The organism is Pseudoruminococcus massiliensis, assembly GCF_900291955.1.
Taxonomy (GTDB): Bacteria; Bacillota; Clostridia; order Oscillospirales; family Acutalibacteraceae; genus Pseudoruminococcus; species Pseudoruminococcus massiliensis.
This window is the reverse complement of sequence record NZ_OLMR01000002.1, coordinates 288,358-403,700: the sequence shown is the minus strand read 5'-3', so window position 1 is coordinate 403,700 and position 115,343 is coordinate 288,358. Positions and strand designations below refer to the sequence as shown.

96 protein-coding genes and 5 tRNA genes (2 of these 101 only partly in view) are annotated in these 115,343 nt (G+C 37.2%); 67 read left to right on the top strand and 34 right to left on the bottom strand.

The genetic code is table 11. From position 1 onward, the window contains the following. The 7 genes from C9914_RS04710 to C9914_RS04680 form a co-directional block, all read right to left on the bottom strand. Positions 1 to 434 carry the 5' portion of a DUF6320 domain-containing protein gene (locus C9914_RS04710; protein WP_106763712.1) on the bottom strand. It extends 277 nt beyond the left edge of the window, so 434 of the gene's 711 nt are visible here — the first part of the coding sequence; it begins with the start codon at positions 432 to 434; its stop codon lies off the left edge, out of view. A 17-nt stretch (positions 435 to 451) separates the two neighbouring features. After that, positions 452 to 1,741, bottom strand: coding sequence for a hypothetical protein (locus C9914_RS04705; RefSeq protein WP_022264649.1), 1,290 nt, complete (start codon positions 1,739 to 1,741; stop codon positions 452 to 454). Between the two features lie 3 nt (positions 1,742 to 1,744). Beyond that, positions 1,745 to 2,623 (bottom strand): alpha/beta hydrolase, encoded by an 879-nt coding sequence (locus tag C9914_RS04700; protein ID WP_106763710.1) that lies wholly within the window; start codon positions 2,621 to 2,623, stop codon positions 1,745 to 1,747. A 163-nt stretch (positions 2,624 to 2,786) separates the two neighbouring features. Further along, the gene (locus C9914_RS04695) at positions 2,787 to 4,418 is read right to left on the bottom strand and encodes a Gldg family protein (protein ID WP_106763708.1); all 1,632 of its coding nucleotides are present in this window, start codon (positions 4,416 to 4,418) and stop codon (positions 2,787 to 2,789) included. Between the two features lie 38 nt (positions 4,419 to 4,456). Then, positions 4,457 to 5,161, bottom strand: a complete 705-nt coding sequence (locus C9914_RS04690; RefSeq protein WP_022264646.1) for an ABC transporter permease — start codon at positions 5,159 to 5,161, stop codon at positions 4,457 to 4,459. Continuing rightward, entirely contained in the window at positions 5,161 to 6,102 is a 942-nt protein-coding gene (locus tag C9914_RS04685) for an ATP-binding cassette domain-containing protein (protein ID WP_106763707.1), read from the bottom strand. The genes C9914_RS04690 and C9914_RS04685 overlap by 1 nt, the downstream gene beginning before the upstream one ends. Before the next feature lie 138 nt (positions 6,103 to 6,240). Next, on the bottom strand, positions 6,241 to 6,999 hold the full coding sequence (locus C9914_RS04680) for an exodeoxyribonuclease III (protein ID WP_106763705.1): 759 nt from the start codon (positions 6,997 to 6,999) through the stop codon (positions 6,241 to 6,243). Positions 7,000 to 7,262: 263 nt separating this feature from the next. On the opposite strand from C9914_RS04680, the gene C9914_RS04675 reads away from it, so the two are divergent. Further along, positions 7,263 to 8,879: a leucine-rich repeat domain-containing protein gene (locus tag C9914_RS04675; RefSeq protein WP_106763704.1), complete on the top strand. Its 1,617-nt coding sequence runs from the start codon at positions 7,263 to 7,265 to the stop codon at positions 8,877 to 8,879. On the opposite strand, the gene C9914_RS04670 is transcribed toward C9914_RS04675, so the two are convergent. Beyond that, entirely contained in the window at positions 8,876 to 9,373 is a 498-nt protein-coding gene (locus C9914_RS04670) for a DNA-deoxyinosine glycosylase (protein ID WP_106763702.1), read from the bottom strand. The two genes, C9914_RS04675 and C9914_RS04670, sit on opposite strands and share 4 nt — an antisense overlap. A gap of 77 nt (positions 9,374 to 9,450) precedes the next feature. Between C9914_RS04670 and C9914_RS04665 the strand changes: the two genes are divergently transcribed. The 12 genes from C9914_RS04665 (at position 9,451) to C9914_RS04610 (ending at position 23,805) form a co-directional block, all read left to right on the top strand. Then, positions 9,451 to 10,473 (top strand): asparaginase domain-containing protein, encoded by a 1,023-nt coding sequence (locus C9914_RS04665; protein ID WP_106763700.1) that lies wholly within the window; start codon positions 9,451 to 9,453, stop codon positions 10,471 to 10,473. Positions 10,474 to 10,689: 216 nt separating this feature from the next. Continuing rightward, positions 10,690 to 10,766: transfer RNA gene (locus C9914_RS04660), tRNA-Met, on the top strand. Between the two features lie 5 nt (positions 10,767 to 10,771). Further along, a tRNA-Glu gene (locus tag C9914_RS04655) sits at positions 10,772 to 10,846 on the top strand. A gap of 187 nt (positions 10,847 to 11,033) precedes the next feature. Continuing rightward, complete coding sequence (locus C9914_RS04650) at positions 11,034 to 11,540, top strand: hypothetical protein (protein WP_106763699.1); 507 nt, start codon at positions 11,034 to 11,036, stop codon at positions 11,538 to 11,540. A gap of 15 nt (positions 11,541 to 11,555) precedes the next feature. Further along, on the top strand, positions 11,556 to 14,537 hold the full coding sequence (gene secA, locus C9914_RS04645; protein WP_022264640.1) for a preprotein translocase subunit SecA: 2,982 nt from the start codon (positions 11,556 to 11,558) through the stop codon (positions 14,535 to 14,537). Positions 14,538 to 15,151: 614 nt separating this feature from the next. Continuing rightward, positions 15,152 to 15,760, top strand: a complete 609-nt coding sequence (gene pth, locus C9914_RS04640) for an aminoacyl-tRNA hydrolase (protein WP_106763697.1) — start codon at positions 15,152 to 15,154, stop codon at positions 15,758 to 15,760. A gap of 30 nt (positions 15,761 to 15,790) precedes the next feature. Beyond that, entirely contained in the window at positions 15,791 to 19,252 is a 3,462-nt protein-coding gene (gene mfd / locus C9914_RS04635) for a transcription-repair coupling factor (RefSeq protein ID WP_106763696.1), read from the top strand. Between the two features lie 39 nt (positions 19,253 to 19,291). Continuing rightward, positions 19,292 to 19,753: a PH domain-containing protein gene (locus C9914_RS04630; protein WP_106763694.1), complete on the top strand. Its 462-nt coding sequence runs from the start codon at positions 19,292 to 19,294 to the stop codon at positions 19,751 to 19,753. Then, positions 19,734 to 21,173, top strand: coding sequence for a PH domain-containing protein (locus tag C9914_RS04625; protein ID WP_106763692.1), 1,440 nt, complete (start codon positions 19,734 to 19,736; stop codon positions 21,171 to 21,173). The genes C9914_RS04630 and C9914_RS04625 overlap by 20 nt, the downstream gene beginning before the upstream one ends. A gap of 562 nt (positions 21,174 to 21,735) precedes the next feature. After that, positions 21,736 to 22,245: a YcxB family protein gene (locus C9914_RS04620; RefSeq protein ID WP_158707330.1), complete on the top strand. Its 510-nt coding sequence runs from the start codon at positions 21,736 to 21,738 to the stop codon at positions 22,243 to 22,245. A gap of 230 nt (positions 22,246 to 22,475) precedes the next feature. Next, entirely contained in the window at positions 22,476 to 23,171 is a 696-nt protein-coding gene (locus C9914_RS04615) for a 5'-methylthioadenosine/adenosylhomocysteine nucleosidase (RefSeq protein ID WP_106763689.1), read from the top strand. A 76-nt stretch (positions 23,172 to 23,247) separates the two neighbouring features. Continuing rightward, the gene (locus tag C9914_RS04610) at positions 23,248 to 23,805 is read left to right on the top strand and encodes a hypothetical protein (RefSeq protein ID WP_022265399.1); all 558 of its coding nucleotides are present in this window, start codon (positions 23,248 to 23,250) and stop codon (positions 23,803 to 23,805) included. 137 nt (positions 23,806 to 23,942) lie between these two features. Here C9914_RS04610 and C9914_RS04605 read toward each other — a convergent pair whose 3' ends face one another. The 6 genes from C9914_RS04605 to ylxM all read right to left on the bottom strand — a co-directional run bounded on the left by C9914_RS04605 (position 23,943) and on the right by ylxM (position 27,551). Then, positions 23,943 to 24,161, bottom strand: a complete 219-nt coding sequence (locus tag C9914_RS04605) for a helix-turn-helix transcriptional regulator (RefSeq protein WP_022265400.1) — start codon at positions 24,159 to 24,161, stop codon at positions 23,943 to 23,945. Next, positions 24,161 to 24,466 (bottom strand): DUF6442 family protein, encoded by a 306-nt coding sequence (locus C9914_RS04600; protein WP_106763687.1) that lies wholly within the window; start codon positions 24,464 to 24,466, stop codon positions 24,161 to 24,163. The genes C9914_RS04605 and C9914_RS04600 overlap by 1 nt, the downstream gene beginning before the upstream one ends. A 722-nt stretch (positions 24,467 to 25,188) precedes the next feature. Beyond that, positions 25,189 to 25,422 carry a KH domain-containing protein gene (locus C9914_RS04595; RefSeq protein WP_106763686.1) on the bottom strand — a complete coding sequence of 78 codons (234 nt, stop codon included), beginning with the start codon at positions 25,420 to 25,422 and terminating at the stop codon, positions 25,189 to 25,191. A 16-nt stretch (positions 25,423 to 25,438) separates the two neighbouring features. Then, the gene (gene rpsP / locus C9914_RS04590; RefSeq protein WP_022265403.1) at positions 25,439 to 25,681 is read right to left on the bottom strand and encodes a 30S ribosomal protein S16; all 243 of its coding nucleotides are present in this window, start codon (positions 25,679 to 25,681) and stop codon (positions 25,439 to 25,441) included. An 89-nt stretch (positions 25,682 to 25,770) separates the two neighbouring features. Beyond that, complete coding sequence (gene ffh / locus C9914_RS04585) at positions 25,771 to 27,162, bottom strand: signal recognition particle protein (protein WP_022265404.1); 1,392 nt, start codon at positions 27,160 to 27,162, stop codon at positions 25,771 to 25,773. A 17-nt stretch (positions 27,163 to 27,179) separates the two neighbouring features. After that, positions 27,180 to 27,551: a YlxM family DNA-binding protein gene (ylxM, locus tag C9914_RS04580; protein WP_106763684.1), complete on the bottom strand. Its 372-nt coding sequence runs from the start codon at positions 27,549 to 27,551 to the stop codon at positions 27,180 to 27,182. 240 nt (positions 27,552 to 27,791) lie between these two features. Between ylxM and C9914_RS04575 the strand changes: the two genes are divergently transcribed. The 11 genes from C9914_RS04575 (at position 27,792) to C9914_RS04530 (ending at position 40,673) form a co-directional block, all read left to right on the top strand. Then, positions 27,792 to 28,805, top strand: a complete 1,014-nt coding sequence (locus tag C9914_RS04575; RefSeq protein ID WP_106763683.1) for a PhoH family protein — start codon at positions 27,792 to 27,794, stop codon at positions 28,803 to 28,805. Beyond that, positions 28,792 to 29,298 (top strand): rRNA maturation RNase YbeY, encoded by a 507-nt coding sequence (ybeY, locus tag C9914_RS04570; protein WP_022265407.1) that lies wholly within the window; start codon positions 28,792 to 28,794, stop codon positions 29,296 to 29,298. Before C9914_RS04575 ends, ybeY begins: the two co-directional genes overlap by 14 nt. Then, entirely contained in the window at positions 29,295 to 29,783 is a 489-nt protein-coding gene (locus C9914_RS04565; RefSeq protein ID WP_022265408.1) for a diacylglycerol kinase family protein, read from the top strand. The genes ybeY and C9914_RS04565 overlap by 4 nt, the downstream gene beginning before the upstream one ends. Before the next feature lie 50 nt (positions 29,784 to 29,833). Continuing rightward, a complete protein-coding gene (gene era / locus C9914_RS04560; protein ID WP_106763681.1) occupies positions 29,834 to 30,757 on the top strand; it encodes a GTPase Era in 924 nt (307 codons plus the stop codon). A gap of 346 nt (positions 30,758 to 31,103) precedes the next feature. After that, the gene (locus tag C9914_RS11470; protein WP_022265410.1) at positions 31,104 to 31,277 is read left to right on the top strand and encodes a hypothetical protein; all 174 of its coding nucleotides are present in this window, start codon (positions 31,104 to 31,106) and stop codon (positions 31,275 to 31,277) included. Next, positions 31,219 to 31,962, top strand: a complete 744-nt coding sequence (recO, locus tag C9914_RS04555; RefSeq protein WP_022265411.1) for a DNA repair protein RecO — start codon at positions 31,219 to 31,221, stop codon at positions 31,960 to 31,962. Before C9914_RS11470 ends, recO begins: the two co-directional genes overlap by 59 nt. Positions 31,963 to 32,003: 41 nt before the next feature. Continuing rightward, positions 32,004 to 34,361 (top strand): endonuclease MutS2, encoded by a 2,358-nt coding sequence (locus tag C9914_RS04550; protein ID WP_106763679.1) that lies wholly within the window; start codon positions 32,004 to 32,006, stop codon positions 34,359 to 34,361. 285 nt (positions 34,362 to 34,646) lie between these two features. After that, on the top strand, positions 34,647 to 35,579 hold the full coding sequence (locus C9914_RS04545; RefSeq protein WP_106763677.1) for a hypothetical protein: 933 nt from the start codon (positions 34,647 to 34,649) through the stop codon (positions 35,577 to 35,579). 13 nt (positions 35,580 to 35,592) lie between these two features. Next, on the top strand, positions 35,593 to 36,375 hold the full coding sequence (locus C9914_RS04540) for a nucleotidyltransferase domain-containing protein (RefSeq protein WP_207654833.1): 783 nt from the start codon (positions 35,593 to 35,595) through the stop codon (positions 36,373 to 36,375). 260 nt (positions 36,376 to 36,635) lie between these two features. Then, positions 36,636 to 40,190 carry a pyruvate:ferredoxin (flavodoxin) oxidoreductase gene (gene nifJ, locus C9914_RS04535; protein ID WP_106763674.1) on the top strand — a complete coding sequence of 1,185 codons (3,555 nt, stop codon included), beginning with the start codon at positions 36,636 to 36,638 and terminating at the stop codon, positions 40,188 to 40,190. A gap of 138 nt (positions 40,191 to 40,328) precedes the next feature. Beyond that, positions 40,329 to 40,673, top strand: coding sequence for a hypothetical protein (locus C9914_RS04530; RefSeq protein ID WP_106763672.1), 345 nt, complete (start codon positions 40,329 to 40,331; stop codon positions 40,671 to 40,673). 778 nt (positions 40,674 to 41,451) lie between these two features. On the opposite strand, the gene C9914_RS04525 is transcribed toward C9914_RS04530, so the two are convergent. The 6 genes from C9914_RS04525 to C9914_RS04500 form a co-directional block, all read right to left on the bottom strand. Further along, a tRNA-Thr gene (locus C9914_RS04525) sits at positions 41,452 to 41,527 on the bottom strand. Positions 41,528 to 41,532: 5 nt separating this feature from the next. After that, positions 41,533 to 41,609, bottom strand: a tRNA-Asp gene (locus C9914_RS04520). Positions 41,610 to 41,612: 3 nt separating this feature from the next. Continuing rightward, positions 41,613 to 41,688 (bottom strand) — tRNA-Trp (locus C9914_RS04515). An 82-nt stretch (positions 41,689 to 41,770) separates the two neighbouring features. Then, a complete protein-coding gene (locus tag C9914_RS04510) occupies positions 41,771 to 43,081 on the bottom strand; it encodes an ABC transporter substrate-binding protein (RefSeq protein ID WP_106763670.1) in 1,311 nt (436 codons plus the stop codon). A 24-nt stretch (positions 43,082 to 43,105) separates the two neighbouring features. After that, complete coding sequence (locus tag C9914_RS04505) at positions 43,106 to 44,356, bottom strand: ATP-binding protein (RefSeq protein ID WP_242972055.1); 1,251 nt, start codon at positions 44,354 to 44,356, stop codon at positions 43,106 to 43,108. 540 nt (positions 44,357 to 44,896) lie between these two features. Further along, complete coding sequence (locus C9914_RS04500) at positions 44,897 to 45,481, bottom strand: hypothetical protein (protein WP_106763669.1); 585 nt, start codon at positions 45,479 to 45,481, stop codon at positions 44,897 to 44,899. Positions 45,482 to 45,677: 196 nt separating this feature from the next. Here C9914_RS04500 and spoIIP point away from each other — a divergent pair, with 196 nt between their 5' ends. After that, positions 45,678 to 46,838 carry a stage II sporulation protein P gene (gene spoIIP, locus C9914_RS04495; RefSeq protein WP_106763667.1) on the top strand — a complete coding sequence of 387 codons (1,161 nt, stop codon included), beginning with the start codon at positions 45,678 to 45,680 and terminating at the stop codon, positions 46,836 to 46,838. 109 nt (positions 46,839 to 46,947) lie between these two features. Here the strand turns inward: spoIIP and C9914_RS04490 are convergent, their stop codons facing one another. Both C9914_RS04490 and C9914_RS04485 read right to left on the bottom strand, forming a co-directional pair. After that, the gene (locus C9914_RS04490) at positions 46,948 to 47,841 is read right to left on the bottom strand and encodes a zinc dependent phospholipase C family protein (RefSeq protein WP_158707329.1); all 894 of its coding nucleotides are present in this window, start codon (positions 47,839 to 47,841) and stop codon (positions 46,948 to 46,950) included. A 147-nt stretch (positions 47,842 to 47,988) separates the two neighbouring features. Then, the gene (locus C9914_RS04485; protein WP_106763665.1) at positions 47,989 to 50,352 is read right to left on the bottom strand and encodes an ATP-dependent helicase; all 2,364 of its coding nucleotides are present in this window, start codon (positions 50,350 to 50,352) and stop codon (positions 47,989 to 47,991) included. A 1,356-nt stretch (positions 50,353 to 51,708) separates the two neighbouring features. On the opposite strand from C9914_RS04485, the gene C9914_RS04480 reads away from it, so the two are divergent. The 4 genes from C9914_RS04480 to C9914_RS04465 all read left to right on the top strand — a co-directional run bounded on the left by C9914_RS04480 (position 51,709) and on the right by C9914_RS04465 (position 55,588). After that, entirely contained in the window at positions 51,709 to 52,074 is a 366-nt protein-coding gene (locus C9914_RS04480; RefSeq protein WP_106763663.1) for a GntR family transcriptional regulator, read from the top strand. Further along, a complete protein-coding gene (locus C9914_RS04475; RefSeq protein ID WP_106763662.1) occupies positions 52,074 to 52,784 on the top strand; it encodes an ABC transporter ATP-binding protein in 711 nt (236 codons plus the stop codon). The genes C9914_RS04480 and C9914_RS04475 overlap by 1 nt, the downstream gene beginning before the upstream one ends. Continuing rightward, positions 52,785 to 53,624, top strand: coding sequence for a hypothetical protein (locus tag C9914_RS04470; protein WP_106763660.1), 840 nt, complete (start codon positions 52,785 to 52,787; stop codon positions 53,622 to 53,624). It abuts the gene before it with no gap. 110 nt (positions 53,625 to 53,734) lie between these two features. Beyond that, positions 53,735 to 55,588, top strand: coding sequence for a zinc ribbon domain-containing protein (locus C9914_RS04465; RefSeq protein ID WP_106763659.1), 1,854 nt, complete (start codon positions 53,735 to 53,737; stop codon positions 55,586 to 55,588). A gap of 63 nt (positions 55,589 to 55,651) precedes the next feature. Here C9914_RS04465 and C9914_RS04460 read toward each other — a convergent pair whose 3' ends face one another. Then, the gene (locus C9914_RS04460; RefSeq protein WP_106763657.1) at positions 55,652 to 56,815 is read right to left on the bottom strand and encodes a DHHW family protein; all 1,164 of its coding nucleotides are present in this window, start codon (positions 56,813 to 56,815) and stop codon (positions 55,652 to 55,654) included. 733 nt (positions 56,816 to 57,548) lie between these two features. Here C9914_RS04460 and C9914_RS04455 point away from each other — a divergent pair. The 12 genes from C9914_RS04455 to C9914_RS04400 all read left to right on the top strand — a co-directional run bounded on the left by C9914_RS04455 (position 57,549) and on the right by C9914_RS04400 (position 68,881). Then, complete coding sequence (locus C9914_RS04455; RefSeq protein WP_106763656.1) at positions 57,549 to 58,913, top strand: citrate/2-methylcitrate synthase; 1,365 nt, start codon at positions 57,549 to 57,551, stop codon at positions 58,911 to 58,913. Positions 58,914 to 59,070: 157 nt separating this feature from the next. Continuing rightward, a complete protein-coding gene (locus C9914_RS04450; protein ID WP_106763654.1) occupies positions 59,071 to 59,796 on the top strand; it encodes a zinc ribbon domain-containing protein in 726 nt (241 codons plus the stop codon). A 175-nt stretch (positions 59,797 to 59,971) separates the two neighbouring features. Further along, positions 59,972 to 60,283, top strand: coding sequence for a hypothetical protein (locus C9914_RS04445; RefSeq protein WP_022265389.1), 312 nt, complete (start codon positions 59,972 to 59,974; stop codon positions 60,281 to 60,283). A gap of 244 nt (positions 60,284 to 60,527) precedes the next feature. Next, a complete protein-coding gene (locus C9914_RS04440; protein WP_242972054.1) occupies positions 60,528 to 61,898 on the top strand; it encodes an MATE family efflux transporter in 1,371 nt (456 codons plus the stop codon). Between the two features lie 110 nt (positions 61,899 to 62,008). Further along, a complete protein-coding gene (locus C9914_RS04435) occupies positions 62,009 to 62,212 on the top strand; it encodes a DUF1858 domain-containing protein (protein WP_022265387.1) in 204 nt (67 codons plus the stop codon). Beyond that, positions 62,212 to 62,913, top strand: coding sequence for a class I SAM-dependent methyltransferase (locus C9914_RS04430; RefSeq protein ID WP_106763652.1), 702 nt, complete (start codon positions 62,212 to 62,214; stop codon positions 62,911 to 62,913). Before C9914_RS04435 ends, C9914_RS04430 begins: the two co-directional genes overlap by 1 nt. Then, positions 62,900 to 63,199 (top strand): nucleoside triphosphate pyrophosphohydrolase family protein, encoded by a 300-nt coding sequence (locus C9914_RS04425; RefSeq protein ID WP_106763651.1) that lies wholly within the window; start codon positions 62,900 to 62,902, stop codon positions 63,197 to 63,199. Before C9914_RS04430 ends, C9914_RS04425 begins: the two co-directional genes overlap by 14 nt. A 3-nt stretch (positions 63,200 to 63,202) precedes the next feature. Beyond that, positions 63,203 to 63,958, top strand: coding sequence for a Nif3-like dinuclear metal center hexameric protein (locus C9914_RS04420; protein WP_106763649.1), 756 nt, complete (start codon positions 63,203 to 63,205; stop codon positions 63,956 to 63,958). A 309-nt stretch (positions 63,959 to 64,267) separates the two neighbouring features. Continuing rightward, complete coding sequence (locus C9914_RS04415; RefSeq protein WP_106763647.1) at positions 64,268 to 66,007, top strand: Rqc2 family fibronectin-binding protein; 1,740 nt, start codon at positions 64,268 to 64,270, stop codon at positions 66,005 to 66,007. Between the two features lie 25 nt (positions 66,008 to 66,032). Continuing rightward, positions 66,033 to 67,541, top strand: a complete 1,509-nt coding sequence (locus C9914_RS04410) for a DUF4340 domain-containing protein (protein WP_106763645.1) — start codon at positions 66,033 to 66,035, stop codon at positions 67,539 to 67,541. A gap of 13 nt (positions 67,542 to 67,554) precedes the next feature. After that, positions 67,555 to 68,013 (top strand): GtrA family protein, encoded by a 459-nt coding sequence (locus tag C9914_RS04405; RefSeq protein WP_106763643.1) that lies wholly within the window; start codon positions 67,555 to 67,557, stop codon positions 68,011 to 68,013. 43 nt (positions 68,014 to 68,056) lie between these two features. Then, the gene (locus C9914_RS04400; protein WP_106763641.1) at positions 68,057 to 68,881 is read left to right on the top strand and encodes a putative RNA methyltransferase; all 825 of its coding nucleotides are present in this window, start codon (positions 68,057 to 68,059) and stop codon (positions 68,879 to 68,881) included. A 189-nt stretch (positions 68,882 to 69,070) separates the two neighbouring features. On the opposite strand, the gene C9914_RS04395 is transcribed toward C9914_RS04400, so the two are convergent. Next, the gene (locus C9914_RS04395) at positions 69,071 to 69,907 is read right to left on the bottom strand and encodes a hypothetical protein (RefSeq protein WP_022265379.1); all 837 of its coding nucleotides are present in this window, start codon (positions 69,905 to 69,907) and stop codon (positions 69,071 to 69,073) included. Between the two features lie 75 nt (positions 69,908 to 69,982). Next, complete coding sequence (locus tag C9914_RS04390) at positions 69,983 to 70,417, bottom strand: hypothetical protein (RefSeq protein WP_106763639.1); 435 nt, start codon at positions 70,415 to 70,417, stop codon at positions 69,983 to 69,985. A 231-nt stretch (positions 70,418 to 70,648) separates the two neighbouring features. Between C9914_RS04390 and C9914_RS04385 the strand changes: the two genes are divergently transcribed. Continuing rightward, positions 70,649 to 71,611 (top strand): glycosyltransferase family 2 protein, encoded by a 963-nt coding sequence (locus C9914_RS04385; RefSeq protein WP_106763637.1) that lies wholly within the window; start codon positions 70,649 to 70,651, stop codon positions 71,609 to 71,611. A 64-nt stretch (positions 71,612 to 71,675) separates the two neighbouring features. Here the strand turns inward: C9914_RS04385 and C9914_RS04380 are convergent, their stop codons facing one another. The 4 genes from C9914_RS04380 to C9914_RS04365 form a co-directional block, all read right to left on the bottom strand. Further along, complete coding sequence (locus C9914_RS04380; protein ID WP_106763636.1) at positions 71,676 to 72,374, bottom strand: DNA alkylation repair protein; 699 nt, start codon at positions 72,372 to 72,374, stop codon at positions 71,676 to 71,678. Further along, a complete protein-coding gene (ptsP, locus tag C9914_RS04375; protein ID WP_106763634.1) occupies positions 72,371 to 74,092 on the bottom strand; it encodes a phosphoenolpyruvate--protein phosphotransferase in 1,722 nt (573 codons plus the stop codon). Before ptsP ends, C9914_RS04380 begins: the two co-directional genes overlap by 4 nt. A 413-nt stretch (positions 74,093 to 74,505) precedes the next feature. Next, positions 74,506 to 74,772 (bottom strand): HPr family phosphocarrier protein, encoded by a 267-nt coding sequence (locus C9914_RS04370; protein WP_022265374.1) that lies wholly within the window; start codon positions 74,770 to 74,772, stop codon positions 74,506 to 74,508. Between the two features lie 45 nt (positions 74,773 to 74,817). Beyond that, positions 74,818 to 76,791 (bottom strand): PTS fructose transporter subunit IIABC, encoded by a 1,974-nt coding sequence (locus C9914_RS04365; RefSeq protein WP_106763632.1) that lies wholly within the window; start codon positions 76,789 to 76,791, stop codon positions 74,818 to 74,820. Positions 76,792 to 77,058: 267 nt separating this feature from the next. Here C9914_RS04365 and C9914_RS04360 point away from each other — a divergent pair, with 267 nt between their 5' ends. The 3 genes from C9914_RS04360 to C9914_RS04350 all read left to right on the top strand — a co-directional run bounded on the left by C9914_RS04360 (position 77,059) and on the right by C9914_RS04350 (position 84,236). Then, positions 77,059 to 79,725 carry a calcium-translocating P-type ATPase, PMCA-type gene (locus C9914_RS04360; RefSeq protein WP_106763630.1) on the top strand — a complete coding sequence of 889 codons (2,667 nt, stop codon included), beginning with the start codon at positions 77,059 to 77,061 and terminating at the stop codon, positions 79,723 to 79,725. Between the two features lie 396 nt (positions 79,726 to 80,121). Continuing rightward, positions 80,122 to 82,353 carry an ABC transporter ATP-binding protein gene (locus C9914_RS04355; protein ID WP_106763628.1) on the top strand — a complete coding sequence of 744 codons (2,232 nt, stop codon included), beginning with the start codon at positions 80,122 to 80,124 and terminating at the stop codon, positions 82,351 to 82,353. After that, the gene (locus tag C9914_RS04350; RefSeq protein WP_106763627.1) at positions 82,350 to 84,236 is read left to right on the top strand and encodes an ABC transporter ATP-binding protein; all 1,887 of its coding nucleotides are present in this window, start codon (positions 82,350 to 82,352) and stop codon (positions 84,234 to 84,236) included. The genes C9914_RS04355 and C9914_RS04350 overlap by 4 nt, the downstream gene beginning before the upstream one ends. Before the next feature lie 29 nt (positions 84,237 to 84,265). Here C9914_RS04350 and C9914_RS04345 read toward each other — a convergent pair whose 3' ends face one another. The 4 genes from C9914_RS04345 to C9914_RS04330 form a co-directional block, all read right to left on the bottom strand. Further along, positions 84,266 to 84,523: a hypothetical protein gene (locus C9914_RS04345; protein WP_106763625.1), complete on the bottom strand. Its 258-nt coding sequence runs from the start codon at positions 84,521 to 84,523 to the stop codon at positions 84,266 to 84,268. A gap of 177 nt (positions 84,524 to 84,700) precedes the next feature. Next, positions 84,701 to 86,659, bottom strand: coding sequence for a carbohydrate-binding domain-containing protein (locus tag C9914_RS04340; protein WP_106763623.1), 1,959 nt, complete (start codon positions 86,657 to 86,659; stop codon positions 84,701 to 84,703). Positions 86,660 to 86,684: 25 nt separating this feature from the next. Beyond that, positions 86,685 to 87,368, bottom strand: coding sequence for a DUF4956 domain-containing protein (locus C9914_RS04335; protein WP_181013437.1), 684 nt, complete (start codon positions 87,366 to 87,368; stop codon positions 86,685 to 86,687). 12 nt (positions 87,369 to 87,380) lie between these two features. After that, positions 87,381 to 88,118 (bottom strand): polyphosphate polymerase domain-containing protein, encoded by a 738-nt coding sequence (locus C9914_RS04330; protein WP_106763620.1) that lies wholly within the window; start codon positions 88,116 to 88,118, stop codon positions 87,381 to 87,383. Positions 88,119 to 88,353: 235 nt separating this feature from the next. On the opposite strand from C9914_RS04330, the gene C9914_RS04325 reads away from it, so the two are divergent. Both C9914_RS04325 and C9914_RS04320 read left to right on the top strand, forming a co-directional pair. Continuing rightward, a complete protein-coding gene (locus tag C9914_RS04325) occupies positions 88,354 to 89,049 on the top strand; it encodes a TetR/AcrR family transcriptional regulator (protein ID WP_106763619.1) in 696 nt (231 codons plus the stop codon). A 1-nt stretch (position 89,050) separates the two neighbouring features. After that, complete coding sequence (locus C9914_RS04320; protein WP_106763617.1) at positions 89,051 to 90,157, top strand: linear amide C-N hydrolase; 1,107 nt, start codon at positions 89,051 to 89,053, stop codon at positions 90,155 to 90,157. Positions 90,158 to 90,239: 82 nt separating this feature from the next. Here the strand turns inward: C9914_RS04320 and rny are convergent, their stop codons facing one another. Beyond that, entirely contained in the window at positions 90,240 to 91,793 is a 1,554-nt protein-coding gene (rny, locus tag C9914_RS04315) for a ribonuclease Y (protein WP_022265364.1), read from the bottom strand. A 598-nt stretch (positions 91,794 to 92,391) separates the two neighbouring features. Between rny and C9914_RS04310 the strand changes: the two genes are divergently transcribed. The 20 genes from C9914_RS04310 to C9914_RS04215 form a co-directional block, all read left to right on the top strand. Beyond that, positions 92,392 to 93,021, top strand: coding sequence for a manganese efflux pump (locus C9914_RS04310; RefSeq protein ID WP_106763616.1), 630 nt, complete (start codon positions 92,392 to 92,394; stop codon positions 93,019 to 93,021). 104 nt (positions 93,022 to 93,125) lie between these two features. Continuing rightward, complete coding sequence (locus C9914_RS04305; RefSeq protein ID WP_106763614.1) at positions 93,126 to 93,308, top strand: hypothetical protein; 183 nt, start codon at positions 93,126 to 93,128, stop codon at positions 93,306 to 93,308. 284 nt (positions 93,309 to 93,592) lie between these two features. Continuing rightward, the gene (locus tag C9914_RS04300) at positions 93,593 to 94,981 is read left to right on the top strand and encodes an extracellular solute-binding protein (RefSeq protein WP_106763612.1); all 1,389 of its coding nucleotides are present in this window, start codon (positions 93,593 to 93,595) and stop codon (positions 94,979 to 94,981) included. 141 nt (positions 94,982 to 95,122) lie between these two features. Further along, a complete protein-coding gene (locus C9914_RS04295) occupies positions 95,123 to 96,619 on the top strand; it encodes a carbohydrate ABC transporter permease (protein ID WP_106763611.1) in 1,497 nt (498 codons plus the stop codon). Next, positions 96,616 to 97,479, top strand: coding sequence for a sugar ABC transporter permease (locus C9914_RS04290; RefSeq protein ID WP_106763609.1), 864 nt, complete (start codon positions 96,616 to 96,618; stop codon positions 97,477 to 97,479). The genes C9914_RS04295 and C9914_RS04290 overlap by 4 nt, the downstream gene beginning before the upstream one ends. A gap of 74 nt (positions 97,480 to 97,553) precedes the next feature. Continuing rightward, the gene (locus C9914_RS04285; RefSeq protein WP_106763608.1) at positions 97,554 to 99,251 is read left to right on the top strand and encodes an alpha-amylase family glycosyl hydrolase; all 1,698 of its coding nucleotides are present in this window, start codon (positions 97,554 to 97,556) and stop codon (positions 99,249 to 99,251) included. Between the two features lie 371 nt (positions 99,252 to 99,622). Beyond that, positions 99,623 to 100,684 (top strand): P-loop NTPase family protein, encoded by a 1,062-nt coding sequence (locus C9914_RS04280; RefSeq protein WP_106763606.1) that lies wholly within the window; start codon positions 99,623 to 99,625, stop codon positions 100,682 to 100,684. A gap of 18 nt (positions 100,685 to 100,702) precedes the next feature. Beyond that, positions 100,703 to 101,941, top strand: coding sequence for a CpaF family protein (locus tag C9914_RS04275; protein ID WP_106763605.1), 1,239 nt, complete (start codon positions 100,703 to 100,705; stop codon positions 101,939 to 101,941). Between the two features lie 11 nt (positions 101,942 to 101,952). Then, the gene (locus C9914_RS04270) at positions 101,953 to 102,801 is read left to right on the top strand and encodes a type II secretion system F family protein (protein WP_106763603.1); all 849 of its coding nucleotides are present in this window, start codon (positions 101,953 to 101,955) and stop codon (positions 102,799 to 102,801) included. A 7-nt stretch (positions 102,802 to 102,808) separates the two neighbouring features. Beyond that, positions 102,809 to 103,669 carry a type II secretion system F family protein gene (locus C9914_RS04265; RefSeq protein ID WP_106763602.1) on the top strand — a complete coding sequence of 287 codons (861 nt, stop codon included), beginning with the start codon at positions 102,809 to 102,811 and terminating at the stop codon, positions 103,667 to 103,669. A gap of 58 nt (positions 103,670 to 103,727) precedes the next feature. Continuing rightward, positions 103,728 to 104,006, top strand: a complete 279-nt coding sequence (locus C9914_RS04260) for a hypothetical protein (RefSeq protein ID WP_106763600.1) — start codon at positions 103,728 to 103,730, stop codon at positions 104,004 to 104,006. A 46-nt stretch (positions 104,007 to 104,052) separates the two neighbouring features. Continuing rightward, positions 104,053 to 104,853, top strand: a complete 801-nt coding sequence (locus C9914_RS04255) for a prepilin peptidase (protein WP_022265354.1) — start codon at positions 104,053 to 104,055, stop codon at positions 104,851 to 104,853. Positions 104,854 to 104,871: 18 nt separating this feature from the next. Next, positions 104,872 to 106,230: a WG repeat-containing protein gene (locus tag C9914_RS04250; RefSeq protein ID WP_106763599.1), complete on the top strand. Its 1,359-nt coding sequence runs from the start codon at positions 104,872 to 104,874 to the stop codon at positions 106,228 to 106,230. A gap of 39 nt (positions 106,231 to 106,269) precedes the next feature. After that, positions 106,270 to 107,088 carry a leucine-rich repeat domain-containing protein gene (locus C9914_RS04245; protein WP_022265352.1) on the top strand — a complete coding sequence of 273 codons (819 nt, stop codon included), beginning with the start codon at positions 106,270 to 106,272 and terminating at the stop codon, positions 107,086 to 107,088. A 93-nt stretch (positions 107,089 to 107,181) separates the two neighbouring features. After that, a complete protein-coding gene (locus C9914_RS04240; protein WP_158707328.1) occupies positions 107,182 to 107,799 on the top strand; it encodes a hypothetical protein in 618 nt (205 codons plus the stop codon). 30 nt (positions 107,800 to 107,829) lie between these two features. After that, positions 107,830 to 110,532 (top strand): DUF5702 domain-containing protein, encoded by a 2,703-nt coding sequence (locus tag C9914_RS04235; protein WP_106763596.1) that lies wholly within the window; start codon positions 107,830 to 107,832, stop codon positions 110,530 to 110,532. Between the two features lie 13 nt (positions 110,533 to 110,545). Continuing rightward, the gene (locus C9914_RS04230; protein ID WP_106763594.1) at positions 110,546 to 111,166 is read left to right on the top strand and encodes a TadE/TadG family type IV pilus assembly protein; all 621 of its coding nucleotides are present in this window, start codon (positions 110,546 to 110,548) and stop codon (positions 111,164 to 111,166) included. An 89-nt stretch (positions 111,167 to 111,255) separates the two neighbouring features. Further along, positions 111,256 to 112,851, top strand: a complete 1,596-nt coding sequence (locus tag C9914_RS04225) for a DUF6382 domain-containing protein (protein ID WP_106763592.1) — start codon at positions 111,256 to 111,258, stop codon at positions 112,849 to 112,851. Positions 112,852 to 112,883: 32 nt separating this feature from the next. Continuing rightward, positions 112,884 to 113,651 carry a PP2C family protein-serine/threonine phosphatase gene (locus tag C9914_RS04220; protein ID WP_106763591.1) on the top strand — a complete coding sequence of 256 codons (768 nt, stop codon included), beginning with the start codon at positions 112,884 to 112,886 and terminating at the stop codon, positions 113,649 to 113,651. A gap of 93 nt (positions 113,652 to 113,744) precedes the next feature. Next, positions 113,745 to 115,343, top strand: partial view of a serine/threonine protein kinase gene (locus C9914_RS04215; RefSeq protein ID WP_106763589.1) — the 5' portion only. Its footprint extends 114 nt past the window's final position; 1,599 of the gene's 1,713 nt are visible here — the first part of the coding sequence; the start codon lies at positions 113,745 to 113,747; its stop codon lies beyond the right edge, outside the window.

The window sequence follows — 115,343 nt, the reverse complement described above, 5'->3', positions numbered from 1 at the left end:
GGCAAAGAAAGGGCATCAAACCAATCTGACTTTGTCGGTGTAATCATATTTACTAAATATAGGAATAATAGTATCGAGAAAAAATCCAGCCAAGCACATTTTATTATTATATCATGACGCATGATTATAGGCGGGACTATCAATATCCATCCAAGCACTATTCCCAAAATCGCATATAGTGACCATGAGATATTCCCAGTTACAAGATAATCGCATAATGGACATACTAAGAGAGGAACTAACAGCACTACTGAAATCAACAAAGCAGTTGTATTCTTAATTTTTCTTTCAACTATAAATTCACTTTTCGGCGGATACGGTGGCAAATCCATTTGTTTGTTGTCGATATTCGGATTTATTACAGGTGTTGAGCAAAGCGGACAACGCTTTTCATTTGAATTAAGCTCTACCCCGCAGTTTACGCAATAAGACATTCAAAAGCTTCCTTTCCTCAATTATTTATAGGATAAAAATTGCTCTCAAGCTTAACATGAACACCCATTTTTACCAATTCCGTAAAAAATCTGCGTTCAACATCTTTTTCTACAATTCCACTGCTCCACGAAATGCAAAGCTTATCTCCAAAGCTTGCCGCAGCAACACTTGGCATATCACGCTTAAAGCGACCAAAGACAAAATCAAAATGGTCTATATATTTTCCCATTTCATCAGGAACCTTTACCATACCAAGATTTGAAAAAGTAGAAGAAACCAGATTTTCTCCATACATATTAAAGGCAATTCTCATAACAATATTTTTTATAAAAAGAGGAACAACTCTTGTTATAGGGTTCATCTCATCACTAAGATTTTTACACATAATCGCATTGAGATACTTTTCCTTGTTATTCATTCTCATAAAATGGTGAACATCTTCAATAATTTCCTCAAGGGTAAATTCTCCATATCTCGGCTCTATTCCAGGATTTATATATAACGCAAAATTCCTTAAAGTTTTGCTCGGATAAATCTTCCTAAGATTTATCGGAACGCTGATTTTCACAGGCTTTTCAACATAGCATTTACTTTCGCTCTGACACTGCATAAACGAATAAATCATAAGTGCTGTTATAAATTCGGTCACAGTAACCTTATAAGATTTAGAAATAGAGTGTATGTGACTTGCCGACATAAGCCCAGTAATAATATTTATATCATGCGGTTTTAGCTTAGTTCCCTTAAAATGATAGCCCTTTAGCTCCTGACGGCTTTTAACCGCCTTAAATCTCGCATAACGCTTAAATGCGTCCTCCATTTCCTCTTTATCAGGTTCAGAATTAATATCAATAATACCATTCTCCGCAGGAATCTTTTCGCCATATTTAAGCGTAATATATCGTGCAGTAAGCGTTTTGAGGATATTCATAGCACCTGTGCCGTCCGCAAGTACATGAAAAATCTCAAGTGCAATTCTATTTTCATAAACACGAATACGGCAGGGCTTTTCTCGATTGCGTTTTCCGCCGAATCTCGCACAAGGATTTCGCACATCTTCAGTTGCTTTTACACTCTCACCGCTATCCTCTAAATAATACCAAAAGAATCCTCTGTGTAAGTTCAACCTAAGGCTAACAAGTCTTTCCGCCGTATCAGCAAGAGCCTTTTCAAGAATTTTCATATCAACTTTTTCTTTTAAGCTTACAGAAACCCTGAAATTTCCAGACCATTTCTGAGTTCTTACAGCAGGATATATTTTTGCGGCATTATCTAAGCGATACCACGCTTTTCTTGTGTCAGCCATAAGCTACACCTTTCTTTTAATAAATTCGTCAATCGCAGTAATTGCCTTATCTGATTCCTCAATCTGCCAGATATGAAAGACATGCCACATCTTCGGATAAATTTCTATATCGACATCAACTCCGCCATCTTTCATAGCATTATAAAGAAGCTTTGAGTCATCAAGCAAAACCTCGTCACTGCCAGCCTGAATAAGTGTCGGTGGAAATCTATCATCATAGCTTGCAAAGGCGGGGGAGATATAAGGGTTAAGTGGCGAATCATCTCCGACATATGAATCCGCAAGTCTTTTCAGATATTTTCCACGCAATAATGGGTCTTTATCTTCATTGAGGAAATATGTCTGACCAGTTGCAGTGAGGTCGCTCCAAGGTGAAATAGTCACAAGACACTTAGGAGCTTCCTTTCCCTCTGCAATAAGCCTAAGAATATTAGAAACCGCCAAGCCTCCGCCTGCTGATTCTCCAAAGGCAATAATATTTCCTGGGGAATATCCTTGTCCAAGAACATATTCATAAGCTTTCTTTGCATCATCGAAGGCGGCAGGGAAGGGATGTTCCGGAGCAAGACGATACTCAAACGAAAAAACTCGTATTCCTGTCTTTTTTGCGATTGGTGCAATCAATGCCCTTGATGAAATTAAATCTCCCATACCATAGCCACCGCCGTGCGTATAGAAAATTACCTTTTCGGGGTCCTCCTCAGGAGGTATTACCCATTCTGCTTTATACGAAAAGTCCTCTATCTCATCATATATTACATCAGAGGGTAGAGGTTTTAGCGTGAAAAATGTCGTTTGATACGACCTTTGGTTCATCAATGGTATTCGATTAACTATCGGTTGAGCTGTTTTTAAAAAATTTTTTATAAAATCGCTTTTCATTAGCAATTTCTCCCATATATTAAAATCTGCTTTTAAACAATATTATAAATCCATTTGCCTTATTTTGTCTATATCTCTCTTTTATATTTTTAAGCAGTTCTGTAAAAATTCTACAAATAATATAAAAATTACCCGAACCATATCAGTTCGGGTAATGAAAATTTTATTTATTTCTTCTCTTTACAAATACTATCAAGCCTGCACATATAACCGCTATCGGCAAACCGACATAGCAAACTAAGCCAATAACTGATGCCGAATTATTATCTATTTGAACATCATATTGTGTAAGCTCTTTCGCCTCAACTGATATCTCTTGGTTTACTCTGCCACAAGATTCACTCAGCATAGCAAGTATATATTTTTGGTCGCTATATGTTGAAGCAAGAATTGTCTTTTCAAACATTGTCGATGAACCAAATACAAAAACTGTTGAAATCTTATCACTGCTCTTTTTATCATTAGCAAAAATTCCGTTTACACCATAACCAGCAATAATTATATTTCCCTTTGCATTACCTGTGAAATCGTAAGAATCATCTGCATCACTCGGACAAACTCCCGACTTAGAAGAATATTGAAGCAAGGATTGAGTTTCTGCATCGGAATCAAGTGTAATCGGTCTTGCATAAGAGGAAATAACAGGAGCGGAATTATCATCAAATTTTGAAGTAAAAGCATTGCTTCCCATATAGCAAAGTATTCCATCATACATATTTCTGCCATATACTGAACTGCTCTCAAGCTCATATGCAAGTCCGTCACCAACTGTAATTCCCCAATCAGAAAGAACCTCATCAAGGTTTGGCGTTTTATAAGTCTTTGAGCTTGGAATATAGAGCATATTCTTGCCATATTCTTTGTTATTCTCAAGATATGTGCGAATTTTCTTTGCAGCTGTCTTTGAGAAATCCTTTTCAGGTGTAAAAACTATAAGCATCTTAGCATCTTTCGGAATATCTTCCTGTTCAAGCTTTACGCTGACAAGCTCATAGTTATTCTGTTCAAGAATATTCTTAAAATATGTGAAATCTTCTGTTGAATTATCTTCAACAATCGCAAGCTTTGTGCTTTCTGTACTTGTCACCGAAAGAATAGCACCATCAAAAGCCTCCTCAGCCTTTGATGAGGCAATATAACTGTATGTGCTGTAATAGCTCTTGACATTAAAAATATCGTATTGGTCGAGTATACGATACTTATCGCCACAAGAAACAATAATATTATCTGCACTAAGAGTTTCCTGCGGATATTTATTTTCAAAATTAGGATTATCAACTATGCTGATATATTCCGCAGAAATCTTATTGTTATACTTGCCATATTCCTCAGCAATAGCCATAACCTGTGCATAGTATGTATTCGAGCTTGCCTTTGAACGATAAGATTGCTTATCATCAAGGAAAGTAATCTTCAAATCCTTCTTAACATTTTGTGCAAGCTTTATTGAAGTTTCAGAAAGCTGAAACGCACCTTTACTTGTAAGGTCTATGCTCATTCCTGGCAGCTTATCCGACATAAGCGAAACAACAACATTCAGCAAAATAGTCGCAACAAGTACAACTGCGGTTATCACCAATGCCCCAATAGTGTGGTTAAATCTTGCCTTAGACATCTTTTGTCTTGGTGCTTTAGGAGATTTAGTTTTTTTCTTCTTTGAGTTTTGCCCATCACTATTTGTATTATAAGCTTTAACTTCCGACTTACTATTTATTTCAATTTTTTCTGTTTCAGGCTTTTCTGCTTCGATAATTTCTTCGGCAGAAAGTTCCTTTTTATTTTCATCATTGTTCATAAATATTCATCACCTTTCTGAGTTCTGCATGGATTAAATCAGCTCCAACGGCGTTTATCAATAACTCTTATTGTCAGGAACAGGAATAGTGCCGTAACGCTCAGATAGAATATCATATCTGCAAGGTTAATAAGGCCAAGTGCAAAATTGTTATATCTTGTTCGGAATGAGAATGCAAGAAGTAAATTCTTGAGGAAATCATTTGAAACTGTTGAAGCAAATGAATCTAAAATATTTATAACAAACTCAATCGCAAAAGTAACAAGTGCCGCAACAGCCTGACTTTCTGTAAGAGATGAAACAAATATACCGATTGATATGAGTGAGCTTCCGAGAAGGAGAAGTCCGAGAATATTTCCGAATATAACTCCTACCGAAGGTGTTGCTATAAAAGCAAGAATTATCTCAAAAACAACAAATATCAATAAGCATATTGCAAACATTGCTATTGCAGAAAGATATTTGCCTATAACTATTCTTGTTATGCTTATCGGCGAAGTAAGCAAAGCTTGGTCGGTTTTCTGTTTTCTTTCCTCACTGAAAAGCTTCATTGTGAAAAGCGGTATAACAAACATTATAACCAAAAACATAGATTGAAAAACATAATACATATCTGATGTCTTTGTATATAAGCAAGTCGTATAGAAATATAATCCGCTGAAAAAGAAAAATACAGCCATAGTTATGTAGCCTATTGCCGAATTGAAATATGATGTAAAATCTCTTTTGAATATTGCGCCCATTATTTATCTCCTCCTTTGCCCTGTGTAAGCTTGATAAATACATCTTCAAGGGAATATTCATCTCTATGAAGCATAAGAATCGGCATAGATTGTGTTGCCATAGTTTTAAATAAGGCTCTGCGAATATCCGCTTCATCTTTACATTCTATTGTATATTCACCACAGCCATGCTCAGGCTCACCAGTTTTTCTAACATTCACTACGCCCGAAATATTGCGTATAGCAGAAATAACTCCTTGTTCTCTGCCCTCAATAACAGCAACAAGCTTGTTATCAGCCGCTCTTGAGGTCATAGAGTCCTTCATATCATCAGCCACAATCTTGCCTTTATTGATAACAACAATTCTATCGCAGGTTGCCTGAACCTCTGACAAAACATGAGATGACAGAATAACTGTATGCTTTTTGCCGAGCTTGCGAATAAGGTTTCTCATTTCGATAATCTGGTTCGGGTCAAGACCAACAGTCGGTTCATCAAGTATCAGCACAGGCGGATTTCCCAATAAAGCCTGAGCAAAACCAACACGCTGACGATAACCCTTAGAAAGATGCTTAATAAGACGGTTGCTGACCTTATCAACACCGACAAGCTTAGAAACCTCTAAGATATGTTCTTTCTTTGGCAAGGTTAATTTTTTTATATCGAACATAAATTTAAGATAGCCTTCAACCGTCATATCGCCATAAACAGGCGGAATCTCAGGCAAATATCCAATCTTAGATTTAGCCTTCTTTGGTTCTTCAAGAATATCAATACCATCAATAAGCACAGTTCCGTCTGTTGCGGATATATATCCTGTAATGATATTCATTGTAGTAGATTTTCCTGCACCGTTAGGTCCGAGAAAGCCTAAAATTTCGCCGTCCTTAACGGAGAAAGTAACTCCGTCAAGAGCCGTCTGCCTCCCATAATTTTTGACCAGATTTTTTACTTCAATCATATATAATACGCTCCTTAGCAATATCTTTATCAGCAAAATTATGTTAAATCATCTTTTTTGCCTCTAAATTTTTAAAATTAAAAGCTTGCAGTTTTAAAAGGTAATCACCTATGAAGCCACCTCTACCAAGACCTTTAATTAAATATCAAGCTCCAAAGTAACAGGGCAATGGTCGCTTCCGAGAACCTCTGTCAGAATATTTGCAGAAGTAATATTCTGCTTAATCCTGTCTGATACGATAAAATAGTCAATACGCCAACCCGCATTATTCTGCCTTGCTCTTGCTCTGTATGACCACCAACTGTATATACCCGTTTCATCTGGGTGTAAGTATCTGAAAGTATCTATAAAGCCCGCACCAAGAAGCTCACCGATTTTTCCTCGTTCTTCATCAGAAAAACCAGCATTTCCACGGTTTGTCTTAGGATTTTTAAGGTCTATTTCTTTGTGTGCGACATTCATATCCCCGCAGAGAATAATAGGCTTTTTCTTATCAAGCTCAATAAGATACTTACGCAAATCGTCCTCCCAACGCATACGGTAATCAATTCGTTTCAAGCCGTCTTGTGAATTTGGCACATATACATTTATAAGGTAAAAATTTTCATATTCAAGGGTTATCATTCTACCCTCGTGGGAATGTTCTTCTATATCCATACCGTTATATGTTACAGAAAGAGGCTTATGCTTTGCGAATATTGCCGTTCCCGAATATCCTTTTTTCTCCGCACTGCACCAGAATTGCTCATAGCCATCAAGCTCAATAGTAGCCTGTCCTAATTGCATTTTAGTTTCCTGTATACATATAAAATCAGGATTTTCCGCAAGAACCGACTCAATAAAGCCCTTGCCAAGACAAGCCCTTATACCATTTACATTCCATGATAAAAATTTCATATTCCGCTCCCGTCATTCTGATAGCTTCATTTAGAAAAATATATAAAATTCTTCTAACGAGATAAGTGTTTTTAATTATTTTCGATTATTATTTCATTTTACCATACACTCACACACAATATCAAGTAAAATATATACTATTTACATAACGCTCAAAAGTTTTTACCTATATAATCTAAGATTTTATAATATATCAGTTGTATAGCTTTATTTAGTATGATATAATTAAAATTAATTAAAATATATGAAAGTGGTGTTTTTATATGAAACAAACTCCAAATAATAATTTCATGACCTCGGATATGCTCGAATTTGAAGACATCTATAACAAAACCAATAATGTTATTTTCTTTTTAGCCAATCTTATCTGCCCAAATTCTGAATTAGCTAATAAGCTATATTTTTCAATTTATAATAAAATATATATGTCAATTCCACTGCCAAAAGATGATGAAAAAGCAAATGAGCTTTTAGATAGGATAATCATTAAGCAAAGTGTGATTATTATTACATCATATAGTAATGCACCTATATTTGACAATAAAGAAGATTTAGCAAATAAATTTGATGAGCAAATGGAAAATTATGATAAAATTCCCCTTGATGTTGTCAGTGAATATGCTAAGCCTGAATTTACTTCTAAAATCATAGATATTTTCAAGCAACTGTTAGATAGCGCAAGATTATGTTTAACATTATTATATTATAGAGATGTGCCATTAGAGCGTATGGCAAAGTATATGGGTATTACCTTAGCCTGTGTTAAACACATAATCTGCCAAGCCAATAGCGATATAGAGCTGCAAATGGAAAAAGAAACTGGTAAAAGAAGTTATCCCACACCTTCATTTTTGCCAACGATTTTTCGGCGTGCCGAACAGCTAAGCCATAAGACAAATCCTCCACCAAATCTTGTTGAAACCTGCACAAATGCCTTGAATTTCAAAGAACATAGAGTTGAGCGAGAAAGTGTAGCAGAATTTTATACTGATGAGCATACTCTTGATATTCTAAAAAAGAAGCCTGTCAAATTAGATAAAGAAACAACTAAAAAGGCTGGTATCGTAGCAGCAATCATTATTGGAATTATAATTACAATAATAATAGTCTTGAAAATTTTAACCGCCATATTTAATTGGATTTCTAACATTAATGCACCTGAAAATTCCCCAGTTCAAGAAATGTCCTACGAAGAAAAAAGCAGAGAACGAGTCTTGCACGATAGATATCAAGACCCTGTCACAGGTGAATATACAGAATTTTCATTAAGATTTTTATGGGACGGAGATTATGAATATAGTGTCACAAAGGACGGCTACAAATTAACTCTTTTAAAAGGTTCTGATATACTTGAAGATTATGCCTTTTGTGATTGTGAAGATTTAGCCAGTATTAGTTTGCCTGAAAGCATAAAAAGTATAGGAAAAGATGCTTTTGAAGGTTGCAATAGCTTGAAAAGCATAGATATTCCAAGTAGTGTAACAGAAATCGGTGACACTGCCTTTAGAAGTTGCGAGAGTTTACAATCTATACATCTTCCCGACGGACTTTTAACGATAGGAGAGGAAGCTTTTCAATCTTGCCGAAGTCTAACACAAATCACTATTCCAAAATATGTACAAGATATAAAATCAAATACTTTTAGTGATTGCTCAAATCTCACTCATTTTACACTTTTATCAAGCTTCAAAACCTTTGATCTTGACATTTTTGGGGATTACACACCTATCAAACGAATAGACCTACCAGATACTATAAGTTCTTTAGAGTCTTATGATTTATCCATAATTAATATTGATTTTTATTGCCGACAAGGCTCAAAAACAGAAGAAACCCTAAAAGCCTGTAAAGCTCCAAATATATATTATATTACAGACTAACCCAAGAAATCCTTAATAGCACTATATTCTTCAATAAGCCTTTCAAGCGTAAACCGACAATTAGCCGGACTTGTCGATGGCAAAGAAATAGCCGAAATTTTAGTTTTCGGCTCGCATAATTTCTCATAAAGCGAAAAAGCTTTTTTTCCAGTTGTGAAAATAGCCTTTATATGACAGCTTTCGAGAATAAGAGATAAATCATTCGGTATAGGGTTCTTAATTGAACTATCCTCAGCACCTTTGATTTCACAAGATTCCAAAACATCCCAAAGAGCGATTCTGTGCTTTAATAAAAGTGCAGTTCGCTCTTTATTATTTTCAGGAAGTTTTTCGCCAAAAATAGCTGATAAAACTCGCCAAAATCTATTTTGTGGGTGTCCATAATAAAAATTATTTTCTCTTGATTTTGGCGAAGGCATTGTGCCAAGAATCAAAACAGCCGAATTTTCATCAAAAATCGGTTTTAAAGGGTGTGTAATAATCTTATTTTCCATAACCTTACCTACTTTATAATTGATGTTTTTTCTTTCGGGTGGTATACTAAGTTATATATCGACAGGAGGGCAGTAAAATGGCTAAAGTTCTGATAGTTCTTACTGGTGGCACGATTGGCAGTATAAGTGACGGAGAAATAATTGATGTTGATGAAAAAGCATCTTTGTTGCTTATAGATAAATACTGCGAAAAATATGGAAAAGGGGACAATTTCACCCTCGTTCAGCCCTTAAATATCGCAAGCGAAAATCTCGAGCCTATACATTGGGAAACTATGATAAATTTCATTCTCGAATATAATATTAACAGTTTCGATGGAATTATCATAACTCATGGAAGTGATACTCTTTCATATTCATCTGCAATGCTTTCGATGTGCCTTTGCCATTTGCCTATTCCGATAGTACTAATTGCTTCTAATTATATCGTTCTTGATGAAAGAAGCAATGCTTTAAATAATTTTCATTCCGCAGTTTCTATTATTAAATGCTTTTCAAGGGGTGCTTTTACTGTTTTCGGCGATAGAATCGGCAAAAGTCGAGTATTTCTGCCAACAAGAATATTAGAGGCTGACGGCTTAACCGATACTTTTCAAAGCTTTGGTGGTAAAGAGCTTGGCTTTGTTAATGGCGAGAAATTCGAGTTCACAGAGCTTTCTATAAATCCCACTAAAGCCGAAATAGAAAGCCCTCGCAAGCCCATCTTAAATGGAAAATTAAAGCTTAATAAAAAAGTCGTTTTTATCAGACCTTACCCAGGACTTGATTTCAGCAAAATTGCAATAGGTGAAGATACAGGAGCGGTTTTGCTTATGACCTATCATTCAAGTACAGCCCGTACTGCTGGCAAGGGAAGCGTGCTGACATTGATTGAAAATTGCCATAAGCGTGGTATAGATGTATACTGCACACCTTGCAAAAATAAAAATGAGCATTATAAATCGAGTGCCGAACTTATAAAAGCTGGTTGTCTGCCGATTTACAGCACATCTCCAGAAAGCTCCTACGCAAAACTTCTCTTGGCTTGTAATACCAATATTAACTTACTAAATCACAACATTTATTTTGAAACGGTGAGCCACCACTGCCAAGACAATTAAAGTTTCGCTCAAGCCTTTTTAAAGGCTTGCAGATTCCAAGGGCAAAGTCCTGAGCATCTCTTTCTCTAAAAGGCAAACGCAGTTCATCGCAATAACTAATTATCTTTTGCAATCCCCTTATTTCAAAAAATTATTTATTTTTTTTGAAAAAGTACTTGACAAATCCTTTTTGCCGTTGTATAATGAACAAGCTGATTATTCAACGGCAAAAAATATGGCGGTATAGCTCAGTTGGCTAGAGCATTCGGTTCATACCCGAAGTGTCGTAGGTTCAAGTCCCACTACCGCTACCAGATATGGCCCGGTGGTCAAGCGGTTAAGACACCGCCCTTTCACGGCGGTAACACGGGTTCGATTCCCGTCCGGGTCACCACACTTCAGAGTGAGCAGTTAGATTTATTCTAATTGTTCACTTTTTTTATTTTGTAAATTACAAAATTTTCTTGCACTATCTGTATAAATAAGCTATAATTATTTGTGGTATGCAAAAATACCATAAATCTGTAAACTTTCTTAATTTAAGCGAGCGGATTTAAACAAACTAAATTCGGAGGATTAAAATGAAAAAGATATTACCAATTATTCTCTGTGCCGCAATAGTATTTTCAGTTTCAGGCTGTGTAAGCAGTGGTACTCAGCTTACTGCTCTTTCAACTGATAATGTTCCTAAGGCGGATTCTGTTAAGGTAAAGGACTATGACGATAACCTTGATGGACTTGAGAAATATCTTAAAAAGAGAGCTTTCCTGCCAGATATGGACGGAACAGAAATGTCATATGGTATGATTGGTGCAAAAGCTGGTCATAGATACATGTTTACTTTTAATAACTCTCAAGTAACAGCAGAATTTTATGAATACGACCTTAAAAATCTCAATGATGAAGCTAAAAAAACAATCGAAAGCGTAAAGAAAGATGGTAAATTTGAGCTTCTCGGAATGACTACAGAAGCCACTCTTTCCGATAATGGAAAATACCTCATGGTTTATACCGATAATTCGGGTGAAGAGCTTAACAAAACAAGAAAATCAGATGTTCTCAAGGCTTTCAAAGAGTATAAGAAATAATTATGAGGTGATATAATGAGCTTTCTAAAATCTTTTTTCGGAAATTATAGTAAGCGTGAGCTTAAAAGAATTAACCCTATTGTTGACAAAATCCTTTCTTTAGAGGATACATATAAAAAAATGACTGACGCAGAACTTCGTGAGCAGTCCGACAAGTTCAGAGAAAGACTTAAAAACGGCGAAACTACCGACGATATTCTTCCAGAGGCATTTGCTGTCTGTCGTGAAGCTGGCGACCGTGTTCTTGGTATGCGTCACTTCCCTGTACAGCTTATTGGTGGTATAGTTCTTCATCAGGGAAGAATCAGTGAAATGAAAACTGGTGAAGGTAAAACTCTTGTTGCTACACTTCCCGCATACCTCAACGGTCTTACAGGTGAGGGCGTTCACATTGTTACAGTCAATGACTACCTCGCAAGGCGTGACTCTGAATGGATGGGCAAGCTTTATCGTTTTCTTGGACTCACCGTTGGTCTTATCACTCATGATGCCTCTAATGATGAACGCCGCAGAGCTTATGCCGCTGACATTACATATGGCACAAATAACGAGCTTGGTTTCGACTATCTTCGTGATAATATGGTTGTCTATAAAAATCAAAAGGTTCAGCGTGGCCACGCCTTCGCTATCGTCGATGAAGTTGACTCCATTCTTATAGATGAAGCAAGAACTCCTCTTATCATTTCAGGCCCTGGTGATAAATCAACAGATATGTATGAGAGAGCTGACAAGCTTGCTAAGAAGCTCACCAGCAAGAAGTTTGTTGAAATCGACAACAAAGAAGATAATGACGAGCTTTACAAACAAGAGGGCATAGACTATATCGTTGATGAGAAGGCTAAAACAGCTACTCTTACACCTCTCGGTGTCAAAAAAGTTGAGGAATATTTTGGAATCGAAAACCTCACTGACCCTGAAAATGTTGTCTATCAGCACCATATAAACCAAGCTATCAAGGCTCATGGCATTATGCGTAAGGATATTGATTATGTTGTCAAGGACGGAGAAGTTATCATCGTTGACGAAAGCACAGGCCGTCTTATGTATGGCAGACGATACAATGAAGGCTTGCATCAGGCTATCGAGGCTAAGGAAGGCGTTAAGGTTGAGCGTGAAAGCAAAACTCTTGCTACTGTCACATTCCAGAACTACTTCCGTATGTATAAAAAGCTCTCTGGTATGACTGGTACTGCTATGACCGAAGAAACAGAATTCCAGGAAATTTACAAGCTCGATGTTGTAGAAATTCCTACAAATAAACCTATCCAGAGAATCGACCTCCCAGACGCTATCTTCAAAACAGAGCAAGGCAAGTTTGAAACTCTCATAGAGGATATTATGGAGGCTCACAAAAACGGTCAGCCTGTTCTTGTTGGTACAATTTCTATCGAAAAGTCCGAGGTTCTCAGTGCGTTGCTCAAGAAAAAGGGTATCAAGCACAATGTCCTCAATGCTAAATATCACGAAAAAGAAGCTGAAATCATCGCACAGGCTGGTAAGCTCGGTGCTGTTACTATCGCAACAAATATGGCTGGTCGTGGTACTGATATTATCCTTGGTGGTAATGCCGAATACCTCGCAAAATCTGAAATGCGTAAGATGAAAATTCCAGAGGAGCTTATTGTCGAAGCAACAGGTTTTGCAGAAACTGATAACGAAGACATCAATAAGGCTCGTGAAACATTCAGAGCACTTGAAGCTAAATATAAGAAAGAAACCGATGCCGAGGCTGAAAAGGTCAGAGAGGCTGGCGGTCTGTTCATTATGGGTACAGCTCGTCACGAATCTCGCCGTATTGATAACCAGCTTCGTGGTCGTGCAGGTCGTCAGGGCGATAAGGGTGCAAGCCGTTTCTATCTTTCAGCTGATGACGAACTTCTCCGTATCTTTGCGGGCGACAGACTTACAAAGATTATGGAAACTATGAAAGTACCAGATAACGAGCCTATCGAAAACAAGCTCCTCACAAATGCTATTCAGAGCGCTCAGGAAAAGGTCGAATCCAGAAACTTTGCAATCCGTAAGAATGTTCTCCAGTTTGACGATGTTATGAATCGTCAGCGTGAAATTATCTACGGTCAGCGTGACCAGGTTCTCGATGGCGAAAACCTTCGTGAAACTATTCTTAAGATGGTTACTGATGTTATCACATCTGCTGTTAATCTTTATCTCTCAAGTGAAGATAAAGAACATTGGAATCTTGATGGTCTTAGAGAGCATCTCAGAGGTTGGTTCCTCGATGAAGATAAAGAAAAAGAATTCCTCGAATTTAGCGATGAAGAATTTGAATCTCTCGAGAAAGATTACCTCAGAAACCAGCTTGTAGAATACGGTCAAAAGCTTTATGAAGAAAACGAAACCCTCATTCCAGAGGAAACAATGCGTGAGATTGAGCGTGTCTATCTCCTCAAGAATGTTGACCGCTACTGGATGGACCATATCGACGCTATGGAAGAACTCAAGCGTGGTATCCGCCTAAGAGCATACGGACAGCACGACCCTGTTGTTGAGTATCGAATGGAAGGTTTCGATATGTTTGATGAGATGATTGCATCTATCCGTGAAGATACTGTCAAAATGCTTCTTGTTATTCCAAGAAAAATTCACGAGAAAACGGAAGAACAGAAAAAGCTTCGTGAGCTTGCTCTCAAGCGTGCAGCAGAAGGTCGTGCAAGAGCCGCTGCATATGCACAAGCTGCGGCAATGGCTGCAAAGGCTGAATCTGATGAGCTTTCTGCTGTAAATGAAGATGACAGCGAGCCAATGTCCGCTGACCTTGAGGTTGAGGTTGAAACTACCGATAAAGATGTTCAGAATATAGCTGAAAAGTATACACATCGTGAGCAGGTTGCAGAGCCTACCATGACTAATGCTGATGGCTCAGACGGTCGTTCAAAGACTGTTGTTAAGAGTGCAAAGCAGAGAATCGGCAGAAATGACCCATGCCCATGCGGAAGTGGCAAGAAGTATAAGAAGTGCTGCGGCAAAGACGAATAAGCACGGCGAGCCGCCACTCCCAAGACGCGGAATCGGTGGCGAGCCGCCACTGTCAAGACGCGGAATCGCTCGGCAAGCCTCGCTCGACATTCTAAATTAACTTATATTGACGCGGTTGAAGAAACTACCGATTAGTTAGCAGACTTTCCCTAAGACACTTAAAAGTTTCGCTCGAGCCTTTTCAAAGGCTCGCGGATTCCAAAGGCAGAGCCTTTGGTGGGTTTTAAGGGCGAAGCCCTTAACCTGTCTTGCCTTCTAAAGGCGGACTTTGTCCGCCTTTAATACTAATGTTGCTAACAAAAGAATCCAATCGGTGGACATAGTCCACCGATGAGGGAGCAAAAAAATGTTAAGGGCGTTGCCCTTAAAACCTACGAGGGACTCCGTCCCTCGACCCTGCAAGCCTTTAAAAAGGCTTGAGCGAAACTTTTGTTTTTCTAAGATAAGTACGCAGTATAAATAAGCTGAATTTCAGCCAAAATACTTAATAAGAAAATATACTTAATTCTTAAATAATTTCCACCGAACCAACCTGATTAAAAAATCGGGTTGGTTTTGGTGCTTATAAAGATAATGTCAAGGCTGCTAACCTCAGCCTTAGGAGTTGTATTATTATGTTATTCTCAAAGAAAAATTCTACTGAAAATACAGGCAGCATAGAATATATTATCGTCGGTCTTGGAAACCCTGGTTCTCAATATGAAAATACCCGTCATAATGCTGGCTTTATCACCCTTGATACAATCGCCAAGAAAAACGACATCAAGGTGGATAGACTAAAATTTAAGTCACTTTGCGGAGCAGGTACAATCGGCGGAAAGCGTGTTCTCCTTATGAAACCGTCAACCTTTATGAACCTTAGCGGTCAAGCCGTCACAGAGGCTATGGCTTTTTATAAAATTCCGCCTGAGCATACTATTGTTATATTTGATGATATTTCCCTTGAACCGGGTAAACTCCGTATCCGCAGAAAGGGCAGTGACGGCGGTCATAACGGCATTAAAAATATCATCTACCTTTCAGGAAGCGACAAATTTCCAAGAATTAAGGTTGGCGTAGGTGCAAAGCCAAATCTACACTGGGAATTAGCCGACTGGGTACTTTCAAGATTTACAGAAAGCGAAATGAAATCCCTGACCGAGGCCGCCGAAAATGCCGCACAGAGTGTCGAATATATGGTAAATGAACAGACTGACAAGGCAATGAATCTCTTTAATTCGTAATCAAACCCAAATAAATTATTAGGTACAAAAATGAAATTTTTAGATAATATATTTTATAAAATTCCAGAATACAGAGAGCTTTCAAGAGCTATCGACTTATCCCGTCTGCCCGCTTGCGTGACGGGACTTTCGACTGTCCATAAATCTCACCTTATATATTCTCTTTGTCGTGAAAAACAAGCCCCCGCTCTTGTAATTGCCGCTGATGAGCAAGAGGCTCAAAGCTTTTGTGCAGATATTTCCGCTATGGGACTTAAAGCACTTTATTATCCCGCAAGAGATTTCATTTTCTATGATATGGCTGGACGCTCGCACGAATACGAACATCAACGCATACACGCCCTTTTTGCCTTGCAAAATAAGCTATGTGATGTAGTAGTCGCTTGCATTGACGGCTTATTGCAATATACAATTCCAAGTAAGAGCCTTAAAACTGCGACTATATCCGCACATATCGGCGATGAAATCCCGCTCGATAAAATCGTACTTTCACTTGTAAATGCAGGCTATGAACGCACCGAGCAGGTTGAGGGAACTGGACAATTCGCCGTCCGAGGTGGTATTCTTGATTTCTTTCTTACAACAGAAACAAGACCTATGCGTGTAGAATTCTGGGGAGATGAAATCGACAATATTTCCTATTTCGACCCCGAAACCCAAAGAAGAACAACCGAAACCTGCGATTCATTCATAATCACCCCATCAACGGAAATTCTTATCAACAATAAAGAAAAGCTTATAGAAGCAATTACCAAAAAAGCCACTTCACTTCGTGGCAAAACTTCCGCAATAGCAAAGGAAAAGCTTTTAAACGAATGTGATATTCTCAGAGATACGGGCAATCTTCCTTGCGTTGACAAGTTCTATTCGCTGATTTATCCTAAGAGCGAAACATTATTCGATTATATAGATAACGATATGCTTGTTTTTGTTTCAGAGCAAGTCAATCTTCGTGAACGAATGAAATCCGTTATGTGGCAGTGGCACGAGGATATTAAGGACTATTTTTCAGACGGAACTCTCTGCAAAGGACTCGATACATTCTCGCTTGATTATCAGGATTATCTTGATAATGTTCAGCACCGTAATACTATTCTTTTAGATAATTTTACAAGAGGAACTTCCGACTTAACACTCCGAGAGCTTTTCAATATGAGCGTCAAGCGTCTTTCCATATGGAGTGGTTCTGTTTCAATACTTTGTGACGATTTAGATGCTATGCTTGCTCAGGGATATACAGTGGTCGTACTCTGCGGAACAGAAAAAGCTGCCAAAAATCTCTGCGATGATTTAAAGACCCACGATAAAAACGCCGTTTTTATCGCAAACAATTCTCCTCTCGGAGAAAATAAGCTATATGTTGCGGCTGGCAGTCTTTCGGCTGGCTTTGAATATCCTGCGGCTAAATTTGCTCTGATAACACACGGTCAAGTCAGCATAGCAACAAAAAAACGCCGTAAAAAGCATACAAACGGTCAAAGAATTTCAAGTATTACCGACCTTTCAATCGGTGACTATGTAGTTCATTCCATACACGGAATAGGCATTTTTGACGGCATACACAAGATAGAAACCCAAGGTGTAACAAAGGATTACATCAAGATAAAATACGCAAAGCAAGATGTTCTCTATGTTCCCGTAACACAGCTCGACCTTGTCGCAAAATATATCGGTCCTCGTGAAGATAGCACCGTCAAACTCCATAAGCTTGGCGGTACAGAGTGGCAAAAGACCAAAACAAAAGTACGCACAGCCGTTAAAGATATTGCGCATGAGCTTATAAAGCTTTATAGCGAGCGTATGAAAGCACAAGGTCACGCTTTTCCAAAGGATACCGAATGGCAAAAGGATTTCGAGGCTCGTTTTGAATACGAAGAAACTCCCGACCAGCTCCGTTGCATTGAAGAAATCAAAGAGGATATGGAGCGAACCGTTCCTATGGAAAGACTGCTCTGCGGAGATGTTGGTTTCGGCAAAACAGAAGTTGCACTTCGTGCCGCCTTTAAATGCGTAACCGACTCAAAACAGTGTGCCTTACTTGTCCCTACAACAATTCTTGCGTGGCAACATTATCAGACAATCCTCCGCAGATTTGAGGGTTTTCCCGTAAATATAGAATTACTTTCAAGATTCCGAACCGCCAAAGAGCAGAAAGAAATCATTAAAAAGCTCAAAAACGGTGATATTGATATAATTGTCGGCACTCACCGACTTCTCGGCAAGGATATTGAGTTCCGAGATTTAGGCTTAGTCATAATTGACGAGGAACAGCGTTTTGGTGTCGCTCAAAAGGAAAAATTCAAGGAAATGCGTAAGAATATTGATGTTCTCACACTTTCCGCTACACCTATTCCAAGAACACTTAATATGGCTATGTCGGGTATTCGTGATATGTCCGTTTTAGAGGAAGCCCCACAAGACAGACACCCTGTTCAGACCTATGTCCTCGAACAAGATAACGATGTTATAAACGAGGCAATCCGCCGAGAATTACGCCGAGGCGGTCAGGTATTCGTACTTCATAATTCCGTTGAAACTATATCGCAAAGAGCCGCCAAGATTCAGCTTGATATTCCCGAAGCAAAGGTCGGCTTTGGACATGGCAAAATGAACGAAAACGAGCTTTCCGAAATCTGGCGAAAAATGCTCGAAGGCGAAATAAATGTCCTTGTCTGCACAACGATTATCGAAACAGGCGTTGACCTGCCTAACGCCAACACCTTAATAATTGAAAATGCCGATAGAATGGGACTTTCCCAGCTACACCAGATTCGTGGACGAGTTGGCAGAAGCTCTCGCCGAGCTTATGCCTACCTCACCTTTACAAGAAACAAAGTCCTAAGCGAAATCGCCCAAAAGCGACTTTCAGCTATTCGTGAATTTACAGAATTTGGGTCAGGCTTCAAGATTGCTATGCGTGACCTCGAACTCCGAGGAGCAGGAAATATCCTCGGTGCTCAACAGCACGGTCATATGGAAGATGTCGGATATGATATGTATTTAAGATTGCTCGGTGACGCTGTCAGTGAAGAAAAGGGCGAAGAAAATCCCGACAGAGATATTGACTGCCTTGTTGATATACACATTGAGGCACACATTCCAGAAGACTATATCGAAAATCTCAGCCATAGACTTGAGATTTACCGCAGAATTTCCGAAATCCGCACAGAAGAAGATTTAAGCGATGTTACAGACGAATTGATAGACCGTTTTGGCGACCCGCCTAAGTCCGTACTTGGACTTCTTACGATTGCACTTGTCAGAAGTAAGGCAGAAAGTTCAGGAATTTATGAAATCAAACAGCGTGATGGCTATGCTATGATGTTTGTAAGAAATATAAAGACGCCTGCGGTTGCAGATATTATAAGTCGAATGAAGAGCAGAGCAACCCTTAGTGCGACAAATAAACCATATATAGCTATTAAAATGCAGCCAAATGAAAAGATTTTGGATTTATTATGCACAACCTTAGATATTAAGGGCATAGGATAAGGCTTTGCGTTATATATATAAATTTTTCAGGTGATTATTATGGAAAAACAAAAACCATCTAAAAATTCAATCCTCGTTTGGCGTATAAGAGCCACTCTTATTTTATTCGGCACCGCATTTATACTTGGTGCTTTATTCGTGTTTTTCCCAATAATATCATCTATCATCGCTACTCTTATAATAATAGCATATATTCTTGCTATAACTATTTATTGCCCTAAGCTCTATAAGCATACAAATTTCTATTTAGTCGGAAATAACCTCACCATAGAGCAAGGTTTTTTTGTCAGGCGTAAATGTATGCTTAGTCCTGAACGCATTCAATATATTATAACTCTGAGCGGACCTATTCAACGCCACTTAGGCGTTTGTTCTCTATCGTTTATGACAGCAGGTTCTACTCAAACACTGCAAAATATCACCCCAGAGGACGCACTAAAAATAAAAACCGCTCTCGACCTTTCAAAAAAGGAGGTGCGTAGTGAAAGAAAGAAGTCTTAAAAAACAACACCCTTTCGCTATGCTGTCAAAATTGACAGGCTCAGCACTTCTACTTTTGTTGCCGGTAATACAGCAGTTGTTATATAGACCACAGAACGCAATTGAAATAATCGGTTCAATGGGTATTTCAGCACTTTATGCCATAGGAGTTATAACTGTTGCACTTATTTTCTATAATACCTGTCGATATAAAAGGGTCGCAAATGGCATATATCTTGAGCGTGGAGTTTTGATAAAGCGAAAATACACTGTTCCGTTTGAAAATGTTTCAACTATAACTGTTGATAGAAATATTTTCGCAGCTATTTTTAATGCAGCAAAAATAAATATAGATACACCCGCAGGCTTCAGCAAAAAGCGAGATATTTCCCTCTATATGCGTAGAAGTAAAACTCGGTTTATAATTATTAAAATGCTCGACGGCCTAAAAACAAGCTATATATATATGGCTGGTAATTTTCGTATGGTGCTTATGTCAGCCCTTTGGTCAAACCCAATGACAGGCTTGCTCTTGCTTGCACCACTTATTGAAAAGACAGGTAATATTCTTGGCAAGGAATTTAACAGCATAGTAATTAAATCCGTCGATTTCCGGACAAACCTTGTTTCAGTCGGCATTACACCAGCTGCGGCAACTATCGCAAATATTCTTGTACTTGGCTGGGCAGTCGCTATGCTTTTCCAATTTTTCAGATACGCAAGATTTTCCTCAAAGCGTATTGGTGATTATATTGCCATAACAAGAGGAATCGGAGTTAAAAACGAACGCTATACAAAAATTCATGAGGTTTCGGCTCTTACTATAAGCCGTACACTTTCTATGGCTATGCTAAAGCTGAGAAGTGCAGGAATTTTCGCCGTAGGCTCTGGCAAAGATAAGGGCGATAAAAGCCTTATCGCAATAGCCGCTAATGACCGAGAGCTTGCCTCTGCAATTAAGGGCATAGTTGGCTTTGATACTCACTATAAAAGACGCCTACGCCCCGAAAAGAGCCGATTTTTCTCATATATTATGGTTCCACTAATAGCTATGGGAACAGTTTTTGCGGCGGTCAGTCTGCTTATATTTGTGCCATTGCTTGACGATTTGTATTTCACCGCATTGTTAATATCTCTTGCCCCGCTTGCGTGGTGGATAGCCTTTCGTATTTATGCGTTTTATAATTCCTCAATCGGTTATAATAAAAGCTGTGCAATGTTCTGCGGATATAGAAAGCTTTCACTCGTTGAGTATGTAATCCCATATCAACATATACAGTTCGTTGAAATCAGGCAAAATCTTTTTCAACAACATTCAGGCTTTTGCAATGTCAGAGTTTATCTCTATTATGAACAAAAAGCGATTCATACAGTTAAGCACTTAAGATTAGCCGATGCCGAAGAAATAGTCAAACAAATAGAAAAAAGAATAGGTAGCTAACAAACTCACACTAAGACACCTAAAAGTTTCGCTCAAGGCGGCGAGCCGCCGCTCCCAAGACGCGGAATCGCTCGACAAGTCTCGCTCGTAGTGAGAATAAGAAGTTTTCACACGCGGAGGACTAAACTACCGCTTAGCTAACAAACTTCTCAAAGACACTTAAAAGTTTCGCTCAAGGCGGCGAGCCGCCGTTCCCAAGACGCGGAATCGCTCGACAAGTCTCGCTCGTAGTGAGAATAAGAAGTTTTCACACGCGGAGGACTAAACTACCGCTTAGCTAACAAGCTTCCCAAAGACACTTAAAAGTTTCGCTTGAGCCTTTTTAAAGGCTCACAGTTTCCAAAGGCAGAGCCTTTGGTCGCTCTCCGCAGAGAGCGAAACACTTTATGCTCCGCTAAGCGCAGGAGGGTAGAAAAACATTCCTGCGGAATGTTTTTCGTAGGGAACCCTCGCAGGGGGTTCCCTGTGGGTAACCATCAATGGCTAATGACACAAAATTGCTCAATCTTTTTCAAAGTCATTATGAAATAAATATACTTTAAGAAAGGACTTATAAAAAAATATGAAAAATGAATATTGTATAACATGGAACCTATATAAGTCTTGGGTAACTGCTAATATGTTCAAAGGAAAATCCTTATTTTTCAGAATCTTTTGGTGCTTTCTATTGGTTCTGATGATTGTGTTCGGTATAATATCCCTCAATATTGGTGATGTAAAGGCAATTAGCATATATTTCTTTTTGCTTGCTTTACTTTGTCTATACAATGCCTTTTTAAGACACATACTATTAGCTAAGAAAACATATCGCAAACTATCTGAAACATATGGAAAAGAAAACTGGACAAGAAGTATTCTATTTGAGAATGATAATATCTTACTTACTGATAACAATGTATCAATTAAATATAAATACTCTGATATAGTTGATATTAAAGAAAACGGAAATGAGATTTTTGTTATTTTTAATAATAAATCATTTATCAGATTATATAAATCCGCCTTTATTGGCTGTGATTGGAGCGAATGTAAAAAGTTTTTGAAAGATAAAAGTACATTAACTTATCAGTAACATTAGTTATAAAGAGGCGGATAAAATCCGCCTCTTAGATGCAAAGAAGGTTAAGGGCTTCGCCCTTAAAACCTACGAGGGACTCTGTCCCTCGACCCTGCAAGCCTTTAAAAAGTATTGACCTAAACTTTGAGTGTCTAAGAAAAGTTGCTTAGCTAAACAGCAGTTAATTCAAATGCAGTATTTTTGAGTTTTATCGAACTCATTCAAAATAGAAAGGAAGTCTAAAAATGATAGGAATAATAGGTGCTATGGATATCGAAGTAGAGGGACTTATCTCTGCTATGAGCAATAAAGAAGAAAAAAAAATCAGCGGAATAGTCTTTCATTCAGGAAAAATCGGTGATAAAGAGTGTGTTGTTGCTAAGTGTGGTGTCGGCAAGGTTAATGCCGCTGTCTGCACTCAGACAATGATTCTTGAATATCAGCCTGAGTGTATTATAAATACAGGTATCGGCGGTGCAACTTCCCTCGAAACCAAAATCGGTGATGTTGTAATCGCCACAGAAGTAGTTCAGCACGATATGGATACAACCGCTCTTGGCGATGCTCCAGCAACGCTTTTTCTTCATAATGGCGAATACGATAAAATTCCTTGCGATAAAGCCATTTCAGAAAAAATCATTTCCGCTTGTAAAAGCTGTGGCATAGAACCAAGGCTTGGCATTGTCGCAACAGGTGATAGATTCATTGCAGGTAATGGCGAACGCATTAAGCTAAATAAAAGCTTTGGTGCAATCGTTTGTGAGATGGAGGGCGGAAGTATAGGACAAGTTTGTTTTATAAATGATATGCCATTTACCATTTTGCGTTCAATTTCAGATAGTATGAGTGATGAAGAAGATAGCGTTGAATATATGACATTCTGCAAAAGTTCTGCTCAAAAATCTGTTACTGTACTCAAAAAATTCCTCACAGAGCAATAAAATTCCAATTTTATATTTACATATCAAAAAATTATGATAAAATAAGATAAATAAAATATTGGGGAGCTGCTCATAAATGAAAAAAATGCCTGTATTCGTTCTATTGGCACTTATAATAATTCTTTTCCCGTTTATTATGCTTATCATACAAATGGGAAATAACAGCGAGATTATGAATAGCAAGAATAATATTATAGAAAACTACTCCAAATATGAAGAAAAGCTAAAAGAAAATGGCTATAATACGAAATTAGTCACCGAAAACGGCGAAAAATATCTTGTAGTTTATGAAAAATATATAACTTATAAATTCAATAAGTTAAATTCCTGCATTGCTGAATTCAGCAATAAAGATGTTGCCGAGCAAAAATATACTTGCACGATGTATACAAAAAATATTGGTGAAAGCAATATCAATGTAACTCTCCATGAAACATATCAAAATTCCGTACTTGATTTTTCTTGCAACTATTCACCAAATGATTTTAATACCATTATTACAGATACTCCAAACTATGATAAAAACGACCGAGAGATTAAAAAACTCATTGAAAATGACTATAAATTATCCGTAATTTACGCAAATATAAAAAATATAAACTCCGATTTAAAAACTATAATAAGCGAAAAGTAAAGAAGCAGTCTGTCCCGTAATTTCAGGACAGACTGTTTTATAGCTTATAAAAAAGCAAACAAAAATCTGACTGCCCACAACGAACAGCCAGATTTTTGTTTTAGGAGAAAATTATGATTAAGTTAGGAGTAAGCAAATTATTCATCGAGGTTAAAAAAGAAAAGCTCCTCGAATCTTTTGTCAAGTGCGATACAAAGAAGTAGAGCAAGCTTTGCACTTGGGCAAAACTGATTATTTTCGATTGAGCTTATAGTTTGTCGAGAAACTCCGACCATATCTGCAAGCTCACCTTGAGATATTTTTTTCTCTGCACGGGCAACCCTTAGTTTGTTTTGAAGTTCCAACGGTTTACTCATTACTCAAACACCACAAACGCAATAATACAAGCCACTGCAATAACAAAAGTTGCAACTGCAGCAATCAGATATTTCGTTTTCCTTAAATCCTTATATTGATAAAAGAAAGTAGTTGAGAGGTATGCAGTCATAATCGCACCAAACTCAAAAAATTTTTCGCCATGAAAGGCTCTATAAACGCTAAAGACCAAGCAAAGAACAGCGACAACAACCGCACCGAAACCGAAGGAACGGCTATAAACAGTTTGTTCTCTCTCATCGAGACCATCTTTTTTGTTTTTAGCAAGTATTTCTTGTTTATTCATATTCAAGAACCGCCTTAAACAATTTTATTCAGCCCATCTCTCTTGGCTGATTATATATTACCACAGCTCTGGCAATTTGTCAAGTACCCTTGTCAAAATTTCTTCCAAACTTGTCAGCGGTGGGTGCCGACCCACGGCGAAGACGCGTAATCGCTCGGCAAGCCTCGCTCGGTGTGAGTATGGGAAATTTGTTGACGCGGATGAAGTAGCTACCGCAGCCGAACTGGCTACGCCGTTCGGCTCTACCGATTAGCTAATAGACTTTCCTAAGATACTTAAAAGTTTTGCTCAAGGCGGAGTGCCTCCGCCGTCAAGACGCAGAATCGCGTCAGGTGACTACCTGCGGCAAGCCTCGCTCGGTGTGAGTATGGGAAATTTGTTGACGCGGATGAAGTAGCTGCCGTAGCCGAACGGGCTACGCCGTTCGGCTCTACCGATTAGCTAATAGACTTTCCTAAGATACTTAAAAGTTTTGCTCAAGGCGGAGTGCCTCCGCCGTCAAGACGCAGAATCGCGTCAGGTGACTACTTGCGGCAAGCCTCGCTCGGAGTGTATACGATAAGTAAATTGACGCGGATGAAGTAGCTGCCGCAGCCGAACGGGCTACGCCGTTCGGCTCTACCGATTAGCTAACAGACTTTCCTGAGATAAGTGCGATAGTTAAAGCGAAAAACAAAAAACACAGCTCGAATTGAGCTGTGCTGTTGCATCTCGTAATTTAATTAGTCGATTTCGACCATTATTTTGAGGTCGTTTCTTATAGCTGCTGCACGCATAACTGTGCGAATTGCTTTAGCTATTCTGCCTTGCTTGCCGATTACTCTGCCCATATCCTCTTCCGCAACATGAAGATGGTATACTATGACACCTTCATCATTTGGTTCGTCTACATCAACAGTAACCTGCTCTGGTTTCTCAACAAGACCCTTTACGATAGTAACAAGTAAATCTTTCAAGATTCTAACCTCCTAATTAAAGGATATTGTTGTTCTTGAAAAGAGCCTTAACTGTATCAGTTGGCTGAGCACCATTGCTGATCCACTTCTTAGCCTTTTCCTCATCAACCTTGAATGTCTTAGGCTCTGTGAGAGGGTTGTAGTAACCGATTTCCTCGATGAATCTACCATCGCGAGGATATCTTGAGTCAGCAACTACGATACGATAAAAAGGTGTTTTCTTAGCACCCATTCTACGAAGTCTGATTTTAACTGCCATTTCATTTCACCTCCAAAAAAGTTCGATTGCACCAAAATAAGGGTACATTTCGATATATCTTCACCAATAATCATTGGGTGAATGCGTAATTATTTCTTAAGACCTTTGAGGTCATTCATATTAGGTGGTGTCATTCCACCCATAGGCATACCGCCAAGCCCTGGAAGTCTGCGTCTTTTGCCACCCTTAGTAGCCTTAGGTCCGAGCTTTTTCATCATCTGCTGCATTTGTTCAAACTGCTTAAGCAGGCGATTGACATCTTCAACCCTCATACCACTACCGTTGGCAATTCTGCGTTTTCTTGACGGATTTATGATTGATGGGTTTTCTCTCTCAGCAGGAGTCATAGAAAGAATAATCGCTGCAACTCTATCCATTTGGCGGTCGTCAATATCGACATCTTTAAGCTGTTTATCCATTCCTGGGAGCTTGGAGAGAATACTCTTAAGAGGCCCCATCTTACGAACCTGATTGAGCTGGTCGAGGAGGTCGTTCAAATCCATTTTATTTTGACGGATTTTCTTTTCGATTTCGCCAACTTTTTTAGCGTCAATCTTGCTTTCTGCATCTTCTATAAGGGTGAGAACATCGCCCATACCAAGAATACGGGAAGCCATTCTTTCAGGGTGGAAAACCTCGAGATTTTCGAGCTTTTCGCCTGTACCAGCAAACTTAATAGGCTTGCCTGTGACTGCCCTTACTGAAAGTGCTGCACCACCACGGGTATCGCCGTCAAGCTTTGTGAGGATAACGCCAGTAATATCGAGCAAATCGTTAAAGGATTTTGCAACATTGACGGCGTCCTGACCTGTCATAGCGTCAACTACGAGGAGAATTTCCTGTGGCTGAACCTCATTCTTGATACGCTTGAGTTCGTCCATAAGCTTTTCATCTATGTGCAGACGACCTGCAGTATCTATGATAACCATATCGTTGCCATAGTCCTTAGCGTGAGCAATAGCCTTTTTGGCAATTTTGACAGGGTCTTCTGTACCCATTTCAAAGACATTTACTTCTGCCTGAGCACCGACAACCTTTAGCTGCTCAATAGCTGCCGGACGATAAATATCACAAGCAACGAGGAGAGGTCTATGCCCTTGTTTTTTAAGCATTTTTGCAAGCTTACCTGCATGGGTTGTTTTACCAGAGCCCTGTAAACCGCAAAGCATAATAACTGTCGGTGGCTTCTGTGCTGTCTTGATTCTTTCATTTTCGCCGCCCATAAGAGCAGTAAGCTCCTCACGGACAATCTTGACAACCATCTGTGCAGGAGTAAGGCTTTCCATAACATCAGAACCAACGGCTCTTTCAGTGACAGTATTGGTAAAATCCTTAGCAACCTTATAGTTTACATCAGCCTCGAGAAGTGCAAGCCTGACTTCTCTCATAGCGTCACGAACATCTTTTTCGCTCAGCTTACCTTTATTTTTAAGCTTTTTAAAAGCTGCGCCCAGCTTATCAGATAATCCCTCGAACGCCAAAATGCGTCACCGTCCTTTCATTCTCCCGAAAGTCTTTCGGAAGCTGCTTTTATTATTTTAGTATAATTTTTAATATTAGCTTTATATTCCTGCGGAAGATTTTCGCCTATTTTTTCTATGCTATCTGCCGCTCTTATAATTTCTGCAAAGCCCTGTTTCATATCAGAAAAGCGTTTTGCAAGACCGAGCTTTTCTTCAAGCTCTGTTAAAATCTGTTCAGCTCTCTTTATATTATCACGAACGCCTTGTCGTGAAATATCTGCTGCCTGAGCGATTTCTGCAAGAGATAAGTCATCATTATAGTATAAATCTATTGCGTTTCGTTGTTTTTCGGTAAGCATATCGCCATAAAAATCAAGCAGATAAGCAATCTCAAGATTTTTTGCCATAAACTCACCTCATAGTAAAAAATCGCCCTCGACTGTAAAGTAAATCATCTTTACACCTTGAAGATTATACAATAATTTGCCCGACTTGTCAACAGCATAATAGAAAAGTTTTTAAATTTTTTTTAAATATTAAAAAATATAGTGACATTTACTATTTTTCGTGTTATAATATAGGCAAATTCTATTTTAATTATATATTTTTTACGATTGTTAGTAACTTATTTTCGATTGGGTGGTTGAATGTTTGAACAAACGATAAATATTGACAGAATGGAGCAGGCAGTAGCACTTTTTGGAACTTTTGATGAAAATATCAAAATTATACAAAATGAGTACCTTGTGTCGGTTACTGTCCGTGGTTCGGAGCTTAAAATCAGCGGTGATGTTGAAAATGTTTCAAAAGCGGTAAGTGTTATAAATAGTTTACTTACACTTATAAATCACGGCGAGGCATTAAGTGAACAAAATGTCAGATATTGTATGTCGCTTGTTAATGAGGGCAGCGACCAGAAAATCGAAAGTCTTTCTGGCGATTGCATTTGCATAACCTCTAAGGGGAAACCAGTTAAGCCTAAAACAATCGGTCAGAAAAATTACTGCAACGCTATTAAACAGAATACCATTACTATTGGTGTCGGTCCGGCTGGTACAGGTAAAACCTATCTCGCTGTTGCTATGGCGGTAACTTCTTTCAGAGCTCACGAGGTCAATAGAATTATTCTTACAAGACCTGCTGTTGAGGCGGGCGAAAAGCTTGGATTTCTTCCAGGTGACTTGCAGAGTAAGGTTGACCCGTATCTGCGTCCGCTTTATGACGCACTTTTCGATATGCTTGGTGCGGAAACCTATCAAAAATACCTCGAAAGAGGAAATATCGAGGTTGCTCCGCTCGCATATATGAGAGGAAGAACGCTTGATGACAGCTTTATTATTCTTGATGAGGCACAGAATACAAGTCCTGAACAGATGAAGATGTTCCTTACAAGGCTTGGCTTTAACTCTAAGATGGTTATTACTGGTGATATTACTCAGATAGATTTGCCGAGTGGCTGCCATTCAGGTCTTAAAGATGCAGTAAGAATACTGAAAAATATAGATGGCATTGCGAACATCAGCTTTACCGAAAAAGATGTTGTTCGTCATAAGCTGGTTCAGGACATTATCAAAGCATATGAGCGTGCCGCTGAGCGTAAGGATAGAAATGATTCAAACAAAACTTTTATAGAAAGGAAGAGCCATAATGGACAAAATTAAGGTTATTATTACTAACAAGCAGAAAGATGTTAAAATCCCTACGGGGCTTAGAATGTTGATTCGTCGTTGTTGTAATGCTGTTTTAAGAATGGAAGAATTTGAAGGCTCTGTTGAGGTTAGCGTAACTATCGTAAATAATCAGCAGATTAAAGAGCTTAACGCACAGTATCGTGATAAGGATATGGAAACAGATGTGCTCTCATTTCCTATGGGAGAAAACGGAAAATATGATATTGACCCGACAACAGACTCAAAGATTCTTGGGGATATTGTTATCTCTATCGAAAAGGCAGTTGAACAGGCTGATAGATATGGACATAGCCTTCAGCGTGAGGTTGGTTATCTTACAGCTCACTCTATGCTTCATCTTCTTGGCTATGACCACGAGGATAACGGGCTTCAGCGTTTGCGTATGAGAGAAAAAGAGGAGCAGATAATGACACAGCTTGGACTTCCTGCATCGTCAAGCTATGTTATGGACGACAACAGATGAGAAAATTCCTAAGAGGCTTTAAGTTTGCGTTTAAGGGAATTTTATATTGCATAAAAAACGAGCGGAATATGAGAATACATACAGTTGCAATGGTGTATGTTCTTATTTTCGCACGTTTTTTTCAGTTTACGAGGACTGAATATGCAATCTTGATTATTACAATCGCAATGGTGCTTGCAGCCGAGGCTTTTAACACTTCTCTTGAAAGAATAGCCAATAAATTCGGTATGGAATATAATAAGCTCATAGAGGCAGCTAAGGATACCGCAGCAGGAGCGGTACTTATACTTGCAATAGGAGCGGTGGGCGTTGCAATAGCATTATTCAGTGATGCTAAGGGTTATATAAACATATATAATTATTTTATGGGAAACCCGATAATGCTTGCAATTTTAGCGATTTCGATTATAATAGCCTTAATATATATAATATTTTTACCAACTATATGTAGAAGATTTGGAAAAACTAAAAAGGGCATTGATTGATAAAAACGGCTGTCATAAGCTGCTTTTGTGAGATTTAAAAGGAGAAAATTATGGGAAATGAAAATGTTCAGAGTAAGACAGCGTTTATTGCAATAGTGGGCAGACCTAATGTAGGTAAATCTTCTATTCTTAATACACTTCTTGGACAAAAGGTGGCGATTGTTTCGTCTAAGCCACAAACTACAAGAACAAGAATTATGGGCGTTCTTACCGAAAACGAAACTCAGCTTGTATTTACTGATACGCCAGGCTTGCATAAGCCAAGAAATTCGCTTGATAAATTTATGGTACGCTCTGTAAGTGAATCTGTTGCAGGTGTTGATGCTTGTTTGCTTGTTACAGAAGCGGGCAGAGAGGTTTCGCCAGAGGAGCTGGAGCTTGTTGAAAAATTTAAGGCTCTTGATATTCCGGCGGTTCTTGCGATAAATAAGACAGATACTTTAAAAGATAAAACTATACTTGCAGGACAGATTGCAAAGCTTTCTAAGCTTTATGATTTTGAGGCGGTTGTGCCTTGCTCTGCTCAGACAAATGACGGCATAGATGACCTGAAAAATGAATTGAAGGCTCTTGCTATGGAGGGTATGCACTTCTTTGATGATGATACCCTTACAGACCAGCCTGAAAGAGTTCTTGCGGCTGAAATTATTCGTGAAAAAATGCTCAGATTGCTTGCAAAGGAGGTTCCTCACGGTTCGGCTGTTGTTGTTGAAAGAATGAGAGAGCGTGAAGACAGCAATATTACAGATATAGACGCAACAGTTTATTGCGAAAAGGCAAGCCACAAGGGAATTATTATTGGTAAGGGCGGTTCTATGCTTAAGAAGATAGGCAGTTATGCCCGTGCTGATATGGAAAAGTTTTTTGGCTGTAAAATTAACCTTACTATATGGGTAAAGGTTAAAGAGGATTGGCGTAATAGAGAGGGTATACTTCGCTCACTCGGCTATGACGAAAGAAATTTTGATAACTAAAGTATTGACATGTAACGACCTGTGGCAAAGTTCCTCAAAAGTTTCGCACAAGCCTTTTCAAAGGCTTGCGGGGTTGAGGGACGGAGTCCCTCATGGGTTTTAAGGGCAACGCCCTTAACATCTCTTTTTTCAAAGGCGAACATAGTTCGCCCTAACGGTAGTTCATTGGGAATTTCGTAATTCGCATCAATAATCTTCCCTTAATTAGTCACGAGCGAAACTTTTGAGCTTCTTGTGGAAGTTTAATCTTAAAAATTTCTTGCGGTAATATTTTCAACTCATATATTTTGCTTTCTAAACAAATAATTATAGTGAGAGAATTATTTGTTTGAAGGAGGCGTTCTATATGGATAGGCTTGATGAAAATACAGCGTGGCTGAACTTTACTTCAACAGGCAAGGTTGAAGATTATCTTATTTATTGTACGGAAAAATATTCTAACTCGTCAGGTGATACACAATATGAGGATACAGACAAAGGGACTTATTCTGACAGAGCAGAGCGTTGGAGAGAGCGATAAGCTCGTTACTGTGCTTACTGAAAGTGACGGTATTATTCGCTGTTTTGCTAAGAATGCAAAAAATATAAAATCTAATCTTTGCGTCGGAACACAATCTCTTTGCTATTCCCGTCTTTCTATCTTTAAGGGACGGGATAAATACATAATTGACCAAGCTGAGTCTTTGAGCGTGTTTTATGAATTGAGGCTCGATATAGAAAAGCTTGCACTTGCTCAATATTTCTGCGAATTGATGATAAATATTGTTCCAGAGGGTGCGGAAACTGTTCCTTACCTTAGATTGATATTGAATTCACTTTATTTTGTCGCAAATGGAAAGCGTCCTATGCCGCTTATAAAGGCAGTTTTTGAGCTTAGACTTTTGTCACTTGCAGGCTTTATGCCAAATTTAGTATGCTGTGATAAGTGTAAAATATACGAATCTAAGATTATGTATTTTTCTAAGGCGGAGGGAACATTGCTTTGCGATTCGTGCTATAAGGGTGAGGAAAATTATATTCCGCTTAGTATAGGAGCTTTGACTTCTATGCGTCATAGTATTTATGCAGATTTTGAAAAGATTTTCTCTTTTAATGTTACAGGTACGGCTTTACAGGAATTTTCCTATGCCACTGAACAATATTTAATATATACAGTTGGCAGACACTTTGCATCGCTTGATTTCTATAATACTATGAAATCGTGATTTGAAATTTTGAACTGCTTTATTTGAGGATTTGATAATATATGGAAAATAAATTTTATAAATGTCTTGAGCTTGACAAAATACTTTTACTTCTTGCGGACGAAACCTCTATTGAGCGTTCAAGAGAAGCCGCTTTGGCACTTGAGCCATCAAGCGGTTTATTTGAGGCGAATGAGCTTCTTGCCGAAACAAATGACGCACATATGCTTGTTGGGCGTTTTGGTACACCGTCATTCGGAACTGTTCGTGATATGACTAATGCTATCCGCAGAGCACAGGCTGGTGCGGTTCTGAATACTCTTGAGCTTCTTAGAATTGCGGAGCTTCTCAGAGTTATCCGCTCTCTTGAGGAATGGCGTAAGAAAAGTGCCTCTATCGAAACTAAACTCGATATGAGGTTTAATATGCTTGCTCCTAATAAGTATCTTGAAACTAAGATTACAACATCTATTCTTTCAGAAGATGAAATTGCGGATACGGCATCACATAATTTGCAGGATATTCGCAGAAAAATTTCTATTGCATCTTCTAAGGTAAGAGAAAGGCTTGATAAGATTATACACAGTGCATCTTATCAGAAATTTTTGCAGGATTCGATTGTTACTATTCGTGGCGGAAGATTTGTTATTCCAGTAAAGGCAGAATTCAGAAGCTCTGTTCCCGGACTTGTACATGATACCTCGGCGAGTGGTGCGACAGTCTTTATCGAGCCTATGGGAGTTGTTGAGGCTAATAATGATATTAGAATTTTACGCTCTAAAGAACAGGCTGAAATCGAAAGAATACTTGCAAATCTTTCTGCGGAAATAGGTGCTTATGCGGATTCTATGTGCAAGAGCTATGATATTCTTGTACAGCTTAATCTTATCTTTGCTAAGGCAAATCTTGCATATAAGATGAAGGCAACTGCACCGATACTTAATGCAGATGGAAGAATTAAAATAAAAAAGGCTCGTCACCCACTCATTGACCCTGAAAAGGTTGTTGCAACCGATATTGAACTTGGAACAAGCTTTGATACTCTTGTAATTACAGGCCCTAATACGGGCGGTAAGACGGTTACGCTTAAAACTATCGGTCTTTTTTCGCTTATGGCTATGTGTGGGCTGATGATTCCTGCATCGGATAATAGTGAACTTTCTGTTTTTGATGATGTTCTTGCGGACATTGGCGATGAACAGAGCATTGAGCAATCACTTTCGACCTTCTCTGCTCATATGACTATGATAATTCAGATTTTAAAGAGAGCGAATGACCGTTCTCTTGTACTTATAGATGAGCTTGGTTCGGGAACTGACCCTGCCGAGGGTGCGGCTCTTGCAACAGCTATTCTGGAAAGGCTTCGTTCTATGGGTGTAAGGCTTGCCGCAACAACTCACTATGACGAAATCAAGCGTTTCGCCCTTGAAACAAACGGTGTTGAAAATGGCTGCTGTGAATTTGATATTAAGACTTTAAGACCAACTTACAGGCTTTTGATTGGTATGCCTGGCAGGTCGAATGCCTTTGCTATTTCTAAAAGTCTTGGTATTGATGATGAGATTATTGCTCGTGCGGAAGAGCTTGTTTCACAAGAGAATACTCGCTTTGAGGAGGTTGTTAAGAAGCTTGAGGACAGCAGAAGTGTTCTTGAGGAAAAGCTTATTGAAGCCGAAAATACTAAGCGTGAGTCTGAACAGATTTTAAAAGAGGCTAACGAAAAGGCTGAACGCATAGAAAAAGACGCTAAAAATGAGCTTGACCTCGCAAAGGCTCAGGCTGGAAACATAGTACAAAAGGCAAGGGCACAAGTATATGCCCTTCTTGATGAGCTTGAGGCAGTTAAGAAAAAACAGAATGTTACTGCCGAGGATAAGGCAAAGCTAAAGGCTGGTATCAGAAATATGGAAAATGATGCCGACCCTATCGAACGCAGAAAGAATGACGAATATGTTCTGCCAAGAAAGTTGAAAAAGGGCGATAATGTTCTTATCTTCGACATAGATAAAAAGGGAATTATTCTTGATATTGACGAAACTGCTCAGAATGCTTTGGTTCAAGCGGGAATTGTCAAAATGCGTGTGGAATTTTCTAACCTTAGACTTCTCAAGGAGGATACAGTTAAAAAGCCTATCCGCAAATCGACAAGAACTGTTAAGACTGATGTCAGCCGTACAGCTTCGACAGAGGTTGATGTGCGAGGTCAGACCGCTATGGAGGCGGTTATGTCGGTTGATAACGCAATAGATTCCGCTATACTTATGAACTTGAACACTTTGACTATTATTCACGGAAAGGGTACAGGAGTTCTTCGCAAGGAAATTCAGGCACACCTTAAAAAGCACCCCTCAATCCGTTCATACCGTCTTGGAACATATGGCGAAGGCGATGCAGGCGTTACCATTGCAGAGTTGAAATAGTTTTAATAGTGTGGGTTTGATAATAGCTGTTAGTTCTTAATATAGCTTTCAGGGAACCCCCTGCGAGGGTTCCCTACGAAAAACATTCCTTTGGAATGTTTTTCTACCCTCCTGCGCTTTGAGAAGGATAAAGAATTTCGCTCTCTGCGGAGAGCGACCAAAGGCTTTGCCGTAGGTGACTACCTTTGGAAACTGCAAGCTTTTGAAAAAGCTTGAGCAAAACTTTTAATTTTTATCGAACGCATTTAATAATATTTTATTGGATTTGGGGAGAGATGATGAGCATTGAAAACAACAAAAAATAAGCACATATTATTGAAATCAATTATTATAACACTCATTAGCCTTATAGTTATGGCACTTATATTTTGTACGGTATGTGTTATTCTTGCTATGCAGGACCCATATAAGGAGAAATATTCTACCACAGATACTGTTGAAATAAATGCTGACCTTGTTGCAGATATAGCCGAAGCTGCTGTTTTTGGCAAGGCTTATACAGCCAATGACCAAGAAGTTAATTCATACATAAGAAAGAGCGTAGACTCTAAGAGTGAGTCTAAGATAAAAGACCTTGCGGTTTATTTTCACGATGAAAATAAGGCTGATATTTATGGCAGAGTTAATTTGAATATACCTCAGCTTAATTATAGCGGTGATTTCGGCGTATATTGCGAGGCGGAATTTAATCTTGATAAATCTCAGAAAATACTTGAGGTTACTTTGTCAAATACCAAGCTTGGTATGCTTCCTATTCCAGATTCTATGCTTGGAGATATTCTTAAAAAAACATTTGCAGATAAGATTAAATGCAAAAAAAATATGCTCCAGCTTCCTGTTTCTCTTGAAACTACCGTTGAAGGTATAGATTTGAAGGTTTCGCTTGAAGAATTTATTCCGGAAGAGGGGAGTGTTACATTAAAATCTAATAAGATTCTTGCTGATACGCTTGATTCTGCATCAGATAAGGCTAAGGAATGGATTATTGAACACAAAAAACAGCTTAGAGAATATGGAGATGATATGGCACAGTGGCTTGATGATAACAAAGATAAGCTTGCTGAGTATGAAAGCAAGGCTGAAGAATGGGTAGAACAAAATAAGGATACTATCTCAGAATATGGCAAAAAGCTTGAAAAATGGGCAAGCGAAAATTCTGGAACAGTGTCTGAATATAGCGATAAGGCTAAAAATTGGCTTGAGGAACAATTTTGGTGATGAGGTGAAAAAATTGTATTTTGAAAAAATTATTGAAAAGTTTAGTAGTTTAAATGAAGTAGAAGCAATTGCTCTTGGAGGCTCAAGAGCGACGGGTGCAAATGATAAGAAATCTGATTATGATATTTATGTATATACAACTGATGAAATATCTGTAAGTACTAAAAGAGATATTCTGAGCGAATGCTGTGATATTATGGAAATATCAAACCACTATTGGGAGCTTGAGGATAATTGCATTATGAAGGACGGCATAGAGATTGATATAATTTATCGCTCTATCGACAGAATGAGCAGTTTTATCGGAGAGGTTGTTGAAAAGCATACTGCTCTAAACGGTTATACAACCTGCTTCTGGCATAATGTGGTTACTTGTAAGGTGCTTTTTGACCGAAACGGAAGATTACAGGCTATGAAGGAACGCTTTACTGTTCCATATCCACAAGAGCTTAAAAAGAATATTATTGAAAGAAATATGAATTTATTGAGTGGCTGTCTGCCTTCGTATGATAAGCAAATTGCTAAAACTGTGGCAAGAGGGGATTTTGTCAGCGTAAATCATAGGCTGGCAGCATTTCTTGAAAGCTATTTTGATATAATTTTTGCTTTGAATGAAAAGACGCACCCAGGCGAAAAGCGACTTGTAGAGATGGCAAAAAAGCAATGTGAGATTTTGCCAAATGACTTTGAAGAAAATCTTGATGAGCTTTTTAAGGCTATGTATACGGAAAATATGAACGAGGTTATAAAAAGAATTTATTCTGAATTAAAATTAGTTGTTGATAAAAATTCATAATTATTACAAGAATTGATTAACTGCTATAAATCCCTTGATAAAGCGTTTTCAACAGCTTATAACTTTCCATAAAAATTATACAGATAATGCTTTACATAATTACAAAAAAGTGATAGAATTAACTAAACGCAGTATGTCAGTGGCATAGCTATGTGCGACTGGTTTCGGAAAAATAGAATAATTTAGTTCCGCTGCCAACGCTTGGAAGATTTTAGTACAGCGTTGATTATTTCTTTATAAACTCAAAGGAGGAAATTCCAATGGCAAGAAAAATGAAAACAATGGACGGTAATAATGCTGCCGCTCATGTAGCGTACGCTTTCACAGATGTTGCCGCAATCTATCCAATTACTCCATCATCAGTTATGGCTGATGAAACCGACAAGTTCTCCGCAGCAGGTCGTAAGAACCTTTTCGGCAGAGAAGTTCAGGTTACAGAAATGCAGTCTGAGGGTGGTGCGGCAGGTGCTGTTCATGGCTCACTCGCAGCAGGTGCTTTGACAACAACCTTTACTGCTTCTCAAGGCCTTTTGCTGATGATTCCTAATATGTATAAGATGGCTGGCGAGCTTATGCCGAGCGTTATTCATGTTTCTGCTCGTGCTCTTACAAGCCATGCTCTCTCAATCTTTGGCGACCATTCAGATATTTATGCTTGCCGTCAGACTGGCTATGCTATGCTATGTTCAAATAACCCACAGGAGGTTATGGACCTTTCTGCTGTTTCTCATCTTTCAGCAATTAAGGGCAGAGTTCCTTTCCTTAACTTCTTTGATGGTTTCCGTACATCTCACGAGATTCAGAAGATTGAAGTCTGGGATTATGAGGACCTCGGCGATATGCTCGATTGGGACGCTGTTGAGGCTTTCCGTCGCCGTGCATTGAACCCTGAGCATCCTGTAATTCGTGGTACAGCTCAGAATGACGATATTTTCTTCCAGGCTCGTGAAGCTTGTAATGTATATTATGATAAGATTTCTGATGTTGTTGTTGACTATATGAATCAGGTCAACGCAAAAATCGGTACAGACTATAAGCCATTCAACTATTATGGTGCTCCTGACGCAGAGAGAGTTATCATTGCAATGGGTTCTGTCTGTGACGCAACAGAAGAAGTTGTTGATTATCTTAACGCAGCAGGCGATAAGGTTGGTCTTATCAAGGTAAGACTTTACAGACCTTTCGTTGCTAAGTATCTTCTCGATGTTATTCCTGATACTGTTAAGTCTATCTCTGTTCTTGACAGAACAAAAGAGCCTGGTTCTATCGGCGAACCACTTTATCTTGATGTTCTTGCAGCACTTCAGGGCTCTAAGTTTGGTATGGTTCCTGTTTATACAGGTCGTTACGGCTTAGGTTCTAAGGATACAACCCCTGGCGATATTGTTGCTGTTTATAGAAATATGGAAACAGACGAGCCAAAGAGACGCTTTACAATCGGCATTGTTGATGATGTTACACATCTCTCTCTTGATGTTAAGGAAAATCCTGACACAACTCCTGCTGGTACAAGCTCTTGTAAGTTCTGGGGTCTTGGTGCTGACGGTACAGTTGGTGCAAACAAGAACTCCATTAAGATTATCGGCGACCACACAGATATGTATGCACAAGGTTACTTCGCATACGACTCTAAGAAGTCTGGCGGTCTTACAGTTTCTCACCTTCGTTTCGGACATCAGCCAATTAAATCAACTTACTATATCAGTAAGGCAGACTTCGTAGCTTGCCATAACCCATCTTATGTTGATAAGTATGAAATGGTTGAGGACCTTAAAGAGGGCGGAAGCTTCCTCCTCAACTGCCCATGGAGTGACGAAGAGCTTGAAGAAAGACTCCCTGGCAAGATGAAGAGAATTATTGCTGAAAAGAATATTAACTTCTATACTATTGATGGTATTGATATTGGTAAGGAAATCGGTCTTGGCGGAAGAATCAATACAGTTCTTCAGGCTGCATTCTTTAAGATTGCCGGCATCATTCCTGAGGAAGATGCAAAGCAGTATATGAAGGACGCTGCTACAAAGTCATATAGCAAGAAGGGCGAAAAGATTGTTGCTATGAACCACGCTGCTATTGACAAGGGTATGGAAAGCTTCCACAAGGTTAATGTTCCTGAAGCTTGGAAAACTGCTGAAGATAACAGAGTTGATACTCCTGCAACAGGCGATAGAGCTGATGTTGTTGAGTATGTAAATTCTATCCTCAAGCCTGTAAACGCATATCAGGGCAACAAGCTTCCTGTTTCTGTATTCTCAAATCATGTTGACGGTACAGCTCCACAGGGTTCTGCTGCCTATGAAAAGAGAGGCATTGCTGTTGATGTTCCTGAATGGAATCCTGCAAATTGCATTCAGTGTAACTTCTGCTCACTCGTCTGCCCACACGCTGTAATTCGCCCTGTAATTATGAGCGACGAAGAGCTTGCAGCTGCTCCTGCAAACACAAAGTCTAAGCCTGCGACAGGTCTTGCTGGCTTCAACTTCTCTATGACAATTTCTACCCTCGACTGCACAGGCTGTGGCTCTTGCACACAGGTTTGCCCAGGTATGAAGGGTAATAAGGCTCTCACAATGCAGTCTATCGACTCACAGCGTCCACAACAGGAGGTATTCGATTACGGCAGAACTATTGAGCCAAAGCCAGAGGTTGCCGCTAAGTTTAAGGAAACTACTGTTAAGGGCAGCCAGTTCAAGCAGCCACTCCTTGAGTTCTCTGGTGCTTGTGCAGGTTGTGGTGAAACACCTTATGCAAAGCTTGCTACACAGCTCTTTGGTGACAGAATGTTCATTGCTAATGCAACAGGCTGTTCTTCAATCTGGGGCGGTTCTGCACCGGCAACTCCATACACAGTAAACCACAAGGGCTTTGGTCCTGCTTGGCATAACTCACTCTTTGAGGATAATGCTGAGTTCGGTTTCGGTATGACACTTGCACAGAATGCTATTCACGACAGACTCAAAGAGAATGTTGAAAAGATTGCAGAGCTTTCTGCTGATGAAGAAGTTAAGGCAGCAGTTGCTAAGTATGTTGATACTCTTACAGATTCAAAGGCAAGCAGAGAGGCTACTGACGCTCTTATCGAAAAGCTTGAAGTAATTGCTGGCGGTGACGGTGAGGCTGCTGAGCTTGCTAAGAAGACACTTATTGATAAGGATTCTCTCGCTAAGAAGTCTATGTGGATATTCGGTGGCGATGGCTGGGCATATGACATCGGCTTCGGTGGTCTTGACCATGTTATCGCAAGTGGTAAGAATGTAAATATCCTCGTATTCGATACAGAGGTTTATTCAAATACTGGTGGTCAGGCTTCTAAGGCTACACCTGTTGGTTCTGTTGCACAGTTTGCCGCAACAGGTAAATCAACAAAGAAGAAGGACCTCGCAGCTATCGCAATGAGCTATGGCTATGTATATGTTGCACAGGTAGCTATGGGTGCTGACTACAATCAGTGCGTAAAGGCATTCGCAGAGGCTGAAAGCTATAACGGACCTTCAATCATTATCGCTTATGCTCCTTGTATCAACCACGGTATTAAGGGCGGTATGGGCATTTCTCAAATCGAGGAAAAGAAGGCTGTTGCTGCTGGCTACTGGAATATCTTCCGCTTTGACCCAAGACTTGCAGATGAGGGCAAGAATCCATTTATGCTCGATGGCAAGGCTCCAAGCGAAAGCTATCGTGACTTCATCATGGGTGAGGTTCGTTATAACTCTCTTACTCGTTCATTCCCAGAGCGTGCCGAAGAACTCTTTGAAAAGGCTGAAAAGGTTGCCGCTGAGAAGTATGAGCATCTCGAAAAGCTTGCTGGTAAATAATCAGTAAATTGGCTTTCAGAGTTGAATTTATACGCATATAATCTGAATATATAAAACGGGACTGTTATGGCAATATGGCTATGACAGTCCTTGTTTATATATCTTAATATTCCAAGAATTAAAAGGAGTATAGAAAGTATGATTATGGAAAAATCTTTTTTTGAGAGATTGAAACGAATTTATTCGGTTGAAGAATTTTGTGGTTATGAAGCAGTGTTTGCATTTGAATTTTGTTCAGATGATATTTATGAATTAACTGGAGAGGAATTTTCTTTGATTGAATCTCGACTTGAAAAATATCCATTTGAACTGAAAAACTGGATTGATGTAAATATTAAGCTATATTATAATGACAGCGACAATTTGCTTGCTGTTTTATACGGAAATGATAATGACTATTTTCAGATGTTTTATGGTGCTTCAAGCCAACAGGGATACGAGAAACTTTTTGATTCAATCGGTGACATCGGAGATGAAATGTGAAAAGCTATAATATAGTTTTTTATATTGATTTTTATGCAGATTACAGAATATAATCGTACTATGGTTTCTGAACCTTCTATGAAAGGATTTTAGTTTTATTAGCAGAAACACCAGTGATATTTATAAATAGGAGGTTTTATTTATGACTGCTAAGACTGCACAAATAGCTGAAATGATTGATATGCTTCCAGATAAAGAAATTGAGGAAGCAGAGCAAAGCGGATATATTTCCGCTAATTGAGATTGACTGGGATAATCTTGACAAGATAGTTTAAAAAATGCTGTAAAAAGCAGTATTTTTTAGAGCGGTAGACTTCGGTCTGTCGCTTTTTCTTTGTTTATCGGGAGCGAAATTATACCGCTCTCGGCTTTACTGGAGGTAAGGGGGCAGGCTAAAAAGTTTCCGAAAAGGTATAGCCACATAGGGTGGCTCTGTTCTATGAAAAAAATTCCTTTTATTTTTAAAATCTTCAGTTGCTCATATTTTATTACATTAAAGCGACAAACTTTTTTGTATAGCTGTCTTAAATATTACATATTGCGTGTAAATAGCGTGTGGTTAATCGTGTGAATGTTTGTATGGTTACAGACTTTAAGCTATTGTTATTGTAATAGTAGACAAATCGACTTTTTCACGCATAAAAAAATCAAGCCCACTTCCGAAGAAGGGCTTGATTAAGCGGTTAAGTTTACTGCGAATATACGCATATTCAAACGCGTGAAAATAACTTAAAACAGAAAATGCCCCGCACGCGTAATGCGTGTCGAGGCACTCGACTGGAGCTGATAGGCAGGCTCGAACTGCCGACCTCATCCTTACCAAGGATGCGCTCTGCCGCCTGAGCTATACCAGCAAAATTGGCGACCCGGATCGGGTTCGAACCGACGACCTCTAGCGTGACAGGCTAGCGTTCTAACCAACTGAACTACCGGGCCAAATGGCAGGGGCAGAAGGACTTGAACCCTCGGCACGCGGTTTTGGAGACCGCTGCTCTACCAACTGAGCTATACCCCTATGTGAGCCGAATATAATATTATCATATTCGGCGTGGTTTGTCAAGAATTTTTTGAGATATTTTATAAAAATAGAGTAGGAATTATCCGGCAGCTTTAGCCTTAGCAGAGAACATAAGTGTTAAGGTTTTGTAATCGCAATTACCAGATTGAGTCAGCTTATTAGCCTTTTGGAAAGCCTTTACAGCCTTTTGAGTGACTTCTCCATAGTAGCCAGACTTTTCCTCATTGAAGTATCCAAGAGCCTCAAGACGGTTCTGAACCTTTTTAATATCGTCCTTAATGTCGCCGAATTCAAAGAACATATCTTTGGTTATTTTCAGGGAGGTATCAGCTTTAACCTTTGAGGTAGTAGCTTTGCTTGTTTCAGCTTTGCTTGTTTCAGCTTTGCTTGTTTCGGCTTTGCTTGTTTCGGCTTTGCTTGTTTCGGCTTTGCTTGTTTCGGCTTTGCTTGTTTCAGCTTTGCTTGTTTCAGCTTTACTCGATTCAGTTCTCTTTGTAGGGTCTTCTGGATTGATGGAAACCGAAGGATACATAATTTCAATCATATCAGTAAGAGCCTCTACAAGAGAATTTCCCTGACGAGAGAAAAGCTCTGATGAAAGCTCATAGACCTGTTTGTTTTTAACAGCGGAAAAATCCTTGAAAAGCTCACTTTTCATAATCTTATCTTTAACGCCTATATCGCAGAAGATATATTGCGGATTGGCAAGCTTTAGTGCATTGAAAGCCTCATCATCAGCAACACCAGCCTTGCAGACATTAACAGCGTTGAGATATTCAAAGAGCTTGCCCGAGGGTGTATCGTCCTTGAGAGAAGTACCTTTCTCATCATATAGATAGCAGGCAGTTACAAGAACCTTGCTCTCTGGAATAAGCCTTTGCAGGTCGTCCATAGTTACAGAGAGAGTTTCGGCTCTTTCCTCGCCGATTTCTCTGCCTGTTGTTTCGCCAGCCATAACAGCACCAACATTGCCGAAAAGGTCGCTGATACCGCTCATACTTGTAGCAGGAACGAAGGTGATTACTGTAAAGCCCGATTCATTTAGCTTGGTGAGCTGTTCTTTTGGCATATCGCTGTCGGCAAAGATAACATCAGGGCTAAGAGCGGAAATCTTTTCGAGGTCAGGCTTTAATTTAGAGCCAACAGTCTTAACACCAGAGATTTCCTCCTGAGTACACTCGTCAGACCTGCCCTCTATCTTCTTGATAAATCCGCAGGAAACGAGAATATCTGCGATAGAATCCGAAAGTACGATAACTCTGTCTGGAGCTTTGCTTATTGTGATATTGGCTAATTTCACAGGATATTCCTCAGAACGGCTTGAGTTACAGGCCGTCGCTGAAAGTACCATACCTGCCACAAGTGCCAATGCAACAATTTTCTTAAACATTTCACATTTCCTTTCCGAAAAAGGTTAGTTGTTTTTAAGCTGTCTTGCCTCTGCTATGGCGACAAATTGCTTTGCACATCTCGGAGAACGACCGCCACGCTCTAAAGCCCACTGTTCAGCCTCATTTTCAAGAGTTTCGATGTCTATCTCAAGACCCTTTTCATTTGCGAGAGAACGGACAATCTCAAGATAGTTTTCCTTATCAGGAACGCTGAAATTAACTGCAAGACCAAATCTATCTGAAAGTGAGAGAGTTTCTTGCATAGTATCATTTCTGTGCAGGTCATCACTGCCTCTGTCGGAATATGTTTCCTTGATGAGGTGACGGCGGTTAGATGTTGCGTAGATGAGAGTATTGTCAGGACGAGCCGCAAGACCACCCTCAAGAACAGCCTTGAGCTGTGCATAAGTTTTATCGTCAGTAGAGAATGAAAGGTCATCTATAAAGATGATGAATTTAAGCGGCAGAGCCGCAATTTTATCTACGAGTATAGGGAAGTCGCCAAGCCTGTCCTTAGGCATTTCTACCATTCTAAGGCCGTCCTTATAGAATTCATTGAGGATAGCCTTTACGGTTGAGGATTTACCTGTTCCTCTATCGCCATAGAGCAGGCAGTTATTGCAGTGTATTCCGTTGAGGAAGGCCTTAGTATTATCAACAACAAGTCCACGCTGTATCTCGTAGCCCTTGAGTGAGGAGATAGAGATTTTATCAGGGTGTACGACAGGTTCAATGTTGCCGTTTCTCCATATAAAGGCTCTGTATCTTGCGAACATACCACAGCCATTTTTAGCATAATAATTTACGAGCCTGTCTACACATTCTCTGAGTGTGGCAAATTCCTCGCAAGGCTTGCCAGTACCCCATCTTGGCAGGGAATGTTCAAAAGAGCCAAGCTCATCTCTGTGTTCATAGCCAAGGAGAATTTGTTCAGGAGTTATTCGGCTTATTTTGATGATAGCGGCAATATCACGCTTAGTTGCGGATAAAGCCTCTGCGGAAAGCTCATTTATGCGGTTATCTGCGGCAAGCATAGAGAAGCGATTCTCGTCAAAGAGAGCAGTTTCTGTTATACAGCCAGCGAAATTGCTTGCGAAGCCTCTGTCACTGAGAACCTGAAAGAATTCTCCCCAAGCACCAGCAAATTCGATAGGCTCTTTATCGAGTGAGCAAAGTAGCTTAAAGAAAGCCTTAGGCACAGTGCGGTTTAATATTCCTCTATATATTGAAAGTGACGACATCAGAAGTGATGCTTCTTTTGCTAAACTTATCATTATAAATCCTCTCCTTGATTTTGCATTTAATTTGCCACTTAGCTGACATACTTTTCTTAGACACTCAAAGTTTCGCTCGAGCCTTTTTAAAGGCTCGTAGGACAAGGGCAACGCCCTTGTCGCTCTCCGCAGAGAGCGAAACACCTTTGGGCTTTGCCCAACATTTATTTTTTCTTAAAATCGGCGGATTTTATCCGCCGATTCATTCTCTTTTGGTAGCAACATTAGTCAGTAAGGGCGGACAAAGTCCGTCGCTTAATTTTCTTGCGTTGCTGACATTAGTCAACAAGGGCGGACTTTGTCCGCCCTTTGGGGGCAAGAGATGTTAAGGGCGTTGCCCTTAAAACCCACCAAAGGCTCTGCCTTTGGAAACCGCAAGCTTTTGAAAAAGCTTGAGCAAAACTTTTAATTTTCTTAGAGAAGTGCATTAGCTAATCGGTGTCAGTGATTTTTTCAATCTTATTACGAGTGTATAAATGCCCCTAATGTAGATATTTTACGACATTTTGGCATATAAGTCAAGATAAGGCAAGGCTTGCCTTATTGCTCAATAACTGTGATTTTCTTGAGTATTCCTGTGTTTGGATAGTACTCTATATCAATATAATTAATATGATGCAGATATGAAGTATTGATGACATAGGAGTTATTTACATCTACTGCGTTGTTGTCCTCAAGATAGCTGAGTGTAGCTTTATCAAGCCTGAGAGCTTCTTCGTTATTTTTGTTATCGGAAAAATATATGCTTTTGTTGTTTTCCTTGCCAATTACTGAATAATCGCTCGTTATAACATTTACAGCTTTGCTCTTGAAGTCATTTATATAAGGCACACCTAAGAAGCCCTCACCGATAACACAGCCAAGCATAACTATTGTAATAACTGCAAATCCAAGGGATAGTACCTTTCGCTTTATACAGCTTATTATAAAGGTGATTACGCTTATAATTCCTGCAAGCATTTGCAGAGCAAAAGAAACGCTGAGTGCATAGAAATAAATATCGCCAACCATAGGCACCATAGCCTTAATAACAAATTGCAAAGCGGTAATCAAAAGAAATATAACAAAGCACCAGACAGATAATTTCATAGCACCGCCGGTGTCTTTTTTCTTTGAGTTTTTCATAATAATCTCCCCTTAGCTTTTACTAAATAATATCACATCATAAGATAAAAGACAATAAAAACCGTTCTTTTGCGGAAGATATTCCCCAAAATTTCATACATTTAAAATAAATTTCATATCATACATAAATTTTCGTTTTTCGCAGAATACTTCAGCTATGATATAAGCAGTGGATATATCTTTGAGGGGGAGCAATATGAAGAAACAACAAATTAAAAGTATAAAAAAATTCATTCCGCATATATCAGCGTCTTTGTTGTCGATTCTTGCAGTAGCTTGTGTAATATTCAGAGTAATGAGTTCTCCTCTTGATTATAACGAGGCTATGGTTTTTGCGGCAAAGCTTTCTTTGCCAACAGGCAATACCTCAATGAGCGATAACAAAGAAGCGAGCAAGGCTGAAAGCCAAGAAACAAGCGAAACATCAGAAGATAAAAAGCAAGAAGCCTCAGAAAAGCCTAAGAAAAAAGCAGAGGCTGTTCCAGTGAATGCGGAGCTTTCAGAGCCTACTGAGGAAGAGCTTGCTGAATATGACAAAGCCCACGAAGGCGAGAATAAATTTACTGTCTATGAAACAAATATAACAGGTGCAGGGGAGAAGTATGATAATTTTTATGTCAAAAATAATGCCTCAGCTGATATAGATATAGGAGAGGAATTGAGCGGAGAGCTTGGCTTTACTATTGAAAAAAGCGACCAACCACAAGTTTTGATAATACATACGCACACAGGCGAAAGCTATCTTAAATACGATACAGGATATTATTATGAAAGCTACTATCCACGAACAGATGATAATAACGAAAATGTATGTGCTGTTGGTGCGGCGATAACGAAATCTCTCAATAAGCGTGGCATAAAGACTATACACGATACCACAAAGCACGATGAAAGCTATAACGGAGCATATGATAACAGTATGGAAACTATTCAGAGCTATCTTGAAAAATATCCATCTATAAAGGTGGTTTTAGATATTCATAGAGATGCCTTCAGTACAGATGAGGACGGTGCAATGAAAAAGCCAACCTTTAAAACAGCAGATGGTCAAAAGGCGGCACAGATAATGATTATGGCGGGTTGTGATGTTGACGGAGTGAGAGATTTCCCAGAATGGCGATATAATCTTCGTCTTGCACTAAGGCTACAGCAGACAGCAGAAACACTATATCCGGGTATGACCAGACCGCTGAATTTCGGAGATTTCGTATATAATATGAATGCGAATACAGGTTCATTGCTTATAGAGGTCGGCACAGACGGTAATAGTCTGAATGAAGTCAAGCTTGCAGGCAGTCTGCTCGGCAATGCCTTAGCGGAGTGTCTTGAAAAAAGTGCCTCTCCTGGAAATAGCTAAAGGCTTTGCTTGAGCCTCTGAAAGGCTCGTTAGCGATATTAGTTAATAAGGACGGACCTTGTCCGCCCTTATTAGGAGATTTCATTTGAAAAACTATCAATTAATTTTCTTATCCGAAAGGTATTCCATGTACAAGTTCTTTTAGAGAATCTCCACGCATAGCAGTAGAGATTAACTCTATTGAGCGTAGGTGTGCTTTGTCAAATAGCTCATAAAAATTATCTGTTCTTATTTCATCAGGATTGAATGGTGAACGCCATTCTTTATGGGATAAATTTGCATAATCATACTCAATTTTATTGTTTGCTGGTCTTAGAAGAGATGAAAGTACAGGCGGAAGCTTTACAGCCTTTTCTCCGATAGAAAGAACCTTGCGTTTAAAATGTGTTTTGTCGTTAATTAATGCAAGACCATTGTGCCAATCGTGTTGAGCGGTTATTATTTCACGCTTTGTCATAGTTGGCAAGGAATACATTACCATCAAACTGTGCATCATATCGGCAATAACCGTCATAACATTAGAATCTAATGGTGAGAGTGTTTTCAGATTGATAGTTGTTAATGGCTTGTTATAAAAATGTTCGTATAGAAGAACATCAAGGTTTGCCTCTATATCATTGTGACAAGTTGATTCGTGCAGACCTATTTCAGATTTTGCAAGCTCTGAGGCACGACATAGTATATATGGGTGAGCGGTACTATCAAAAGCATAGTGTGAAATAAATCCGAGGGCATAGCTGAGAGCGGTATCGCTTTCGTGGTTTTTCGCATATGCAACAAGATAACCAAGAATATTTTCAGCAGGCATTTTGTGCATAAGCGTGCCGATTTTGTTATAGCTTTTACCCCTTTGCCAAGGCATAATTCTGTGGCAGAAGAAAAAATCAGGGCCATTTCCACCCCAGATAAAGGCGGTTCGGTTGAGCTTTAGTGATGGGTAAAATTCGTGTATATCATCAATCAGCCTTTCGGACATGATATAATGTGAAACAACGGCTGGCATCGGGCTTCTCCTCTCCATTGAAACCAACCCACAGCAAAAAGCAGAATTGTTCGTAGTGGGTCGGGAAGGATTGTTAATGCGGTCGAAAAAATCACCAATGAATTATTGTTCAGGCGTATGTAGGGGTGAATATAGTTCGCCCCTTTATTATTTCTTCAAGCTGTTTGAAAGAAAGTTTGCCATCAGCTTTTTTGTACCGACTTTCTCGAAAGAAACTTCTAAAAGCATATCACTGGCTGTCTTTGTTGCGGAAACGATAAGTCCAGGGCCAAAAATCTTGTGATTGATTTTGTCACCGACTTTGAATGTTGCACTGCTTGATTTAGCAGTTGTCGGTGTTATGGTGCGTTCTACATCATATGTAGGCTTAGGACGATTTTTCTTTGCGGCAGATATAGAGGTTCTTGTATGCTCAACACGCTCAGATTTTACGAATTCTGTAGGAATTTCAGAGATAAAGCGTGATGGGCGGTTTCTTGAGGTCTTGCCGAATACGGTTCTTGATTCAGCGTTTACAAGGTAGATTTCTTTTTTCGCACGAGTAATGCCAACATAAGCCAAACGGCGTTCCTCCTGTAAATCCTCCTCAGAAAGTGTTGCATGATAGCCTGGGAATATTCCGTCTTCCATACCAGGAATAAATACATATGGAAACTCAAGTCCCTTTGCAGAATGAAGTGTCATCATAACTACACTATCAGACTCGGAATTATAGTTATCTATATCAGTAAGCAATGCAATTTCCTCAAGGAAGCCCTCAAGACTTGCGTCTTCACCGTTTTCTTCCTCATATTGCATAATGCTTGATTTAAGTTCTTCGATATTTTCGATAGCGGATTCTGCGTGGTCGCTTGTTTTTAAAAGGTATCTTCTATATCCTATGCTATTAAGCAGACAATCATACACATCAGCTATGGCTTTGCCCTCATCAAGCATTCTTGTAAGGTCATTTATAAGCTTGCAGAATTCAAGCAAGCTTGGTGAAACTCTCGAAAGTATCGAAAATTCATCACTTGTATTCATTATATGGAAGATACTTTCGCCGAGATTGCCAGCAATATTTTCAACACGAGCAATACTGCCTTCACCGATAGCTCTTTTAGGGACATTGACAATACGCTTTAAACGAACATTGTCATCATGGTTGCAGATGACAGCGAGATAGGCTATCATATCACGAATTTCCATACGCTCAAAGAAACGGTGTCCGCCGATAACTCTATAAGGAACAGCCATTCTTGTGAAAGCTCTTTCTATATTCTGAGATTGAGAGTTCATTCGATAGAGAATAGCAAAATCTGAGAATTTTGCACCCTTAGAAACCTTATCTGTAATAGTTCTTGCGATATATGATGCCTCGCCCTGTTCGTCAAAGGCAGTAAATATATGAATAGGTTCGCCGTGGTCATTTTCTGTCCAAAGGGTCTTGCCCTTACGCTGTTCATTATTTTCGATAACTCCATTTGCCGCAGAAAGAATCATCTTTGTAGAACGGTAGTTCTGTTCAAGTCTGATAACCTTTGCATTTGGGTAATTATCCTCAAAGTTGAGAATGTTTTCGATAGTAGCCCCTCTGAATTTATATATACTCTGGTCATCATCACCAACAACACAAAGATTGCCGTTTTCACCAGTAAGAAGTCTTATAAGCTCATATTGAAGCTTGTTTGTATCTTGATATTCGTCAACCATAATATACTTGAATTGTTCTTGATATTTTTCAAGAACTTCAGGATATTGCTTAAAGAGTTGGACAGTATTAAGGATAATATCATCAAAATCCATTGCATTAGCAGCTTTAAGGCGTTTCTGATACATTTCGTAGATAGCGGCAACGGAAACAAGCTTGCTATCTTCGCCAGCCTTGTTTTTAAAGTCGGCAGGAGCTTCGATGGAATCCTTTGCACGAGAAATATAAAATTGGACACTTCTGACAGGCAAGGTCTTGTCATCAATTTGCAATGCTTTCATACAGTCTTTAATAAGCTTTTTGGTATCTTCTGTATCATAAACTGTAAAATGTGGAGTATAGCCAAGAAGTTCTCCTTTACTGCGGAGTATTCTTGAGCAGCAGGAATGGAAGGTTGATGCCCAGATTTTAGAGCCATTTTCACCAACTTTGTTACAGATACGCTCTTTGAGTTCATTAGCGGCTTTATTTGTGAAGGTGATAGCGAGTATTCTCCAAGGATTTACTTTGCCAACGGAGAGTTTTTCAGCGAGTTCATCAGATAAGCTTGTTTCACCTCTTGCGGCGGAGATGATTTCTGAACATTCCTCATCAGAATAATTTCCATAGAGTTTATCGCTTTCATAAGCCTCACCGAAGCGTAGGATATTAGCGATACGATTTACGATAACGGTAGTTTTTCCACTTCCTGCACCAGCAAGAATTAACAGTTGACCATTAACACTAAGTACAGCTTTTTTTTGCATATCATTCATACGATTAAATTCGTTTTCAATAATTCTTTTTCTAAGTTCAATGATTTCATTATTATTCAAAGACATTTAATTCATTCCCTCTAATTTCATCATATTTTCTACCCTTATATAATACCTCATTTCAAAAATTTATTCAAGTGTGGGTGCCGACCCACGGCGAAGACGCGGAATCGCTCGGCCTTGCCTCGCTCGTAGTGGGTAGGGGAAGTTGGTTGCCGCGGATGAAGTAGCTACCGTAGCCGAACGAGCTACGCCGTTCGGCTCTGCCGTTTAGCTAACGCACTTTTTTAAGACAATTAAAAGTTTCGCTCGAGCCTTTTCAAAGGCTCGCAGTTTCCAAAGGCAGAGCCTTTGGTCGCTCTCCGCAGAGAGCGAAATACTTTAAATTGCAGAAACTACAGAATGGGCTACGCCGTTCGGCTCTGCCGTTTAGCCAACGCACTTTTTTAAGACAGTTAAAAGTTTCGCTCGAGCCTTTTCAAAGGCTCGCAGTTTCCAAAGGCAGGGCCTTTGGTCGCTCTCCGCAGAGAGCGAAATACTTTATGCTTCACAAAGCGCAGGAGGGTAGAAAAACATTCCAGTGGAATGTTTTTCGTAGGGAACTCTCGCAGGGGGTTCCCTGTGGGTATTTAATGATTAGCTAACAGGTATAATTGAATTAAATGCAGAAACTACAGAATGGGCTACGCCGTTTAGCTAACGTACTTTTTTAAGATAGTTAAAAGTTTCGCTCGAGCCTTTTCAAAGGCTCGCAGTTTCCAAAGGCAGGGCCTTTGGTCGCTCTCCGCAGAGAGCGAAATACTTTAAATTGCAGAAACTACAGAATGGGCTACGCCGTTCGGCTCTGCCGTTTAGCCAACGCACTTTTTTAAGACAGTTAAAAGTTTCGCTCGAGCCTTTTCAAAGGCTCGCAGTTTCCAAAGGCAGGGCCTTTGGTCGCTCTCCGCAGAGAGCGAAATACTTTATGCTTCACAAAGCGCAGGAGGGTAGAAAAACATTCCAGTGGAATGTTTTTCGTAGGGAACTCTCGCAGGGGGTTCCCTGTGGGTATTTAATGATTAGCTAACAGGTATAATTGAATTAAATGCAGAAACTACAGAATGGGCTACGCCGTTTAGCTAACGTACTTTTTTAAGATAGTTAAAAGTTTCGCTCGAGCCTTTTCAAAGGCTCGCAGTTTCCAAAGGCAGGGCCTTTGGTCGCTCTCCGCAGAGAGCGAAACACTTTTGGGCGAAGCCAAACATTTGTTTTTTCTTTAGGCGAACGCAGTTCGCCATAAATTATTTAGCTAATGAATTTTTAAATATATAAACAATGTTGTTGTGCCGATAGTGCTATGTAAAGGGATTTATACTTGATAAAAATAGGTTTATGTGTTATGATTGTATTAGAATGGTATGATGTTGCTTGGAGGTGACTTGAATGGATTGGGAGATAAAATCTGACAGACCAGTATATTTACAGCTTATGGAAAAAATTCAGTTTGATGTTGTTTCTGGTATATATAAGCCTGGGGGAAATATCCCGTCTGTTCGTGAACTTGCCGCTCAGGTTGGAGTAAATCCGAATACTATGCAGAAAGCCCTTGTTGAGCTTGAGAAAAAAGGCTTGCTCTATGCTAAGGGAACAAGTGGCAGATTTGTCACAGATAATATTAAGCTTATTCAGGAGATTCGAGAGGATATTGCAAGAAGTAATGCAAGGCTTTATCTTGAAAATGTAAATAATCTTGGATATTCATTTAATGAAGCTGTTGAACTTCTTAAAAAGGCTATGGAGGATGAATAATGCCGATTCTTGAAATTAAAAACCTGATAAAAAAATATCATACAAAAAATGTAATAGATAACATAAGCCTGAATGTCGATTCAGGAAAGATAGTTGGTCTCTTAGGGCCTAACGGAAGTGGAAAAACTACACTTATAAAGCTTCTTGCGGGTTTGCTTACAGCAACAAGCGGAGATATACTTATTGATAATAAAGAAATTGGCATAGAAACGAAAGCGATTGTTTCGTTTTTACCAGATAGGCCATATTTTGCGAACTGGATGAAGGTTCACGATATTTTAGCTTTTTTTGCTGATTTTTATAGAGATTTTAGTATGAAAAAGGCTATGGAAATGCTTAAGCTTCTTAATATAGGGGTTAATGATAGAATTAAAACTATGTCCAAAGGCACTAAGGAAAAGCTGAATCTTGTTCTTGTTATGAGCCGAGCTGCAAGGCTCTATCTTCTTGATGAGCCTATTGCTGGAGTTGACCCAGCCGCAAGAGATTACATACTTAGAACAATCATATCCAATTATAGCGAAGATAGTAGTGTAATCATTACAACTCACCATATAGCTGATGTTGAAAAAATTCTCGATGATGTTATTTTCTTGAATGAAGGTAAAATAGAACTAAATTCTGCAGTTGAAGATTTAAGAGAGGAGCGTGGAAAATCTGTTGATGAAATTTTCAGAGAAACATATATATGCTTAGGGGGAATAATATAGATGTTAGGAAGGCTTTTTAAGTATGAGCTAAAAGCTACTTCAAAGGTTTTAGTTCCGATATATATTGCTTTTATAGCAATTACAATCATTTCAAGAGTATCTATAGACCTTCAGGTTGATGAAGGCTCTCTTTGGAGTTTTATCAATGGTATGGGGCTTTTTGTCTTTATAATCTCTGCTATAACAATGTTTGTCGCTACTGCCATTGTAATAATATGGAGATTTTATCGAAATACCTCAAGCGATGAGGGATATTTGCTTTTTACGCTTCCCGTTAAAGTGGATTATATAATTATAAGTGAGTTTCTTTGTGCCTTTATATGGGGCTTTCTTATGTCCGTTTTTACAGTTTTAGGCATTTTTTTGATGATATTTAACCGCAATATTGATGACAATATTATCAATTTTTCATATTTTGGCAATATTTTATCATCATTAACAGCAGACGGAATAAAAGCAATTTTTTATCTTTTCTTAGATATATTAATATCAACCTTTCAGGAGATTATGTCTATATATTGTGCAATTTCTCTTGCCTCATTATTTAATAAGCACAGACTTATTTTTTCGGCTACATTCTATATAGGTTTGCTTATAGTTGTTAATGCTTTTTCTATTTTAATTATGAATATTGTAGAAAAGATTTTTCCATCAGGAGTATATAATGCTTATAGCGAGGATATATCTTTTTCAGATATAGTTACAAGTTGGAATACTGATGTAGCTCCAATTATAAATTCTGTTGTATCAATAGTAGATTGGGTTTTTCTTCTTGTTGTTATCAGTATTGAGTATATTATTATAAGAAAAATTTTAAGTAAGAATTTAAATATCTGCTGATAGTTTTTAATAAAATATTTTGTATAAATCATTGAAATTTTGGTGCTTTTATGATATGATAAAATTAGATTTATATATGAAAGATGCATCTATTTTAAGGAGGAAATTTTATGGAAAATAATAATAAGCTACAATTTTGTCCAAAATGTGGTTCACCATTAATCGCAGGCAAAAACTTTTGCAGTCAATGTGGAACTAATATTACGCTTGCACAACAACAGCAACCAGCTCAGCAAGCTAATCCATATGCACAACAACAGCAACCAACTCAGCAAGCTAATCCATATGCACAACAACAGCAACCAGCTCAGCAAGCTAACCCATACGCAAGACCACAGCAACCAACTCAGCAAGCTAACCCATACGCAAGACCACAACAACCAACTCAGCAAGCTAACCCATACGCACAGCCACAGCAACCAGTTCAGCAAGCTAACCCATACGCAAGACCACAACAACCAACTCAGCAAGCTAACCCATACGCAAGACCACAGCAACCAACTCAGCAAGCTAACCCATACGCAAGACCACAACAACCAACTCAGCAAGCTAACCCATACGCACAGCCACAGCAACCAACTCAGCAAGCTAACCCATACGCAAGACCACAGCAACCAGCTCAGCAAGCTAACCCATACGCAAGACCACAGCAACCAGCTCAGCAAGCTAACCCATACGCAAGACCACAGCAATCAGCTCAGCAAGCTAACCCATACGCACAGCCACAGCAACCAGTTCAGCAAGCTAACCCATACGCAAGACCACAGCAACCAGTTCAGCAAGCTAACCCATACGCACAGCCACAGCAACCAGTTCAGCAAGCTAACCTATACGCACAGCCACAACAACCAACTCAGCAGACTAACCCATATATTAATAATCAATCAACACAAGGCGTAGTTAATTCTGTTGAGAAAAATTCTGCTGATAACGATTTTTCACAACCTATCAATCCTTATGCACCCAGTATGACAGCAAGTGAAAATCTTGTTGCACCTAAAAAACGCTCTAAAAAGCCGTTTATTATTGCGGGTGTATCTGTTGTTGGTGTTGCAGCCGTCGCAGTTGCGGGCGTAATGGTACTTAATATGTTGAAGCCATCGGGCGGTCCTATCACAAAGATAGCCGACAGTGCAAAACAGCTTGCAAAGGCTAACAGTGCAACAATTTCTGCGAGTGTAGAGGCAAACGGAGAAAAAACAAAGTGCGATATAAGCTATGAGCTTGATGCAAGCAAGAAAGAAATCGTTCTTGTTATGAATGGTTCAAACTCAGGTGATACATTTAAGGGTGTTGTCTACTGCAAAGATGGTGTACGCAAATCAGCAATTACAGCAAACGGCAATACAACATATACAGAGATTGATGAAGAAACACTTAATAATTTCTTTGACAGCATTAATAAAACAAATGCAGAGCAAGAGCTTGATTGGAACTCCTTGCTTGAAGATGCTGATCTTAAAGATTACATAGATACAACAAAAATAGACGCAGTTTCCAACTCGCTCAAGAATACATTTGAGAATGGTAATGGAAAAGAGGCTCTTGGTATAAAGGAAAGTGCTGTTGATAATGGTACAAAATACAGCTTTGATATAAACACATACAAAACTATTTCAATTATTGTTGATGAGATAGAGCCACTTTTCAAGGATAAGAGCAAGTATAATGAGCTTAAAAATGAACTTCCAGAGGCAGAAAGCTATTTGAATAGTATAAATCTAAAATTTGATATTACAGTTGATAACGCAGGTTATTTAAGTGGTTTTGCTTTTAATAGTTTTGGTGCTAAGATTGATTTCTCAATCTCAAAGATTGGCAATACAAAGGTAGAGCTTAGCGAATCTGAAATAAATGATATTAAAAATGCTAAAGCAACTCCATCAACAGGCTATATTCCAGATAAATATTATGATGGAGATAATGCTGTTGATGATATTAATCAGGTTTATGACTTTACATAATTGATTTAAGATAAGTAAAATAAAAATGACGCAGTTTTAAAACTGCGTCATTTTTTGTATAATTTATTCTTCGGAATCTTCTGTACTTGCAGTGAGCTGACCATCAACAACTCGATTATCTGCGTCTTGAGTTATAAGCGTATCAATATTTTCTGCATTACCACCGACAACTGAATATGCTGCCATAGTAAAGAGAACATCTGTTATATCCATATCATTTATGAAGTTGACAAGATTACACTTGAAATATCTCATATCTACAACATAGATTTCTTCAAACGAATTTGTATAGAATGGAATTTCGGCATTTCCGTAGCTATCCTTAACAACAAGGAGCTTTCTGCCATTGTTTACACCAGTTTTAATCTTTACAGAGCTGTCATCTCCGCCCATAAAGCGAATATATGAGTTTGCAACATCTACATCATATAAAAGCGAGCCTTCATATTGATAATCAAAGCTTTGGTCATAATAGTATGTAGAGTATTCTGTTTTTGGTTCGTAATAAGTAAAGCTTTCAGGGTCATTTTTTATACGCTCATCGCCGTAGAATGCGTAAAGTGTTCCAACATAGCCCTCATCAGTAACCTTGTTATATTTGCTTATATCATCAAAAGAAACTCCAGCTGCCTCAGCAAAGGTTTTAGCAGCATAGTATGCTCCAAGTGGCTGCCAGTGGTGGTCTGTACGGCAATAAATGTTTTCTTCAGTGTGTTGTTTTAATACTGAACAAATATCTACGCTTGTGATTTCTGAATTAAGCCTTTTAGCTATGCTCGAAAAACAATCCGCCTGACTTACATAGTTATCAGAAAGGTTTGATGGTGTATAAAATTCGCAGGCAAGAGGAGCGGGCATAGAATAAATCTTAACGCTGCTATCAAGCTTATCTCTTAGGTTATTAAGGCTTTCAACATAGCTATCACCAGAGCCACCACCGAATTGCTCCATAGCTCTCCAGTGGTTATCTTGCTTGACAATAAGAAGTCCGTCATCAGTAATTTCGCCTTCGGCTTTTTCTTTTGTATAATCTCTTGCCTTTGAAACCTCAGCTTCTGAAGATTCCTCTTTTGAAGATTCTGAGGCTTTACTATTTGTTTCAATTTTAGCTGATGATGTTTGAGAAGCGGTGGAGCTTGATGGTTCTGCTTTTTTATCAGAATTAGAACAACCTGCCACCATAGCCGCTAACATTGCACAAAGCAACAGAGATACTATTTTTTTCATTTTAAAATAACCCCCATAATATTTTTAGTTTATTCTACTACTATAAATTCATAATTTCAATAATAAAAATCTTGATTAATTAAAAATATTTTTAAAAATAATATAATTTGTAGAAAAACATAATTTATATTATAATTTTTTTAAGAACTATTCATATAATGTTCATATATTATAGTTATACTATAGCTTGTACTCAAAATGATGGAGCCGCAACCATCAGGAGTATATGTTCTACCCTCCTCAATGTACCCCTCATAATTTTATTGAGAAAAGTCTGATAGTATAGCTATCAGGCTTTTCCTTTTTTGTTGATAGATTTTTCTAAGACAATTAAAAGTTTCTTGCGGTGTGTGAGGACAACTTGTTGACGCGGTCGAAGTAATTACCAATGAACTATCAAATAAAACCTCCCTAAGACAATTAAAGGTTTCGCTCAAGCCTTTTTAAAGGCTTGCAGAGTCGAGGGACGGAGTCCTTCGTGGGTTTTAAGGGCAACGCCCTTAACCTGTCTTGCCTCCTTAGAGGCGAATGAAATTCGTCTTTTAAACAATTATGTTGTTTTGTTACAAATTTCACAAAAGTATTTGAATGATTATTAAAATTATGATATAATAATTGAAATATACTTTTGCAAAACATAAAATGATTTTGCAATTTTAATCTAACAATAAACTAAATATAATATGTAGTAATGATTTCTAAACCAAATTTATAGAATAAAGGAGAACAAAATATGAAAACAGAAGATTTCAGCAAAGTAACACCACAGATTTTTGCACTAAGTCAATATTGTATGAGATGTGACCAGATTGACCCGAATCTTTATACAAAAAACGATGTTAAGCGTGGCTTGCGTGACATTAACGGAAAAGGCGTTGTTGCTGGTCTTACCGAAATATCTGAGGTTTGTTCATCTTGCGTGATAGATGGTCAGACTGTTCCTTGTGATGGTAAGCTTTATTATAGAGGCGTAGATGTTGAGGATATAGTCAGAGGCTATATTCACGATGATAGATTCGGCTTTGAGGAAGTTGTCTATCTTTTGCTCTTTGGTTATTTGCCAAATAAAGATGAGCTTAGCGACTTTAATAAGCTTCTTGGTTCATATAGAAGCTTGCCAACCTCTTTTGTGCGTGATGTTATTCTTAAAGCTCCAAGCCCAGATATGATGAATGCTCTCGCAAGAAGTGTTTTAATGCTTTATTCTTATGATGAAAATGCTGATGATATATCTATTCCTAATGTTTTAAGACAGTGCTTACAGCTCATTGCACTTTTTCCACAGCTTTCGGTATATGGCTATCAGGCATCAAGCTATTATCATGATGGTCAGAGCCTTATTATTCATGCTCCGGACCCAAATCTTTCAACAGCAGAAAATATTCTTCATATGCTAAGACCAGACTCAAAGTATACTCATCTTGAGGCTAAGCTTCTTGATATGTCACTTGTTCTCCACGCAGAGCATGGTGGTGGTAATAACTCATCATTCACAACTCATGTTGTAACCTCATCAGGCACAGATACCTATTCAGCTATTTCGGCGGCATTGGGCTCACTGAAAGGCCCTAAGCATGGTGGTGCTAATATTAAGGTTGTCCGTATGTTTGAGGATATGAAGCGAAATATCAAGGATTATAGCGATGAAAAGGCTATCTGTGATTATCTCAGAGCTTTACTTCATAAGCAAGCTTTCGATAGAGCAGGTCTTATATATGGTATGGGACATGCTGTATATTCACTTTCAGACCCTCGTGCAAGAGTTTTCAAGAAATTTGTTGAAAAGCTTGCTTTAGAAAAGGGAAGAATGGACGAATTTCAGCTTTATTCTTCTGTTGAAAGGCTTGCACCGCTTATTATTTCTGAGGAAAGAAAAATCTATAAGGGTGTTTCTGCCAATGTTGACTTTTATAGTGGCTTTGTTTATAGTATGCTCGACCTTCCACCACAACTTTTCACACCTATTTTTGCAATAGCAAGAATAGCTGGCTGGAGTGCTCATAGAATCGAGGAGCTTGTCAACCAAAGCAAAATTATTCGTCCTGCATATAAAGCTATCCACGAAAGAATAGAATATAAAGAGCTTAATGAAAGATAATTATTATTTTATTTATAAAATATACACTAAAACAATTATACTATGATGCTACTTTTATGTATATAATATCGCAATATTTTCAGCTTTTAGATTGACAGTAAGATTTAGAGAGTGTATAATTATAGCTATAATATTTATTTTTTAGGAGGAAAAATATATGCAATTCTGTAACCAATGTGGTGCTCAGATGAATGATGGTGCGAAGTTCTGCCCTAAGTGCGGTGCAACTATTGGTCAGCCACAAGCTCCACAATATTCTCAGCCCAATAATGACCAAAGCTTTAATGCTCCTGGCTTCAATCCTGCTCCCAATAATTATCAGCAACAAACACAGGTTCCACCCCAGCAGCAGGTTTATGGACAAGTTCCACCACAACAACAGCAGCCACCAGTATATGGTCAAAACACACAGATTCCACCATATCAGGCACCTAAAACAGGTAACTTCTTTAAGGATATTTTAAATACACCTGATTATACAGCTCAGTATGACCCGGCTGATATAGCAAATAGCAAGGGCATTACTATTGCCAGCTATTTCTGGATTCTTTTCTGGCTTCCACTTGCAGTTAATAGCAACTCAAGATATGGCCGTTTCCACGCAAATCAGGCTCTTCTTATGTTGATTGCTTCTGCGGCTTGTGGCATTGTTAGTGGTATTCTTCAAGCAATCATTAATGCTATATTCCGTACAGAGATTACTTATTTTGGTATTGGCACAGGCGTTTATGCTACAAATGGTTTTGGCTTGTTCCTTTCTGGTTTGTTTGGTTTTATTCTTGCAATTCCGTCACTTGCTTTCCTTATTCTTGGTATTATCAATGCTGCTAATGGTAAGGCAAAGGAGCTTCCTATTATTGGTAAGTTCAGAATTATTAAATAAATTCTCTCTCTTTATTTTAATAAAGAAAAGACTGTCAACCTTGTGTCGGCAGTCTTTTTTGCTTGCATTTTGTGCTAAGATATACGATTTTTAGTTCTTTATCAGAATTTAAAAGTACATATATGTGTTATAATAACAAAAGTTGGCAGATTTTATAGAATAGGAGCATCTGTTTATGGGATATGTTTATGCAGCTTTGTGGTTTATAGTAGGAATGATACTCGTCTTTAAGATGGGAAAGGAAAATAAAGCGTTTTTTGCAGTTGGGGGCTTTTTCTTTTTTTGGGGAGTATGGCAAACGCTAAATGAAGTTCTTGCGATAGATATGTATTCTGGCATTTATGGCTGGATACATAAGGGTGTAGCACTTTTAGCATTGATACTCTGCATTTTAGTTGTTTATGGTGAAAGAAAGAAGTCTGCTAATTCTGTAAGAAATTCTCAAAGCTCTAAAACAAATGATTCAGAAAAATCTGATAAAGAATAGCCTTAGATGTTGTCAATAAAGCTAAAAACAGCATAGTATGTATTGCGGGGTGTGGAATTCCCCTACCGCTTTTTAATAGATAGAGAGTCATATTGCCGAAAGCCACTCGGCAATATGGCTCTTATTTATGTTAGCTTTATCAAGATAAAACAATACTCGACATATAAAAACATAGGTCTTGAATTTATCAATCTACAAATATATAATAAGGTCACATAGTATATTAAATGGAGGATATGCAAAATTGAATGCTACAAAATCATCTAAGAAACAAGTAGATATGCTTAGTGGAAGTCTTTTAAAGAACATCATCTTATTTGCACTTCCTCTAGCGGCGAGCAGTATCTTACAGCAGTTATTCAATTCGGTAGATGTTGCTGTTGTTGGACATTTTGCCAATAGTCAGGCTCAGGCAGCCGTTGGCTGTAATGGCCCTGTTATAAATATGGTTATAAATCTCTTTATCGGCATATCTATCGGAGCAAATGTAATAATATCTATATATGTTGGTCAGAAAAAGACAGAAAATATCAAAAAAGCCGTTCATACGGCAATGCTTGTTGCGATTATAAGCGGTATATTTCTTACGATTCTTGGTTTATTTATATCACGGCCACTATTAACTCTTATGAATACACCAGCAGAAGTTTTAGATTATGCGGTAATATATTTGCAGATATATTTTCTCGGTATGCCCTTTATTATGGTTTATAACTTTGGTTCAGCAATTTTAAGGTGTATCGGAGATACTAAAAGGCCTTTATACTGTTTACTTGTTTCAGGTATTGTGAATAGTGCTTTAAATTTATTTCTTGTTATTGTTTTTCATCTCGATGTTGCAGGTGTTGCTATTGCAACGGTAGTATCAAATATCATAAGTGCTTGTATGGTTTGGCACTTTCTCACTAAGGAGGCTGAGCCTTTCAATCTTTCGTGGAAAAAACTCAGTATATCAAAGAATGAGCTTTGGAAAATGCTTAAAATCGGCATACCAGCTGGTATACAATCTATGGTTTTCTCTATATCAAATGTAGTTATTCAGTCTGCATTAAATAGCTTTGGTGCAGATGTTGTAGCAGGCTCTTCTGTTACACTCAATTACGAAAGCATAACATATTTTGTTATTACTGCATTTAGCCAGACGGCAGTTACATTTACAAGCCAAAATTATGGTGCAGGAGAATATGACAGATGCAAAAAGGTATTCCGAATAAGTATGATAGCAAGTATGATAACAACAGGTTGTATGAGCTTATCAATTACGGCAGGACACAGCTTTTTCATATCAATTTTTACACCTGATGCAGAAGTAATCAAATATGCAGAAATTCGTATGTTTATAGTTTTGATGATAAACCTGATTGCAAGTACATATGAGGTTGGCGGTGCGGCACTTCGTGGAATAGGCTATTCTACGACACCAGCGGTTATAACCGTTCTCGGAACTTGTGCATTGCGTCTGATATGGGTTTATACAGTTTGTCAGCAATTCAAGAGCTATGAAACGCTTTTGATAATATACCCAATTTCTTGGGTTATAACAGGTGTCGCAATGCTAACAACATACTTCATAATTCGCAAAAAGACATTTTCAAAGGCAAAGAGCTTAGCATAGCTTTATATGAAAATAGCATTTATATTCCTATTTACATATTCACTTGAAAAAAAGGAAGAATAGTATTATAATAGGGACAAACTCTTCATAAATTGAAAGGATTGATAAAAATGGCACAGATTAATAGACAAACAGTTATCGGAGATATTCTTGATTTAGATGGAACAACAGCACCATTCTTCCTTGAGATGGGTATGCACTGCCTTGGCTGCCCAGCATCAAGAGGCGAAACAATTGAGCAGGCTTGCGAGGTTCACGGCGTAGACGCTGACGAGCTCGTAGCAAAGCTTAACGCACATCTTGCTGATAAGTAATGAATAGCGAGAAAAGAGATTTTTCGATTGATGAGCGACTTTCGCTTTGTGCTTCATTCGTTCGCTCAGGAACACGACTTGCTGACATCGGCACAGACCACGGCTATCTTCCTATTCGTCTTTCTTTAGACGGAAAAATAGAGAGTGCTGTGGCGGCTGATATTAGGGTTAAACCTTTGAAAAGTGCTGAAAGCAATATTCAAAAATATGGTGTAACGAATATAAAAACCGTTCTCTCTGACGGTTTACAAAATATTTCGCCAGAGGACGCATATGATATTGTCATTGCCGGAATGGGCGGTGAGCTTATCGCAGCTATAATCGAAAATACGCCGTGGATTTGCGAGGGTAACAGAAGGCTTATTCTTCAGCCTATGACTCGTGCAGATTCGCTGCGTTCTTTTCTTTATGCAAAGGGCTTTAATATAATTGCCGAGAAAGCCTGCATAAGCTCGAAAAAGGTCTATTCTGTTATTGTCAGCGAATATGACGGAATTATTCGTGAATGTTCACCAGCCTTTAAATACTTAGGCTTATTGATTGATGAAGTCGATTCGGAACGGGATATTTACATAGCATCAGTTGTTAGAAAACTCGAAAAGAAGATTAACGGATTAAGAGCCTCCGGAAATATTGCCGAAGCAGAGATTTATGAAGCGGATTTGAAAGCTATAAACGAGGTGCTTAATGAACATAGTTGAAATTCAAAAGCGGATATATCAAAATAAAGTTGATAAAGGCTTTAATGTTACCGACATAAATAAGGAATTTTGTCTTTTATATGGCGAGATTGCAGAGGCATATGAAGCATACAGAAAAAAAGATGAGGGTCTAGGCTCTGAGCTTGCTGATATAGCAATATATTTACTGGGTATATCCGAGATTTTAGGAATTGATTTAGAAAGTGAAATTAAAAGAAAAATCGAAATAAATGAAAAAAGGCAATATAAAAATGTAAATGGAGTTAATACAAGAATCGAGGATTAAGCTATGACTAAAATTGTCGATATTTATAACTACATAGATAGTTTTGCACCGTTTGATACAGCTATGGATTTCGATAATGTCGGAATCCTTGTTGGTGATAAAAACGCAGAGCCAACTCGTGCTATTGTCACACTTGATGTAACCGATGAGGTTGTTGCCGAGGCGAAAGAAAAATCTGCACAGCTTATTATCAGCCACCACCCTGTTATATTCAATCCGCTTAAAAGGCTTTCTGCGGATAGCGTTGTTTATAAGCTTGCACAGAGCGGAATATCTGTAATTTCCGCTCATACAAACCTTGATTTAAGCAGTGATGGCACTAATACTGCAATGTTCAACGCTCTTGAACTTCAAGATATGGAACAGCTTGAAATTGACGGTGGGCTTATCGGAAGCTTGAAAGTTCCTATGTCTGCAAATGAATTTGCAAATTTTATCAAGGTGAAATTTAATTGCGACGGCTTGCGTTTTTCTGATTGTGGAGAGAAAATCTGTCGAGTGGCACTTGTTGCAGGTGCTGGCGGAGAAGGAATTTTCCTTGCAAAAGCTAAAAATGCTCAAGCGTTTGTTACAGGCGAAATCAAGCATCACGAAGTTTTATTTGCAAGACAGAATAATATTGCGATATTCGATGTTGGACACAGTAAATGTGAAGAATTGATTGTGCCTGTTTTGTGCGAGAAATTAAGTAAGGAATTTCCTGAAATAGAATTTTATCAATCGGAAAAATATACAGATGGTATAAAATATATTATATAATGTTAGTTCGATGAAAATTAAAAGTTTTGCTCAAGCTTTTTCAAAAGCTTGCAGTTTCCAAAGGCAGAGCCTTTGGTCGCTCTCCGCAGAGAGCGAAACACTTTATACTTCTTAAAGCGCAGGAGGGTAGAAAAACATTCCAGTGGAATGTTTTTCGTAGGGAACCCTCGCAGGGGGTTCCCTGAAAAATAAATGTTGTTTAAAACTTTGAATTTATATTATATAATCTTCATTTTTGTGCGTTGAACCTCTCAACGCACCGATTTTTTAAGCATATTTTTACTTGTATTTATTATTAGGAGGTCTATTATGGCACTTGACGGTGTTTTCTTACGCCACATTAAAAATGAATTACAAAAGGCTCTTGCCGATAGTCGTGTAGATAAAGTCTATCAGCCTTCAAATGATGAAATTGTTCTGACTATGCGTTCTCGTGATAGTGGCTCGAAAAAACTTCTTCTTTCCGCAAGAGCTAATAGTCCCCGCATAAATATAACCTCTCAGATACCCGAAAATCCACAAACTCCACCTATGCTATGTATGCTTTTGCGAAAAAGGCTTGCAGGAGCAAGACTTCGTGAAATTCGTCAGCCTGAGCTTGAAAGAATACTTTTTCTTGATTTTGAGGGCAAAAATGAACTCGGCGATACAGTTATGATGACACTTGCTGTCGAAATTATGGCACAGTATAGCAATGTTATTTTCATAGATGGTGAGGGTATGATTATTGACGCACTAAAGCGTGTTGACCCTACTATGTCATCAAAAAGACTTGTACTGCCCAATGTTCGTTACGAACTTCCACCAAAGCAGAATAAGCTCAATATGCTTGAGGTGTCAGCCGAGGAGATACTTTCAGCAATAAAAGCCTATCCGAAAAATGCAGACCTGTCTAAGGCTATTCTTGCAACGGTTCAAGGCGTTTCGCCTATTATATGTCGAGAAGTTGCACATCTCACAGGCAGAGGAAATGATGTATTTTCAAAGGAACTAACCGCCGAAGATGAAAAGCGTTTGCTATATTTCTTAAATAGAACTATCGAAACAGCTAAGAATATAAGCGGTTCGCCTATACTCATAAAGGATAACACAGGCAAACCAACAGATATTTCGTTCCTTGATATAACACAATACGGAAATAGTGTTTCTATCGAACACCCCGAAAGCTTTTGTAGCCTGCTTGATGAATTTTATTCAAGGCGAGATTCTATCGAGAGAATGAGAGCGAGGTCACAGGATTTATCAAAGCTTTTGACTAACCTTTGTGAAAGAATTTCCCGAAAAATTATCGCACAGCAAGCAGAGCTTATGGCTTGCGTAGATAGAGAGCATTTGAGAATTTGTGGAGATATACTTGAAGCAAATCTTTATAGAATAAAAAAGGGCGATGAATTTTGCGAGGCGGAGAATTTCTATGATGAAAACCTTGCTAAAATTAAGATTAAATTAAATCCAGCCCTTTCTCCAACACAAAATGCTCAGAAATATTATAAGGATTATCGTAAGGCTAAAACAGCCGAACAGATGCTCAAGGTTCAGCTTGAAAAGGCACACGAGGAATTGCAATATCTTGAGGCTGTGCTTGATTCTCTTGGCAGAGCGGAAACAGAAAGAGAACTCAATGAAATCCGCACAGAGCTTGCAGAGCAAGGCTATATCCGTACAAATCGTAAAAAGCAGAAAAAAGAAGCCACACTTCCACCGCTTGAATATAAATCCAAGAGCGGATTTACTATTCTTGTCGGCAGAAATAACCGCCAAAATGATAAATTAACTCTAAAGCAAGCTGATAAAAACGACCTTTGGTTTCATACTAAAGAAATTCCTGGTTCACATACGATTATAGTCACTAATGGACAAACTCCTGATGATGATGCCATTCTTTATGCAGCAAGTCTTGCGGCATATCATAGTAAGGCAAGAAATGCAGGAAAAGTTCCTGTTGATTATACAAAAATCCGCTATGTTTCTAAGCCACAGGGTTCAAAGCCCGGTATGGTAATCTATGTAAACCAAAAAACTTTATATGTAGAGCCTATGGAAAACTAAAAGTTGAAGTCAGGAGGTCAAATAAATGAAAAAGCAGATTAGATATATTATTATCGCAGGAATAATTTTAGCTATTCTTATCGGAGCGTTAGTTTTCTTGCTTACAATGCCAAATAAAGAAGATGAAAGCACAAGTACAAGCTCCAGTACGGCAACAACACTCATTGAGCAGGCAACAGGTAATATAGAGAAAATTGTAGTACAAAACAGCGGTGGAACATATACACTTATGGGTTATGGTGCTCAGGTTGAGAGTACAGTCGAGAGCAGTGGTGAAACAAGTACTGTTACAACAACAGAAATGGTCTTTACAATGCAGGAGCATAGCTCTTATCTTATAGATAAGGATAAATCAGATGCCCTTGCCTATGATTGTACGAATCTTGTTGCCTCTAAGGTGGTTAATGCTAATAATAATCCGGATTCCGACTATGGTCTTGATAAGCCTCGTGCTACTGTAACAGTCAGCTTTTCTGATGGTTCAGAAAAAACCATAAAGGTTGGAAATGATGTTCCAGACGGCAAAAGTGCTTATATAAGAATGGGGGATAGCAATAAAATTTATGTTGTTGCTCTCGATTCAGTAAATAGTATGCTTGTTGAAAAGCTTCAGATGTTCGATAAAACCATACTTAACAGCCTTAGTGATGACGAAACACTTAGTCTGCTATCTGTAACGGGTTCGGGCAGAAAGAAAGCACTCAAGCTTGAAAAGAAAGCTTTCTCTAATATTTCAAGTTATTATCTTTCATCACCAAATCAGGCGGCTTGTGATGCAGATAAAATAGAAAGCTTGTGTAATTCAAGCTTATTCCCACTTGTTGCAGATTCTGTTGCTGCAATAGATGTCAAAGAGAGTGACCTGAGCAAATATAACTTAGATAAGCCATATTATATTTTAGATGCTAAGACAAGCACACGCTCATATAAAATTCTTGTTTCTAAGCCTGATAAAGACGAAAATTGTTATATTATGCTCAATGGAGCTGACATTATCTATAAGATTGAGAGTAATGTTATTGATTTTATGGGCGGAGATGGAAGTGATATAGTGTCAAAAACTATTTTCTATCCTAATAATCTTAAACTCAAATCTGTTGATGTTTCTTATGGCAAGATTAAAGATACCTATACTATTGAAAACACGGTTACAAAGAATGAAGATGGTGTAGATATTACTACAACAAAGGTTTATTATAATGGTGAAGAAACTAACATTACTTTATTCAATAAGTTTATGAGAAATCTTTCTGTTTTGGAAAGAGCAGAAAAAATTCCAGCATATGACGAAAAATCAAATCCAGTTTTAAGCGTATCAGTTACATATACCGATGATACAATAGATACTCTTGAAATTTATAAGGGAGATAAAAAAGCAATAGTTGTATTAAATGGTAAGGCTGTTGGCACAACTGAGCTTGAAACGGCTGAAAAGCTTAATAATTGTGCGAAGCTTCTTGCAACAGGCACAGACTTTGATTCTCTTGTTGAGGACAAAAATGAAACATCTGATAGTAGCCAAGCGACTGCATAAAGGAGATTAAAAAATGGAAGAGCAGAGTAGATTGAAACAGTTATACACAAAGTATAAAGAAATGATTCTCTATTTGGTTTTTGGTGTACTTACAACAGCTTTGAACTATATAGTTTATTTCATTTTTGCAGTTCCACTTGGTGTTCACTATGAGATTTCAAACTGCATTGCGTGGGTAGCAGGTGTAATATTTGCATTTTTAACAAACAGAAGTATAGTATTTAATTCTCAGGCAAAGGGCTTCAAGAAGAAATTTATTGAAGCAATAGAATTTGTTGCCGCAAGATTATTCTCGCTTGTAGCAGAAATGGTTATTCTATGGTTCTTTATAGACATAGTTCCGCTTTATCCTGATGAAAAATGGAATAGTCTTATCGCAAAATTCATAGGTGCAGTAGTTGTCGTTATACTTAACTATATTGCAAGTAAGTTTGTTATTTTCAAAAAGGATAAAGATGAACCGAAAAAGTAAAACTCTTGTTTCTGAAAGTTTATATTAGGAGTTGTATCTTGCTGTGAATGATATAAGATATATTTGTCCCATTTGCGGAGAGCATCTTGCAAGAATTGAAAAAAGTTTTGTTTGTGAAAATAATCATAGCTTTGATATTGCAAGACAAGGCTATGTCAATTTACTTCCAGTAGGTCAGAAACATTCCTTAAGACCTGGTGACGATAAAGAAATGCTTAATGCTCGTAGAAATTTTCTGAATAGTGAATTTTATGAGCCAATCGCAAATAGCGTTACAAGTAAAATACAAACACTTACAGCTAAGCAAAAAGCACCAGTAATAATAGATGTCGGTTGTGGTGAGGGCTATTATACACGCAAAATAGCGGATAATATAGTAGGCTCGCATTGTGTCGGTGCAGATATTTCAAAAGATGCCACAAGAATGGCGTGTTCTCGTGGCAAGGATATTGAATATTGTGTTGCAACAGCCTCACATTTACCTTTTGAATCTAAAAGCGTAGATGTTATAACAGCGATGTTTTCGCTTGTCTGTGAAGATGAGTTTGCAAGGATTTTGCGTAATGGTGGCTATATTGTCGAGGTTACAGCAGGTACAGAGCATCTCATAGAGCTAAAACAGGTTATTTATGATGAGGTTTTTCCGCAAGATAAGCACCCAGCACCTTGTGGAGAAAAATTCAAAGAAATTTCTTGCGAAAATTTTAGTTATAAGATTGATGTTAGCGGTGATTTGCTGAAATCCCTTTTAGAAATGACACCACATATTCGCAGAATAAACCCTGAACACAGAAGGCGTTTAGATTCTCTCGAAAGCCTAAGCTTGACAATCTCTTATTGGCTGACAGTAAGACAGGCTAAAAGCTAAGCAACTTACTTGTGGCAAAATTGCATTTACAACAGGTTATGGAAGATTTTTACACAGTTTAAGTAATTACCAATAAACTGCTGAATGGGCAACCAAAGTTCGCACTATGATTAGCTATCGAAAAGCTACAAATAAAAATGCTATCACAATATCAAGGTTGTGATAGCATTTTTAGATTTATCAAGAAATTTACTTATGATTTTTATGCTTTAATGAGCAACCACAATCTTCGTCAAGCTCAGTTGACTTAGGTGGGAAAAATTCGTCTGTCGGGAAATCTATTCTGCTGAAAAGCTCGCAAGGATTATCGCAAGAGGTTACACATTCCTTATCAGGAATGCAGAAATCATACGCAGGAATCATCATCTGCACATTTCTCTCAATCTGAACGATTGTGAATATACCGATTGTAACAAGAACCTCTTTTTCAGATTTATCCCCTTGAAATTCTCCGCCATATTTCTTGCAGATACACTCAGGTATTCTGCAAGGTGGTGGACAGCATTTCTTTTTCTCACAAAGCTTTGCCGAAAGTGCTATCGGCTCGGCAACCTGTACAGTTGCTTTTGGAAGATTACGAACAAACATATTTTGGTGGTCAAATTCATCAAGCTTAAAATCAGAGCTGAATACCTTTACATTTCCCTCACTGCCATAGAGAATGACTTTCTTGCTAAAGACAGATAAACCAGAAACTGTTACAGGTACAGCCGCAGGCTGCATAAATACATCAAGGCATACATCAAAGAAGAAGGTCATATCCACAGAGTAAAAGCCCTTATGGAATGGTACAGGTTCTAAATCAAGCAGAACCGTTATAACCTCAACATCACGCAGTCTTACATTAGTTGCCTTATCAATTATATTTTGTGTTGGAGGAGTAAAATAAACCTCTAAATCTTCAAGACAATCCTTATCTCCGCATGAATCATAAACTCTTTGAGCGTCTATGCAAACGGTTTCGTTAAAACCGCCATTTTGAGAGCAGTTATTAACTTCTCTTGTATCAAATTCATTTTCTGCCATATAATTACAAAGCTCCCTTCATAGAATGGATTACAGTAACATTCTATGTGGGAGCAGTAGTTTTGTGCAATTATTTTATAGAAAAGGTCTTACGTTATGAGCAAGGTGTTCTTCAAGCTCAATAAGGTGTTTTGTGATTTGTTTTGAGGTTTCGTCCGCCGCTTTATATTGATTAAGGTATCGGCTGAGAGATTTCACACCCATATTGCAACCGTCAGTGATAAGGTCGGCAACAGTGCCGTCAGATTCATTGACGGCAAGCTTCATATTTGTTTTAAGCCATGACATACTTTTCGCCATAGCGTTGGGGTCTTTGCCGTCATCGTGGTATTTATCAAGTAAAAGCTGAATTTGATTTTCAAGCTTTTCGTGGTCATTCTTGCAACGGTCGAGATGTTTTTTAAGGTCGGTATTGCTTACATAGTTGAGTACATCTTCTATACTTGCTACGCCCATTTTTATTCCAGCATCACACTCTCTTAAAAGCTTAATGGTATCAGATTCTATCATAAAATTCTGCCTCCGTTTTTATTTTATAGAATTAGTATGGGTGAAATTTTTATCATTATTATAAAGTTAAAAATTTTTAATAAATTTATAACTTATCTATATATTGGTTAAAACATTTAAACTCTATGGCTAAATCTGACTACATTCGGCATATTCTGACAAGTTGACTTTTAGTTATTATCGTTATATAATATAAGTTACACCTTAGGATTATTATAAGGAGGAATAGCTATGACAAAGCTCTATCTTGCCATACCTTGCTATAATGAAGAAGAAGTTTTGCTTGATTCCGCAGAAAAGCTTTTTAATAAATATAGACAGCTTATGAAAGCGGGCAGAATTTCAAAGGATAGCCGTATTGTATTTATAGACGATGGTTCATCAGATAAGACATGGAGTATTATTCAAGGACTCCATGAGAAAATACCTATGTTCAGTGGTATTAAGCTTAGTTGCAACAGAGGTCATCAAAACGCCCTTCTTTGTGGTCTTATAACCTTAAAGGACTACGCAGATGCAGTTATTTCTATTGATGCTGACCTTCAGGACGATATTGATGCAATCGACAAAATGCTTGATAAATATGAACAGGGTTCGGATATTGTTTATGGTGTTCGTTCAAGCAGAGAAACAGACACAAAGTTCAAACGCTTTACAGCAGAGGCATATTATAAAATTCTGAATAAGCTTGGTGCAAAGACTATCTTTAATCATGCCGATTTCAGACTTATGAGCAAACGAGCTTTGAATATCTTTGCTGAGTATAAAGAGGTTAATATCTTCCTTCGTGGCATGGTGCCAATGATTGGCTTAAAAAGCGATATTGTTGAGTATGAACGCAAAGAGCGTCTTGCAGGCGAAAGCAAATATCCATTAAAGAAAATGCTTGCTCTTGCTTGGGAAGGTATAACATCTCTTAGTGTTAAGCCTATAAGAATTATTACTTTTATAGGACTTATATCCGTACTTATCAGTATAATTATGCTCCTTGTATTCCTTATTCAGTGGATATGCGGAGTAACAGTTGCCGGCTGGACAAGCATTATCTTCTCAATATGGCTTCTTGGTGGATTGCAGATTTTTGCAATCGGTATTGTTGGCGAATACATAGGTAAGATTTATCTTGAAACAAAGCATCGCCCAAGGTTTATTGTTGAAAAATTCCTTCACGATGAAGAAAAGCCAAATAACTAAAATTTAATATTCAAAAGATTAAACGACTTGAAATCTCAAATTCAGATTTCAAGTCGTTTTTTAGTTATTTTCTGGGATTAAGCCTTAGTGTGCGAAGATAGGCTTTGTGTTCAGGACTTACTCGAAAGCTTTCTATTGCTTTTTGAATGGTTTTGTTATGAACCCACGGAGTAAGTTTTTTCTGTTCTATAAATTTAATTGCCGAAGAATATTGCTTTGCAAGAGCTGTTGCAAAATACCACGCAATCATCATATTTATGTAATATTCATTGCTAATGATTTTTGAGGCAAGCTCAAGGTGATTTTCTTCAAATTTTTCATCAAGAAAATATCGCATAAGCATACCAAGTCCATATCTTACAGTATAAGCTTGTTCTGAATTTATCCATTCGTTTATTTTTATAAAAAGTTCGTCTGTATGTCTGGCAAAAATTTTTGGTGACATTAAATCGCAGGTTGCCCAGTTATCTATATAGGGAAGAAATTCATCTGTTAAGCTTATAGCCTTATCATAATCCTTTATGGGTTCGATAAGTAACGAGTGAAGATTATTTTCCTCATAATATTTATGTGGAAGTATTGTTAAAAACTCATCAGCTTCGGCAGTTTTTGCAAGAGATTTTGCATATTTCCTTAGAATCGGCATTCTTATGCCGATAATAGTTTCAGGATTGACTGTCGGCATAAGCTTTGAATGAAAATTTTTATATTCTAAATCTTGCAAGGAGAGAAGCTCGGCACGAATCTTATTTTCTGTATTCATAGTATGCTACCACAGCTTTCAGCCTCTTGCTTTAAGTAATTAACAATTTCTTTTTCACTTTTCATTTTGAGAACATTTTCTGCAACTTTTTTTGCGTGAGCCTTGCTCCATTTTGAGATAGCTCGTCTTGTTTTGAGAGTTACTGCTGCCGAAACGCTGAATTCATCAAGTCCGAAAGCTATTAAAAGCGGTATCATAAGAGGGTCGCTTGCTGCCTCACCGCACATTTCAACTGGTATTCCAGCTTTGTGTCCACTTTCAATAATATGCTTTATAGCACGAATTACAGAAGGGTGAAAGGCGGAATAGAGATAGGATACATCATCATTTCCTCGGTCTACTGCCATAATATATTGTGTTAAATCGTTTGTTCCTATGCTGAAAAAGTCAACTTCTTCGGCGAGAATATCTGCTATCATCATTGCTGATGGAGTTTCTATCATAATGCCGACTTCAATATTTTCTTCAAAGCATTTTCCATTTTCTTTGAGCTGTTCTTTTGCAGTTTCAATAGCCTTTTTGACAGCTTTTACTTCTTCTATGCAGGTTACAAGTGGAATCATAAGCTTTATTTTTCCATAAATGCTTGCACGAAGAATAGCTCTTAGCTGTGTGAGAAAAATATCCTCTTGTTTCAGGCAATATCGTATAGCTCTGTTGCCAAGATATGGATTCTCTTCTTTCTCAATATTAAGATATGGAATTATTTTATCTCCGCCAATATCAAGAGTTCTGATTTTTACGGGCTTATGTCTGAATGTAAGTGCTGTGCGTTTATATTCAGTGTATTGCTCGTCCTCTGTGGGAAGTCTGTCTTTTTCAAGAAACATAAGCTCTGTTCTGAAAAGCCCGATACCCTCAGCAGTACACTCCTTGGCTTTTAAGGCGTCATCTGATGAAGCGATATTGCAGAAAAGAAGTTTTTTATCTCCATCGGCTGTAACTGTTGGAGCATTTTTATATTTTTTAAGCTCATTACGCTGTTTTATGTATTGGAGCTGTTTTTTGGAATATTCTGCAAAGGCTGCTTTATTTGGAGAAATAATAACATCACCTTTGTTTCCGTCAACAATAACAGTATCACCATTTTTTATATTTTGAAGTGCATTATCTACACTAAGAACCGCTGGAATACCTAAGGCACGAGCGATGATTGATGAATGAGAGGTTGCTCCGCCATTCTCTGTTATGATTCCTACAATGTTTTCACTATTTATTCCTGAGGTCATAGATGGAGTAAGAACATCTGCCACCACTACTGTTTCAGGAGGTGCGTCTTTGAGATTTATTTCTTCTATGTTAAGCAAAATAGCTAATAATGAATTTTTTATATCGAGAACATCTGTTGCACGCTGATTAGTCAGTTCATCATCGACAGAGGAAAACATTGAAATGAAGGAATCGCAGATTTTAGAAACTGCGTATTCTACACATTGACCACTTTTTATAAGGCTTTCGATTTCGCCCTGCATATAAGGGTCTTTGACCATTATTATATGACCAAAAAGAATTTCTGCCTCTTTTTCGCTTGCATTAGTGGCAATATTGTTTGCCATTTCCTTTGTTCTCATAATGAATTTTTCTACCGCCTTGTGATAGCGTTCAAGTTCCTCATTAATACTTCTGATAGCATAGCTATCAAATTTTATATCATGGCTTTCTATAACTAAAGCTTTTCCTATTCCAATGCCCTCAGATACACCTATGCCTTTTAACATAACTAATCACCGCCTTATTTAATAAAAATAAAATAGAACTATTTGATAACCGAAGTCATCAATCGGCGGATAAAATCCGCCGATTAGGAACAAAGAATGTTAAGGGCTTTGCCCTTAAAACCCACCAAAGGCTCTGCCTTTGGAATCCGCAAGCTTTTGAAAAAGCTTGAGCAAAACTTTTAAGTGTCTTAGGGAAAGTTCATTAAGCTAATTGGTAATTACTTCAACCGCGTCAACACAAGTTGATTTAAAATGTCGAGGTTTTGCTTGCAAAACCGATTCCGCGTCTTGACAGTGGCGGTACGCCACCGAAACCTTTAAGTATTTTACAGAAAAAGTGTAGGGGCGAACTGTGTTCACCCGTTTGATAACTTTTTTGATTGTATTAATACTAAATAGGTCTGATATTTGTTTTAATCAACATTAAAATCAGATGCTATGAGTTTTTCAGCCTTTTCAATAGCTTCTTTTTCATCTATACCATTGCATTGAAGCTCGATTTCGTCACCACATTTAATGCAAGCCGCCATTATATTTAAAAGGCTTTTTGCATTTATCATATCGCCTTTATATAAAATTTCAGAATCACAATCGTATTTGCACAGTTCATTTGCCAGAATCCCAGCAGTCCGAAGATGTAAACCCTCTGCTGAGATGATAGTAAATTTTTTATTAAGCATTTTAATATTCCTCCATATACCTTTAATAATAAAATCCATTTTTGATTAATCAAAAATTCCTGTATCTAAACTATGTTTTTTTATTGGTTCTCTTCGTTTTAGTACTGCAATTATAAGCATAGTTGCAAGTGAACCTGATAAAATTGCAAATAAATATCCTGATGGGTTTCCCATAAATGGAATTACAAAGATTCCGCCATGTGGAACTTGAAGCGTACAGCCTAAGGACATAGATACATTTCCTGCAAGCACTGAGCCTAAGAAACACGATGGTAAAATCGCCAAGGGGTCAGCCGCAGCATAGGGGATAGCTCCTTCTGTTATAAAGCACAGCCCTAAAACATAGTTTACTGCACCGGATTTTCTCTCTGCGTCTGAAAATTTACTTTTAAAGAAGGTTGTTGCAAGTGCTATGCCGAGCGGAGGTGTCATGCCACCAGCCATAACCGCTGCCATAACATCATATTTACCCATAGTAAGTGAAATTGTTCCATAGAGATACGCAGCCTTGCTGAGAGGACCGCCCATATCAAGAGCCATCATTCCGCCGAGAACGGCACCAAGCATTATTCTAGCATTTCCGTCAAGCATATTCAAATCATACATTAAATATTCATTTAATAGCGAGGCGAATGGATTTATAGCACCCATAACAAAGCCTATTACAATCATACCTGCAACAGGATATATCAAGACCGATTTTATGCCAGCTATACTTTTTGGGATATGTGAGCATAGACGCTCTAAGAACCACATAAAAATACCAGCGAAAAATCCTGCAAGTAACGCACCAATAAAGCCAGAAGATACGCCGCCTTGAGGATTAGTGAAGGTCATACCTATATTTGCCATAAGACCTCCGACAGCACCGATAGCAAGACCCGGTCGGTCAGCAATACTCATGGCGATATAGCCTGAGAAAATCGGTATCATACATTGAAAGGCGTATTCTCCAAGAGTATTTAAAAATGCGGAAACCTGTGTTCCTGTACCAAATACACCAAAATCAAGTGCGGAATTTCCAAGCATTATCATATCTAAAAAATATGACAGTGCGTGTAATATACCACCACCAATGGCGAAGGGAAGCATATATGAAACACCACTCATAAGGTGCTTATAACATTTATGTGCAATAGTTTCGTGCATTGGTATGGACGGCTTACTTATATATTCACTTCCTGATGTATCACCTTTATATTTATAAAGCTCTTTATTGCTGAGAGCGGCTTTTATAGTTTCCTTTGGCTTTCTTAAACCATCAGTAACAGAAGTTATAAAAACACGCTTGCCATTAAAGCGTTCCATATCAACATTTTTATCAGCGGCTATGATTATGACTTCGGCTTTCTCTATTTCTTCATCAGTTAAAACATTTGCCGCACCAGCAGAGCCATTTGTTTCAACCTTTATAGAATAGTGCATTTCTTTTGCAGTCTTTTCGAGGGCTTCTGCCGCCATATATGTATGTGAGATTCCCATAGGACAGGCGGTAACAGCAAGAATTTTATAGCCTTTATTTTCTTCTAAGGGCTCTGGATTTTCCGAAGCTTCATCTGGGAAAAGCTTATCCTCTAATTTATCTATGAAATCTATGAATTCGGCGGGAGTTTCAACGGCTGTTAATGATGAAAAAAGGCTTTTATCCATCATAAGCGTTGCTAAATGAGAAAGCAAATTCATATGTTGTTTGCCATCATTGGGCATTGCTATCATAAATATAAGGTTTACAGGTTTACCATCGAGAGATTTAAAATCTACACCATCTTCAACTGTCATAGCAGTTATGGCAGGTCTTTTAACTGCTTCTGTCATAGCGTGGGGAATAGCCATACCACCACCAATGCCAGTGCTTGTACTTGCTTCACGCTCTAAAACAGCTTTTCTGAATGAATCTTTGTCATTCAGGTTGCCAAGCCTGAAATGACATTCAACAAGAGTGTTGATTACTTCTTCTTTTGATTTTGGTTTACTTTTAAGTAAGATACCATCTTCATTCAAGAGGGAAGAAATTCTCATAGGGTCGCCTCCTTATAAAAATATGGCGTTAATATAGTAATTTGTATCTATATTACCATAAATTATGATGTAATCCAAGCACTTTTTACAAAAATCGTTTAGGCGTAAAGGGCTATTATGAGAATTAATAGAAGCTTGATGATTAATTTATAATAATTTTGAGAGAATCTGTAAGCTTACGAGTAATTTCTTACTTTGAATGAATAAAATTCTGACAACAATAATATAATGGCTAATAAAGAATTTTCGGAAGGGAGCTTGAAAATAATGGACTGGCACGCTCAATCCTCAGCTGATGTAATAAAAACTCTTAAAACAAATGAAAGAAACGGACTTTCGTCTGCCGAAGCTAAAAAAAGACTTGAAAAATATGGGAAAAACCGTCTGCACGAGCCTAAAAAGCCATCTCTATTTGCTAAATTTATAGCACAGTTTTCTGATTTTATGGTTCTTATACTCTTAGCTGCGGCTGGAGTTTCATTTGTAACCGCTATAATCGAGGGAACTGGAGATTTCATCGACCCTATAATGATTTTACTTATTGTTGTAATAAACGCTGTAACAGGCGTTATTCAAGAAAATCGAGCGGAGAAAGCTATTGAAGCACTTAAAAGGTTATCCGCACCACACGCAAAGGTTATTCGTGACGGTAAAGAAAAAAGTATTTTATCAGAGGAGGTCGTTCCGGGAGATATTCTTGTACTTGAAACTGGCGATATTCTTTGCTGTGACGCAAGAATAATATCCGAAGCCTCTCTTAAGTCTGAGGAATCATCTCTTACAGGAGAAGCTGTTCCGTCTGAAAAAAGTGCCAATATAATCTGTGAAAAATCTGCACCTATCGGTGATAGACACAATATGCTTTTCTCTACTGGAATTATATCCTCGGGAAATGCCCTTGCTGTTGCTGTTGAAACAGGTATGCGAACTCAAGTAGGAAAAATCGCCAAAATGATAAATGATGAGGAAAGCCCTAAGACCCCACTTCAGAAAAGTCTTGCGAAAACTGGTAAAATGCTCGGTATAGGTGCTATTGCAATTTGTATAATTATTTTTGTGCTCGGCTTATTACAGCAAATTCCGCCACTTAATATGTTTATGATTTCAATAAGCCTTGCTGTTGCGGCTATTCCTGAGGGCTTGCCTGCGGTAGTTACAATAGTTCTTGCACTTGGCATAAAGAAAATGGCGGCAAGACGGGCAATAGTCCGCAGAATGCCAGCTGTTGAAACGCTCGGCAGAGCAAATGTCATATGTTCAGATAAAACAGGCACTCTTACACAAAACAGAATGACTGTTACACGCTTAGAGCTTCCGAAGGGTTCGGCAAGCTTTAATTCTCCCGAAGGCGTATTTGCTCTTTCTTTATGCACACTTTGTAACAACAGCCGTATCAACTCTGACGGTACAGCCTCAGGTGACCCTACCGAGGGAGCTTTGGTTCTTGCGGCTCTCAAGGCTGGTCGTAAAAAAGAAAAGCTTGAACAGGAGCTTCCTCGTGTAAAGGAATTTCCTTTCGATTCAACAAGAAAGCGTATGACCACTATACATAAACTAAAAAATGGCGGTTATCGAATTATCACAAAGGGTGCTCCTGATATGTTGCTTCCGCTGTGTTCGGCAAGTTCAGACGGCAGAGGTATGACCGAAATTTCCCAAAAAGCTGTCATTTCAAAAAATGAAGCTATGGCGTCAGACGCTTTAAGAGTTCTTGCAGTTGCTTATCGTGATACAGTCACTATTCCCAAAACTGCTGATGAGGCTGAAAAAGGCTTGATTTTCACAGCGCTTATCGGAATGATAGACCCTCCTCGCCCAGAGGCAAAGCACGCTGTTGCAAGATGTAAAACCGCTGGAATTAAGCCTGTTATGATAACAGGCGACCATATCGCAACTGCAAAGGCTATTGCAAAGGATTTAGGCATTTTTTCTGGGAATGATAAAGCTATGACTGGTGTGGAGCTTGATAAAATTTCAGACGAAGATTTGACAAGAAACATTTTTTCATATTCGGTTTTTGCAAGGGTTTCGCCTGAACACAAGGTGCGAATTGTAAAAGCTTTTCGTTCGGCATCTGCCGTTGTAGCTATGACTGGTGATGGTGTTAATGATGCTCCTGCACTCAAAGCCGCCGATATAGGCTGTGCTATGGGTATTACTGGAACAGATGTCGCAAAGGGTGCGGCTGATATGATTCTTACTGATGATAATTTTTCAACAATAGTAGAGGCGGTTTCTGAAGGTAGAGGTATATATGAAAATATCAAAAAAACTGTTCATTTTCTGCTTTCAAGCAACATTGGCGAAATTATAACTGTATTTACGGCATTTCTTTTAAGACTTCCGTCACCGCTTTTTGCTATTCAATTACTATGGGTAAACCTCGTAACTGATAGCTTGCCCGCACTTGCTCTTGGTGTTGAGCCTACTCCTCAAGACATTATGGAACGCAAACCAAATGATGCAAAAAAGAGCCTTTTCGCTGACGGAATGATTTTCAATATTGCCATAGAGGGCTGTTTTATTGGTGCATTATCATTTCTTGCCTTTACCATTGGCAGAGTTTTCTTCGATAATGGTGGTGAACCTGTTGTTGGCAGAACTATGACCTTTGCTTCACTTAGTCTTTGCCAGCTTATACACGCTTTTAACATAAAAAGCGAACAATCAATTTTTAAGGGAGGGTTATTCACCAACCCAAAGTTAATTTTATCTTTTATAATCGGAGTTATAATGCAAGTTTCAGTTATATCAATACCAGCTTTAGCAACGATTTTTAAAGCTGTGCCTCTTTCACCTATTCAATGGCTTATAGTTGCGGGCTTATCGTTTATACCGCTTGTTGTAGTAGAGATTGAAAAGTTTTTTCAACATAAAACAACAAAGCATAAAGCTCCAACCTTAATTCATACAAAATTTAAATCAACACTTTAACTAACCGACTACCCTAAGACACTCAAAAATTTTGTGCAAGCTTTTTTAAAAGCTTGCAGGGCTGAGGGACGGAGTCCCTGATGGGTTTTAAGGGCAATACCCTTAACATTCTTTGCTCTTTGAGCGGTGGATTTTGTCCACCGCTTAATTTCGTTTGTAAGTAACATTAGTAAAAAGTGCGGATATTGTCTGCTTATTTGATATTAATGGTTTCGTCCTTAAAACCCATCAAAGGCTCTGCCTTTGGAATCCGCAAAGCCTAAACATTAAGCGTCTTGAAAAAGTCCGTCAACCAAGCTATAATCCATATTTTTTATAAGTATTATTGACATTATAAATTTTAATGATTATACTTGTATCACAACACTAATACATATTTTAAGGAGATGATACGGAATGTTTAAGCTGAAAAAGTATCTTAAGCCGCATATCGTTGCGATAATTCTTGCAATACTTTTTCTCTTTGGCGAGGCTGTCTGTGAGCTTGTACTTCCAAACCTGATGTCCGATATAGTCAATGTCGGTATTCAGAATACAGGTGTAGAAAATGCCTCCCCAGAAGTAATCAGTACTGACGGTATGACGCTTCTGAAACCTTTTATGAGCGATAATTCAAAAAAGCTCATAGAAAAATCCTATAAGCTGGTTGAGAGCGGAACAGATTCTGCCAAGGACTATGAAAATGCTTACCCAATCCTAAAAGAAAGCGGAAAAGGCGTCTATATCCTTACAGATTATTCTGATAGGTCTGCTCTTGATGACACCTTTGGAAAAGCGAGCGTAGCACTTATTGCTATGATGCAGGATTTTGCAAAGCAAGGAAATACATCAGCAAGCTCAAGTAAAGATATGGATATATCAAATGCTGATATAACGGAAATGTATAAAATAAATCCTATGCTTTCTATGATACCTCAAGCTAAGTTTGATGGATATATCAATGATAGCAATAATGCTGATAATCAGATTATAAACACTGTTGGCTGTGCAATGACCAAGCTTTTTTATAAGGAAGTTGGCATTGATATGGGACTGTATCAGTTTAACTATATCGCTAAAATTGGTGTATATATGCTTTTGATAACACTTGCAGGTGGTATCTTCGCTATTTTGGTTAGTCTTATAGCATCAAAGGTTGCCGCAGGTGTTGCCAAAGACCTTAGACGAGATTTATTCCAAAAGGTTGAAAGCTTCTCAAATCGTGAATTTGATAGTTTTTCCACCGCTTCCCTCATAACAAGAACAACCAACGATATTACACAAATTCAGATGTTTGTTGTTATGGCGATAAGACTTATCTGCTTTGCACCTATTATGGGCATAGGCGGTATGATTATGGCATTACAGCAGGGCGTTTCACTTAGTTGGATAATTCTGCTTGCTATTGTACTCTTAATTATTGTAATGGTTGTAATATGTATAGTTGCTTTGCCGAAATTCAAATCTATACAGAAAATGGTAGATAAGCTCAACCTCGTAACCCGTGAGAGCCTTACAGGTATGATGGTTATTCGTGCGTTTGGCACACAGAAGAACGAAGAAGAACGCTTTGATAAAGCTAATAAAGACTTGACCTCAGTAAACCTCTTTGTTAATAGGGTTATGGTCATACTTATGCCAATCATTACACTTATTATGAATGGTGTTACACTTTTAATTGTGTGGGTAGGTGCTCATCAAATTGAAGCCGCTCAAATTCAGATTGGTGATATGATGGCATTTATGCAATATGGAATGATTATTATAATGGCATTCCTTATGATTTCAATGATGTTTATTATGATTCCAAGAGCATCTGTTTCCGCATCTCGTATAGCAGAGGTTCTTGAGAGTGAGCTTTCTATTAAAGACAGCAAAAATCCAAAATCTCTCGGAGAAAATTCAAAGGGTGAAATTTCTTTCAATAATGTTTCATTTAAGTATGGAAATGCAGAAGATAATGTCATTGAGAATATAAGCTTTACCGCAAAGCCTGGTCAAACGACCGCCTTTATCGGCTCTACTGGTTCAGGTAAATCTACACTTGTAAATCTTATTCCAAGATTTTATGATGTTACAGCTGGTTCAATCACTTTTGATGGTATTGATATTCGAGATATAACCCAACACGAGCTTAGAAGTAAAATCGGTTTCGTACCACAAAAGGGTGTACTTTTCTCTGGTGATATAGCATCTAACCTCCGTTATGGTAAGAGAGATGCAAGTGATAGCGAAATTGCCGAAGCTGCTAAAGTTGCTCAGGCAGAGGACTTCATAAATTCCAAGCTTGAAAAGTATGAATCACCTATCGCCCAAGGTGGAACGAATGTTTCAGGTGGTCAGAAACAAAGACTTTGTATCGCAAGAGCCTTAGCTAAAAAAGCTCCTGTATATATCTTTGATGATAGCTTTTCTGCACTCGATTTCAAGACTGATGCCGCTCTCAGAAAAGCTCTTAAAAAATATACAGGCGACTCAACAGTTTTGATTGTTGCACAGAGAATAAGTACAATTATGGACGCTGAACAAATTATTGTTCTTGACGAAGGCAAGATGGTGGGCAAGGGAACTCACAAAGAGCTTATGCAAAGCTGTCCAACCTATCGTGAGATTGCTTCATCACAGCTAAATGAGGAGGAATTAAAATGAGCGAAAAAGTAAATAATTCACCTCAGAAACACAGAGGTCCTATGGGCAGAGGGCCTATGGGAGCAGTTGAAAAGCCTAAAAATTTCAAAGGCAGTACAAAAAAACTTTTAAAATATATGGGCAAATATAAAGGCAGAGTATCGCTCGTTATTATATTTGCGATATGCTCGACAATATTTAACATTGTTGGTCCTAAAATCTTAGGAAATGCAACTACAATCCTCGCAAATGGTCTTATGTCATCATTCACAGGAAGTGGCGAAGGAATCGACTTTATAGGAATAGGAAATATAATTCTCTGGCTTGTAGGACTTTATATAGTAAGTGCTTTATTCTCTTATATTCAGGGCTTCATTATGACCGATGTTTCTATGAAAGTAACCTACAATCTTAGAAAAGATATTTCAAAGAAGCTCAACAAACTTCCTTTGAAATATTTTGATGGAACAACAAACGGCGAAGTTCTTTCAAGAATCACCAATGATATAGATACCCTCAGCCAATCGCTGAATCAGAGTCTTACACAGATTATAACCTCTGTTACCTCTCTGATTGGTATTGTGATTATGATGTTCTCGATTAACTTCTATATGACACTAATCACACTTTGCATAGCACCTATTTCTTTTATCTTTATTATCGCAATAATCAAGAAATCTCAAAAGCATTTTAAGAATCAACAGGAATATCTCGGCAATGTAAACGGCCATGTTGAAGAAATGTATGGCGGTCATACAGTTGTTAAAGCTTTCTGCGGAGAAGATGAATCTCTCGAAACCTTTAATAAATATAACGATAAGCTTTATGAGTCCGCATGGAAATCACAGTTTCTCTCTGGAATTATGCAGCCAATTATGAACTTTGTTTCCAATATAGGTTATGTCGGAGTTTGTATTCTTGGCGGTTATCTTGCAGTAAGTCAGGGCTTGGCTGTCGGTGATATTCAAGCTTTTATGCAGTATGTAAGACAGTTTACACAGCCTATTATGCAGATTGCAAACATTTCAAATGTTTTGCAGCAAACTGTTGCCGCTTCTGAAAGAGTTTTCGAGTTTCTCGAAGAAGATGAAGAAATTCCAGAATCCGACCACCCAATCACAATTAACGAAAGTGATAAGCCAGACTCAGAGCTTAATGTCACAATCGAGGGCAGTGTTCAATTTGCTCATGTTCATTTTGGATATACAGACGATAAAATCATAATAAATGATTTTTCAGCTATTGTTGAACCTGGACAAAAAATTGCTATTGTCGGACCTACTGGTGCTGGTAAAACAACTATGGTCAAGCTTCTTATGAGATTCTATGATGTCAACGAGGGGGCTATTCTTGTTGATGGTTATGATATTCGAGATTTCAAGAGAGATGATTTAAGGTCACTCTTTGGAATGGTTTTGCAGGATACTTGGCTTTATAGCGGAAGTATTAAGGATAATATCCTCTATGGCAACCTTAAAGCCTCCGATGAAGATGTCATTAAAGCGGCTAAGGCAGCACAGGCTGACCACTTCATCAGAACACTTCCTGGTGGATACGATATGGTTCTCAACGAAGAAGCCAACAATGTATCGCAGGGTCAGAAACAGCTTTTAACTATTGCGAGAGCAATTCTTGCCGACCCTAAGATATTGATTCTTGATGAAGCAACAAGTTCTGTTGATACAAGAACAGAGGTTCTCATTCAAAAGGCTATGGATAATCTTATGAAGGGCAGAACAAGCTTTATAATCGCACATAGACTTAGTACCATCAGAGATGCTGACTTAATACTTGTTATGAATAACGGTGACATTGTCGAGCAAGGAAATCATAATGAGCTTATGGCTAAAAACGGTTTCTATGCCAATCTGTATAATAGCCAGTTTGCAGGTGCGGCTAACTAAACCTTAGCTAACACACTTTCCAAAGACAATTAAAAGTTTTGCTCAAGCTTTTTCAAAAGCTTGCAGGGTTGAGGGACGGAGTCCCTCATGGGTTTTAAGGGCAACGCCCTTAACATTCTTTGCTCTCTAAGCGGCGGACATAGTCCGCCGCTTATTTTTTTGTTATCAACATTAGTAAAAAGGGGGCGGACTTTGTCCGCCCCCTTCAGGAAGTAAGAGATGTTAAGGGCTTCGCCCTTAAACGGCGAGCCGCCGCCCCCAAGACGCGTAATCGGTTTTGCAAGCAAAACCTCGACATCTACAAGAGCAGTTTATTGCCACGGATAAAGAAATTACCAATAAACTACCCGAGGCTCTGCCATAGGTGACTATCTTTGGAAACCGTGAGCCTTTAAAAAGGCTCAAGCGAAACTTTTGAGTTTCTTGGGTAAGTGCATTAGCTTAAATGATGATTATTTTGCCCTTTAAGTATTTGTGCTTGAAATTTCTTCATTTGGCATATCAGGTGGTGTCATTCCCGAATTTTCGCCATTTGGCATTTTTGGAGGCTTGCCATTGTTGCCTCTACCAAAGCCGTCAGGCTTATTACCACCCATTCCGCCACCGCCGAAGCCATTTGAGCCATTAGAATATACTGTCGAACTCATTTCTATATCATAGCTTTCACTACCAACAGTAAGCTTGTATGCTCCGCTCTTTGTAATCTTAGCTGAGCTTATCACAACAGAGCTAAACTGCTTTGTTGATGTATAAGAAATAATCTCATTTCCGCTTGAATCAGCAAGCGTAATCTTTTCATCAGTAGAATGGCTACTTGAAAGATTATACAGAATTGAGCATTGAGTTGAGCTATCTGAGAAACCCTGTACCATTCCTGAACTACCAACTGCAACGAAAGTTCCACCGCTGATAGTTGCTGTGCCGTCATAATCCAAAGCACCGTTACCGTCATTTGTAGGACCGTTTACATAAATTTCACCGCCCTCAATTATGAGATTGCTGTTAGAATCAAGCCCGTCGCCAGAGGCATCAACTGTAACCTTACCGCCTGTAATCTTTATATAAATATCAGAATTTTCGGTAAAGCTGTTTTGTCCCATTCTTCCGCCCATAGAAGAGCTGTCACTGCCACCTGCGGAATTTATTCCGTCATCGCTTGCAGTAAGTTCTATTGTACCGCCATTTATAGTTACATTAGAACCCTCAATGCCTTCATAGCTTTTCTCTATAACAATATTACCGTTGTTAATAACTGTTGAGGTATCAGCGTGTATGCCGTCATCACCAGATTTAAGATTAAATGTTCCGCTCTCTATGGTAACATTAGAATTTGAGTGAATGGAATCGTCCGAGGTATCTGCGGCAATAGTTGCATTGCTGATTTTTATATCACCGCCTGCTTTAAGACCCTTTGCACTTGCAGTATCTTCTTCCGTTGTAGATGAATCCTCTTGTCCCCACTTACCCCATTGAGGATTGTCCTTACCTTCAGAGGTCTTTGAGGAATTTTCGCTTCCGCCACCAGTTTTAAGATTAATTTCGCCTTTTTCTATTGTAAGCGTCGTTTCTGCCTGAATAGCGTCAGTTGTAGAGGTTATGTTGATTTTTCCACCACAGATATAAATATATCCCTTTGAAGTATCCTCACTATTGTTAGATTTAATACCGTCACCCTCGGACTTAATTGTAATATTGCCGTCCGCAATTTTAACGCAGTCCTTACCGCAAATACCATTATTTTTTGCATTAACAGTAATCGTACCGCCTGTAATCACCAAATCATCTTTTGAAACGATACCATTTTTCATATTTCCGTTGACGATCAGAGAACCACTGCCGTTTATAGTCATATCCGCTCTGCTGAAAATAGCTGCATCAACATTGCTTTCATCGTCTGCAAGGTCTGTATAAGAAGTACCGTCTGTTATAATATTTTTAGTGTCATCTTTGAGGGTAATAAAAACCTTATCCGCAGATTTTATAAATATCGGTGAATGTGTTGTGCATTTTATCGTAAAGCCATTCAGAACAAGCTGAACCTTTTCACTATCCGTAACATTTACCACTATTCTGCCCTCATCTATTGAACCGCTCAGTACATATGTACCCTCCTTGTTGATTGTAAGCACACCGTCTTTAGCCGTTGCACCACTTCCACTTATGCTAAATTCACTTCCGCTACAAGAAATTTTAACTGCATCTGTTTCTTCATAACCAACATCCATATCACGAGCAGTAAAGTTTGCATTTACAGATTCCGCTTTAACTGTCTTGCTCGATTCCGAACTACTTGAGCTTGTGGTAGCTTTACTGCTGTCAGAAGTAACAGAAGTTGTCTGTGGCGAATCGCCTGAACAGCCCGCAAAGGCTGAAACTATAATAAGTGCGGACATTAACACCGCAAAAATTCTTTTACCTTTCATTTCAATCAATCTCCTTTATCATAAATTATAATGTTTCTTGATTAAAAGCCGCTCTGCAACAAGAGATTTCAAGATTACCATTTCTGCAGCGAAGGTCATCTATAAATTGCTTTTCTTGGCTCTGCTCTTTAAGTATAACTATGTATCTAAGCTTATAAAGGCTTCCCATATTTGCAGTCTTTACTTCTACAAGCTCATTTGACTTTGTATACTGCTCAAAAAGCTCATCAAAAACGCCTGTATAATCTAAGCTTTCAGGAATAGTAATTCTAAGCTCCTTCTTAACAGAAGTCTTATCACCGATTTTGATAAAGCTAAAGATAAGCTGAATTGTACAAATAACAACAACCAAAATTCCTGCAAGGAGAAGATAACCCATACCTGTTGCAAGTCCTACTGCCATTGCTAAGAATATACTGCAAATTTCCTTTGCACTTCCTGGCACAGAACGGAAACGAACCAAATTGAAAGCTCCCATTACTGCAATTCCCGCACCGATACTGCCATTCACAAGCATTATAACTACTTGTACGATTGCAGGAAGCAGAGCAAGCGTCATAACAAAGCTTTTTGAAGTTGAATTTCTGAAGGAATAAACAAATGCAATAATCAATCCAAAAGCTATTGATGCACCCATACAAAGGAAGAATAAACCCTCTGTAAAACTTGCTGTTGACTGATTTGATAATACGCTGTTAAAAATATCCATTATAATCTCTCCTTATGCTAATTTTTTAATTTCTTGAACCTTTTCAAGTTCAGATGTATTTTGTTTTTTCAATGAATTTATGTATCCCGTACCATACTTAGAAAATGACGACGGAAAAATTTTTAATCTATCTAACTCATCTGCAAGCCAAAGTGGCATTGCATATGGTGTTTTAACTTCCATAATATAAAGCCCGTCCTGAAGAATTGTTTCTCCCCATATTCCGTCAGCTAATGAAAGCTTTTCTTCTCTGATAAGTGGGTTACTATCAAAGGTAATTCTCAAGGTTGAATCTTGAATACCGCAATAAGAATCCCTCTCATAGCTTACAAACATTGCTGGTTCTATGCCTTCGTAATATTTCAATGCCCATGCAAGCTCTTTTTCAATCTGTGTTTTCGGCAAAAGCTTACCAGAAAGAAACATTTCCGCCTCACGAAGTGTCATAGCTGTACGGCGTTTATAAACTACACCACGATATTTTTTCTTTAGCTCTATGAAAACCTTATCATCAGCACTTGGTGTACCATAACTGCGAAGTCTTAATTTTTCTTTATATATAGGCTTTTCAATAGAGTTGCGAATCATTAATCTTGACGGGGTATCATAATATATACTGCAAATAGTGCTATGAAAATATTTATCCTTTGCGAGATACAGCTTTGCAGTTTCAAGGATTTTTTGTTTTTGCCGAGATGTGAGAATATATTTTTTCTCATATCTTTTAAAGATACTTTGGAATTGGCTCATAATATCTCATCTCCTAATAGGTTGGTTTGTTTTCTATGTCTATATAATAATTGTCCTGCCTTAAATTTACTTTAAGCTTACAAAAAAATTAAGAGGAATTTTAAATTTGATTTTTTGTTAGATATTTACTATATTTTATTAAAGTTAATTTTATTATTATACATCTTGCGAAAACTCAGCTTTTATGTTATAATTGGTTTATAAACCAATTATATATCAGAAAGCAGTGATTAAAATGGCTCGAAGATATGATAAGGAAGACTCAAAAAGACGAATACTATCCGCTTGTGTAAAGCTTTTCATAGAGAAAGGTTATCATAATACCACATTAGCAGAAATATTAAGAGAAGCCGATGTTACAAGCAGTACATTTCAAAATATTTTTCACACAAAAGACGGTGTACTTATGGATTTAGTTGAATTTATGTTTGAAAATCAATTCGGTATGGCAAGAACAATAGCCAAAACCTCAAATCCTGTACTTATATACGCCGTAGAAACATCTATTCAAATTGCCTTAGCAGAATTAAACGAAAACCTTCGTGATATTTATATAGAAGCATATTCAAATAGTCAGACCATAGAATATATTCATCAACATACATCTACTGAATTGCATAAAATATTTGGCACTTATCTTCCAGACTACGAAGAAAGCGATTTTTATGAGCTTGAAATTGGCTCATCAGGAATTATGTGTGGATATATGGCAAAGCATTGCGATAAATATTTCACACTCGAAAAAAAGATTCAACGCTTTCTTGCTATGAGTATGACTGTCTATGCTGTTCCTGATGATGAACAGCAACAAATCCTTAGCTATATATCAAGCCTTGATATTCGCCATATAGCCAATCAAGTAATGCAAAAGCTTTTTATTGCATTAGCAATGAAATTTGATTTCACTTTTAATACTGAATGGAGGAAATAAGATGAAAATATTAAAAAGGACGCTCCTTATTTTAGCTGCACTTATAGTTGTAGTTGCTATTGTTTTTACAACTATCTATTTCACAAGATTCCAAACATCGGCAACTATTCAAAAAATCACAGCATATGATGAATATAACCTCTACCGTATGGATATTAAATATGATTACAGTATTGAAAACATCATAAATTATGGTATAACTGATAATCAGTCCTTTGTTGACGCTGTAACAAAAGAAGCTTTGCCACTTTTGCCAGTACATATTGAAGTTCCCGATTTTGGTTGCAGTGCTTTCAGCGTTAAGGATACCGACAATAATAACCTTATGGGCAGAAATTACGATTTCAAAAATGATAGTTCAGCAATGCTTGTTTATTCAACTCCAAAAGATGGATATAAGTCAGTCGCCTTTGCTGCTCTTGATAATATTTCTGCAAATACTGCTGATGCAAGCCTCAAATCCCGACTTGCCTGCCTTACCGCACCATTTGTATGCTTAGACGGAATGAATGAAAAAGGTGTATCTATCGCTGTTCTTACTCTCGATAGCGAACCGACCAAGCAAAATACTGGTAAACCAACCATTGCTACAACCTTAGCCATAAGATTAGTGCTTGATAAAGCCGCATCTACTGAGGAAGCTGTCGAACTTCTAAAAAACTATGATATGATGGCAAGTAGTGGTCGAGATTATCATTTTTATATAACAGACTCAAGCGGTGACGGAAGAGTAATCGAGTATAGCCTTGATAGCGAAAGAAAGCTTGTTGCAACACCTGCTCGTGCTGTAACAAACTTCTTTGAAATGTATAAGGATAAGGTAAAGCCAAATCAACACAACGAAAATTACGGTCATGGCAAGGAAAGATATGATGCTATGGAAGAAATTTTCAACAAAAATGAGGGCAAAATCACAAACAAAGTTGCGTGGGACGCACTTAAGGCCGCATCACAAAAACCAAGCAAAGATGATATAACCAGCAACACTCAATGGTCAATCTTGTATAATAATACCGACCTCACAGCCGAAATTGTTATTCGTAGAGATTGGGATACAGTAACAACCTACGACCTTGACCTCAATGAAATAAATGGTGGCGAAGATTAATAAATTTCAATATATCTACTTAAAACACAAAAAAACGGTAAAGCCAAAATTAGGCTTTACCGTTTTTATAGTTTATATTATTTTACTTTGCGTAATCGAATGCTCGGCTTTCTCTTATGATATTAACCTTAATTTGTCCTGGATATTCAACATCAGACTCAATCTTACGGCAAATATCTCTTGCGAGAAGAACCATCTGGTCGTCCTTAATCTTTTCAGGCTTAACAATGATTCTGATTTCTCTACCAGCCTGAATTGCAAAGCTACGCTCAACACCATCAAAGCTTGATGCGATTTCTTCAAGCTTTTCAAGACGCTTAATGTAGTTTTCGAGGTTTTCTCGTCTTGCACCAGGTCTTGCAGCGGAAATGGCATCAGCTGCCTGAACGATACAAGCAATAACCGTTTTAGCCTCAACATCTCCGTGGTGAGCATGAATAGCATGAACAACTGTTTCGCTCTCTTTATACTTGCGGGCAACATCAACACCAATCTCAACATGAGAACCCTCAATCTCGTGGTCGAGAGCCTTGCCAATATCATGAAGAAGTCCTGCTCGGCGAGCAAGTGTCGGGTCAAGACCAAGCTCCGAAGCCATGATACCAGCAAGATATGCAACTTCAAGCGAGTGGTTAAGAACATTCTGTCCATAGCTTGTGCGGTAACGAAGTCTGCCAAGCAGCTTAATAAGCTCAGGGTGTATTCCGTTTACGCCAGCCTCAATAACAGCTCTTTCGCCCTCTTCCTTGATGGTATTTTCAACCTCTCTGCGAGCCTTTTCATACATTTCTTCAATTCTTGCAGGGTGGATTCTTCCATCAGAAATCAGCTTTTCAAGCATAACTCTTGCTATTTCTCGTCTTACAGGTTCAAAGCAAGAAAGTGTGATAGCCTCAGGTGTATCATCAATAATAAGGTCAACGCCTGTGAGAGTTTCTATCGCTCTGATATTTCTTCCCTCACGACCGATAATTCTGCCCTTCATCTCATCATTTGGCAGTGGAACAACAGATACTGTTGCTTCTGTAACATGGTCAGCCGCAACACGCTGAATAGCAAGTGAAATAATCTCTCTTGCCTTTTTTTCGCATTCGTCACGAGTTTTCTGTTCGTAATCAAGAACCTTAACAGATTTTTCGTGAACAAGCTCATTTTCAAGTGTTTTGAGCAAATAATCCTTTGCCTGCTCTGAAGTAAACTTAGATATTGTTTCGAGAACCTCTATCTGAGCCGTTTTGACCTTTTCAGCCTCAGCGAGCTTATCATCAGCCCCCTTGAGTTTTTTGTTAAGAGTTTCGTCCTTAGCCTCAAGGCTTGTCATTTTCTTTTCGAGAGTTTCCTCTTTTTGTTGTATTCTGCGTTCCTGACGCTGAATCTCTCTTCTGCGTTCGTTAAGTTCTTTGTCTGCTTCATTACGCAAACGATGGATTTCATCCTTACCTTCAAGTATGGATTCTTTCTTTTTGGCTTCTGCGGATTCTTTAGCAGCCTCGACTATACGCTCAGCTTCCTTTTCAGCAGAACCGATTTGGCTTTCTGCAACCTTTTTACGATAGTTTATTCCGGCGTAAAAAGCTACTATGCCGGCTATTACAGCAAAAACTATAATAAGTACAATCGCCAACCATAAATCCATAGTTATAGGCACCTCCTTTTTAATCTTTAGTATTTCAAAATTATGTCAGTTGCCGAGGAAGTGCCGCTATTATATTTTATAAAATTTTTAATCTGAGTATTATAAAATCAGTCCGAAAAGTCGTGATACTTCATAATAACGCACTAATCCCCTACATCAGCACATTATTTCTAAACAGATTATTAAGGCTCAGAAAATATATCTATTCACCGCAATAAATTCTTTTACGGAAAAATATATGAATTCGAAAATCATTTTTTGAGTTAAGAACTATTATAACCCAATAATGTGGAATCTTATCATCATTTAATATATATAATAACAGCCTTTCGGCAGAAAAATAGTATAACAGCAGAACCGTTATAGGGATAGTTGACAAACTACCCTAAGTATTATTTTAAACGGTGATATATAAATTGTCAAGCGATTTACAATCGCATTTAAAGTATAAAATTGCTGTATAAATTTGGTTATTATTTTTTACAAATAAGACAGCTTTAAAACTTAAAAGCTTTGAAGAAGTATATTGAGCCTATGAATGGCGAGAAATTGGTAAAATTCATATTATAGTAAGAGTAGCTATTTAGGGGGGTAGGCTATGGAAATATTTGGATTGCTCTTACTATCAATGTCACTTTCAATAGATGCATTTACAATTGGAACAAGTTGTGCATTAGGTGGAATAAAGGCCTCTTGGAAATCGAGACTGATAATTTGTGCAATTTCTGTACTTATTATGGGTATTTCAATATTCTGTGGTGAAGCTTTGGCAAGATTTATAAGCCAAGAAGTGGCAAGATATATTGGCTGTGGAATGTTATGTATACTTGGTATTTATATAATTTTTGGGAGCTTTGCCAGAAATAAAAAACCAAAAAGGAAAAGCATAACACTGGCCTTAAAGCCTTTAGGAATAACTATAAGCATAATAAGAGAGCCTTCTCTTTGTGATATTGATAAATCAAATACAATAGACTCAAAAGAGGCCTGTTATATTGGTACAGCACTTTCAATAGATTCGATTGGAGCAGGGGTTTCTATGGGAGTAAGCGGAATAGGTGCAATTTCGGCAGCAGGTTTATGTGGAGCGTTTCAGTTGATATTTCTTTGTTGTGGTCTATTTTTAGGAAAAAAGCTGAGAGGAATAGAAAGAATACCATCTGAAATTTTTACAAGGATTTCAGGACTTGTTATAATACTTATTGCGGTTATAAGGCTATTTATATAGAAGATATTTTATAATCTGTATACTTTGAAGATTGTATAATTGCGTAGTATATTATTATGGTTAAAATGTGCAAATTTATATATGAATTTTTGGAAGTTTTTTTAATGATAGTGTCGTTTTGTGCAAAATGCCGTCAAAAAGCATTAAAAAACCCAAAAAATGCTAAAAATGGGGAAAATAGTTCTTGGCTGGAACTATTTTTAACAAAAAATAAAAAAGCTATTCAAAATTTTGTCAAAATATTACGGAAGAATTATATTAAAAATGCACATAAACAGGAAATTTAATTTATGCAAAACGGAAAAAATCATAAAAAAACGAGTAATATTAAACAAATTTAGGATACCATTTATAGTTATATGAATAAAAATTACAATTTATAGTTGCAAAGTTCAAAATCATATGTTATTATTACTACAGAGGCGGAGGGGTTCGCTGAGCGTATATGCGATTTAAACAAAATTGTTAATTTTCGTTATTATGCTCCGAATACCTCGCTGAGAGGTATAAAGCAGATGCTTTATATGCAAGTCAGAACAAACAAAAATTTTTTAGAGAGAAGGATTTTAAAATGGCAAGTAAGGCAAAAAAGACCACAGCGTTGCTTCTCGCATCTCTAATGTGTGCAGGTGCATTCGCAGGTTGTGGCGGTAACGGCGGTACAACAACTAGCACAGCAAGTGGTTCTTCAGCAGGTAGCACAGAAAGCACAGCTTCTACAGCTTCTACAGCATCTTCAGCAGGTGATGTTTCTATTCCTACGGTTGCAGAAATCACAGAGAGACTTAAGACAGAAGCTAAAGACGGCAAGATTTCTCTTAAGGTATGGGCTCCTAGCAATAGTAAGGACTTCATCAAGAGCATGGTCGAGAAATTTAAGACAACTTATGCTGTTGATGGCGTAACATACGAAATTAAGGTTGTTGAAAAAGGCGAAGATAAGTGCATTAACTCACTTACAGAAGACGCTTCTAAGGGTGCTGATGTATTCCAGTTCCCAACAGACCAGCTTCTCACAGGTGTCAATGCTGGTGTTCTCGCAGAAGTTCCTACAGTTTTCCAGGGTCAGATTTCTTCTGAAAATATGGAAGACGCAGTTAAGAACTGCACATATGATAACAAGGTATACGCTTATCCTATGACATCTGATAACGGATACTTCCTCTATTATAATAGTTCTAAGTTTACAGCTGATGATGTTAAGTCTTTTGAAACTCTCCTTGATAAGGCAGCTAAGCAGAAAGTTCAGGCTTTTATGACAATTGGTGACGCTTGGTATACCTCAAGCTTCTTCTATGCAGCAGGCTGCGATATTAAGCTTGATACAGCAACACAGAAGATGGATCTTATTGACTTTGATACAGATAAGGGTGTTGCAGCTACTAAGGCTATGGCAGACCTCGTAAACAACAACAAGGATTCTTTCGTATCTACAGGTGACAATGCTGCTATTCTTACACTTCTTTCATCTGGCAAGCTTCAGGCTGTTGTAACAGGTACTTGGAATACTGCTGCTATCGAAAATGCATGGGGCAAGGAGAATGTTGCAGCTACAAAGCTTCCAACAGTTAAGATGAATGGTACAGATACACAGCTCCATTCTTTCGGTGGTTACAAGCTCGTAGGTGTAAACTCTGCTTCTAAGTTTCCACTTGCTGCTGCTACACTCGCAACATATCTCACAGGTCCTGAAGTTCAGCAGGAAAGATATAACCAGCTTAAGGTTATCCCAACAAACAACGCAATTCTCGCATCAGACGCACTTAAGAATGATCCAATCCAAAAGGCTATTGAGGCTCAGCGTCCATACTCACACTCACAGAGCGTTTGCACAATGAAATACTGGGATCCAGTTGCATCTGTAGGTTCTGATATTAATAACGGTAACCTCAAGAGCAGCGATGAAGCAGGCATTAAGGCAGCTCTCCAGAAGGTTGTTAAGAGTGTCGAGCAAGGCTAATAGCACCACAGACTGAATAATAACCGTATAATAAAAACGGTGAAACTTTATGCGAGCAGCCTGATATTTAATGTTAGGCTGCTCAAATAAAGTTAAGAACATAAAAACTTATATTTTTTCAGAAAGAGGGTGCAAAACCGCATGGATTTTCTTGATTATATGCAGATGAGTGCAGGTCAAAAGTTTGCTTATAAATTTAAGACATTCTTTAAAACTCTGCCTTCAAACATCGGCAAGGTCTTTACCTTGTTCGGTCAGAAAGTCATTAAACTTTTAAACGCTATCGCCAAAGGCTTTGCTAACTATGGCAGAAATTTTGTAAAAGGCGATATTTTCACAAAGCTTTCTTATATTATTATGGGTGCTGGTAGCATCGGTCATAAGCAGATAGTAAAGGGTATCCTTTACCTTGTGCTTGAAGTTTTATACTTCTTATTTATGATTGGTTTTGCGGTTCCTTATGGACTTTCACAGTTCTTCACACTTGGTACAGTAGAAACTCATAATGAAAAGGATACATGGGGTGTTCAGACTGAGATTCAGGGTGATAACTCTATGCACATTCTTCTCATAAGCGTTATGGCAATGATTGTAACTATTGCATTCTTTGTATTCTATCTTATGAATATCAAGTCTGCTATTGCTGCACAGGAAACAATTAAGGCTGGCAAAAAGCCAATCGGCATTAAGAGGGAGATTCTTATATTCCTTGATGAGCGTTTTCACATCACTCTTCTCAGCCTTCCTATTGCTCTTATCCTTTGCTTTACAATCCTTCCGATTATATTTACAATCTTTATTGCTTTCACAAACTATGACCGGTTCCATCAGGCTCCACAAAAGCTCTTTACTTGGGTAGGTTTTAAGAACTTTGCGGATGTTTTCTATGATAACCCTGAAAAGTCTTATACCTTTGGTAAGATTCTTGGCTGGACAATTGTTTGGGCTTTCTTTGCAACATTTACCAACTACATAGGTGGTATGGTTCTTGCACTTCTCATCAATAAGAAGGGCATTAAGTTTAAGGGACTCTGGAGAACACTCTTTGTTATCACAATCGCTGTTCCTAACTTTGTTACACTCCTTGTTATGAATCAGCTCCTTGCTGACCAAGGTACTCTTAACCTGACACTTAAGGACTGGGGACTTATAAGCGACAGTATTCCATTCTTATCAGATGCGAACTATGCTCGTGTAGTTGTTATCTTGGTTAATATGTGGATTGGTGTTCCTTACACAATGCTTAGTACCAGTGGTATTCTTATGAATATTCCTGAGGACCTCTATGAAAGTGCTAAGATTGACGGTGCGAATGCTTTCCAGACATTTATGAAGATTACTCTTCCATATATGCTCTTCGTTACAACTCCGTACCTCATTTCTTCTTTCGTAGGAAACATCAATAACTTCAATGTTATCTTCCTCTTGACTGGCGGCGAACCAAAGAGTACAGATTATTACAGCGGTGCTGGTAAGACAGACTTGCTCGTTACATGGCTCTATAAGTTGACTGCTAATAATAAGGACTATAACCTTGCGGCTGTTATAGGTATTATTATCTTCGTTATCTGTGCTATTGCATCGTTGATTACCTATAATATGTCAAAATCTGCTAAAGATGAGGAGGCATTCGGATGACACAGGCTGCCGGAGAAAAATCATATTCCAAAAGACAAAAAACAGTCAACATTGTTATTTATGTTATACTTGCAGTTATGGCGGTTATTTGGTTGCTTCCAATCGTTTGGTTGGTTATCACATCATTTAGTGACCAGATGGGTCCGTCCGCAAGTTTCATTCCAAAGAAGTGGACTTTCAATAACTATGTAAGACTTATTACAGACGAGAGCTTCCCATATTGGCGTTGGTTCTTGAATACACTCTTTGTTGCGATTGTCTCTTGTGTAATTTCTACACTCTTTGTACTTATGACAAGCTACACATTGAGCCGTCTCCGTTTCAAATGGCGTAAGAAATTCCTTAACATAGGTCTTATCCTTGGTATGTTCCCAGGCTTCATGTCAATGGCTGCTATTTATGCTATCATCGAATGGATTGGTCTTAGCCAGTCACTCTTCGCACTTATTCTTGTATATTGTGCAGGTGCAGCTATGGGCTTTCAGATTAGTAAGGGCTTCTTCGATACAATTTCACATTCACTTGATGAGGCTGCTACTATTGATGGTGCTAATAAAAACACCATCTTCTGGAAAATTATTCTTCCACTTTCAAAGCCGATTCTTGTATATACAGCTTTGACAACATTTATCAGCCCTTGGGTTGACTTTATATTCGTCAGCTATATCATGAAGGACAACAAAGATAATTATACTGTTGCTTTTGGCTTACAGCAAATGCTCGAAAGAGAGAACAATGCAAAGTATTATACAACATTCTTTGCGGGTTCTGTTATAGTTGCACTTCCTATCACACTTCTTTTCATTAAGATGCAGAAGTATTATGTTGAAGGTGTTACAGGCGGAGCTGTTAAAGGCTGATTTTATTCAAAAACGAAGCAAGGAGTGGCTCTTGAGCTATTCCCTGCTTCCTTGTTTATAAAGGAGAGATTTACTTGAAAAAAAGACTTTTAGCACTTACTCTTTGTGCGGCTATGCTTGTTTCAGCGGTATTGACTGGTTGCCAGAATGGTGGAACAACAGAAAGCAACAATTCTGTTGTTTCTAATACTGAATCTGCTGCATCTTCAAGCTCTGATAGCAGTATCCCTGAAGATGGCGGTTTTAAAACGATAAGCTATGAGGCATCTAAGGACAAGTATAGAAACTATTATGAGATTTTTGTATATTCTTTCTGCGATTCAGATGGTGATGGTATAGGCGATTTTAAGGGTCTTACATCTAAGCTCGATTACCTTAATGACGGCGACCCTAAAACAACAGATGACCTCGGTATTGATGGAATCTGGCTTATGCCGATTATGCCTTCTGGTTCATATCATAAGTATGATGTTGATAACTATAAGGATATTGATAAGAGCTATGGTACTCTTGAAGATTTTAAAACATTCCTTTCAGAGGCTCATAAGCGTGGTATAAATGTTATTATTGACTTTGTTATTAACCATACTTCTAATACTAATGAATGGTTTAAAAAGGCTAAAGAGGAGCTAAAAGAGGGCAAAACTGATGGTTATGCTCAATATTATAACTTTGTTCAGTCAGCTTCAAAGCCAGCAGATGTAGGTGCTTCAAGTTATTATTATGCTGGAACAAAGGGCTGGTATTATGAATCGGCATTTGCTCAGAATATGCCTGACCTTAACCTCAAGAACGAAAAGGTTCGTAAGGAGATAGAAGGCATTTGCGATTTCTGGCTCAAGGATATTGGTATAGATGGTTTCCGTCTTGATGCTGCATATCACTATGACCAAAATTCAAACGAATCTATTAATGACATTAAATGGCTATATGACTACTGCAAGAGTATTAAAGACGATGTCTATATGGTCGGAGAAGTTTGGATGGGCGGAAATGTTATTTCCGATTTCTATAAGAGTGGTGCAGACAGCTTCTTTAATTTCGATATGCAGGGTACTTCTGGACAGGTTGCAACTAAGGCTGTAAACCTCAAGAATGTAAAGGGCTACTATGACTATGTAAAATCTTGGGTTGATACAATTACTGAAAACAATAGCAAGGCTATAAGTGCTCCGTTTATTTCTAATCACGATACTGCAAGAAGTGCAGGTTTCCTTACAAGAAATACTCAAAAGGAAAAGAACGCAGCTATGGCTTATCTCCTTACTCCAGGTAATCCATTTATCTATTATGGCGAGGAGATTGGTATGACTGGTTCTGGAGAAGACCCTGATAAGAGAACTGGTATGGTTTGGTCACTTTCTGATAATACTGGCTATGTTGCAAGTATTCCGGGTGCTACTACAAATACTGAAAAGCCTGAAGAGGGTGTAGCAGAGGCACAAAAGAATGAAAACTCTCTCCTTAATCTCTATAAGAAGGTTATAAGACTTAAGCTTCAGAACCCTGAAATCGCAAGAGGCACATTTACTCCTGTTACTCTTGATGAGAATAATAAGGCTGTTGGTGCATTCATCAGCGAATACAATGGTTCTAAGGTGATGGTCATTCTTAACCTTAGCGATAAGGCAACTGTTACAGTTCCTAAGTCAGCAATGTCTTATTCAGGTGTAAGAGGCTATATTGTGAGTGATACAACTAATACAGAAAAGGTTGAGCTTAACGGCGAACAGCTTACTATTCCTGCAAATAGCGTTGTAGTTCTTAAATAATTTGATTTTATAGTTTGACACCCCGTTTATCGGATAATTTCTGATAAACGGGGTGTTGCTATTTTTGGGAAATTTATAGCAAATTAAACTTAACTTTAGAATGCATTAGTTTTAACTAATTGGAACTTTTAAATATAACATTTTAGATTTGTATGTAAGTTTTATGTAAAGCTACTTAAATTAAATAACTTTGGTATTTCACTTTAATAATTGACAAATATTAGTAATAAATGTATAATTTTAATGGTATTTTTTATATTTTTTTATTTTAATAAATAAATACAATGTATATTAAATAAGTTTTAGTTTTGTATAAGTAAAATTTACTTTACATCTATTATGTGGTTAGTGATAATAAATGGGGTGTGAAAATGAAAATAAAACTTGCAATCTTAGAATCTGATGTTGATTTTTTGAAGAACTATTCAATAGCATTGTCTTCTAGATTTTCTGATAAACTTGAGGTTTATACATTTAGCAATCTGGAAAATGCGATGTCAGCTCTTGCTGATTCAAGAATTGATGTATTTCTTGCAGGAGATAATTTTGAAATAGATACAAGTAATATTCCTGAAGAGTGTGGTTTTGCATATCTTGTGGATTCAAATGATATTAAATCTTTTAAGAATGAACATACCGTATGCCGTTTTCAAAAGATTGACTTAATATATAGAGATATACTTGGAATTTTTTCTGAGAAAGAATATATAGTTTCTGGCAGTAATATGGCTAATACGAATTGCAAGGTTTTACTTTTTACTGGTATAGAGGGTGGCACAGGTGCATCTTCAGCAGCAGCAGCATGTGCATTATATTTTGCACAAAATGGCAAACGCGTCTTATATTTAAATATTGAAAAATTTGGTTCAGCGGATATGTTCTTCTATGGCGAAGGACAATACACAATGAGTGATATTGTTTATAACATAAAGAGTAAAAAATCTAATCTCTCTTTAAAGCTTGAAAGCTCTGTGAAAATTGATAAGAGAGGGGTATACTTTTTTTCTTCACCAAACCTTGTGCTTGATTTGCTTGAGCTCGATATAGAAGATAAAAAACTTCTTATAAATACATTAGTTATGTCATCACAATATGATTATATTGTGATTGATTGTGATTTTGGAATGCAGAAAGATGATTTAGAATTATATTCAATGGCAAATGAAATTATACTTGTTGGCGATGGTTCAGAAATCTCTAATGATAAAACCGTAAGAGCAATTGCTTCTATTCAAATTTTGGAGCAAGAAAAAAATATGTCTATTTGTAGAAAAACTATGCTTTTATATAATCGCTTTAATAATTATACTGGTAGAACTATTGAAAATCTGGATATGAGGACTATAGCAGGAATTCCTCCATTTGAGAATCTGAATACACAGCAGATTATTACAAAAATTTCAGGAATGCAATTCTTTAATGTGCTTGAATAATTTTGATGGGGGAAAATTATGGATTACGAGCAGGAGCAAAAAATTGTAAGTGATTCTAAAGAGTATGTATCACAAAATTTGGCATTAAGCCATATAGATGATAACGAACTTAGAGAACAGATTGATAATATAGTAAACCAAAGAATAGGAAGCTCATATTGTTCACTGAATCAGAGAGCATCTATGGTTGAGCAGGTATATAGTTCTATCAGAGGTTTTGGTTTGCTCGATACGATTATTTCTGATGATAGCATAACGGAAGTTATGATAAATGGTCCAGATAATATTTTTATAGAACAGAACGGAAGACTTACAAAACTTAATAAAAGATTTGAAAGCACAGAAAAGCTGGAAGATATTATACAGCGTATAGTTGGACTTGCTGGCAGAGAAGTAAACCAAGCAAACCCAATATGCGATACCAGACTTCCTGATGGTTCGAGAGTAAATGTTGTACTTCCACCTATCGCTCTATGTGGACCTACTATTACAATAAGAAAATTCTCTAAAACGCCTATGACCATAGAGAAACTTATAAGTTATGGCTCTATAACGCAAGAAATCGCTGATAAATTGGAGGTTCTTGTAAAATCAAAATATAATATATTTATAAGTGGTGGCACAGGCTCAGGTAAAACAACTTTTCTTAATGCTTTATCTAATTACATTCCTAAAGATGAGCGTGTAATCACAATAGAGGACTCGGCTGAATTGCAGATAACAGGAATTGAAAACCTTGTAAGTCTTGAAACCCGTAACGCTAATACATCAGGTATTGGTCAAATCACTATAAGAGACCTTATAAAATCTTCGCTGAGAATGAGACCTGAACGAATTGTAGTTGGTGAGGTTCGTGGCGGTGAAGCTCTGGATATGTTACAGGCGATGAATACTGGTCACGATGGTTCTTTATCAACAGGACACGCCAACTCAACCCACGATATGTTGAGCCGTCTTGAAACTATGGTGCTTCAGGGTGCGGCTGGTTTGCCTCTTGATGCTATAAGACAACAAATTGCTTCGGCTGTTGATATTATAGTTCATCTCTCAAGGCTTCGTGATAAATCCAGAAAAACCATGGAAATAACTGAAGTTGTAGGATATGAGAATGGTCAAATTCAGCTTAATCCTTTGTATGTTTTTGAGGAAGATGAAAAAAGTACATTAACAAAGGTTTCTGGAAAATTAAAAAGGACAAAAAATCCAATGAAAAATACATTGAAACTTCAGATGTCTGGTATGAATATTGAAATTTAGGGTGTGGGATAATGTCAAGAAGTAAAAAAAATAAAGAACCACAATATTACATATCAAAAATCAATACACAGTTACTTAATTATAATGTTTATTATATGAGTAAAAAGGAAAAGCTGATGTATTATACAATAGCTTTTGTTGCAGGTGGAGTTATTGGTTTGATATTTTATGGTGGGCTATTTAAAAATGATGGTGTAGAAACACTGGCAACTCATATAAGCAATATTGTAGTTTTTGTTTTAGTTGGCTTTATAGGATTAAAAGTTTTTATACCAAATATAACAGAAAAACTCAGAAAGAAAAGAATACGCACACTAAAGCTTCAATTTAAAGATTTTTTGCTTGCTCTTGGAAACTCTATCTCAGGTGGTATGAATTTTAATGATGCATTGGCATCATCTTATAATGACCTTAATATGCAATACTCAAGTGACTCATATATAGTAAAAGAAACATACGAAATATTGAAGGGTATTGAGAATAATGTTTCTTTTGAAGAAATGATGCAAAATCTTGGAGAGCGTAGTGGTGACAGCGATATTTATAACTTCGCAACGGTCTTTAATATTTGTGTAAGGTCTGGTGGTAATTTAAAGGAAACTATAAAGCGTACAGTTGACATTATCGCATCTAAGATTTCTATGAGTGAGGAAATAGAAACCTCACTTACATCAAATAAAACCCAGTTGCTTGTTATGGAATTTATACCTATTATATTAGTATCTATGATGAGATTGATGAGCTCCGATTTTAATGAAAGCTTTTCATCAGTACTTGGAGTAGTAGCGATGACAGCTTGTGTAATTATTCTTATTATAGCATATAAGCTGGGTCAAAAGATTATGAGTATTAAAGGTTGAGTGAGATATGAGATTAGCAATGATGATTATTGGAACTTTACTTGCTGTTTTTCTTATAATCAAATATATAAAAGGCAAAAAATATGCTGATTTGATTGAAGGTCTTGAGGACGATAATGAGTACCCCTTAAAAGACCTTTATGTTATAGGATTTTCTATGAATGATAATTCTATATTTAAAATTCATGATAAAAACAAAGATGAACTTATTTCTCAAGCAAAGCTTTTATATGATAGCAGATATTCAGAATATTATGCTATGGTAGCTTGGGCACAAACCTTGACTTTTGCTTATCTTGGTGTTGTTTTTGGAGTTATCATTGGGGGAATTTTTAATTCAATATTCTTTGTTTTGGTAGGTGCGATTTTTGCGGCAGCACTTGGAAACTATTTTTATACAAAGATGAAGAATAAAGTTGAATCAAGAAAAGAAGACTGTGTTTCTGAATTGCCTGAGGTAGTTTCTACTATTGCTATGCTTATGAATTCTGGTATGACACTTAAAGAAGTATGGGAACTTGTTGCTAATAGCAAAGAGGGAACAATATATTCTTTAATGAAACAATCTTGTATTGATATGAAAAATGGTATGACAGAGAAAGAAGCAATATCAAAGTTTGGTATATATTCAAACTCTGCTGAAGTAAAGAAATTTACAAGCGTACTTATACAAGGTATTGATAAGGGAAGTAAAGACCTTTCGGAGATACTTGCAGAACAATCTATTCAACTTTTGGAGGCAAAGAAACAATATATGCTTCAAAAGGGTGAGGCGGCTTCTTCAAAGCTATTGTTACCTACAACTTTAATTTTTGTGGGAGTAATGATTGTAGTTATTGCGGCAGCAGTAGGTTTACTTTTAGGATAATATTGGTGAAAAACCATTATTATAAATATATTTAATATTTTTAAGGAGGAAGATGTTGATGAATAACATCAGTACTAAGGCGGCACTTTTTCTTTTTGACGCTAAGAGCAAATTTGGTAAAGCAAAGGATTATTTAGGAAGAAAAGCAAAGAGCATTGTTAAGGAAGAAAATGGTGATACAAACTTTATCTCTATCATTATTATTCTTGCAATCGTTCTTTTGGTTGCTGTTGCATTTATGATATTTAAGGACCAGATTATTGGATGGTTCAATGGCACTACACAAACTTTCTTTAATCAGACAGATAGTGCAGCAAGTTACACAACCAGCCACTAATTGTAATTTTTAAAAAATACATAATATAACTGAGGAAGTTTAATTTATGATTTATGTTGTAACAGGCTTGTGCCTATTAGTATCATTCGCTATTTGTGTGTTTTCTTTAGTATATGCAGAAAACAGAAAACAGAAAGAAGCAGTCCTTGAGGCTGTTGAAGCTTCGGAGGAGAGTTCAGAAGAACAGGAATCGGAAGATAAAAAAATAGGCGAGAATTCAGACGAGGAAAATAAAGGTACTAAACAGGACGCAAGCCTGCGTACAACTTTTTTTTATAAAATAAAAACTCTTACCGTTTGGCAATGGGTTATCTTTGTTTTGATTTCAATAGCTTCATCTGCATTACTGTGTTTAGAAACAGTATGGATACAGTCTAATTCAAATAATTGGATTACAATTATAAAACTTTTCTTGACTATGGAAATGCTTATTTCAGCTTCTATCATTGATAAGCAGATAAAAAAGATTCCTAATAAACTTGTGGTTTCAGCGTATTTAATAAGAGTAATTTTGTTTGTGCCAGAATATTTTCTTTTTAATGATACCTTTTTTAGAGTATTAATGGGTAGTGTTTTCGGATTTGCAATTTCATTTTTTGTATTTTTTCTTATGTCTATTCTTACCAAAAGTGGTATCGGAATGGGCGATGTTAAGCTTGTGAGTGCTATGGGCTGTCTTATAGGCTTGAGTGGAACATTTTTTAGTGTATTCTATGGAATGGTAGTATGTATGTTTATGGCAATAGGATTTATTGCATTTAAAAAGCGAAAAGTCAAGGACAAAATAGCTTTTGCTCCTTTTATATATATTGGTTATCTTATAACAATGCTTTTAGGAACATTTTAATTTTAAGGAAATGATTTAATGAAAAGGACAGTGTTTATAATATTTATAGTTATATTGCTTGGAATAGGCTGGGCATTTACAGTTTCAGATTTTTTAAGTGAGAAGTCTAAGGAGAATTATCAAGAACAACTTATTACAGATGCTGATAATTATTTTAAGGAAGGTCTTTATCAAAGAGCAATAAATAATTATAAGGAATATTTAAATAATAATCAGTCTGAAGAAATTTGTAAGAAGCTTATAAACGCATATGATAAAAGACTTGCAGAAGATGATAGAATAACCTCGGATTATATTTCAAGTATGGAAATTATAACTGCTACTTATAAGAAAAATGAAGCTTTCGTTGATAAGCTGGCAGACTTATATCGTAAATCTAAAAAGTATGAAAAAGAATATCAATGCTTATCTAAAGCTATGAAAAATGGTATTGATTCAGCAGATATTAAAAAGAGAATAAATGAAGTCAGGTATATGAATAAAATTTCTCCTTTAGCTTATAGCGATGTTAAAGGTCCATCAAATGGAGAATATGTTGTCACTTATAATGAATATATGATTACATTTAGCGAAGCTGGTAAGTCGAGTCGTTCATTATATGAATATATGAGTTTGGCTAATAATAATGGTGATAGAATTTATACAACCGACAAAGATAGTAGATTAATATCTGGTAAAGGTGTTGCTCTTGGAATTTTTGATTTTAAGATTTTAGAAGATGCGGGTGTATATTCTCAAGGATTAGTGCCTGTAAAGAATAATGGAAAATATAGCTATTATGATGAATTTGCTAAAAAGGCCTTTGGCGATTTCGATTATGCTGGTTGCTTCTATAATGGTAAAGCAGCTGTAAAGAATAATGGCGTATGGTATCTTATTAATACTAAGGGTGAAAAGGTGGGTGATGAATATAAAGATATAGTATTATCTGAAACTGGCTCATATATGAGTAATGATGTTATGATTGCCTCTACTAAAGAAGGAACATACACTATTTATAATAATAAATTGGAAGAAAAGGCTAATGTCACTTGCTCTGAAATTGGAAAAACTTCTAATAATGGATTGATAGCATTTAAGAATAATAATAAATGGGGTTTTGTTAATGAAGAAGGAAAGATAGTTATTGAACCTCAGTATGATAATGCTAAAAGCTTTAGTTATGGCTTAGCTGCGGTTTATTCTAAAGGGAAATGGGGATTTATAGATAAAAATAACGAGGTTGTTATTGATTATAAGTTCAAAGATACTGATAGTGATGCAGCGTATTATTTCAACTCAAATGGTAGTTGCTGTGTGGGAACAGATGATAATAACGAAAATGAAGATGTAAAATTACAACTTTTATCATTGATTATAGGAATAAAAAATGATTAAAAGTTTTAATAATTATAAAAATTTTAAGGAGAGAGAAAAATGAAAAAAATTTTAATTGCACTTTTGGTAGTAACTATGGCATCTTCTGTTATGATAGCAGGATGTTCTAATAAGTCTGAGGATAAAAATACATCTTCTGGTAATAGTATTGCATCAGAAGAATCATCGAGTTTATCGGAATCATCTACAGAGGATTCATCTTCAAGTTTTGATTCAGATTCAAGCAAATCAGAGTCTATAAGTTCTGATAGTAACGAGGCAACAGATGGAGATTTTGTATGGGAAGACGGTAAGTATATTACAGATTTATCAGAAGAAGGTGCTAAGAAAAAGGAAATAGTTATTCCTAAAAAATGCCAGATGTTTATGATGTCAGATTTTCAAAGTGGCAATTTTGGCGATAATGATAATTTAGAGAGTATTATTTTTGAATCAGATGATATTAAGGATTTACCCTCAGGATGTTTTATAAATGATATAAATTTAAAGAAGGTTGAATTACCTGAAAAACTCAAAAAAATATCTGAAAATCTATTTAGTGGCTGTAAATCACTTGAAAGTATTGAGATTCCAAGTTCTGTAACGGAAATAGAGGACCAGGCGTTTGAAGATACAGCAATAAAAGAGCTTAAAATTCCGGAATCAGTAACATCTGTTGGTGAAACAGTATTTAGATATACTAAGATTGAAAAGCTATATTTACCAGAATCATTAACTACAATAAGTAGTTCATTTCTTGGCGATTTAGATGATACAGATACATCTTACAAGCTTACTGTTTATGTTAAAAAAGGCTCATATGCAGATGAGCATTTTGAAGAATATCAATGGTCAGGTGTAACTAAGGAATATTATTGATTTATTTAAAATAGATTATTAAGTGGCTTATAAGGAGGATTTTACTTGAAAAAAATAAAAAAAATGCTTTTAAATGATGATTCGGGCGAAGTAATGCTGGAATCAACTATAATATTTACTATTACAATTTTCCTCCTTTTAGCTTTACTTAGTATAGGATTTATATTTTATCAAAAAGCTATGTTAAACTCTGTTGCAGATGAGATTGCCTCAAGTGTTGGTGCAACATTTAAGTTTAAAGACAGCGATTTGATGGAAAGAGAGATAGGAAGCAACGAATTATCATCTAATCAAATGTATAGATATATGTTTCATAGAGATGATACACTTGATGCTAAAAAAATCAAAGCAAAAGAGTATATAGGCAAACGCGTAGGACTTACTAATCTTGGAATTTCAAATAAGACTCCTGAAGTAGAGGATATTAAACTATATACTGATAATATAGGAAGATTTCATGTTACAGTAGATGTATCTATGGAAACAGAAATATTATTTATGGGGGTTTTAAAATATTTTAATATTTTAGATTCAACTCCAAGATTTACAGCATCTTCATCAGCAGAGTGTTTGGATATTACTGAATATAATTCATATCTTAATATGGTGCATGGGGTTATAAATGGAATAGCAGGCGATGGTACACCTATAGCAATTGTAGGAAAAGTTGTTGACATATTTGATACAGTTAAAGGTTGGATAACTGGTTAAGTTAATAAAATTATTTGAGGAGTTACAGATATGAAAAAATCGGTGACAAAAAAAATTAAGCAATCTTGTAAAGGCGCTATGTCTATTTTTCTTTGTGTGCTTGTAACACCATTTGTTTCTATTGCGTGTGGCTTAGTTGAAGTATATAGATATCAAGGTGCAGTTCAGACATATCGTGATGTAGTAGATACAACTCAATTTTCATCTTTGGCTAATTCTGATGAATATTTGAAAGATAGATTTGGATTATTCGCTATGTCACAGCAAGAAGATGATGATGTCTTTAAAAACTTTATAAATGACCTAAATGACAATTTAAGTATTCTGGGAAATGCAATAACTACTGGAGATACTAAAGCAAATGGTAAAAATCCACTTAGTGAACCTGATGTTCTTAAAACACAGATAAAAGACAATGCAGAAATAAATGTTCCTGTAAATATGTTGAAGGATATAGTGGGCTCAACAGGTGTAATGGAAAAAATAGAAAATAGGTTTAGCGATGAAACAAAGGAAAAGTTTGAAAAGGTAGAAAAAGGTGTAGATGCAGCAAGTGCTGTTGCAGAAGTATTGGATAAGGTAGCTAGCTTTATAGATGAAATAAAAAATTCATTAGAAGATTTGAAAACTGATGAGTTTGAAAAAAAAACAAATGAATTTATCAAAGCAAACAATGAGTTTCTTACACAACTATATAATGATAAATTTGATTATCATACTGACAATAATGATGCTGCTGATACTAAGTTAGAAAACATCTTAGAGAATAATACTTATTTTTCTAAAGTAAAGAATATTTATAATAGTGCAAAAAAACTTTCTGACAATGATGGAGTTTATGCTATTCTTAAGGGCAAGCTTGAAAATATTCTGGAAATAATAGAGAGTTTTAATGAAGCTAAAGAAAAAGTAGAAAAATTACACAAAAAAACTAGTGATGAAAAAGTAGGATTTGAAGATGTTATAGATAACCTTTACGAAAAAATGGAAGAAGCAGCAGAAGATTTTAATAAAACAGAATTTGAAAAATACATAACATTATTGGATAATTTTATTTCAAATCGGAATAAAATATCTAAACTTTCAAAGAGTGATGCATCATCTTATTCCGAATTGACTAGTTCAGACAAGGATAATATTAAGAGTTTTCTTAGTACCCTTATGGGTATCTATTATGATGACTGGAATGATAGTTCCTTATCTGAATCAGAAAGAAATGAAAAATTAAATAACTCTATAAAAAAAATATATGGTTTGGATGGTGGTTTACTTGGTATTGGTGATTTTGCAAATAGTATAACTAACTACATTGATGCTATGAATAATCTGCTTAAAGATTTTGTTAATAATAGTTCTGATAATATAGATGGATTTCTTGATGAGCTTGTAAAAATGATGGAATCATTATTTAATATGCATACATTATTTGATGGGAGATTAAATGCAAAGCTTAGTCAAGAATGTGTAAGTAATTTATTATCAAGCGGAGATAGTCCGTTTCAGACACTGCTCGAAGGTATTCAAGAGTTAATGGATGGTATTAGAACAGTTAAGTCTTCACTTACTTCTGACCCGTCAATTTTAGACTTTTTTAAAGGTTGTAAACAGATATTCAATGGAGCTAAAGCGGTTATAAAATCTGTTTCAAGCCAAGTTTCTAGTAAAATAGCTAAAGTACAGGAGTTTATAGAACAAATTAAAGACCCAAGCAAAATTTATGATGAATTGTTGATTGATGGATATATAGTCTATAATTTGCCTAATAGGACGAATGCAGCTAATGGAGTCACAACATCATCAATCAAAAATCAAGAGAGAGTTAATCTTGATGGAGAATCGCTTACAGGTTATAAATATGAAGATATTATAACACAAAGTACCCCATTGTCAGTTTCTCAGGAAGAGTATCAAGCTATGTTAGAAAATATGTCCAACGTAGCATATGGAAGCGACAATATGTTTAAAGGTGCAGAAGCTGAATATGTTTTAGTTGGTACATCAAATGAAATATTTAATCAGGTACAATCATTCTTTGATGTTTTTATGCTGAGATTAGTGTCTAATATTTATCCAGTTATGAAAGATACAACAATAAAAGGAATTGCCTCAACCGCAGGCTTATTTGCTTTTGTAGTTTATATTGCTTTTATTCTTGCGGAATCATATATAGATACTATATTATTAGTTAATGGCTCTGATGTACCATTGATTAAAGAAACCTGTTATTTTTCGGCAAGTGGAATTCCAGTATTATTAGGTAAGATTAAAGATGCTGCTATTGAAAATGGAGATATGAAGAAGGCAGTAGAAGGAGAGATTAAGAACCTTCAAGAATCAAATGAAAAACTTAAGAATAGTAAAAATGATTTTAAAGATGGTTTAATTGACATGAAATATAATGCATATCTATTTTTTGCATTAAAATTAGGGCCTACGGTCGATGTAAAGCTGGGAAGGTTAGCAAATATTATTCAGCTTGAAGCAGATAGCTATTATCGTAACGGAGACCTTGAGAAAATAGAAGATGAGATAAAAATTATACAAGGTGGTACTACTATACCTGAAGAAGATAAGACAGTAGATAAGGGAAGTGGAAGTTACTTTAAGATAAATCAGGCCTACACAACAATAAACACAACATCTAAGGTTACCTTTAATCCTTTTATTTCTATATTGAATATATCTGATAATAGCATATTTACGAAACAATATAGTCAGGATTTAAGTTACTAAGGAGGTGCTTTGAGTGTTAAAAAAAAGAAAAAGTGAAGATGGCACAATTTCACTTGAAGCATGTATAGTTGTTCCGATTTTTATTTTTCTTATACTTTTTATATATGGGTTTATTGTAATGTTTATGGGACAGCAAATGATAAGCCATTCTATGCTACAAAGTGCTGAAAGCCTTTCAATAGATTCTTATGGAACGGAAAAAATCAGAGATGAAGATGATAACCCAGCAACTGAATTGGTGATAACCTTTATGGAGAATTTGTTTACTGGTAGTTTTTCTGCAGATAGTATAGATTCTACCTTTGCATCTACTAAGCGTTGGTATGATAAGGATGCTGATGACTATAAGCATGGAAACAGAAATGAACTCTATGAAATTGATAAGAACGAAGTAATAAAAAATCGTTTCTTAGGATATTTAACTGGCGAATCGGACATAACAAAGGCAGAGGAAAAAGCTAAAGAAATATATAAGCTCATCGGAGTTGAGAATGAAGAATTAGATTTTTCTGAGAGTACGGTTGAAGATGGTGTTTTAACTATGGTTATTAAGTACAGACAAAAGTTTGTATTTGATTTTCAAGGTCTTGTTGGAATTGATAGACGGTTGACTATTAAAGTGAATATGTGGTAAATTATTAAGAGAATGCTTAAATAGGTTAGTTATTGCTTTAAGTTATCAATAACATTAACTTCGATTATGATAGGGGAGTTAGATATTTTATGATGGAAAATTTTTCGTATGAAAATCAAGGAACAAACACATATTTAAAGTTTGTTTTTCCTAAAAATGCAACACCTGATAGGCTGGCATTAGGAATGATTAGCAATAATAACATTGATGGTTTTTTGGCTTCTATTTATGGCTGTGCAGATGGTATTTCATTCATAAAATATAATATTTCGGCAAAAGTTAGCGTAAAACAATTTTTTACAGGTACAGTTAATAAAAAGAAGGTTATTGGTGTTCTAAAAGGCATCTTGACAGCTTTTATTTCTGCAGAAGATTATATGATTAATACTAATTATATACTTCTTGACTTAGATTGTATCTTTGTTAATGTTAGTACTTGTCAGACTGAAGTAATTTGTGTTCCTTTTAATGGTATTGCAAATGAAAATAATAATTTAAAAGATTTCTTCAGAAATATTGTTTTTACATTAAATTATGACCAAACAGAAAACTGTGATTATATTGCAAAGCTTATAAACTTTTTGAATAGTTCAGCTTCATTTTCAATTAAAGGCTTTAAAGAGGTACTTGATAGTATTGATGGTGGAAAAAATGATGCAATGAAAACAGAGGCTGTGCCAACTTCTGTGGCAGTTCAGAACGCTATACCTCAAAATGTTCAAAAAACTAATGTACAAGCTACACCAGTTATGCCAAAACCAGCAGAAACTACATATCAGGCACCAACAAGTTCACAGACTAATACAAGCGTAGGTTTTCAAGGTTCAGTTCAGAAACCTAAAACACCAAATAATATTGCAGCACCTGCACAAAGTATTACTATTCCACAAAAATCTCCTACTATGGCTAAACCGCAATCATCATTTGCTGTGCCAGGAAAAGTTCAACCAGAGAACGTTTCTCAGCAAACAACTGAAAGTTCTGAAAAGCCGATGAGTATGTTTTACTTATTGCAGCACTATAACAAGGAAAATGCTGCAATATATAAAGCACAAAAAGAGGCTAAAAAAAGTAGTGGTAAGAAACAAAATCTACAGCAGCCTCAAGCTCAACCGCAAATTCAATATACACAAGTACAGCAACCAACATCAACTTATAACCCTATGCCAGCACCCAATACGGTTGTAACACCTGCAAAAGTACCTGCTACTCAAGTGGCAAATAATAGTGCTGTTAGTAATAATGTGCCTATAAATAATTTTGCTCCAGTTCAGCAGCCTGCTAATATGGCACAACCTAATTTTGGAGATACAACAGTTTTATCAGGTGACAATATTGGTGATACGACTGTTCTTGGAAGTGATATGGGAACAACATATCAACAAGCTAAATCAGCATATTTGGTAAGAAAGAAAAATAATGAAAGAATAAAAATAACAAAAGATGTCTTTTATATAGGTAAAGAGAGAAGCTTTGTGGATTACTTTATAGGTGATAATCCTGCAATAAGCAGAAGCCACGCAAATATAATTTGTAAAAATGGTGAATATTTTATTGTTGATACTAATTCTACAAATCATACCTTCTTAGATGGACAGATGCTTACAAGTAATGTTGAAGCTAAGCTTGAATCAGGGTGTGAGATTACCCTTGCAAATGAAAAATTTACTTTTGAGATAGTATAATTTAAGCTTTCATTTTGAAAGGGTGTAAAATAATGGATTTTATGGTTTCAGCAGAAACTGATATTGGAATAGTAAAAAATACAAATCAAGATAGTTTGAGCGTTAAAATTATTGATACATATCAGGGACGAATGGCTTTCGCCATAGTATGTGATGGTATGGGCGGACTGCAAAAAGGTGAGGTTGCAAGTGCAACAGTAATAAAGGCCTTTGATAAATGGGTGAATGAACAACTTCCTATTTTGACAAGACAAACCCTTGACCAGTCAGTTATATTCTCTCAGTGGAAAGATATTATCTCAGGACAAAATGAAATCATAGGTCGCTATGGAGATTCACAAGGAATAAAGCTTGGTACAACGGTTGTTGCTATGCTGATAACTCAAAGTGAATGTTATATTATAAATGTAGGTGACTCAAGAGCATACATTATAAATGATGACATAAATCAGATAACACAAGATCAGACTTTTATTGCTCGTGAGATAGCACTTGGACATATGACACCTGAGCAAGCTAAAACTGATAGAAGACGAAATGTTTTGCTGCAGTGCGTTGGTGCATCTGAGAAGGTTTACCCTGATGTTTTTTACTTAAAATCAGATATAAACACAGTATATATGTTATGTTCGGACGGTTTTCGACACGAAATAACTCAAGAAGAAATATACACAAAATTAAAACCAGAATCATTGATTAGCAACAATATTATGACGCAAAATTCAAAAGACCTTATAGAGCTTAATAAGGAACGAATGGAGCGAGATAATATTTCTGTTGTGCTAATCAGAACATTTTGATTAAAAATTAGGGCAGCACCGCATAAATAATTATAGGAATTTTTCTTTATTTGTGTGGTGGTGCCTTAGTTAGTTTGTTTTTGAGGGATAATTATGCTAAAGATAGGGTCAATTATAGACGGAAAATATAAAATTCTTAACAAGGTAGGACAGGGCGGTATGAGTGTTGTATATCTTGCTATGAATGAAAAGGCAAATAAACAGTGGGCTATTAAAGAAGTCAGAAAAGATGGTGTAAAAGACTTTGAGCTTATAAAGCAAGGACTCATTGTTGAAACGGATATGCTTAAAAAATTAAGTCACCCAAGTTTGCCGAGTATAGTCGATGTTATAGAAGATGATAATACTTTTCTTATAGTTATGGATTACATACAGGGTAATCCTTTGAGCAAAACTTTGGAAGAGTATGGGGCACAATCTCAGGAAAATGTTGTTGAATGGGCAAAGCAATTATGCGATGTTTTAGGATATCTTCATTCAAGAAAACCCCCAATAATATATCGAGATATGAAGCCTGCAAATGTTATGCTAAAACCAGATGGAAGTATTACTCTGATAGATTTTGGCACAGCGAGAGAGTATAAGTCTAAAAATATAGCTGATACAACTTGTCTTGGAACAATAGGCTATGCTGCACCAGAGCAATTTGGTGGAATGGGACAGACAGATGCAAGAACAGATATTTATTGTCTTGGCGCAACTCTTTATCATCTTGTTACTGGAATGAATCCTTGTGAACCGCCTTATGAAATAAAACCTATCCGTCAGATAAACCCTGCACTTTCAAATGGTCTTGAAAAAATTATTATGAAGTGCACACAGCGTGACCCTGACGCAAGGTATCAATCTTGTGCGGAGCTTATGTATGACCTTGAGCATTTTGATGAGATGGATAATACCTATAGAAGAAAAATGAAATTTCGTTTGGGAATATTCATTACAAGTGTTATACTTACAATAGGTTTTGGTTGTGTAGCCATATGGGGTAACGCATCAGCCGAAAATATTAAAAGTAAAAACTACTCTTACATACTTTCAAATGCTAAATCTTTAGACGATTATTATAATGCAATCTTGACTGACCCATCAAAAACTGATGCTTATATTGAGCTTGTTAATTATCTGAGAACAGATACACTAACAAAAGAAGAAGCAGATGGACTTAATCAGCTTCAGGCTGGACTTGACAGAAAAAATTCTAATGGATATTCAGAAACGGTAAATGTTCTTGAAGAACTTAAAGAAAAAAATTATGATGGTTATATTGATGTATGCTATGAATTTGGAAATGCCTTTCTTTTTTCATCAGATACAACAAATGATAGAGAAAGATATGTTAATGCCTCAAAATGGTTTTCAGAGGCAAAGAATAAATATGAAATGGCTTCTATTTTTTGTGATATTGCGTCTTGCCTTCAACTTATTGACCAAAATCATCAGTCTACAATGGTACAGAAAGGTAAAGAACTTCAAGAATATAAGAACCTATGGGATAAGCTTACTAAGCTTGAATCTAAGATAAACGTTTTAGGAAAAACTCCTGAGGAAAGTGACACCAAGATAAATGTTATAAACAGTATAACAAATATAATTTATAATAATGCAAATGGTTTTGTGAATGCTATAAAAAATAATGGCTTGAGTTATAATGATATTAATACACTTCTGAGTGATATGAATTCAAGTCTTGCG

Coding starts and splice junctions, on each gene's coding strand:
- C9914_RS04705 (WP_022264649.1), bottom strand. CDS start 1,741: ATGGCTGACACAAGAAAAGCGTGGTATCGCTTAGATAATGCCGCAAAA.
- C9914_RS04700 (WP_106763710.1), bottom strand. CDS start 2,623: ATGAAAAGCGATTTTATAAAAAATTTTTTAAAAACAGCTCAACCGATA.
- C9914_RS04695 (WP_106763708.1), bottom strand. CDS start 4,418: ATGAACAATGATGAAAATAAAAAGGAACTTTCTGCCGAAGAAATTATC.
- C9914_RS04690 (WP_022264646.1), bottom strand. CDS start 5,161: ATGGGCGCAATATTCAAAAGAGATTTTACATCATATTTCAATTCGGCA.
- C9914_RS04685 (WP_106763707.1), bottom strand. CDS start 6,102: ATGATTGAAGTAAAAAATCTGGTCAAAAATTATGGGAGGCAGACGGCT.
- C9914_RS04680 (WP_106763705.1), bottom strand. CDS start 6,999: ATGAAATTTTTATCATGGAATGTAAATGGTATAAGGGCTTGTCTTGGC.
- C9914_RS04675 (WP_106763704.1), top strand. CDS start 7,263: ATGAAACAAACTCCAAATAATAATTTCATGACCTCGGATATGCTCGAA.
- C9914_RS04670 (WP_106763702.1), bottom strand. CDS start 9,373: ATGGAAAATAAGATTATTACACACCCTTTAAAACCGATTTTTGATGAA.
- C9914_RS04665 (WP_106763700.1), top strand. CDS start 9,451: ATGGCTAAAGTTCTGATAGTTCTTACTGGTGGCACGATTGGCAGTATA.
- C9914_RS04650 (WP_106763699.1), top strand. CDS start 11,034: ATGAAAAAGATATTACCAATTATTCTCTGTGCCGCAATAGTATTTTCA.
- secA (WP_022264640.1), top strand. CDS start 11,556: ATGAGCTTTCTAAAATCTTTTTTCGGAAATTATAGTAAGCGTGAGCTT.
- pth (WP_106763697.1), top strand. CDS start 15,152: ATGTTATTCTCAAAGAAAAATTCTACTGAAAATACAGGCAGCATAGAA.
- mfd (WP_106763696.1), top strand. CDS start 15,791: ATGAAATTTTTAGATAATATATTTTATAAAATTCCAGAATACAGAGAG.
- C9914_RS04630 (WP_106763694.1), top strand. CDS start 19,292: ATGGAAAAACAAAAACCATCTAAAAATTCAATCCTCGTTTGGCGTATA.
- C9914_RS04620 (WP_158707330.1), top strand. CDS start 21,736: ATGAAAAATGAATATTGTATAACATGGAACCTATATAAGTCTTGGGTA.
- C9914_RS04615 (WP_106763689.1), top strand. CDS start 22,476: ATGATAGGAATAATAGGTGCTATGGATATCGAAGTAGAGGGACTTATC.
- C9914_RS04610 (WP_022265399.1), top strand. CDS start 23,248: ATGAAAAAAATGCCTGTATTCGTTCTATTGGCACTTATAATAATTCTT.
- C9914_RS04605 (WP_022265400.1), bottom strand. CDS start 24,161: ATGAGTAAACCGTTGGAACTTCAAAACAAACTAAGGGTTGCCCGTGCA.
- C9914_RS04600 (WP_106763687.1), bottom strand. CDS start 24,466: ATGAATAAACAAGAAATACTTGCTAAAAACAAAAAAGATGGTCTCGAT.
- rpsP (WP_022265403.1), bottom strand. CDS start 25,681: ATGGCAGTTAAAATCAGACTTCGTAGAATGGGTGCTAAGAAAACACCT.
- ylxM (WP_106763684.1), bottom strand. CDS start 27,551: ATGGCAAAAAATCTTGAGATTGCTTATCTGCTTGATTTTTATGGCGAT.
- C9914_RS04575 (WP_106763683.1), top strand. CDS start 27,792: ATGTTTGAACAAACGATAAATATTGACAGAATGGAGCAGGCAGTAGCA.
- ybeY (WP_022265407.1), top strand. CDS start 28,792: ATGGACAAAATTAAGGTTATTATTACTAACAAGCAGAAAGATGTTAAA.
- C9914_RS04565 (WP_022265408.1), top strand. CDS start 29,295: ATGAGAAAATTCCTAAGAGGCTTTAAGTTTGCGTTTAAGGGAATTTTA.
- era (WP_106763681.1), top strand. CDS start 29,834: ATGGGAAATGAAAATGTTCAGAGTAAGACAGCGTTTATTGCAATAGTG.
- C9914_RS11470 (WP_022265410.1), top strand. CDS start 31,104: ATGGATAGGCTTGATGAAAATACAGCGTGGCTGAACTTTACTTCAACA.
- recO (WP_022265411.1), top strand. CDS start 31,219: ATGAGGATACAGACAAAGGGACTTATTCTGACAGAGCAGAGCGTTGGA.
- C9914_RS04550 (WP_106763679.1), top strand. CDS start 32,004: ATGGAAAATAAATTTTATAAATGTCTTGAGCTTGACAAAATACTTTTA.
- nifJ (WP_106763674.1), top strand. CDS start 36,636: ATGGCAAGAAAAATGAAAACAATGGACGGTAATAATGCTGCCGCTCAT.
- C9914_RS04530 (WP_106763672.1), top strand. CDS start 40,329: ATGATTATGGAAAAATCTTTTTTTGAGAGATTGAAACGAATTTATTCG.
- C9914_RS04510 (WP_106763670.1), bottom strand. CDS start 43,081: ATGTTTAAGAAAATTGTTGCATTGGCACTTGTGGCAGGTATGGTACTT.
- C9914_RS04505 (WP_242972055.1), bottom strand. CDS start 44,356: ATGATAAGTTTAGCAAAAGAAGCATCACTTCTGATGTCGTCACTTTCA.
- C9914_RS04500 (WP_106763669.1), bottom strand. CDS start 45,481: ATGAAAAACTCAAAGAAAAAAGACACCGGCGGTGCTATGAAATTATCT.
- spoIIP (WP_106763667.1), top strand. CDS start 45,678: ATGAAGAAACAACAAATTAAAAGTATAAAAAAATTCATTCCGCATATA.
- C9914_RS04490 (WP_158707329.1), bottom strand. CDS start 47,841: ATGCCAGCCGTTGTTTCACATTATATCATGTCCGAAAGGCTGATTGAT.
- C9914_RS04485 (WP_106763665.1), bottom strand. CDS start 50,352: ATGTCTTTGAATAATAATGAAATCATTGAACTTAGAAAAAGAATTATT.
- C9914_RS04480 (WP_106763663.1), top strand. CDS start 51,709: ATGGATTGGGAGATAAAATCTGACAGACCAGTATATTTACAGCTTATG.
- C9914_RS04475 (WP_106763662.1), top strand. CDS start 52,074: ATGCCGATTCTTGAAATTAAAAACCTGATAAAAAAATATCATACAAAA.
- C9914_RS04470 (WP_106763660.1), top strand. CDS start 52,785: ATGTTAGGAAGGCTTTTTAAGTATGAGCTAAAAGCTACTTCAAAGGTT.
- C9914_RS04465 (WP_106763659.1), top strand. CDS start 53,735: ATGGAAAATAATAATAAGCTACAATTTTGTCCAAAATGTGGTTCACCA.
- C9914_RS04460 (WP_106763657.1), bottom strand. CDS start 56,815: ATGAAAAAAATAGTATCTCTGTTGCTTTGTGCAATGTTAGCGGCTATG.
- C9914_RS04455 (WP_106763656.1), top strand. CDS start 57,549: ATGAAAACAGAAGATTTCAGCAAAGTAACACCACAGATTTTTGCACTA.
- C9914_RS04450 (WP_106763654.1), top strand. CDS start 59,071: ATGCAATTCTGTAACCAATGTGGTGCTCAGATGAATGATGGTGCGAAG.
- C9914_RS04445 (WP_022265389.1), top strand. CDS start 59,972: ATGGGATATGTTTATGCAGCTTTGTGGTTTATAGTAGGAATGATACTC.
- C9914_RS04435 (WP_022265387.1), top strand. CDS start 62,009: ATGGCACAGATTAATAGACAAACAGTTATCGGAGATATTCTTGATTTA.
- C9914_RS04430 (WP_106763652.1), top strand. CDS start 62,212: ATGAATAGCGAGAAAAGAGATTTTTCGATTGATGAGCGACTTTCGCTT.
- C9914_RS04425 (WP_106763651.1), top strand. CDS start 62,900: ATGAACATAGTTGAAATTCAAAAGCGGATATATCAAAATAAAGTTGAT.
- C9914_RS04420 (WP_106763649.1), top strand. CDS start 63,203: ATGACTAAAATTGTCGATATTTATAACTACATAGATAGTTTTGCACCG.
- C9914_RS04415 (WP_106763647.1), top strand. CDS start 64,268: ATGGCACTTGACGGTGTTTTCTTACGCCACATTAAAAATGAATTACAA.
- C9914_RS04410 (WP_106763645.1), top strand. CDS start 66,033: ATGAAAAAGCAGATTAGATATATTATTATCGCAGGAATAATTTTAGCT.
- C9914_RS04405 (WP_106763643.1), top strand. CDS start 67,555: ATGGAAGAGCAGAGTAGATTGAAACAGTTATACACAAAGTATAAAGAA.
- C9914_RS04395 (WP_022265379.1), bottom strand. CDS start 69,907: ATGGCAGAAAATGAATTTGATACAAGAGAAGTTAATAACTGCTCTCAA.
- C9914_RS04390 (WP_106763639.1), bottom strand. CDS start 70,417: ATGATAGAATCTGATACCATTAAGCTTTTAAGAGAGTGTGATGCTGGA.
- C9914_RS04385 (WP_106763637.1), top strand. CDS start 70,649: ATGACAAAGCTCTATCTTGCCATACCTTGCTATAATGAAGAAGAAGTT.
- C9914_RS04380 (WP_106763636.1), bottom strand. CDS start 72,374: ATGAATACAGAAAATAAGATTCGTGCCGAGCTTCTCTCCTTGCAAGAT.
- ptsP (WP_106763634.1), bottom strand. CDS start 74,092: ATGTTAAAAGGCATAGGTGTATCTGAGGGCATTGGAATAGGAAAAGCT.
- C9914_RS04370 (WP_022265374.1), bottom strand. CDS start 74,772: ATGCTTAATAAAAAATTTACTATCATCTCAGCAGAGGGTTTACATCTT.
- C9914_RS04365 (WP_106763632.1), bottom strand. CDS start 76,791: ATGAGAATTTCTTCCCTCTTGAATGAAGATGGTATCTTACTTAAAAGT.
- C9914_RS04360 (WP_106763630.1), top strand. CDS start 77,059: ATGGACTGGCACGCTCAATCCTCAGCTGATGTAATAAAAACTCTTAAA.
- C9914_RS04355 (WP_106763628.1), top strand. CDS start 80,122: ATGTTTAAGCTGAAAAAGTATCTTAAGCCGCATATCGTTGCGATAATT.
- C9914_RS04350 (WP_106763627.1), top strand. CDS start 82,350: ATGAGCGAAAAAGTAAATAATTCACCTCAGAAACACAGAGGTCCTATG.
- C9914_RS04340 (WP_106763623.1), bottom strand. CDS start 86,659: ATGAAAGGTAAAAGAATTTTTGCGGTGTTAATGTCCGCACTTATTATA.
- C9914_RS04335 (WP_181013437.1), bottom strand. CDS start 87,368: ATGGATATTTTTAACAGCGTATTATCAAATCAGTCAACAGCAAGTTTT.
- C9914_RS04330 (WP_106763620.1), bottom strand. CDS start 88,118: ATGAGCCAATTCCAAAGTATCTTTAAAAGATATGAGAAAAAATATATT.
- C9914_RS04325 (WP_106763619.1), top strand. CDS start 88,354: ATGGCTCGAAGATATGATAAGGAAGACTCAAAAAGACGAATACTATCC.
- C9914_RS04320 (WP_106763617.1), top strand. CDS start 89,051: ATGAAAATATTAAAAAGGACGCTCCTTATTTTAGCTGCACTTATAGTT.
- rny (WP_022265364.1), bottom strand. CDS start 91,793: ATGGATTTATGGTTGGCGATTGTACTTATTATAGTTTTTGCTGTAATA.
- C9914_RS04310 (WP_106763616.1), top strand. CDS start 92,392: ATGGAAATATTTGGATTGCTCTTACTATCAATGTCACTTTCAATAGAT.
- C9914_RS04305 (WP_106763614.1), top strand. CDS start 93,126: ATGATAGTGTCGTTTTGTGCAAAATGCCGTCAAAAAGCATTAAAAAAC.
- C9914_RS04300 (WP_106763612.1), top strand. CDS start 93,593: ATGGCAAGTAAGGCAAAAAAGACCACAGCGTTGCTTCTCGCATCTCTA.
- C9914_RS04295 (WP_106763611.1), top strand. CDS start 95,123: ATGGATTTTCTTGATTATATGCAGATGAGTGCAGGTCAAAAGTTTGCT.
- C9914_RS04290 (WP_106763609.1), top strand. CDS start 96,616: ATGACACAGGCTGCCGGAGAAAAATCATATTCCAAAAGACAAAAAACA.
- C9914_RS04280 (WP_106763606.1), top strand. CDS start 99,623: ATGAAAATAAAACTTGCAATCTTAGAATCTGATGTTGATTTTTTGAAG.
- C9914_RS04275 (WP_106763605.1), top strand. CDS start 100,703: ATGGATTACGAGCAGGAGCAAAAAATTGTAAGTGATTCTAAAGAGTAT.
- C9914_RS04270 (WP_106763603.1), top strand. CDS start 101,953: ATGTCAAGAAGTAAAAAAAATAAAGAACCACAATATTACATATCAAAA.
- C9914_RS04265 (WP_106763602.1), top strand. CDS start 102,809: ATGAGATTAGCAATGATGATTATTGGAACTTTACTTGCTGTTTTTCTT.
- C9914_RS04260 (WP_106763600.1), top strand. CDS start 103,728: ATGAATAACATCAGTACTAAGGCGGCACTTTTTCTTTTTGACGCTAAG.
- C9914_RS04255 (WP_022265354.1), top strand. CDS start 104,053: ATGATTTATGTTGTAACAGGCTTGTGCCTATTAGTATCATTCGCTATT.
- C9914_RS04250 (WP_106763599.1), top strand. CDS start 104,872: ATGAAAAGGACAGTGTTTATAATATTTATAGTTATATTGCTTGGAATA.
- C9914_RS04245 (WP_022265352.1), top strand. CDS start 106,270: ATGAAAAAAATTTTAATTGCACTTTTGGTAGTAACTATGGCATCTTCT.
- C9914_RS04240 (WP_158707328.1), top strand. CDS start 107,182: ATGCTGGAATCAACTATAATATTTACTATTACAATTTTCCTCCTTTTA.
- C9914_RS04235 (WP_106763596.1), top strand. CDS start 107,830: ATGAAAAAATCGGTGACAAAAAAAATTAAGCAATCTTGTAAAGGCGCT.
- C9914_RS04225 (WP_106763592.1), top strand. CDS start 111,256: ATGATGGAAAATTTTTCGTATGAAAATCAAGGAACAAACACATATTTA.
- C9914_RS04220 (WP_106763591.1), top strand. CDS start 112,884: ATGGATTTTATGGTTTCAGCAGAAACTGATATTGGAATAGTAAAAAAT.